71 protein-coding genes and 1 pseudogene are annotated in these 88,171 nt (G+C 41.1%); 37 read left to right on the forward strand and 35 right to left on the reverse strand.

Features of this window, described 5'->3' with window-relative positions; all coding sequences use genetic code 11:
- Positions 1–712: 712 nt before the first annotated feature.
- Positions 713–1,186, forward strand: coding sequence for an aminoacyl-tRNA deacylase (locus DDZ16_RS17100; RefSeq protein ID WP_109265708.1), 474 nt, complete (start codon positions 713–715; stop codon positions 1,184–1,186).
- 1,008 nt (positions 1,187–2,194) lie between these two features.
- Here the strand turns inward: DDZ16_RS17100 and DDZ16_RS17105 are convergent.
- Positions 2,195–2,971 carry an ABC transporter permease gene (locus DDZ16_RS17105; RefSeq protein WP_109265709.1) on the reverse strand — a complete coding sequence of 259 codons (777 nt, stop codon included), beginning with the start codon at positions 2,969–2,971 and terminating at the stop codon, positions 2,195–2,197.
- Positions 2,972–2,982: 11 nt separating this feature from the next.
- Positions 2,983–3,576, reverse strand: a complete 594-nt coding sequence (locus tag DDZ16_RS17110; protein ID WP_109265710.1) for an energy-coupling factor ABC transporter ATP-binding protein — start codon at positions 3,574–3,576, stop codon at positions 2,983–2,985.
- Between the two features lie 484 nt (positions 3,577–4,060).
- On the opposite strand from DDZ16_RS17110, the gene thrS reads away from it, so the two are divergent.
- The 9 genes from thrS to DDZ16_RS17160 all read left to right on the forward strand — a co-directional run bounded on the left by thrS (position 4,061) and on the right by DDZ16_RS17160 (position 13,333).
- Positions 4,061–6,034, forward strand: coding sequence for a threonine--tRNA ligase (thrS, locus tag DDZ16_RS17120; protein WP_109265712.1), 1,974 nt, complete (start codon positions 4,061–4,063; stop codon positions 6,032–6,034).
- A gap of 179 nt (positions 6,035–6,213) precedes the next feature.
- Positions 6,214–6,723, forward strand: coding sequence for a translation initiation factor IF-3 (infC, locus tag DDZ16_RS17125; protein ID WP_262511944.1), 510 nt, complete (start codon positions 6,214–6,216; stop codon positions 6,721–6,723).
- A 40-nt stretch (positions 6,724–6,763) separates the two neighbouring features.
- Positions 6,764–6,952: a 50S ribosomal protein L35 gene (gene rpmI, locus DDZ16_RS17130; protein ID WP_449405535.1), complete on the forward strand. Its 189-nt coding sequence runs from the start codon at positions 6,764–6,766 to the stop codon at positions 6,950–6,952.
- 164 nt (positions 6,953–7,116) lie between these two features.
- Positions 7,117–7,470, forward strand: coding sequence for a 50S ribosomal protein L20 (gene rplT / locus DDZ16_RS17135; RefSeq protein WP_109265715.1), 354 nt, complete (start codon positions 7,117–7,119; stop codon positions 7,468–7,470).
- Positions 7,471–8,084: 614 nt separating this feature from the next.
- Positions 8,085–8,804, forward strand: a complete 720-nt coding sequence (gene dapB / locus DDZ16_RS17140; RefSeq protein WP_109265716.1) for a 4-hydroxy-tetrahydrodipicolinate reductase — start codon at positions 8,085–8,087, stop codon at positions 8,802–8,804.
- A gap of 387 nt (positions 8,805–9,191) precedes the next feature.
- Positions 9,192–10,625: a signal peptidase I gene (lepB, locus tag DDZ16_RS17145; RefSeq protein WP_109265717.1), complete on the forward strand. Its 1,434-nt coding sequence runs from the start codon at positions 9,192–9,194 to the stop codon at positions 10,623–10,625.
- Positions 10,626–10,657: 32 nt separating this feature from the next.
- A complete protein-coding gene (gene lepB / locus DDZ16_RS17150; protein ID WP_109265718.1) occupies positions 10,658–11,839 on the forward strand; it encodes a signal peptidase I in 1,182 nt (393 codons plus the stop codon).
- 232 nt (positions 11,840–12,071) lie between these two features.
- The gene (locus DDZ16_RS17155; RefSeq protein ID WP_109265719.1) at positions 12,072–12,392 is read left to right on the forward strand and encodes a LapA family protein; all 321 of its coding nucleotides are present in this window, start codon (positions 12,072–12,074) and stop codon (positions 12,390–12,392) included.
- A 287-nt stretch (positions 12,393–12,679) separates the two neighbouring features.
- Positions 12,680–13,333, forward strand: a complete 654-nt coding sequence (locus DDZ16_RS17160; RefSeq protein ID WP_109265720.1) for a WbqC family protein — start codon at positions 12,680–12,682, stop codon at positions 13,331–13,333.
- Positions 13,334–14,037: 704 nt separating this feature from the next.
- On the opposite strand, the gene DDZ16_RS17165 is transcribed toward DDZ16_RS17160, so the two are convergent.
- Positions 14,038–14,493: an NUDIX domain-containing protein gene (locus DDZ16_RS17165; RefSeq protein ID WP_109265721.1), complete on the reverse strand. Its 456-nt coding sequence runs from the start codon at positions 14,491–14,493 to the stop codon at positions 14,038–14,040.
- Positions 14,486–15,262, reverse strand: a complete 777-nt coding sequence (locus tag DDZ16_RS17170) for a C40 family peptidase (protein ID WP_109265722.1) — start codon at positions 15,260–15,262, stop codon at positions 14,486–14,488. The genes DDZ16_RS17165 and DDZ16_RS17170 overlap by 8 nt, the downstream gene beginning before the upstream one ends.
- 274 nt (positions 15,263–15,536) lie before the next feature.
- Here DDZ16_RS17170 and DDZ16_RS17175 point away from each other — a divergent pair, with 274 nt between their 5' ends.
- On the forward strand, positions 15,537–17,720 hold the full coding sequence (locus DDZ16_RS17175; protein WP_109265723.1) for an HD family phosphohydrolase: 2,184 nt from the start codon (positions 15,537–15,539) through the stop codon (positions 17,718–17,720).
- A 281-nt stretch (positions 17,721–18,001) separates the two neighbouring features.
- On the opposite strand, the gene DDZ16_RS17180 is transcribed toward DDZ16_RS17175, so the two are convergent.
- Positions 18,002–19,966: a methyl-accepting chemotaxis protein gene (locus tag DDZ16_RS17180; protein WP_109265724.1), complete on the reverse strand. Its 1,965-nt coding sequence runs from the start codon at positions 19,964–19,966 to the stop codon at positions 18,002–18,004.
- A 175-nt stretch (positions 19,967–20,141) separates the two neighbouring features.
- Between DDZ16_RS17180 and DDZ16_RS17185 the strand changes: the two genes are divergently transcribed.
- Complete coding sequence (locus DDZ16_RS17185; protein ID WP_109265725.1) at positions 20,142–21,170, forward strand: substrate-binding domain-containing protein; 1,029 nt, start codon at positions 20,142–20,144, stop codon at positions 21,168–21,170.
- A 52-nt stretch (positions 21,171–21,222) separates the two neighbouring features.
- On the opposite strand, the gene DDZ16_RS17190 is transcribed toward DDZ16_RS17185, so the two are convergent.
- The 3 genes from DDZ16_RS17190 to DDZ16_RS17200 are packed head-to-tail and all read right to left on the reverse strand — an operon-like array spanning position 21,223 to position 25,395.
- The gene (locus DDZ16_RS17190) at positions 21,223–23,604 is read right to left on the reverse strand and encodes a polysaccharide biosynthesis tyrosine autokinase (RefSeq protein ID WP_109265726.1); all 2,382 of its coding nucleotides are present in this window, start codon (positions 23,602–23,604) and stop codon (positions 21,223–21,225) included.
- Positions 23,605–23,613: 9 nt separating this feature from the next.
- The gene (locus DDZ16_RS17195) at positions 23,614–24,372 is read right to left on the reverse strand and encodes a polysaccharide biosynthesis/export family protein (RefSeq protein WP_158275698.1); all 759 of its coding nucleotides are present in this window, start codon (positions 24,370–24,372) and stop codon (positions 23,614–23,616) included.
- A 27-nt stretch (positions 24,373–24,399) separates the two neighbouring features.
- Positions 24,400–25,395: a hypothetical protein gene (locus DDZ16_RS17200; RefSeq protein WP_146192253.1), complete on the reverse strand. Its 996-nt coding sequence runs from the start codon at positions 25,393–25,395 to the stop codon at positions 24,400–24,402.
- A gap of 1,053 nt (positions 25,396–26,448) precedes the next feature.
- Between DDZ16_RS17200 and DDZ16_RS17205 the strand changes: the two genes are divergently transcribed.
- The 5 genes from DDZ16_RS17205 to DDZ16_RS17225 all read left to right on the forward strand — a co-directional run bounded on the left by DDZ16_RS17205 (position 26,449) and on the right by DDZ16_RS17225 (position 34,107).
- Complete coding sequence (locus DDZ16_RS17205) at positions 26,449–27,528, forward strand: efflux RND transporter periplasmic adaptor subunit (protein ID WP_109265729.1); 1,080 nt, start codon at positions 26,449–26,451, stop codon at positions 27,526–27,528.
- Positions 27,529–27,647: 119 nt separating this feature from the next.
- A complete protein-coding gene (locus DDZ16_RS17210) occupies positions 27,648–30,806 on the forward strand; it encodes an efflux RND transporter permease subunit (RefSeq protein ID WP_109265730.1) in 3,159 nt (1,052 codons plus the stop codon).
- A gap of 4 nt (positions 30,807–30,810) precedes the next feature.
- A complete protein-coding gene (locus DDZ16_RS17215) occupies positions 30,811–32,241 on the forward strand; it encodes a TolC family protein (RefSeq protein ID WP_232526801.1) in 1,431 nt (476 codons plus the stop codon).
- A gap of 1 nt (position 32,242) precedes the next feature.
- The gene (locus tag DDZ16_RS17220; protein ID WP_232526803.1) at positions 32,243–33,331 is read left to right on the forward strand and encodes a sensor histidine kinase; all 1,089 of its coding nucleotides are present in this window, start codon (positions 32,243–32,245) and stop codon (positions 33,329–33,331) included.
- An 11-nt stretch (positions 33,332–33,342) separates the two neighbouring features.
- Positions 33,343–34,107 (forward strand): LytR/AlgR family response regulator transcription factor, encoded by a 765-nt coding sequence (locus DDZ16_RS17225; protein ID WP_109265731.1) that lies wholly within the window; start codon positions 33,343–33,345, stop codon positions 34,105–34,107.
- A gap of 874 nt (positions 34,108–34,981) precedes the next feature.
- On the opposite strand, the gene DDZ16_RS17230 is transcribed toward DDZ16_RS17225, so the two are convergent.
- The 6 genes from DDZ16_RS17230 to DDZ16_RS17255 form a co-directional block, all read right to left on the reverse strand.
- On the reverse strand, positions 34,982–36,700 hold the full coding sequence (locus DDZ16_RS17230; protein ID WP_109265732.1) for an acyl-CoA dehydrogenase family protein: 1,719 nt from the start codon (positions 36,698–36,700) through the stop codon (positions 34,982–34,984).
- A 63-nt stretch (positions 36,701–36,763) separates the two neighbouring features.
- Entirely contained in the window at positions 36,764–37,783 is a 1,020-nt protein-coding gene (locus DDZ16_RS17235; RefSeq protein WP_109265733.1) for an electron transfer flavoprotein subunit alpha/FixB family protein, read from the reverse strand.
- Between the two features lie 30 nt (positions 37,784–37,813).
- On the reverse strand, positions 37,814–38,686 hold the full coding sequence (locus tag DDZ16_RS17240) for an electron transfer flavoprotein subunit beta/FixA family protein (RefSeq protein ID WP_109265734.1): 873 nt from the start codon (positions 38,684–38,686) through the stop codon (positions 37,814–37,816).
- Positions 38,687–39,516: 830 nt separating this feature from the next.
- Positions 39,517–42,999 (reverse strand): AAA domain-containing protein, encoded by a 3,483-nt coding sequence (locus tag DDZ16_RS17245; RefSeq protein WP_109265735.1) that lies wholly within the window; start codon positions 42,997–42,999, stop codon positions 39,517–39,519.
- Between the two features lie 354 nt (positions 43,000–43,353).
- Positions 43,354–45,552, reverse strand: coding sequence for a S9 family peptidase (locus DDZ16_RS17250; protein ID WP_109265736.1), 2,199 nt, complete (start codon positions 45,550–45,552; stop codon positions 43,354–43,356).
- A 493-nt stretch (positions 45,553–46,045) separates the two neighbouring features.
- Positions 46,046–47,218: an MFS transporter gene (locus DDZ16_RS17255; protein ID WP_109265737.1), complete on the reverse strand. Its 1,173-nt coding sequence runs from the start codon at positions 47,216–47,218 to the stop codon at positions 46,046–46,048.
- A gap of 339 nt (positions 47,219–47,557) precedes the next feature.
- On the opposite strand from DDZ16_RS17255, the gene DDZ16_RS17260 reads away from it, so the two are divergent.
- Positions 47,558–47,863, forward strand: a complete 306-nt coding sequence (locus tag DDZ16_RS17260; RefSeq protein WP_109265738.1) for an RNA recognition motif domain-containing protein — start codon at positions 47,558–47,560, stop codon at positions 47,861–47,863.
- A gap of 66 nt (positions 47,864–47,929) precedes the next feature.
- On the opposite strand, the gene DDZ16_RS17265 is transcribed toward DDZ16_RS17260, so the two are convergent.
- A complete protein-coding gene (locus tag DDZ16_RS17265; protein WP_109265739.1) occupies positions 47,930–48,385 on the reverse strand; it encodes a YhcH/YjgK/YiaL family protein in 456 nt (151 codons plus the stop codon).
- Positions 48,386–49,036: 651 nt separating this feature from the next.
- Here DDZ16_RS17265 and DDZ16_RS20785 point away from each other — a divergent pair.
- The 4 genes from DDZ16_RS20785 (at position 49,037) to DDZ16_RS17280 (ending at position 53,437) form a co-directional block, all read left to right on the forward strand.
- On the forward strand, positions 49,037–49,186 hold the full coding sequence (locus DDZ16_RS20785; protein WP_158275699.1) for a hypothetical protein: 150 nt from the start codon (positions 49,037–49,039) through the stop codon (positions 49,184–49,186).
- Positions 49,187–49,817: 631 nt separating this feature from the next.
- Positions 49,818–51,140: a lysine 2,3-aminomutase gene (gene kamA, locus DDZ16_RS17270; RefSeq protein ID WP_109265740.1), complete on the forward strand. Its 1,323-nt coding sequence runs from the start codon at positions 49,818–49,820 to the stop codon at positions 51,138–51,140.
- A complete protein-coding gene (gene ablB / locus DDZ16_RS17275; protein ID WP_109265741.1) occupies positions 51,127–51,951 on the forward strand; it encodes a putative beta-lysine N-acetyltransferase in 825 nt (274 codons plus the stop codon). Before kamA ends, ablB begins: the two co-directional genes overlap by 14 nt.
- Positions 51,952–52,021: 70 nt before the next feature.
- The gene (locus tag DDZ16_RS17280; RefSeq protein ID WP_109265742.1) at positions 52,022–53,437 is read left to right on the forward strand and encodes a sodium:solute symporter family protein; all 1,416 of its coding nucleotides are present in this window, start codon (positions 52,022–52,024) and stop codon (positions 53,435–53,437) included.
- A 164-nt stretch (positions 53,438–53,601) separates the two neighbouring features.
- Here DDZ16_RS17280 and DDZ16_RS17285 read toward each other — a convergent pair whose 3' ends face one another.
- From DDZ16_RS17285 to DDZ16_RS17295, 3 genes are read right to left on the reverse strand one after another with little or no spacing between them, the layout of a single operon-like run.
- Positions 53,602–54,096 carry a MarR family winged helix-turn-helix transcriptional regulator gene (locus DDZ16_RS17285; RefSeq protein WP_109265743.1) on the reverse strand — a complete coding sequence of 165 codons (495 nt, stop codon included), beginning with the start codon at positions 54,094–54,096 and terminating at the stop codon, positions 53,602–53,604.
- 57 nt (positions 54,097–54,153) lie between these two features.
- Positions 54,154–54,933, reverse strand: a complete 780-nt coding sequence (locus DDZ16_RS17290) for an MBL fold metallo-hydrolase (RefSeq protein WP_109265744.1) — start codon at positions 54,931–54,933, stop codon at positions 54,154–54,156.
- A 5-nt stretch (positions 54,934–54,938) separates the two neighbouring features.
- Positions 54,939–55,607 (reverse strand): B3/B4 domain-containing protein, encoded by a 669-nt coding sequence (locus DDZ16_RS17295; protein ID WP_109265745.1) that lies wholly within the window; start codon positions 55,605–55,607, stop codon positions 54,939–54,941.
- A 360-nt stretch (positions 55,608–55,967) separates the two neighbouring features.
- Here DDZ16_RS17295 and DDZ16_RS17300 point away from each other — a divergent pair, with 360 nt between their 5' ends.
- Positions 55,968–56,651: an HAD family hydrolase gene (locus tag DDZ16_RS17300; RefSeq protein WP_109265746.1), complete on the forward strand. Its 684-nt coding sequence runs from the start codon at positions 55,968–55,970 to the stop codon at positions 56,649–56,651.
- Here the strand turns inward: DDZ16_RS17300 and DDZ16_RS17305 are convergent.
- From DDZ16_RS17305 to DDZ16_RS17350, 9 genes are all read right to left on the reverse strand, one after another.
- On the reverse strand, positions 56,643–57,542 hold the full coding sequence (locus DDZ16_RS17305; RefSeq protein ID WP_109265747.1) for a PfkB family carbohydrate kinase: 900 nt from the start codon (positions 57,540–57,542) through the stop codon (positions 56,643–56,645). The two genes, DDZ16_RS17300 and DDZ16_RS17305, sit on opposite strands and share 9 nt — an antisense overlap.
- Positions 57,543–57,559: 17 nt before the next feature.
- Positions 57,560–58,102: a hydrolase gene (locus DDZ16_RS17310; RefSeq protein WP_109265748.1), complete on the reverse strand. Its 543-nt coding sequence runs from the start codon at positions 58,100–58,102 to the stop codon at positions 57,560–57,562.
- Between the two features lie 6 nt (positions 58,103–58,108).
- Positions 58,109–58,726: an SIS domain-containing protein gene (locus DDZ16_RS17315; protein WP_109265749.1), complete on the reverse strand. Its 618-nt coding sequence runs from the start codon at positions 58,724–58,726 to the stop codon at positions 58,109–58,111.
- An 88-nt stretch (positions 58,727–58,814) separates the two neighbouring features.
- Complete coding sequence (gene selD / locus DDZ16_RS17320; protein ID WP_109265750.1) at positions 58,815–59,864, reverse strand: selenide, water dikinase SelD; 1,050 nt, start codon at positions 59,862–59,864, stop codon at positions 58,815–58,817.
- 8 nt (positions 59,865–59,872) lie between these two features.
- The gene (locus DDZ16_RS17325) at positions 59,873–60,088 is read right to left on the reverse strand and encodes a DUF3343 domain-containing protein (RefSeq protein ID WP_109265751.1); all 216 of its coding nucleotides are present in this window, start codon (positions 60,086–60,088) and stop codon (positions 59,873–59,875) included.
- 433 nt (positions 60,089–60,521) lie between these two features.
- On the reverse strand, positions 60,522–61,652 hold the full coding sequence (locus DDZ16_RS17335) for an aminotransferase class V-fold PLP-dependent enzyme (RefSeq protein WP_109265753.1): 1,131 nt from the start codon (positions 61,650–61,652) through the stop codon (positions 60,522–60,524).
- A 6-nt stretch (positions 61,653–61,658) separates the two neighbouring features.
- Positions 61,659–62,279 carry a sulfurtransferase-like selenium metabolism protein YedF gene (gene yedF / locus DDZ16_RS17340; protein WP_109265754.1) on the reverse strand — a complete coding sequence of 207 codons (621 nt, stop codon included), beginning with the start codon at positions 62,277–62,279 and terminating at the stop codon, positions 61,659–61,661.
- The gene (gene mnmH, locus DDZ16_RS17345) at positions 62,266–63,303 is read right to left on the reverse strand and encodes a tRNA 2-selenouridine(34) synthase MnmH (protein WP_109265755.1); all 1,038 of its coding nucleotides are present in this window, start codon (positions 63,301–63,303) and stop codon (positions 62,266–62,268) included. The genes yedF and mnmH overlap by 14 nt, the downstream gene beginning before the upstream one ends.
- Positions 63,304–63,549: 246 nt before the next feature.
- Positions 63,550–63,990, reverse strand: coding sequence for a preQ(1) synthase (locus tag DDZ16_RS17350; RefSeq protein ID WP_109265756.1), 441 nt, complete (start codon positions 63,988–63,990; stop codon positions 63,550–63,552).
- A gap of 423 nt (positions 63,991–64,413) precedes the next feature.
- Between DDZ16_RS17350 and rlmD the strand changes: the two genes are divergently transcribed.
- The 3 genes from rlmD (at position 64,414) to DDZ16_RS17365 (ending at position 67,682) form a co-directional block, all read left to right on the forward strand.
- Positions 64,414–65,823: a 23S rRNA (uracil(1939)-C(5))-methyltransferase RlmD gene (gene rlmD, locus DDZ16_RS17355; RefSeq protein ID WP_109265757.1), complete on the forward strand. Its 1,410-nt coding sequence runs from the start codon at positions 64,414–64,416 to the stop codon at positions 65,821–65,823.
- Between the two features lie 171 nt (positions 65,824–65,994).
- Positions 65,995–66,762: a peroxide stress protein YaaA gene (yaaA, locus tag DDZ16_RS17360; protein WP_109265758.1), complete on the forward strand. Its 768-nt coding sequence runs from the start codon at positions 65,995–65,997 to the stop codon at positions 66,760–66,762.
- Positions 66,763–66,968: 206 nt separating this feature from the next.
- The gene (locus DDZ16_RS17365; RefSeq protein WP_109265759.1) at positions 66,969–67,682 is read left to right on the forward strand and encodes a hypothetical protein; all 714 of its coding nucleotides are present in this window, start codon (positions 66,969–66,971) and stop codon (positions 67,680–67,682) included.
- Between the two features lie 40 nt (positions 67,683–67,722).
- Here DDZ16_RS17365 and DDZ16_RS17370 read toward each other — a convergent pair whose 3' ends face one another.
- Positions 67,723–68,436, reverse strand: a complete 714-nt coding sequence (locus DDZ16_RS17370) for a uracil-DNA glycosylase (protein ID WP_109265760.1) — start codon at positions 68,434–68,436, stop codon at positions 67,723–67,725.
- A 116-nt stretch (positions 68,437–68,552) separates the two neighbouring features.
- Here DDZ16_RS17370 and DDZ16_RS17375 point away from each other — a divergent pair, with 116 nt between their 5' ends.
- Entirely contained in the window at positions 68,553–69,308 is a 756-nt protein-coding gene (locus tag DDZ16_RS17375; RefSeq protein WP_109265761.1) for a 5'-nucleotidase C-terminal domain-containing protein, read from the forward strand.
- 123 nt (positions 69,309–69,431) lie between these two features.
- On the forward strand, positions 69,432–70,343 hold the full coding sequence (locus tag DDZ16_RS17380; protein ID WP_109265762.1) for a bifunctional metallophosphatase/5'-nucleotidase: 912 nt from the start codon (positions 69,432–69,434) through the stop codon (positions 70,341–70,343).
- A 49-nt stretch (positions 70,344–70,392) separates the two neighbouring features.
- Here the strand turns inward: DDZ16_RS17380 and DDZ16_RS17385 are convergent, their stop codons facing one another.
- Both DDZ16_RS17385 and DDZ16_RS17390 read right to left on the reverse strand, forming a co-directional pair.
- Entirely contained in the window at positions 70,393–70,857 is a 465-nt protein-coding gene (locus DDZ16_RS17385) for an Lrp/AsnC ligand binding domain-containing protein (RefSeq protein WP_109265763.1), read from the reverse strand.
- Between the two features lie 535 nt (positions 70,858–71,392).
- Positions 71,393–72,679 (reverse strand): mechanosensitive ion channel family protein, encoded by a 1,287-nt coding sequence (locus DDZ16_RS17390; RefSeq protein WP_109265764.1) that lies wholly within the window; start codon positions 72,677–72,679, stop codon positions 71,393–71,395.
- A 100-nt stretch (positions 72,680–72,779) separates the two neighbouring features.
- Between DDZ16_RS17390 and DDZ16_RS17395 the strand changes: the two genes are divergently transcribed.
- The 9 genes from DDZ16_RS17395 to DDZ16_RS21150 all read left to right on the forward strand — a co-directional run bounded on the left by DDZ16_RS17395 (position 72,780) and on the right by DDZ16_RS21150 (position 82,938).
- Positions 72,780–74,057: a M64 family metallopeptidase gene (locus DDZ16_RS17395; protein ID WP_109265765.1), complete on the forward strand. Its 1,278-nt coding sequence runs from the start codon at positions 72,780–72,782 to the stop codon at positions 74,055–74,057.
- 11 nt (positions 74,058–74,068) lie between these two features.
- Positions 74,069–75,061, forward strand: coding sequence for an L-glyceraldehyde 3-phosphate reductase (gene mgrA, locus DDZ16_RS17400; protein WP_109265766.1), 993 nt, complete (start codon positions 74,069–74,071; stop codon positions 75,059–75,061).
- A 144-nt stretch (positions 75,062–75,205) separates the two neighbouring features.
- Positions 75,206–77,077 carry an ABC-F family ATP-binding cassette domain-containing protein gene (locus tag DDZ16_RS17405; RefSeq protein ID WP_109265767.1) on the forward strand — a complete coding sequence of 624 codons (1,872 nt, stop codon included), beginning with the start codon at positions 75,206–75,208 and terminating at the stop codon, positions 77,075–77,077.
- A gap of 269 nt (positions 77,078–77,346) precedes the next feature.
- Positions 77,347–78,267, forward strand: a complete 921-nt coding sequence (locus DDZ16_RS17410) for a prephenate dehydratase (RefSeq protein ID WP_109265782.1) — start codon at positions 77,347–77,349, stop codon at positions 78,265–78,267.
- A gap of 16 nt (positions 78,268–78,283) precedes the next feature.
- Entirely contained in the window at positions 78,284–79,447 is a 1,164-nt protein-coding gene (locus DDZ16_RS17415; RefSeq protein WP_109265768.1) for a pyridoxal phosphate-dependent aminotransferase, read from the forward strand.
- Between the two features lie 2 nt (positions 79,448–79,449).
- Entirely contained in the window at positions 79,450–80,547 is a 1,098-nt protein-coding gene (locus DDZ16_RS17420; protein WP_109265769.1) for a bifunctional 3-deoxy-7-phosphoheptulonate synthase/chorismate mutase type II, read from the forward strand.
- Between the two features lie 12 nt (positions 80,548–80,559).
- Positions 80,560–81,336 carry a prephenate dehydrogenase/arogenate dehydrogenase family protein gene (locus DDZ16_RS17425; RefSeq protein WP_109265770.1) on the forward strand — a complete coding sequence of 259 codons (777 nt, stop codon included), beginning with the start codon at positions 80,560–80,562 and terminating at the stop codon, positions 81,334–81,336.
- A 2-nt stretch (positions 81,337–81,338) separates the two neighbouring features.
- Positions 81,339–82,409, forward strand: coding sequence for a tRNA 2-thiouridine(34) synthase MnmA (gene mnmA / locus DDZ16_RS17430; RefSeq protein ID WP_109265771.1), 1,071 nt, complete (start codon positions 81,339–81,341; stop codon positions 82,407–82,409).
- Between the two features lie 412 nt (positions 82,410–82,821).
- Positions 82,822–82,938: a HepT-like ribonuclease domain-containing protein gene (locus tag DDZ16_RS21150; RefSeq protein ID WP_394340328.1), complete on the forward strand. Its 117-nt coding sequence runs from the start codon at positions 82,822–82,824 to the stop codon at positions 82,936–82,938.
- A gap of 9 nt (positions 82,939–82,947) precedes the next feature.
- Here DDZ16_RS21150 and tilS read toward each other — a convergent pair whose 3' ends face one another.
- From tilS to DDZ16_RS17470, 5 genes and pseudogenes are all read right to left on the reverse strand, one after another.
- A complete protein-coding gene (gene tilS / locus DDZ16_RS17445) occupies positions 82,948–84,297 on the reverse strand; it encodes a tRNA lysidine(34) synthetase TilS (RefSeq protein ID WP_232526804.1) in 1,350 nt (449 codons plus the stop codon).
- A complete protein-coding gene (locus tag DDZ16_RS17450; protein ID WP_109265775.1) occupies positions 84,254–85,585 on the reverse strand; it encodes a chorismate-binding protein in 1,332 nt (443 codons plus the stop codon). The genes tilS and DDZ16_RS17450 overlap by 44 nt, the downstream gene beginning before the upstream one ends.
- Before the next feature lie 304 nt (positions 85,586–85,889).
- Complete coding sequence (locus DDZ16_RS17460) at positions 85,890–86,588, reverse strand: SDR family NAD(P)-dependent oxidoreductase (protein ID WP_109265777.1); 699 nt, start codon at positions 86,586–86,588, stop codon at positions 85,890–85,892.
- A 276-nt stretch (positions 86,589–86,864) separates the two neighbouring features.
- On the reverse strand, positions 86,865–87,416 hold the full coding sequence (locus DDZ16_RS17465; protein ID WP_109265778.1) for a hypothetical protein: 552 nt from the start codon (positions 87,414–87,416) through the stop codon (positions 86,865–86,867).
- A 9-nt stretch (positions 87,417–87,425) separates the two neighbouring features.
- A pseudogene (locus DDZ16_RS17470) lies at positions 87,426–88,022 on the reverse strand (DUF6588 family protein); the annotation flags it as partial.
- Positions 88,023–88,171 lie beyond the last annotated feature (149 nt).

Below are 88,171 nucleotides of genomic sequence, written 5' to 3' on the forward strand. Positions count from 1 at the left end.
CCTCAGTTAACATATATTCTGATCAAAACAGAAAATTAAAATCAAATGTCAATCAAGGCACTCTTTTTTTTTAGCAATTTTGCAGTTAATAATAAATCAAAAAGTCAACCTATATTAGGACGGCTCATCTGACCACTGATTACTGATTACTGATATTTGATCATTGATAACGCCATCCCACCCTTATAAGACATTAGATGGTTAGATTTAAGATTAATAGATATAATAAGCTCCTTTTGCTCCATGCTCCTTGCTCTATGCACTATGCTCTTATCTGCCGCAGCTCCGCAGCTAACTGGCATATGCATAATTCTTCTTTACTACCGGTCTTACGCCGCTCCGCGGCTTCCATCAACCCTTTAACCATCTAACCTCTCCTGATTACTGCTCCTCGCTCTACCTGCCCTTTCAGGGCGCTAAAAATATTCAATACATCCTATCCCACCCAGGGCGTTGCCCCGGGCTAAATTCATCTGGGCTTTCAGCCCGTATGCTCCATGCTCATCGAACCTCTAACATCCAGCATCTAACCTCCAAACATCAGACCACTGAACACCGAACTGACCACTGACTGCTGACTACTGACTACTGACTACTGACCACTGACCACTGACTACTGACTACTGACCACTGATTCCCCTTTACATCCCATCCATTTGGTTGTAACTTCAAAGAGTAAAATTACTATCATTAACTATTGGGAGGTTTTGTGATGACACATTTAGAAGAATACCTGAACAAGGAGCAGGTAAATTACCGGCGCATCATTCATTCACGCGCTTACACTGCTCAAAAAACTGCTGCTTACGCCCATATTTCGGGCAAAGAAATAGCGAAGACCGTCATGGTAAAGATCAATGGCCGGTTGTGTATGGCTGTAATCCCAGCCTCAGCAAGTCTTGACACCAACGCCTTAAAAAAAGCGACCGGTGCAAAAGACGTACGGCTGGCCAATGAACTTGAATTTAAGAACCAATTCACAGATTGTGAAGTAGGTGCTATGCCCCCGTTTGGCAATCTTTACAACATGGATGTTTTTGTTGCTAAGGAATTGACAAAGGATCCGTTTATTGCGTTTAATGCCTGCAACCACTCCGAACTTATTCAACTGTCGTTTAAAGATTACAAGAGACTTGTGAAACCCATTGTTTTGGATATTTCTTATCATCCCGTACTTCATAACTAATCTCAGTTAGCCGGGCTGCTTTAAATGGTCCGGTTTTTTTGAAAGAGTCTAAAGATTGATTCTGGCAACCCGGGTTCTGTTGTGTGGCAGGGGTTGAAAATTCCATTCTGGCGAAATTGCAACAAATAATGGGGCCTCATATGTGAAGAACATCAATGCACACTAATCACCCACCTCCAGATAATTGATTTTTGATCATTGCACTTCTTCTATCTCTCGCCCATTCAGGGCTCCATAAATCCTTCTCCAATCGATTCCCGGGGCTTCACTCCGGGCTTTTTGCTTTCGGGCCGTTGGCCCTTTTTTCCTATGCTCTGTGCTCCATGCACCTCGCTCCATGCTCTATGCTCAACTCTCATCTCTCTTCTGACCACTGATTACTGATCATTGTTCTTATCTGCCGCAGCTCCGCAGCTATCTTTCATATTCTTCATTTCTGTCTACCGCTCTACCGCCGCTCTGCGGCTTCCTCCCACCCTTTAACCTCCCCCCCTTCTACCATTCGACCGTCCCTCCTTCAAGGACATTAGATGGATAGGTTTAAGATAAATAGATATCCTCCTCCTCAAAAGCCCTGACCCGTTCTACCTTCCTACCATCCCACCCTTATGAGACATTAGATGGTTAGATTTAAGATTAATAGATATAATAAGTTCCTTTTGCTCCATGCTCTATGCTCTATGCTCAACTCTCATCTCTCTACTGACCACTGATTACCGACCACTGACCACTGACTACTGACCACAGCCCTTCGCTCTACCTGCCCTTTCAGGGCGCTAAAAATATTCAATACATCCTACCCCACCCAGGGCGTTGCCCCGGGCTAAATTCATCTGGGCTTTCAGCCCGTATGCTCCATGCTCATCTAACCTTTAACATCCAGCATCTAACCTCCAAACATCAGACCACTGAACACCGAACTGACCACTGACTGCTGACTACTGACTACTGACTACTGACCACTGACCACTGACTACTGACCACTGACCACTGACTACTGACCACTGACTACGCTCCATGCTCCTTCACTCTCCCATAATCATCAAACAAAAAGCGGCCGGAGAACAAGACACTTAAAACCAATGTCATTGTACAGCCAACAAAAATAGCCAGCATAATCATAACCTGGTATTTAATGGCAACAACCGGGGAAGCACCTCCAAGTATCTGCCCGGTCATCATTCCCGGCAATGATATAAGCCCTATAACAGACATATTTGCAAGGAGTGGATTCAATCCTTTTATCAAGGCATCCTGAATGAAGGGTAAAATAGCTTTTTTCTTACTGCCACTATTGGTCAAAATAAAGTAGTAAAGCTCCCTCTTTTGTGACAGCCCATCAAAATAGGTTGAAAGCCCTACTATATTATGATTTAATGAATTGCCCAACACCATACCTGAAATAGGCACAAAATACCGGGCATCGAAAACATAATCCAGCTTTAGGACTAATCCCAGAAAGAAACTGTCGATTATTATCATAGAGATGAAACCGGCCAGAATAAACGGAAATAAATACTCCTTCCAGTTAAGCTTAACCCGCTTTAAAACGGTCCCTGCTCCTATCAAAATCATTACAACAACCCACAAAGAATTAATCCAGGCGTTGTTTTTTTCAAAAATCCACTCCAGATAAACAGCAACCAGAAATAGTTGCCCAATCATCCTCAGGATACTCACCAGCAAATCTTTTATCAACCGGATCCTGAAATACAAGAAAACAATAATTGGCAAAACGAGAATTGAAAACCCAATTAACAAATCTACAATTTCAATATCGATCATGACGACATATATTATAATGTAATAACTTCATCAGCAGAATTGATCCATTTTTGATTGTGAGAGGCAGAGACAATAGTTTTGCCCTTTTGACCTGCTACCAAACGAATCAAATGGTCAATAGATTCATCGTCAAGAGAAGCAGTTGGTTCATCCAAAAGAACTATCTGCCGGGGAAGAGCCAGACAAAAAGCAATCACAACCCGCTGCTTTTGCCCCCCACTCATTTCATCAAAGGATCGGTTAAACATATCGGACGACAACCCCAGAAATCCAATATTTCGCATTATTAAATCCTCTGACAGGTCTTCCCCTATCAGCTCAACCAACTCTTTTCCATTTTTCACCGGAAGATTTATATTCTGAGGAGCAAAAGCGAGCTTAGAACGTATAGCCTTTACATTTTCAGGATTTAATTCCAGTCCATCCACCAGGATATCACCTTTTTCAGGCACAACAAACCCCTGAACCATCTTTAAAATTGAAGATTTGCCTTTACCCGAGAGTCCCGAAAGACAAGTGTGCAAGCCGGCATCAGCATGAAAGGAAAGGTCCTCAAAAACAGAAACCGCTCCAAAAGAAAGACATACACCCTCAAATTCTATCATAATTGTTTAATTCTTTGCTGTTTTAAAATACATAACCAATCATCACCCCCAGCTGATAATTTACAAAGGGGCTGTCTCTAAAGCATAAAATATCAAATATATGTCATGTTGAGTGAAGGTGAAACATCTGTTTTTCTAACAAAAAGATCCTTCGACAAGCCACCACTGACAGATTTCTGTAAAAATCAAAATATTAGCAAATTGAAAATTGGCCCCTTTCAGGGACCAGATATTTTAGTGGCCTCTCCCCCGGGTTTTCACCCGGGGTTATCCAGATTGGCCCCTTTTCAGGGACCAGGAGCCGAAGACAGCAAATCTTGTCATATCCGCATTATTCACCTAGATTATTTGGGGTAGGCACTCAGAATGACCTCAAAATTGGACTATTGAGGCAACCTCAAAAGGGAATTAAGGGAGCTACCATTTTTATTTTACCCTTCATATTCTTACCTTTGCATGTTCAAAAAAGCTAAATACAAACATAATGATAAAAATTACTTTACCCGATCAATCGGTGCGTGAATATGAAGCAGGCATTACCGGTCTTGAAATTGCAAAGGACATAAGTCCCAGACTGGCTAAAGAAGTGCTTGCCATCACCGTGAACGATCAGTTGTACGATCTTCATCGACCGATTAACGAGGACGCTAACATAAAACTTCACAAATGGGAAGACGCAGAAGGCAAGCATGCGTTTTGGCACTCATCTGCGCACCTTCTTGCTGAAGCATTGGAGGAGTTGTATCCAGGTATTAAATTTGGTATTGGTCCTGCTATTGAAAATGGCTTTTACTACGATGTAGATCCCGGTGAAAGGGTTCTTACAGATGCAGATCTTCCAAAAATTGAGAAGAAAATGATAGAGCTTGCCCGTCAGAAAAACGAATATGTCAGACGGGAAATACCAAAAAAAGAAGCCGTTTCATTCTTTGAAGAGAAGGGCGATCCATACAAAGTTGAATTAATCAGCGAACTGGAAGATGGCACCATCAGCTTTTACGAACAGGGTAACTTTACAGATTTATGCCGTGGCCCACACCTTACGAATACCTCACCGATTAAAGCCATAAAACTTCTCAGCATTGCCGGGGCTTATTGGCGAGGAGATGAAACAAGAAAGCAGCTGACCCGTGTTTACGGCATCTCATTCCCCAAGCAAAAAATGCTTGATGAGTACCTGCAAAAACTGGAAGAAGCCCAAAAAAGAGACCATAGAAAACTCGGAAAAGAACTTGAGCTTTTTGCGTTTTCGCAAAGAGTGGGCCAGGGTTTGCCACTTTGGCTTCCCAAGGGTGCCAAACTTCGGGAGCGCCTGGAAAATTTCCTGAAGAGAGTGCAGGTAAAATATGGTTACGAACCGGTGATCACGCCGCACATCGGGCAAAAGGAGTTGTATGAAACATCCGGTCATTATGCCAAGTACGGAGCCGACTCTTTCCAGCCAATCAATACGCCGGCTGAAGGAGAAGAGTTCCTGCTGAAACCAATGAACTGCCCCCACCACTGTGAGATTTACAACGTAAAGCCACACTCATACCGTGATCTGCCTATTCGATTTGCAGAATTTGGAACAGTTTACCGCTATGAACAAAGCGGTGAGTTACACGGTTTAACTCGTGTACGCGGGTTCACTCAGGATGATGCACACATTTTCTGTCGCCCCGATCAGCTTAAAGATGAATTTAAAAAGGTAATCGACATTATTTTTTACATCTTCAAAGCGCTTGACTTTAACGATTATATTGCTCAAATATCCTTAAGGGATTCAAATAACACCCAAAAGTACATTGGAAGCGATGAAAATTGGGAAAAGGCAGAACAGGCAATTATTGAAGCCTGTGAAGAAAAAGGCCTGCAGACTGTTATTGAAACAGGTGAAGCAGCCTTCTATGGCCCCAAACTTGACTTCATGGTTCGCGATGCAATTGGCCGTAAATGGCAGCTTGGAACCATTCAGGTGGACTATAATCTCCCTGAGCGCTTTGAGCTTGAATACATCGGCCAGGACAACCAAAAGCATCGCCCCATCATGATTCACAGGGCACCTTTTGGCAGTATGGAGCGTTTTGTTGCCGTATTGATAGAACATACAGCAGGAAAATTCCCACTTTGGCTCACACCTGAACAGGCAGTAATTCTGCCAATCAGCGAAAAATTTAACGATTACGCAAAAAATGTTTTAAATTTCCTGAATAATTCCGATATTCGCGCCGTATTAGACGACCGTAATGAAAAGATAGGTAAAAAGATACGCGATAACGAATTGAAGCGTATTCCATACCTGCTGATTGTTGGAGAAAAGGAAATGGAAAACAATCAGGTATCGGTACGTCGTCAGGGACAGGGAGATCAGGGCACTATGACACTCGAGGAATTTGCTGCTTTCATAAAAAAGGAAGAGCAAAAACTACTTGAGGAAATTGAAGCCTCCCCCAGCCCCTCCAAAGGAGTGGAATAATGCCTCCCCCTCACCCCTCCAAAGGAGGGGAGTAAGAAAAAGAGGAGATGTAATTAAGAGCTTAAAAAGAAGACCTTAAAGGTCAAAAGAAATAAACAAAAGATTATTAACTAAAAGTAAAGGAGGGTTTAGATATAGGAAGACCAAGAAAAAATACCGGACGTAACCCCAAAGACGAAATCAGGTACAGGACAAATCGTCAAATCCGCGTGCCTCAGGTGCGTGTGGTTGGTGATGGTATCGAAAATCCAGGGGTTTACCCGACACAGGAAGCCATGAAAATGGCTGATGAAATGGAATTGGATTTGGTTGAAATTTCGCCAAAGGCCGATCCTCCAGTATGTCGGATCATTGATTATCAAAAGTTCCTCTATCAACAAAAGAAGAAACAAAAGGAACAAAAACAGAAATCCGTTCAGGTTTCGGTGAAAGAGGTTCGTTTCGGGCCAAACACCGATGAGCATGACTACAATTTTAAACTGAAGCATGCTGAAAAATTCCTGACAGATGGTGACAAGGTTAAAGCCTTCGTATTCTTCAAAGGCCGAAGCATCCTTTTTAAGGAAAAAGGAGAAATCCTTCTCCTTCGTTTGGCTCAGGATCTTGAAGAAGTTGGCAAGGTTGAGCAAATGCCGCGTCTGGAAGGCAAACGGATGACCATGTTTCTTTCGCCCAAGAAGAAAAAATAGTTGTATATTTTTGAACTAAATATATAGAACAATGCCAAAAATGAAGACGAATTCCAGTGCGAAAAAGCGTTTTTCACTCACTGGAAGCGGTAAGATTAAGCGTAAACATGCTTACAAAAGTCACATTCTGACTAAAAAAGCAAAAAAGAGAAAGCGTAACCTTACGTATTTTGGAGAGGTACACAAAGCCGACCAAAACAATGTGAAGCTAATGCTTAACATGAAGTAAGCCGCCGTTCTGAGATTGTTAGATTTTGAGATTTAAGACATATCGATTGTGTTTTAAGAATTGAAATTATCTTCAATCAAATTGCTTGAATTATTTTTTAAACTGAATGAATTAGCTAAAAGACCCTGAAAAGTGGGCGCTAACCATTCGAAAAAACAGTAAAAATGCCTAGATCAGTAAACACTGTTGCTTCAAGAGCACGAAGAAAAAAGGTGATGAAACTCACCAGAGGGTATTATGGCCGTCGTAAAAATGTTTGGACAGTTGCCAAAAATGCCTGGGAAAAAGGTATGCAGTATGCTTACCGTGACCGTAAAGCGAAGAAAAGAAACTTCCGTTCGCTTTGGATTCAGCGTATCAACGCTGCCGCACGTCTCGAAGGTATTTCTTATAGCCGCCTGATGGGAATGATGAAAGAACAGAATATTGACATCAACCGTAAGGTTCTTGCCGATTTGGCCGTTAATCATCCGGATGCTTTTAAAGCTGTGGTAAAAAAAGCCATGAACAAGAACTAAACGTTCAGATATTATTTTCGAAAGCCCGCAATCATTTTTTGGTTGCGGGCTTTTCTTTTTATGGAGCCGGGTGCAGGAATTGCATTTTTCTTAAGCCGCAAAGCGGCGACAGAACGGTAAATAAATAGGGAGCGCTGAAAAACGCCTACTTTATTAGCGTTTAAAACTTTAAATCATATCAACAAACTCCTAAGTGCAAGGTTATTCCACATCAAACTCGGATTTCTTTGCACTTAATCATAAAAAAACAGCTAATCAAAAGAACAAAATTTACTGCACCGCCCAAATCTCGAAGTATTTCAATACTCCTTCGATTGGGCGGCTTGTAAATTTTGCCCTTTTGACTTTTTCAGCAGCCCCTAAATACTGACCCGACAACTAAACCAGCTGCGGAGCTGCGACAGAAGTTGACCATTTTGCCGCAGCTTTTGTTATTGAAATGAAAAACATTTCCTACCGATCTGTCACCGCTCCGCGGTTCAAAACACCGAACTCTGAACACTGACCACTGACCACCGAACACTGCCCCCCTCCCCTTCTCATTTTGCATATTTTGTTATCTTTGCCACTTACAGCTTAAAAACGACATTGATAATAACAAAAAACCTTACGATATGAAGATTGCATTGATTGGATACGGAAAAATGGGAAAAGAAATTGAAAAAATTGCCATTTCCCGAGGACATGAGATTGTGGCAAAAATAGATCCTGTTGCAACCGGAGAGGATTTCGATGACGGAAACTTTGAAAAGGCAGATGCTGCGATAGAATTTACAATTCCCAAAGTAGCCTATTCCAACTACCAAAAGTGTTTTGAATACAACAAACCAGTAGTATCGGGAACCACCGGATGGCTTGATAAGCTGCCGGAAATTAAAGAAGCCTGTGAGAAGAATGGTCAAACGTTCTTCTATGCCTCAAATTTCAGTGTTGGCGTTAATATTCTTTTCGAATTGAACCGTCATCTGGCAAAGATCATGAACAACAGGGAAGAATATGGTGTGGAGATGACTGAAGTTCACCATACTCAAAAGCTGGATGCTCCCAGTGGTACTGCAATTTCTTTGGCTGATGATTTATTGGAAAACATCGACCGAAAAAAAGAGTGGAAACTGGACAAGGGGGAGCAAGATAGTGATTTGGTGATTAAGGCTGTAAGAGAAGGTGATGTACCGGGAATACATACGGTAAAATATGAATCAGATGTAGATGAAATCACCATTCATCATAGTGCCAAATCACGAAAAGGCTTTGCTCTTGGCGCGGTTCTTGCTGCAGAGTTCGCTGCCAAAAACAAAGGTTTTCTTGGCATGAGAGACATGCTAAAGTTTTAATTAGTATTTGTCTATAAAGTCCAACTTCTGCGTTGTTGCTCAAAATCTAAATCCTCATCCCGATTGTGCTTTTTGTTGGTTTTTTGTTCAAAAACCTTACAAAAGCTACTTCGGGACTGCGGTTTAGATTTTTCACACGCCTTGAATTTGAACTTTCTAGCTCAAACACCTAAAAGACGCTTAGTTTATAGACACGCACTAATTAGAAAACCTGATAATCAAGCCAGACAAGTACGTGGCTGTCTGAAAGAAACAAGACTCTTGGCATTTTGAAGTTTTGAAGTCGCAAAAACATGAAATTCTTCACTACGTTCAGAATGACAAAAGTATTGATAATAAGAACTTTGAGGAACAGCCCCTTTGTTTGAAACAAAACACTACAATAATATGATCAACCTGCAAGATGTTCCAAAGGCAAGCTGGATTAAATTCAGTATTGCAGCATTACTTTTTACCCTCTGGGTTATTTGGATTGGCAATTTCTGGATTTTATTGGGACTTCCAATAATCTTTGATCTCTACATTACAAAATTAATCCCCTGGGGTGCATGGAAAAAAGCAAAAGACGGCAGTAAACCTCCTGCCTGGAAAGAATGGCTGGATGCTTTGGTTTTTGCATTGGTAGCAGTTTATATTATAAACATCTTTTTTTTCCAAAACTATAAAATACCAACCTCGTCTTTGGAAAAAACATTACTGGTAGGTGACCACTTGTTTGTGAGTAAGATGAGCTATGGCCCCAGGATGCCAATGACTCCATTGTCATTTCCACTCGTTCAGAATGTATTTCCCCTGATAAATACCAAATCATACAGCGAAAAGCCCCAATGGGACTTCCAAAGACTTGCAGGTTTTGGGGATGTTGAGAGAGCTGACATTGTGGTGTTTAATTTCCCTGCTCAGGACACTGTTGCCGTCCTGCAGCCCAACCCTGCCTACTTTAATTTGATCAGACGATATGGGGAAAGCAGACTTAGTAGAAATAACAATTCAGATTTCTCTAATTTAAGTGAATATGAAAAAAGGCTTAAAACAAGAGCTTTGGGGGCTGAATTCGTAAAACAGAATCCCAATGAATTCGGAGAAGTAATCTGGAGGCCGGTTGACAGGCGGGACAACTATGTGAAGCGTTGTGTTGCTTTGCCTGGGGACACCTTTGAAATAAGGCACAATAAAATTTTTATTAACGGAAAAGATTTTAAGGAACCGGAAGGTGTTCAGCACAATTATCATCTCATTACCGATGGTACTAATCTGAACAAGAATTTTTATGAAAGACTGGACATCAGCGATCCTGAAAGATATATGGGAAGAAGTGGCCCATACTATACCCTGCCCTTAACGGAGTCAATGTTTGAGAAAGTAAAAAAGATGCCGTTTATAAAAGATGTGGCCATTTCTGAATCTAAAGTAGACAGCACCTCCAACCAGGTATTTCCTTACAGTAAAAACTTTCAATGGAGCAGAGATAATTACGGCCCCCTTGTGATGCCTGAAAAAGGGACCACAGTAAAAGTATCGCCCAAAAACATTCTTCTTTATGAAAGAATCATCCGGAACTATGAAAGGAACAAGCTGGAAGTAAAAGACGGCAAAATTATCATCAATGGCAATGAAACAGATGAGTATACCTTTAAAATGGACTACTATTTCATGCTGGGTGACAACCGCCACAATTCAGCAGATTCAAGATACTGGGGATTTGTTCCGGAAGACCACATTATAGGAAAACCAATCCTGGTATGGTTATCTCTGGACAAAAACAAGTCTTTCCCGATGAATATCAGATGGGATCGCTTTTTCAAATATGCCGGTGAATAAAAAATAACATATCACAACAGGTTGATAAAAGGATGAAAACACCAGGTATTCAAATACTATTAACTGTATTAATTATATTGGGTGCATGGTGGTTTCACCTGCTTTTAATTCCATTTTCAGCACTCCTGTTAGTTTGGGTTAGCTGGTTTTTCAGGTCAGATATAAAATCGCTGAAAAGGCGCTTCAAAGAGAAGCATCAGCGGATCCACCTATTTGTTTCCGGCATGCTGATTCTGGCTGCAGGACTATTAACCGGCATACTGATATACAGATTTGGTATCGAACTTATTTCTGTTCCCTCTCCATCTATGGAGAAAGCGATAAATGCGGGAGATTATATAGTAGTCAACAAACTGGTACCGGGTCCGCGACGTTTTCCTCAGGATCCGGACAAGTATTTCAGAATGGGCGGAACAGATTCATTGAAAAGAGGCGACATTATCCTTTTCAATTTTCCGGAAGGCGACACCATACTTGACAACCGTCCGGATGAAAGCTACTATTATCTGAAACGCCATTATAATAATTTCGACCGTCTCAGAATGATCAGAAAATGGGGTAACTTAATACCTCTGAACGTCAAACAGCGTCCAAGATTTGTTAAACGCCTTGTAGCATTGCCATCGGATACTTTGGAAATAAAAAATGGGTTTCTTTTCATCAATGGCCAAAGAATCATTCTTTCACCCACGATTATTAAAAAGTTCCAATGGTCGGACAGTAAGGAGGGATTCCGGGAAATTGAAGATAAATTCAATATTTTAAACCACTATCAGAGCAAAGGAGAAATTGTAGCCGAAATGACTCTGGATAGTTACAGAGATCTTCCGGAAAATACCAAAGCAAAATTTAACCCGGCTCTGCTGGAAAAGAATGTCCCTGACCGTCACACATTTCCTTTTGACATATCAACCGGCTGGAATACTGATTTTATGGGCCCTATTATACTGCCTGCAAAGGGAGATTCCATTAAACTCACCCCTGAAAACTTCCCCCTTTATGAGCGGGCCATCAGGGTTTACGAGGAAAATGACCTGACAAAAAGAGAGAATAAATTTTTTATCGACCAAAAGCCTGTCACCTATTATAAGTTCAAACTAAATTACTATTGGGTGATGGGTGACAATCGCCCCCACTCATTTGACAGCAGGTTTTGGGGGTTGCTTCCGGAAAACCATATTATTGGAAAAATACCGGAGAATTTAGTAAATTAAAGAATTAAAATTTCTCTTATTGATATTTTCCAGGCGTATTTAGTGCCTGCAAGAAAACCCTCTTTTTTTCGAAGGCTTTGATAAGAAAGCTTCGAGAACAAGGCTTGCGAGTCTTAATTGTCAGGAGTTTAATTCTGTAAATGACTGGCAAGTAAGATGAGCGTTACGCAGTTATCGGAGTTTTCTTGCAAAGACTATTTACCCTGGATTTTTAATTCTAAAACCAGTGATGATGAAACGAAATCAAACATTTTCCTTTTGGGGCTTTATTATTGCAGCCTTAATACTGGTATTCTTTTCAGTTCAAAATGCACAGGAAGTGGGCTTCAGGTTTTTCATATGGAAAACTTACCTGCCCCTTTCGGTCCTTCTTATCGTGGCTTTTCTGCTGGGATTGATTGTTGGGGCAGTTTTCCTGTTTCGCAGCAATCGTTCAACCAGAAAAGAAAATAAAAGAAAAGAGCAGGAAAAACTCCAAAAAGACAAAGATGCATTTAAAGAAGAGAAAAAAGACAACTCCATTTCTTCAAACAATTTCAATGAAATAGAATAATTATTCACATGTTTATGGTATAACTTTTCAAGTTGAAAACACACATACAGGGCTTCCTGCAAAAATCTCAAACTGATTTATTCATGAATTATTGTAATGAGAGGTTCAAATATCAGGAAGTACAATCAACTGCAAATAAAATGAATGCAGGAAATAACAAGTTATTTTCATATCCATTTTGTTCAGGACGATTGTATTTCGCAGATAGCTGGGCATAGGAATAAATTATTTGTGAATAAAGCAGATTATATCAGAAGCTCCATTTCCAATAAAAATTTTCCTTCCTGATGATCAAAAGAACTTTATTAAGTCAGGCCTGTTTTGGGCCGGTAGAATATTATGCTTGTTTAAATAAAGGTCCCGCAATAATTGAGAAACACAGCCATTATTCCAGACAGTCCTACCGAAACAGATATAACATAGTGGGAGCAAATGGACCTTTGGCTCTGACGATTCCGGTGGAAAAGCAAAAGAGCCAAAAAGTGGCCGACAAGGATGTAAAAATTGCTTACCACACTCCATGGCAAAACAACCACTGGAATTCCCTTGTTTCAGCCTATAATTCCTCACCTTTTTTCCAGTTTTACTGTGATGAAATCGAACCATTTTTTAAAGAAAAACATACCTGGCTTTTCGATTTTAATATAAAAACGATGGAGGTTATATCGGATCTGTTGGGAATTGACCTTCAGATTTCTTTTACAGATGAATTTATGAATATTCCGGGTAAAGAAATATTGGATTTAAGAGAATCCATCCACCCCAAGAAGCCTCTAAAATCAGGAGATTCCTTCTTCAAGCCTATTGCCTATAAACAAGTATTTGACGACAGGCATGGATTTATCTCTAATCTCAGTATTTTGGATTTGCTATTTAACAAGGGACCTGAAGCCATCCTGGTTTTAGAGAATGAAACGTTGGGGTCCGGTAAAAACATGTAGACCATGGGATATAAAACTAAATGAATACCTGTTTTTATCAGGCTGAAAGGACAGCTAATCTTAGCCGAAAGATATTAGATGTTTAGATTTAAGAATGTTAGATAAAAGTAACCAACAGACAGAAGTTTGATAGGCAGAAGGCAGAAGAAAATGTATTGCCCCGAAAGGCCATCTTTGAACATTCAAAAGAATGTTTTGCCTGATAAGCAAAGATCTAACTTCATGCATTAACAACTTGACATAAAGCTGATTACAACTTGAGTTAAATAAAAGAACATGCCCCTTACTCAATGCTCATCAAACATTCAATCAACAGAGCACTGACCACTGACCACTGACCACTGATCACTGACTACTGATAATTGCTCCCTCTCTCCTTTCAACCCTTCAACCATCCCACCGGGAAAGATATTAGATATTTAGATATTAGATATTTAGATTTAAGTAACCCAGCCGCGCGGAAGCCGGAAGCTGGAGGCTGGAAGTTAGAAGCTGGAAACTTTCGAATATAAGAAACTTTGATTCTTTTTGCGGCATATTTAAAAAACTAAGAAAATTATAAAAAACACATTTTAAATGGTTTATGATTTTACTTAGATGAAAGAACATGCCCCTTGCTCAATACTCATCAAACATTCAATCAACAGAGCACTGATCTCTGACAACTGACCACTGACTACTGATCACTGACCACTGACCACTAATCATTGTCTCAGTCTTTCCCTGAGCTTAAGTCCTGCCTCAACGATTTCCCCATGATCAAAAGCAAGAGGCGGCAAGTCTTTTAATGGGAACCATCGGGCTTCAGCAGCATCATCAGCACCAACAACTTCAATCTCTTTTTCGAGCAATGAGAGATATGCCACTGTGATGGTTCGATGGCGCGGGTCACGTCCAACTTTTCCAAAGGCCCCTATTTGATGAATCTTAACGTCGGTAAGTCCTGTTTCTTCTTCCAATTCCCTAATGGCGCTGTCTTCAATATCCTCATCCATATCAGCAAAACCACCCGGTAGAGCCCACATATTTTCGAAAGGAGGGCGGGCCCTTTTTATCAAAAGCAAACTGGCATCTGCATCATCAGAGTTACCGGAAACAGCAACAACATCAGCAGTAACTGCAGGTCGTGGATAGTCGTAACAATATTTGTTCTTACTCATTTAAGAATCTTTTTATCACCCGTAATCGATGGGAATACAAACGGCGTTCTTTATTATAAATACCTTGATGATCAAGGGCATCAATACGAACTGATCCACTGGCATGCAATATACGCCCTTGTCCGAGGCAAATACCAACATGAATGATACGCCCCTCTTCATCATCAAAAAATGCCAAATCTCCTGTTCCGGCTTCTTCAACAAAACTCACGACCTCGCCAACATCAATTTGTTGTGAAGCATTTCTCGGAAGAAAGACTCCAACTGTTTTAAATACCACCTGAACCAGACCACTACAATCAATGCCGTAAAACGAGCGTCCGCCCCAAAGATAAGGGGCGTTCATGAACCCTCTGGCAACAGTCTCAATATCAGGTTTTTTATCTGAAATTTTGCCTTGCAGATAAAATTCGAAAGATCCTATTCTGATGGCATTACGATCTTCTCCATTAAACACCACCCGGCTTCCGGCTGAAACCAACATGGCACTGGAATCAGACTCGCAAATGACTTTAATATAGGGTTTGTCAACAATAACACCTGAAGCTTTATCCCATTGCTGTACATCACGATCATCGAGCTTAACAACCAATTTATCATCAATCCAGCCTTGGTAATCATCGTAATGACAACGGATTTTTTGCCAACCGGGAATATGCTCAAGAAGTTCAAAGCTTTCCCCGAATAAAATCTGAGTTTCTAACTGAGCACTTTCTGCCGGCTCGGTACGAACCGGAATAAAACCATAAGTACAAATTGAATATGCCATAAATTCGAAAATTGCGTTTCTTTCCTGTCAGGGATTAGCGCTAATTTGGTAATTAATTTTGGATTTCAAAAACCTCAAATCAGCTTTTACATGTAAACATTTTCTAACCAAACCACCAGGGTATTTTTTTTCATATCTGACCAAAAGATCTACTTTATATCAAATGCCGGTTTAATGATCAGCAGCGATTTTAACCAAATGAACCTTTTCCTTATATTAGTGCTTTAAAACAAGGCATCAATAAAAAGAATTTACAAGCTATTATTTTATTTATATGCGTACATTTTTTTCAAGCATAAAAGAAAATTCAACAGGCATTTACAGGGTATTAATATTTCTTGCGGCCATTGCTATGGTGGTTTATATCCTTCCAAGAGAAGGAAAATTCCCCTATGAATACAGCAAAGGGAAGCCATGGAAACATGAGATGCTCATTGCCCCCTTCGATTTTCCGATTTATAAGAATCAAGCAGAAATGCAACAAGAACGGGACAGCATTCTGGATAACTTTCGTCCCTATTTCACGCTCGACACAGTTACAGGCATTGAACAAACAAGAAGGGCGCTGGCAAATATGGAAAAACAAAAAGAAATTTTAATCGATGATTACCCTTTTTTATCCGGCAACAATATAAAAGAGCATTCATCGGCCTGGCAAGTTTTAACAAATACTGTAAAAACAGAATTGACCAGTATTTACAATCAAGGTCTGATTCATCTCCCCGAGGAATACATTAATGCCAATGAATCTTTTGAACTGGTGCTTGTAAAGAACAATTTTGCAGAACCTTCAGGCCTTAGTGAATTTCATAATTATCAAAGTGCCTATCAGCAAATTTCAATGGCCCTGTTCAGTAAATTAAGGAATATTTCAGACGCCGGACAGGATCGGATAGACGATTTAATTTCGGATCTTCACCTTAACCGGTATCTGAAACCCAACATTACCTACCATCCCGAGAAAACGGCCCGGGAGAGAGACAAGATACTGAATAACCTCAGCCTTACCAGCGGAATAGTCCTCTCCGGACAACGCATCATTGATACCGGAGAGATCATAGATAACAGAATTGTAAAAATTCTCGATTCCCTGAAAAAAGAATATGAAACATCTTTGGGCGGAGGATCTGGCTATTATTTTATAATATTGGGTCAGGCACTGATGACCTTTTTGTTCATGAGCATAATCTATATGTTTCTGTATTTTTTTCGTAAGGATGTCTATAACAACCTTCTGTCCATATCTTTTATGCTCCTCATGGTAATCGGCATGTTGTTATTGGCCAGACTATCGAGACTGTTTGAGTTTTTTCCTCTTTATATTATTCCTTTTGCGATACTACCCATTATCATCAGAACCTTTTTTGATTCACGACTGGCCTTTTTCATGCATGTCATTACAGTAATGATGGCAGCCTTCTTTACACAAAACAGCTTTGAATTTGTTTATATGCAGGTGCCCATTGGATTGATTGCCATATTTAGTCTGTTCAGGATGGTGCGCCGTGAGCAACTGGTAAGGTCATCCATCTTTATTGTTCTTACTTATTCTGTATTTTACACAGCAATGTCGGTGCTTCATGAAGGAGATTTAAAAAGTATCGACCTTTCTGTTTTTGGACAATTTGTAATAAACGGGGCATTTATCTTGCTGGTTTATCCTCTGATTTATGTTTTTGAAAAAGTTTTTGGATTTATTTCAGATGTAACCTTAGTGGAACTATCTGACACCAACCATCCCCTTCTGAGACGATTGGCAGAAAAAGCCCCCGGGTCTTTTCAGCATTCTCTGCAGGTGGGAAACCTTGCACAGGAAGCCGTATACAAAATTGGTGGGAACCCGCTTCTTGTCAGGGCGGGGGCCATGTATCATGACATCGGAAAAACCATTTCACCTATTTTCTTTACCGAAAATCAAAACACTGGATTTAACCCCCATGCTAACCTCGATCATCAAAAGAGCGCACAATCTATCATACAACACATTGAAAAAGGGGTAAAGATCGCAAGAAGACACAAAATACCTGAACAAATTATTGATTTTATCCGCACCCATCAGGGCACCACAAAAGCCAAATTCTTTTACAATTCATACAAGAATGAGCACCCCGATGAAGATGTGGATATTTCTAAATTTACTTATCCGGGACCTACACCTTTCACTAAGGAAACAGCTATTTTGATGATGGCAGACGCTGTAGAAGCAGCGTCAAGAAGTTTAAAAAAATTCTCGGATGAAGAAATTGAGAAACTGGTGGAAAACATCATCAACCACCAGGTTGAAGAAAATCAATTTAACAATGCTCCGATAACCTTCAGAGAAATTACACAGGTAAAGCAGGTATTTAAACAAAAACTGAAGAATATATATCATGCACGGGTTGAATATCCAGAATTAAAAACAAAAACATCTGAACACAGAGAACCCCAAACGCCGCCTGATAATCCTGAGGAATAAAAAAGCCCGGAGCAATGCCCCGGGCAATTCTAATCTTGTAAAATAAGGACCGGACTGAACATCAAGCCGGTCCTTTTTCTGTTAATTTGTGCCTGTTCATAAAGTCCCATTTGCTGCGTTACGTCTGCCCGAAAACTACTCATCCCGAAGTATCGGGACTCCGTATTTCAGGGCTTCACAAGCCCCGAAGAAAAATCGGGGCAGGCTTTGTAACTAACACTTTTTGAACAAACACATGGTTACTTAATATTTTTGCTGGATTTATAGACGGGCACTAATTATCAGAACTTCTCATAATCCTCTTCACGATCATTAAAGTCTCTTCCAAAATCAGGATTTATCCCTTTCTTTTTCTTTTCAAGTTGTTCTTGCGACACTTCACAACTAGCACCTTCTCTTTCCAACATTTCTTTTTCCGTTTCACTTTCGCTTTGATTAGAGGCCCCGGCAAAAAGATCATTTTCTTCATTTCCTTTTTCATTCCGAAGACTAAAAACTGAAATGGCACGCTCCAGGCGTTCCGAAAGTTTATCAATGCGCTGAGCTGCAGAGTTTATTTCCTCCGAATTTGCCGCGTTTCTCTGCGTAACCTGATTTAACTGTTGCAAGGCGTTATTTATTTGTTCCACTCCCGACACCTGCTCAAGTGAAGCCACGGATATCTCCTGAATTAAACCAGCGGTTTTTTCTATCTCCGGTGTAAGAGACATTAGCATTTCACGAGATTCACGCGAAGAGTTTATGCTTTGTACAGAAACTTTATTAATGTCATTGGCAGCTTGCTGACTGCGTTCTGCCAACTTTCTTACTTCAGCCGCAACGACTGCAAAACCGCGTCCTTCAACACCCGCTCTGGCAGCTTCAACAGCGGCATTAAGTGCCAAAATATTGGTTTGAAAAGCGATGTCGCCAATAACAGATATCTTAGAAGTAATTTCCTCCAAAAATCCGGCTGCTCTTTCAGATATATCATTGCTTTCATTCATATCTGTAGCTGCCTTTTTGGCTATTCCAACAGTTTCTTTGGCATTATCCGTATTTTGCTGAATATTGGCATACATCTCCTCCATGGAAGAAGATACTTCCTCAGCGGCGGATGCTTGTTCGTTGGCTCCTTCAGCAAGTTCGGTCGACTCACGGGTTAGACTTGAACTGGCCTCGACCATTTCCTGAGTTCCTTCTGTGATATCTGAAATAATAACACGGAGGTTCTTTACCATATTATCCAGAGCGACGGATAAACGGCCTACCTCATCCTTTCTGTCGGTATCAAACCTTACCGATAAATTACCCGCTGATACCTTTTCTGCAAGTCCAACTCCTCTTAAAATAGGATTGGCAATTGAACCGGGCAAATAAAGAGAAAGAGCAAGACCCAGTAACAATAATATAACAAGCGCAATAATAACCAGGTTTTGAACATTATCAACAATTCTGGCACTTTGATTCCCCATTCCCTTTATGTCTCCCTGACCCATATCGGCAATGGCACGCACTTCCCATAAAATTTCTTTTCCCAGTTCAAAGCGTTTTACTTCAGACAATCGGGCATTCTGATAATAACTAATAAATGAAACAGCTGAATTCAGAAAACCATTCAAATCCGACTCAAGTTGAGAAGGCAAATAAACAACGGAAATGTCTTCCTGTAACTCACGACTATCCTCAAGATCTTCACCCATTGCAATGGCTTCCCGGGCATAATCTTTCGACTGAATACTCCCCCAAATACCAAGAGCTCTACGGATTATTCTTTGGTAACGGGTATTGCCACGATAGCTCTCCCCGGTACCTGCCAATGCCTGCCCGTAGTGGGCCATTTCCTTGCGCTGGTTTGAAGCTTGTTCCTGCTCGGCTTGATAATCTTTGTATTTGGACGCATAGGCTTCCATTTTAGTCTTCAGGGCCTGAAAAGCTTCATTCCTCTCTTCTTCACCCTCTTCTAGTTCAATAAGGTTATTTAGCGCCACCATCATTTGGTCATAATAGCGATCAAACACCTGATTGAAAAAAGGATTTGAGGTAAAGTCGTAAGAGCGTGTAACTTCAGTTAAACGACGCCAGTTCTGGTCTACTAAACTGGCCTCATTTACAGTTGGGATATACTTACCGGAAAGGTCTTTAACACCTTTTCCAATATTTATCAAACTGTAAAGGGTAAACCCACCCATTAGCAATGTAAGAAGTACGACGGCAGCCAGACTGCCCCTGATTTTAGTACTGATTTTTAAATCTCTCCAATTCATAATTTGTCCGGAAATTAAATATTGTAAAGCAACCCATAAAAAAATGCAAAATTCAATTGCTCTCCAAAAGTTTAAAAAAAATCGACCATTTCAAAACAAAGCGGCGAAAAAAACGTATTTTAGCCAATAATAAATACTATTTAGAAGCTCACAAAAGAACCAAAAACGTCTAAATATGAGAAGCATCAATTTTTCTTTAAAAAACTTTTTTTCAACCTCTTTAACACTTATACTTATATTGGCTCTTGCAGGTTGCGGAAATAATGAGGAAATAAAGCTTGGATTTCTTTACAGCTCTGACATCACAATTCGTTTCAATAAAGAAAGTCAGTTTTTCAAGGAAAGAGCTGAAGAACTTGGAGCAACAGTTGTTATTGATCATGCAAATGACAACGATGCGCTGCAATATGAGAAAGCCATTGAAATGATGGATTCCGGAATCGACTTATTAGCACTTATTGCTGTAAATGTTAACACCGCCGAAAACATCATCAAAGAAGCCAATGCAAGGGACATCCCGGTACTGGCATACAATCGCCTGATACCCAATTCTGATTTAAAAGTCTACATTTCGGGAAACAATTCGGAACTCGGGAAGGATATGGCTGGTTATGTTGTGAACAAGCGCCCTGAAGGCAATTATGTGATTTTAGGTGGGGATAAATTTGACAGAAATGCAGTTGAACTTATGGCGTCAATCGAAAACACCCTTGAACCACATATTGAATCCGGAAGAATAAATGTTTTGTATAAAACTTATATTGAAGCCTGGAGTCCTCCACACGCAGCTCATGAACTAGACCAACTAATGTCTTCTAATCCCAAATCAGTTGATGCCGTTATCGCTTTTTTTGACGGAATGGGAGTAGCCTGCATCGATGTATTAAAAAAGTACCAACTTGAAGGCAAAGTTATTGTCACAGGTCAGGATGCTCAATTAGAATCCTGCAGAAGAATCGTTGAAGGAACACAACACATTACCATGTATCATCCCCTTGAAACGATTGCCTCAACAGCAGCCGAGGTAGCTATAGATATTGTGAATAGGGAGAACTTAGAAGACAAATATGACATCACTTATACTGACAATGGACTAAAAGAAGTTCCGACAGTCCAAATAAACTCCATCCCTGTTACAAAGGAAAACATTGATGAAGTAATAATAGAAAGTGGCTTTTACAATCGTTCTGAGATTTATCAGTAAAAGATTATAAAATTATTTGAAACCGGCCTGTAATGCCAACAGGCCGGTTTTTTTATTTTTCACCATATCCATACCCATACCCGTAACTGTATGCCCCACCATACCCCATAATATTGTTTCCATGCTTAATTCCGTTGACAACAATAGAAAGATTGCAAATCCCTCTTTTCGTTAAATCATTCAGGAGCCGCTCGGTATTGCGTAAGCGTGATTGGTTATGTCTCACCACAAACATCCAATGATCGGCAAAATTTTGCAATAATAACGCATCTGCGACCCTTCCAACAGGGGGCGTATCCACAATAATAAAATCGTAATTCGATCGTAAATAATCAAACAATTTAATAACAAGCCCTTTTCGCATCATCAATTCGGGAGGATTGGGGGGGACAGCACCAGCGAAACCAATATAAAGATTTGCGTCAGGTCCGGGTTTAAAAACCTCCTCCAGTTCACATTTGCCGGCCAGGTAGCTGCTTAACCCGTTCCTGTCGAGACAGCTCCCAACATACTCCGCTATCCTGGGCCGCCGCAAATCAAAACTAAGTAATGCAACCCGGTGGCTGGTTGCAGCAAGACTTAAAGCCAGATTAAGACTTATAAAACTTTTGCCCTCACCCAGGTTTCCGCTTGTTACAACAAAAACCTTGTCATTCCCCCCACCGCTTTGATCATTCATAAATTGAATATTTGTCCGCAGGGACCGGAAAGATTCAGAAACCAGCGCATTCGGATGGTCCTTAACCACCTGATTTCCGTGTGTACGACTATTTAATATGTGTCCCGAGATATGAAAATCTGAAATTTGCTCAATTTGATCATCACTTTGAATTCTGTCGTTGAAGTAAAAGAATAGTCCAATAAGCAATGCGGGAATTGCAAGACCAAGCATAACAGCCTTTTGATAATTATCAGTACGTCTAGGTGCAATTAACCGGGCTCTGTCGGTACGGGGTTTTTCCAAAACTTCGTTGGCGGGCAAATTGGATGCCAGTAAGATTTCCATCTCCGACCGCCTTGTGAGTAACATGGTGTAGAGAGCATCATTAATCTGGTAATTCTTTTCTAGCTGGCTAAAGAACTCTTTGTTTTCGGGCATTTCCCAAATTCGCTCCTTCAATGATGCACTTTTCTTCTCCAGTTCTTCTTTTTTAAGATTATTATCAGCTAAAAGGGCATTGACTGCATCTTTTAAAGATCCCTTCATTTTTGAAAGCTGCTCTTTCTTTCTTTTAAGAAAAGGGGTAGCCTTTAAAGTCACCTCTTTTACTTCCTTCATCTCCCTGTTCAAATTAAATAACTCATCCAGCATATCCTGTAACTGAGCATTTTCGATGTCTAAGGAAGCGGGAATAATGACATTTCCAAAATCCCCCTTTTCCTTCAGGTATTCTTTTAAATACAAAAGATACCGGTTCTCAATTTCCAGTTCAGCAATAGATCTTTCCAGCTCTTCCAGATCTGTTTTAAGACGCTCAAACTCATAATCCACATCTAATAGGCCTTTTTCAGCCCTTTCGCTTTGAATATTCCGTGCCGAATGTCGCAAAGAATCTTTCAACTCCAGCAATTGCCGGTCAATGAACTCAATGGTGCGTTGCGCTACCTCCTTTTTACGAGATACTCCTTTATTCAGGAACTCCCGAATTAAAGAATTTAAAAACTCAACTCCTTGTTCAGGAACTGTAGTATTAACAGAGATATTTAAAACAGATGTTCCTTCCCGGGGAGCCACATAAAAATGAGTCCATCTTGAAATCTGGCTTTGCAGAGAATTAAACCTAAAGGAAAAAGATGAAGGTTGAACTCCGGGTTCTTTATAATTGATTTTGAATCTTAATTCTGGTGTATCAAGCCATTGTCCGGCATTAAAAACAGTATCCAGACGAAAATTCATATTTTGTCCGGCAACCTGATTCGGGGAATACTTATACAGACTGCAATTTTCATTCTCCCCCGCAATCCGGTAAACTGAATCGTTCAGGATTTTAATTTCAAAAAGCGTATTTAAAGGTTGAACATGCTCCTGATCAAAATGGATAACTATTCCTGCAGGAGCCTTTATTTCGCGATTATAAAAACGAGTTTCCTTGAAAAAGCTTAACTCAAAGTTGGTTTCCATTACCGCTCTTCGAATCAAGTCATAAGATTGAAGAATAGCAGTTTCATTTCTGGTTTTTTGACCAAAACCAGATATTCCACTAATTCCTACCAGCTGCTGTGAAATATCCGAAGCTCTTTCATCACGAACCAATAATGATGTATTCACCTTATATACCGGCTCAGAAAATTTGTTAAGAAAATAGGCTGCCGTTAAAGCAATAAACAGCGAAATAACAAACAGTGGCCAATAATTAACTGCTTTGAGAAGTATCTGCCTAACGACAAAAGCTTCCCGTTTGCGATTCGTATCAGGATCAATCTTCGGATGCATAATGAATTTCTATTTCACTAACCCATAAATGGCCAGGCCGGATGCAATAAGAGAGAAAACCATGCTGTAGGGAAATTTTGAAAAAGCAAAAGGTTTCGAGCCTCTTGTTGAAACATACAACACATCATCAGGAAGCAAGTAAAAATACTCTGATTGCAAGAGGCCATTATCCGTCAAATCTATATACTCAATAACAGAACCATTAGGACTTTTTCTTACCAGCATCATATTTTGAGCATTCCCATATTCATTAATCCCACCGGCATGACCTAATGCCTGAAGAATATTGATCTCCTCACTATCAATAGTATAAGTCCCAGGGCTTCCTACATCCCCCAGAATGGTAATTTGAAAATTGACAAGCTTAACAAAAGCATTCACGTCTTTAAAATACTCCCCTAAAGCTTCCTGAATTTCATCACGTGCCTGTTCAACAGTCAATCCTTTAACATAAATGCTGTCCACAAAAGAATAATTGACATAGCCGTCACGGTTTACTTTGTGGGAATTTAAAAACATGTAAGTTGGATTCATGAGATCAGGAAAATCACTTTGAAAAAACTTACTTGTCTGCGGGTCACTGCTGGTTACCTTTATAAATAAGTGGTCACCGCTATTGATCTTGTATACAGAACTCCGGTCATTTTTGATTTCCTGCTGCAGATCTGTTATGGTTTTCTGTTGCAAGAGCTCTGTTTTCTTCAAATTTACACAAGAAGACAAGCTAAGGGCTCCGGCAAACAAAAAAATCTGTAAAAATAATTTCATACTTGGATCATTTTGAAACATCTATATTTAAAAACTGTAAAATTTCAACACTTTATAGAGAGGCATTTTTTCCTCTCCCAGATATGGAACCATAAACGCTCCTTCTACATCAATTAATTGTTTCTTTTCTCTTGCCTGCTGATAGTTTTTCCCCAGATCGATTTGGTATTTAAACCATCCATCCTCCTCTACAATTAAAATCTTCAACTTCCCATCATAAATTTCAAGTATTTTTTCATCAGATAAAGGGATCATACTTGCAGCTATTTGGACACGATAACGAATTAGATCATGTCTTTGACTTAAAACAGCCTTCCATAATTTGAGCTTTTCACCATCAGCATTGTAAGCAACAAGGAAACGGTCAGTTGAGGAAACTGACTTCAAAATTTCCAAAGCCTCAAGGTAGTTTTCAGTTAAACCTATCTGGTATTTATACCACCCTTCCTCTTCCAATTCTCTGATTTCAAAAGGCCCGGTGTATTCTTGTTCTAATTCCAGTGAGTCAAGTTCCGTTTTACTGGCTGCTACCTGAATAACAAAATGAAAGGGGTATCTTGAATATTTGTCCTTGGATATATTTTCAGATTGGGAAATTTCGGGATGGAATTTAGAAATCTTGTCTGCTACATCAGAAGAAGAATGGTTTTCGTAACTTTCCCCTCGTTTCAGGGAATCTTCAGCCATAGTCCCGGAACGAGAAGCATATTCGTTATATTGCTCTTCACTGATAGAATCTGCAATTACAAGAACACCCTCAGAGCTTGCAGATTTTTTTATGCTATTGAGCCAGGCCCGATAATCTTTCCAGGCTTTTTTCAAAGAATCTTTTTCAAAGGAGATAAAAAAATCGACAGGCGTTATATGCAGGGTATCATTTATAGCAGAATCCGAAAGAGCTGAAACACGTTCTGATAAAGCATTTAAATTTGCACAGGACAACTGAGGATCTATAACTGTAAACTCTTCGTTTTCATCAACAGTACTAGTACCCAATGTCGGTTTACATTCGCATTTCAACATACCCGATGTTGAAAAAACACAAAAACCAAACAACAGAACAACACAAAAAAGGTATGTCCTAACCCATTTAACCATGTTCAACAATCAATTCTTTTTTAAACGCCAACACCCTTCATCACCAAAAACTTACAACTCACATCAAAAAACAACCCATTCAACCAAATAAGATGCAACATAATTCGTTACGGAAATCCAGTAATTTTGTTTGCATTTTTTTTAATTCTCTTCACTTTTGATCTTTGAGCAAACATAGTCGGTAGCGATGGTTAAATAGTAGTAAAAAATGGAGGATACCCGGTTAAGCTTTTACTATAAATTATTAATCGGCAGTTTATAAGAACATTTCAGAATTATACCATTTAACTTTCAAAATAGATCGTTAAAATTTTAGATATTAGATAAAAGTAACCAACAGGCAGAAGTTTGATAGGCAGAAGGCAGAAGAAAAAGTATCGCCCCGAAAGGCCATTGACTCATAAACAATTATTTCAAAGCTCATTGCAAAAGTTCAACGGACTATTATTTCATCTAATGTCCAAAAATCCAACTATTTGCTAATGGAAAGGATTACTCATTAAAAACCACAGACTTGCAGCTTCTTATGATATAAAGATCCCTTAAAAATTGAGAGATGGGCATCAGTGACGCAATGAGACGCTTCAGTATTCAAAAATTTGACTTCGGTGATTGTTTTTTTTAAATTTTGTATTATCACTCCTAATTTTGCAACACGACAATTAAAATAAAAAATGAGTATCCGTTTTTATACCCAACTTGAAAGCAGACCCGCCGAAAAGGACGGCCTTGACCGGTGAGCCAAAAAAACAAGTGAAGATGGCGTTAAAAAATCTTTTCTGTTTGAGCCGATAGGCGAGTTTAAAAGATTTTAGCCATCAAACGCTGTTTTTTTGAGTGAAGCGGTCACAGCCTTGACTTTTTTTGATTACTTTTTTGTGTCAAGACAAAAAAGTAATTGGGGTTTAAGGGGCAAAGCCCCTATATATTTTCAATTAGGTAAATAACCGGATATTCATAAAATAAAAAAAGGAAATAATGGAAAATCACTTCAAACTGCTAAAGGTTTTAATTGGCATAGTTTTAATTGCAGGAATGTATGCATGCAATACCAATTCATCCGAAGAAAGACCAAATAAGGTCGTCGTTAAAACTACCGGGGTAACGAAGCATTCATCGCTCCTCTCGAAAAGTTACCCGGCAGTAATTCAGGCTTCCTCGGACGTAAAACTGGCATTCAGGGTTGCAGGCCCGATTATAAACATTTTTGTTGATGAAGGTGACCATGTAAAGGAAAATCAGATTCTCGCTCAAATAGATCCCCGGGATTATAAATTGCAATTGCAGGCTACCGAAGCCAGATATGAGGAGGTAAAAGCTGAGGTCGGGAGAATCACTTCGCTCTATAAAAAAGGGAAAGTCTCGGAAAATGATTATGACAAAGCCGTTTCGGGACTGAAACAAATTACAGCCAAATACAATGCCCACAAAAATGCATTAAGCGACACAAAATTAAGAGCGCCTTTTTCAGGCAATATCAACCAAATTTTTTTTGAAGCTGATGAGACAGTTGATGCCGGAATGCCAATTGTATCTATGATTGATACTCAAAACCATGAAATCGTCACCCATCTTCCCGCCAGCGATTATTTAAACAAAGACAGGTTTTCAGAATTTACTTGTCGTACTGTAGATGAGCCGGACACCCCACTTCAACTTAAACTGAGGAACATTGTTTCTAAAGCCAACCTCAACGGTTTATATCCGGCATATTTTAATGTATCAAATCCCCCTAAAGGAAAAATTCTACCGGGAATGAGTGCCGAAGTTATCATCAAATATAAAAGTACAGGCAATCAACTCTTCGAAATTCCTGCAACCTCTGTTTTCAAAAACGGAGACAAGTCCACTGTTTGGGTTTTCAACGAGATTGATAAAACAATTCATTCCAAACAAGTAGAGATCGTTAAAATAAAGCCTTCTGGCTCAGCCATCGTAAAAGGTGAGATCACCGAAGCAGACACAATCATCAGCGCCGGCGTACACAGACTGAAAGAGGGACAAAAGGTTGAAGTTCTGAAGGAACCATCTGAAAGTAATGTGGGAGGCCTGTTGTAGAACTGTAGATAACTAGAGGATAGATGCCTTTCAAAGAAGCGTCGACCTCTTTCCTTAAACCAAAAACCGAATCTCTTTTCTTCGTTCAAAAAAATAAAATACACTGTCAATAAGGTATTATGACCGAATTCGCATTTAAAAACAAGATACTTTTCTACTTTTTTCTGGTAGTGCTCGCGGTTGGCGGGGTGATGTCATTCCAGTCAATGAGTAAATTGGAAGATCCCGAGATCAAGGTTAAGCAAGCACTTGTGGTTACAGTTTACCCGGGTGCTTCAGCCCATGAGGTTGAACTGGAAATTACAGATGTGCTGGAAAAAGCCATCAGCACCATGGGTGCCCTGAAAAAAACTGAATCCAGATCGGAAGCTGACTACTCCGAAATTACAGTTGAACTGGATCCCACTGTAAATCCCGATGAAATTGAACAGAAATGGGATATTCTTAGAAGGAAGGTTAACAGGGCAGCAGCTGAACTTCCCCAAACCGCCCGCACTCCAATCGTAGTTGATGATTTTGGAGATGTTTACGGGTTGTTTTATGCTATGACCTCCGATGGATTCTCCTACGATGAGATGCACGACTACGGGATGCTGGTTAAGCACGAAATTGAAGATTTGCCCGATGTTAAACGCGTTAAAATATTCGGTGACCGACCTCCCTGTATCAACATCAAAATTCATCAGGATCGTTTAGCGAATCTGGGAGTGCACCCTTCCGAAATATTGATGACCCTTCGAGATCAGAACGAAACAGTTTATGCAGGTTACTTTAACTCCGGTCAGGAAAGAATAAGAGTTGATGTCGATAATGATTTTGAAAACATTGATGATATCCGCAACCTGATAATACAGGGTCATGAAAAAGACCAGGTCAGGCTCGGTGATATTGCAGAAATTGAAAGAAATCTGGAAATACCTTATCGCGAGGCCATGCGATATAACCAAAAGCCGGCCCTCGGAATTTCTATTGCCATGCAAAGTGGTGGCAACGTTGTGGACCTGGGCGAAGCAGTAGATCACAGACTGGCTGAATTAAAGACCAGGAGGATTCCGGCAGGAATAGATTTCGAAAAGGTATTTTTTCAGCCGGAAAAGGTTCAGAACGCCATCACCACCTTTATGTTCAACCTGGCAGAATCACTGGCCATTGTAATCATCATCCTGATGCTGACAATGGGCTGGCGAAGCGGAATAATTATTGGCAGTGGTCTGCTGTTAACAATTCTGGGATCGTTTGTAGTATTGAATCTTTTCAACGGCACACTGCAACGTGTTTCTCTGGCCTCTCTGATCGTGGCCATGGGAATGCTCGTTGACAATGCCATCGTTATTGTTGACGGCATACTTATAGACCTTCAACATGGCGTAAAGAAGAAAAAGGCGCTGGTCAATACGGCAAAAAAGACTGCCTGGCCCCTGCTTGGTGCAACTCTCATCGCCATCTTCGCCTTTCTACCCATCTTTTTGTCACCCGATACCTCAGGTGAGTATGTACGTGATTTGTTCATTGTCCTGGCCGTTTCTCTTCTACTGAGCTGGGTTCTTGCTCTCACACAGGCACCTGTAATGGCAGACAAGCAATTCAGGAAAAAGAAAACAGCCGGTGATTCAAGAGACGATGAACAAAAGCCCTACAGCAACAGAATATATTCCTGGCACCGGAGGGCACTGAGTTATTTACTTTACCACAAAACAGTGGCCATAATCATTGTAACGTTACTCATGGGAGGAAGTGCGCTGCTGTTTCCTTTAATTCCTCAAACCTTCTTCCCCGATCTCAGCTACAACCAGTTGTATATAGAGTACAATATGCCGGCAGGCACCAGGATTGAAAAGGTAGACAATGACCTTTCAGAAATTGAAGACCATTTGCTAAAACAGGAAGAAATCACCAATGTCACTGCCAGTTTAGGGGGCACCCCATCCCGATACAATTTGGTAAGATCTATTGCAGAACCTTCGATGAGTTACGGGGAGCTTATTGTGGATTTTACGGATGAGGACATTCTGGTAAAGATGCTGCCAAAAATTCAGAAGTATCTGACCAGTCATTATCCGGATGCTTATGCACGAGTAAAAAGGTACAACCTCATGTATAAGAAATTTCCCATTGAGGTTCTGTTCACCGGCCCCGATCCGGCAGTTTTGAAGGATCTGACAGCAAGGGCAAAAAAGATCATGGAAAAAGAGCCCGGAGCCGTCCTTGTCACCGATAACTGGGAGCCCTCATCCAAAGTACTGGTAGCGGATTACAATCAAAAGATGGCACGCAGGGCAGGCTTAACCCGCCCTGACATTGCATTGTCGCTGCTGACTGCCACCGACGGATTGCCCATTGGTGATTTTTACGATGGCACCCGTTCCATTCCCATCTATGTAAAGAGCATTCAAAACAACGGCGAACCGGTTGAAAATCTTGAGACCTCCCCGGCTTTCAGCATGCTTCCCAGTCTCAACAGTCTGGAACCGGATGTACTAAAGGGCATTATGAATGGCACCACCGCCATCAGTGATGTATTGGAATCGACTGTTGGAGCAGTGCCCATGAACCAGGCAATTCAGGACATTGATGTTGAATGGGAAGAACCTGTTGTGCGCCGTCACAATGGACGCAGGGCCATGAAAGCCCAGTGTAACCCAACCCCGGGCCTTACAGCAGACGATGTCCGCAGCAGGATTCTTCCTGAAATAGATGCCATTGATCTGCCTGCCGGTTACGAAATGAAATGGCAGGGTGAATTTGAGGCCAGCTCAGAGTCACAGCAGTATCTTTTCATGTATCTGCCACTGGCCATTGTGCTCATGATTGCCATTCTGATTGCTCTTTTTAACGATATAAAGAAACCATTGATCATCATCTTTAGCCTGCCACTGGCCATAATCGGAATCGTTCTTGGAATGCTGGTCTCCGGTAAAGAATTTGGTTTTGTTGCCATTGTCGGAACCTTAGGACTGATGGGGATGATGATTAAGAACGGAGTGGTATTGCTTGAAGAAGTTGAATTAAAAATCAGGGAAGGCAGCGATCGGTTCTCTGCATTGATCGATGCATCCACATCCCGTTTAAGACCAGTAATGATGGCATCGCTTACTACTATTTTAGGTATGATTCCGTTGGTCTCAGATGCCATGTTTGGATCAATGGCGGTAACAATGATGTCTGGGCTCCTGATCGGAACCATCATTACCCTGATGATGATGCCGGTGCTCTACGCCCTCCTTTATCAGGTAATTCATCCGAATAGTAAAAAAGCACGCAAACAAAAAAACGCATAAATATATGAAACGATATATTCAACTCACATTAATATTCATCTCCATCTTTGCTTTTGCGTCATCAGCCCAGGTGGATCTTAGTCGTGAGAAATGCCGGGAAATGGCGCTTGAATACTCACGTCAAATCAAAATATCCAAAAACAGGAAAGCACAGGCCTTACTGGATAAAAAGATTGCCACCGCAGCCCATCTTCCTAATCTGTCAGCCTCGGGTCTCTATTTTTACAAGCCGGATGCATTGGAATACTCATTGGATGGAGGTCCTTTGCCCACTTACAAGCCCGACCAAAACGGGGAGTTGCAGCCCAATGTAATGATCAACCCACAAACAGGCGACCCTGTGATGGGCAGTGACGGCAATCCGGTATTTAACATGTATGCCATGATGCCCGACATGAACCTCAACCTGGGATTGGAAGGAGTCACCAGTGCCGGCATTCAGTTGGAACAACCCGTTTATATGGGAGGAAAAATCAGAACTGCCAATAAGATGGCCGAAACCGGCATAGCAGCAGCTGATATAAATATGGAGCTTAAAAAATCGGAAATCATTGCTGAATCGGACCAGGGCTATTTTCAGTACATCTCTGTAAAAGCCAAAAAGAAGGCTGCAGAGGATTACAAAGTTTTACTGGATTCTCTGGTTGCCTCGATAGATGCAAGCGTTCAGGAAGGAATGGCTACCCGGAATGATCTTCTTAAAGCTCAGGTAAAAAGAAATGAAGCCACACTGATGGTTCAGAAAGCCAACAGCGGGCTTCAGCTGGCACGAATGAATCTTTGCAGAATAATTGGCCTGCCACTTGAAAGTAAAATATCGATTGACGAAAAACTGTCAGACAACAACAAAACCAATGAAATTCAGTCTAATAACAACAGTCCGGAACTAAGACCGGAGTACCAGATGCTTACCAGGGCTATTGAAATGGGGCACTATGAAGAGAAAATGGCGCGTTCTGAGATGCTGCCAAAAGTTGGAATATCGGCCGGATACAACTATTTTGGCGGCTTGGAAATAAATGGCAGGGGAACAGAGGAGATGGCATTTTCAGCCATGGCTTCCGTAAAAATCCCCATTTTTAAGTGGTTTGAAGAACGCAACAAAGTGTCCAAAGCCAGACTTCAAACTGAAGCAGCGCAAATGAAACTGGAAGAAACGGAGAAGTTGCTGCAGTTGGAAATTGCACAGGCCCGTTTTAACCTTAATGATGCCATCAAGAGACTTGAGCTAACACAATCGGCCCTTGAGCAGGCTGAAGAAAATCTGGAAACCAGTCGTGACCGCTTCGATACCGGCATGGAAAGACTGGTTGATCTCCTTGAAGCGCAGGCCCAATGGCAGGAGGCCCGCAGCAACAAAATTGATGCGCAAACATCGGTTAACATGATGCACACCAAATACCTGAAAGCCACCGGAAAGCTTGTTAAACTATAGCATGATAACAAAAGAAAAGCAACAAATACCGGAAGAATTCAGAACCCCGCGTTTAAACATCATAAACACGGGGTTTACACCTACAATTATAAGGTTTCTGATTGTTTCGGCAGTCGGATTTCTGGTAATTGTTTTTGTCTATTTCCTTTACGGAGAATCACCGGATCCTCTTAAAACACCTTTTCCCTTCGTTTTATCTATCATAGCATTCAATCTTATTAGCGAGGGAAACATCATCATAAACCGGGTATTAGATAAAAAGTCACCATGGTTTTTTAAAATTGCCAGCAGGTTAAAGAAGCAACTGGGCTGGAGTTTTATCTGGACAGTCATGATTGCAGCCATTTCATTTCTGTCCTTACCCGGTCATGTTTATGAAGAGCAGCACTTCTTCATGTCGGCGGTTCTGGTTTTTATTTTCGGTGTATTATTTATTTTGATATTCAACAGCATTTTATTCCTCAGAAGTTTTCTGTTCAACTGGAAAAAATCAGTTCTGGAAGTAGAAACCCTGAAGCAGGCAAAAATTGAGTCGGATTATAAAATTCTGCAAAATCAACTCAATCCCCATTTCCTTTTTAATTGTTTCAGCACCTTAATTTCGGAGATTCATTATGATCCTGAAAATGCCGCTGAATTCACTCAAAAGCTGGCTGAAGTTTATCGTTACCTTCTCCAAAAGAAGAATGATATAACCGTTCCTCTATGGGAGGAACTAGATTTTATTAATGACTTCGTTTTTCTGCACAAACACCGAATGGGTGAGGCACTGGTGGTTAACATAGACATTTCGGAAGAATATAAGGACCTTCATATTCCTCCGATGTCGCTTCAGATGTTACTTGAAAACGCTATTAAACACAACCGGTCATCAGAAAAAAGCCCTTTGACCATTGATATCAATATTAAAAACAAACGGTTTTTGAATGTTTGCAATAACCTGCAGCCCAAGAACAATGTTTATTCAACAGGAACCGGGCTTCAAAACATCTCACAACGCTATGAAATGTTGTCGGGCCGATCCATAAAAATCAGTGAAACAGAAGAACTCTATTGTGTTGAGCTACCTTTGCTTTTTGATAACGACTAAAATCCATGAATATGAATATTTTGATCGTAGAAGATGAACTTCCAACCCGCAGGCTGTTAAAAGATATGGTATTGAGAACCCGCCCTCAATGGGAAATTGCCGGAACTTCTGGAAGCGTTGAAGAAACGGTGGAGTGGATTCAGGAAAATCCAATGCCCGATCTCATATTCATGGACATTCAACTCTCTGATGGAAGCAGTTTTGAGATTTTTGACAAGGTGGATATAAATAGCCTGGTCATTTTCACTACGGCTTATGACGAATATGCCATTCAGGCGTTTAAGGTTAATAGCATTGATTACCTTCTCAAGCCCATCAATCAGAAAAAGCTGGAGGCAGCCATTGAAAAATTTGAAAGACTTTATCAGAAGGCCGCCCCTATTGCCGGCCCCGACTACAATGCCCTTAAAGAAATGCTGAGTTCCGGTAACCAGAACTATCGGTCACGTTTAATCACCAATGTGGCTAACGGATTTAAAAAAATTGACATACAAGACATTGCGTGGTTAGTGAGTTCGAACAAAATAACCTCAGCGGTGACATTTGACGGTCATCAGCATGTGATAGATTTCACTCTGGACAAACTGGAAAAAGAACTTGACCCAAAAATATTTTTCAGGGCTAACCGGCAGTTTATACTCAATATTGAAGCCATCAGAAAAGTTGAAAACTGGTTCAATGGCAAGCTGGTTGTGAAAACACATCCTGATGTAAAAGAAAAAATTGTTGTCAGCCGGGAAAGGGCCAAAAACTTTAAAGACTGGATTAATCAATGAAGGGTAAAAGGTAATGGGTATAAGGTTTGGCTAATAGGTTTGGCGGATCGGAATCCGCCTCACCTATTAGCCAAACCTGACTTCTTTCCTGTCCAAAATTTTTTAAACAGTATTTTAGCGTCTTAAACCCTTCTCAAAATTTTTTAGATTCACTTTGAGACACTCCATGACATCCTGAAATATTTTAGATTGATTTCGAGCAGCTCAGAATGATTCTAAAATTTTTTAGATTCATTTCCAGCGACTTTAATCCTTTCTGAAATTTTTCAGATTCATTTTGAGTCAATAAAAATCAGCCTAAAATATTTTAGATTGGACTTTTATATCCGTAAACAGTAACCAATAAATGGGCGGGTATTAGTCACGACGGAAGAATAGGTGAGATGGCAAAGGGAGTCGGATTCTTTCCGGGGGAAGCGGCAGAGTCGAAGCCAATTCGCCTATTACTGAAACTGGAGGATCGGAATCCGCCAGCCCTGATTCTTTCTTAGAAACTGTTTTAATTTTGTTTTTGGAAGATGTTTTTGAAGAATTGAGTTCTTAGACAAGTCAAAATTGACACGAATAGCAACGCTATTTAAGGAAATTTTGATGAAGTATAAGAGCTCATGACCAGAAAACATCCCAAAGGATAAAACTTAAACAGTTTCTTAATCAATAGATCGTTAGACTTTTAGATATAAGATTTAAGATAGATCATATAACACTGATAATCTGGGCTTTAAGACGAAAAACCATTCATCCCCAAGAGCTTGAACTTTAGACTTTTATAAAAGTTTAACGGAGTATTGTTAATATACCGGCCGTTTAAATCAAAAAAAAAAGCAGGACACACTAATGTATCCTGCTTCGGTTAGATCAAACTATTGATTAATTATACATTTTCCTGAACCTGCTTAAAATGGCCAAGATCATCCAATGATGAATTGGCAATAAATTCGGCTCTTGAGCGGTTCTCTGCACGCCCCATCCGGATATAGATTTCTGTTGAAGTACGGAATTTATCATCCCGCTCAGTATCCAGAAGCAACAAATAGCCCATAATGATGTGGCCTGCCATTTCAACCAGACGGCGGGCATGGAAATCTAGGTACTCATTGTCACCTACAGCAACAACAGCTTTAACAGCTTTCTCATACTCTTCGGTCATACCAATCAGGGTACGACGGAAGCTGTGCAGTTCGGGACGAAGATTCATTGCTTCAAATTCACGAATGCGCTTCAAATAACCATCGGTAGTAACGCCACGAATAGCAGCCACAACCTGAAGCTGAGTGGTTCCTTCATAAATAGTGGTAATACGGGCATCACGATAAATGCGCTCAATCGGGTAATCTTTCATGAATCCGCTACCACCGTGAATCTGCAAGGAATCGTAAGCCAATTGATTACTGTACTCACTACTCATTCCCTTCAGCAAAGGAGTAAAGAAGTCGGCCAGACGCTGATAATATTTCATATCCTGACGCTCTTCTTTAGTCAGCTGACGCTTTTCAGCCAAGTGCATGTAAGCTTTGTACACATCCACATAACGGCTTGTTTCATACAATAATGTACGGGAAGCATCCAGTTTGGCTTTCATGGTAGCCAGCAATTCATATACTGCAGGGAACTTGATAATGGACTTACCAAACTGCTCACGTTCTTTGGCATATTCGAGTGCTTCGCGGTAAGCTGCCTCGGAAATCCCTACAGACTGGGCGCCAATACCCAAACGGGCACCGTTCATCAATGCCATCACATATTTGATAAGTCCCATTTTGCGGGAACCAACCAACTCGGCAGGGGCATCTTTAAATACCAGTTCACAGGTTGGTGATCCTTTGATACCCATCTTATTTTCGATCCTGCGGATCTTAACAGCCTTATGGGCACGATCGTAAATAAACATAGACAAACCACGACCATCTGATGTTCCTGCTTCAGAGCGGGCCAAAACAAGAGAGACATCACCGTCACCGTTGGTAATAAAACGTTTTACACCATTGAGGTACCATTTGCCGTCATCTTCGTTGAAAGTAGCCTTAAGCTGAACCGCTTGAAGATCCGATCCTGCATCAGGCTCTGTCAAATCCATTGCAGCAGTCTCACCTCTTGAGATACGAGGGAGAAAACGCATTTTCTGATCCTCATCTGCAAATTCGTTGATGGTTTCGGCGCAGTCCTGAAGTCCCCAGATATTAACAAAACCGGCATCGGCACGCGAAACCAAATCGGCAGCCATAATGTAAGGCACGATAGGAAAATTGAGCCCTTCATATTTGCGGGGCAAAGTGATTCCCATCAAACCGGCCTTCACCAAAGCATCCAGGTTTTCCTGGGTTCCTTTGGCGTAAATCACTTCGTTCTTCACTATTTTTGGACCCTCTGCGTCCACACTTTCAGCATTGGGCGCCACTATATCACCCGAGATCTCACCCACAATATCCAGCACTTTTTCGTAGCTGTCCATTGCATCTTCAAAATCCATCGGAGCATAGTCAAACTTGTCCTTGTCCTCAAAGTCATTCTCTTTGAGGGCCACGATCTTTTTCATCAACGGGTGGTTGAGATGAAATTTAAGATCCGGATTATCTGTATAAAAATTAGCCATTTTTCTATTTATTTATCCGACCATCATATGCGGTCATAAAATCCTACATTGTTGAAAAACCCTCTATTTCGTATTTTTCCTATACGCCTTTATGAGCTTTGGAATAATTTCCATTACATCGCCGGTCATCACATAATCGGCCAATTTATTAATGGGCGCTCCGGGGTCATTATTAATGGCAATAACCATAGATGATTCTTCCATTCCGGCAGTGTGCTGAATCTGACCTGAAATACCACAGGCAATGTAAAGCTTAGGTCTGACGGTAACCCCGGTTTGACCAACCTGACGGTCATGCTCGGCAAAGCCGGCATCAACAGCAGCGCGCGAAGCACCAACTTCACCGCCCAATACTTCTGCCAGCTCATAAAGTACAGAGAAATTCTCTTTAGATCCCATTCCATAACCACCGGAGATAATGATGGAGGAATTTTTAATATTGATGCGGTTCTTCTCAATGTGACGTTCAATAACTTTTACCACCTCATCTTCGGGCTTCAAAATGCTTTTTACATCAACATCTTTTACTTCCCCTTTGTGAGATTTTGAGAAAACCTCCTTCTTCATTACCCCTTCACGCACGGTAGCCATCTGAGGACGGCAATCGGGGTTAATAATGGTGGCTACAATATTTCCACCAAAGGCAGGCCTTATCTGATACAAAAGGTTCTTATAGTTCTTCTTGGCTTTCTTGTCTTCATGGTCGCCAATTTCGAGGGCTGTACAGTCTGCAGTCAGACCGCTCTGAAGAGCAGATGATACACGTGGCCCAAGGTCACGCCCCATGGTAGTAGCACCCAAAAGGGCAATTTGCGGTTTTTCACGCTTAAATAAATCAACGATAACGGAAGTATAAGGCAACGTGGTGAAAGGTTCCAATCGCTTATCATCGCCTACATGAACGATATCAGCACCATATGGAAAAATATGCTCTTCAATTCCCTTAAGTTTATGTCCCAGAGCCAGCGCTTCCAATTTACAGTTTAATTGATTGGCAAGCGAACGCCCTTTGGTAAGCAGCTCCTGGCTCACATCAGCCACTTTGCCATCTTCAATTTCGCAAATAACAAATATATTGTCCATTTTCAATTCATTTTTAGTTCATTGACCGGCCTAACCAATGGTATGGTTGGCAATCAATTCTTTAACCAGTTCTTCAATATCTTCATCATTGGCCTGAATATGACGTGCTTCTTTGGCCTGGAAAACTACATTCTCAATTTTCTTCACTTTTGTAGGTGAACCGGAAAGTCCCAACATCTCGTGATCGCTTTCAATATCTGCCACGCTCCATTCAGGAATATTCAGATAAGGCCGGTCCTGTGTCAGATCGATGTAGTCTTCAGACTGATTTTGACGCTCAGTAATGGTTTGAGCATGCTTGTATTTCATCACCAACTTGGCATTGCGAGGACGGCAGGGAGCAGCTGAGCTGTTAATGGTAACAACTGAAGGCATTGGACACTCTACTGTTTCCACGCCTCTTTCCAAACGCCTTTTCATAGAGACTTTTCCTTTCTCAGCAGAGTAAATTTCTTCACCATACGTAACCTGAGGAATGCCAAGCTTTTCAGCGACCTGAGGGCCTACCTGCGCGGTATCTCCGTCAATAGCCTGTCGTCCGGCAATGATCAAATCAAACTTTTTGATTTTGCGAACGGCACAAGAAATAGCATAAGAAGTAGCCAGAGTATCAGAACCGGCAAAAGCACGGTCGGTCAATAAGACACCATCATCAGCTCCACGAAACAGGCCTTCTCTAATAACATCAGCAGCACGTCCCGGTCCCATGGTCAATAAAGTGACTGTGGATCCTGGATATTTGTCTTTTATTCTCAATGCCTGTTCAAGTGCATTAAGATCTTCCGGGTTGAAAATAGCCGGCAGAGCCGCACGGTTAACTGTTCCGTCGGCTTTCATGGCATCCTTGCCCACATTGCGGGTATCGGGCACCTGCTTGGCAAGAACAATAATTTTTAATCCCATTTTCTATAATGTGTTTAAATTTGATAATATATCTTTTTTAAGCAACACAAATATAGCAAAAGCCGGCAATCTCCAAACAGAGCAAAGATTCTGTCGGACAACACATTAAACTTAACTCTTGTAAACCAGAGGCAGCTTTAAAAAATCAAATACTGTTAAAAAACAACGCATCAAACAGTTATATTGTATCGTTATTGATAGAAGTAAACCACAGCGGAGTTAAAAAAATGAAGATTTTTAGAGTAATTTTTATCTGATCTTAATTATACGCGGCCAAATACAATAGACCGCTGGATTTTTAAATATTAGATTTCACTATTGTCCGGTAAAACAATAGTATTCTTTTTTATGCGCTCAGACCGCGCTGGCTTTTACTTTTTTGTTGATTTGCACAAGGTGAAAAATTGCGGCGGCTTACCCGACATTCTACACTTGACTTGACTCTAGTGTCAAGTCAAGCATAGTCTGACGGCCCAAGCCTTGCTCTTTCTACCTTGTGCTTCTCAAAAAAAAGACTCACTTAGCTACGGCTATGCTTACTTTTTTGTTGATTTGCGCAAAGTGAAAAATTGCGGTGGCTTACCCGACATTCTACACTTGACTTGACACTAGTCTTACGGAATATTGAAATACATAATAATTGTAAAAAGCTTAAACGCAGAGACGTCGCGAGGCAAACGTGCTATTGTGACCAACGCAACAGTGTTGTTGCGACAATCGCAATAAAGAGTACATATCAAACCATTCGTATCCTATCAGGTATTGGATAAAGACCTTTGTCCGGAATAACCGGGATTGCAATGCAATAAAGAAGCTCCGGAAAATCAAGACTAAATGTCCAATATGGCTCGGGCTCCTTTTTTAAAGTAGCCTCCACTTTTATGAATATCACCTATTAGCTTACCATAAATTTCATCAGGTCCTAAAACCCCTTCATTCCCGGTGAGAATTATTTGTTTCCGTGCGCGGGTTAACGTAACGTTTAATTTTCGGTCAACAAGAGCAGGTTTCATGCCCCCGGAAGTAAGATTTTCAATCATCACTCTGTTTTGGGCTAAGAAATCGAGTTGCTCCGGACGATTCATGCAAAATGAAACAAGAATAAAATCCTTCTGCCCTCCCTGAAAACGCTCAACGGTATCAATTTGAAGGCGCTCAAAACAGGTATGCCCGTCAGTTTCCAGTTGTTCTCTGATGCTGGCAATCTGACTGCGAAAGGGCGTTATTACACCTACCCTTTCTACAATTTCATCGTCATCTGACAGATTATGAAGGAGTGAAATTTCCTTTAAGATGGCAGATATCAAATGGGCTTCTAAAGCATTGTGTTTTTCTGAAAAATCCCTGGGGGCAAATGCCGAAGGAATGAAGACCACCCTGTTTTCGGAAATCAAATTCACCAATTCTCCATCATTCCCTGTTTCCCTGTCAAGCAATTTGCCTTTCTGATGCGTCAGTTCGGCAGATTTCAACTTATTATTGTAAAAGAACCGGTTAGTAAACAACGATAAATCGGGGTGCATACGTCCCTGAAAAGTCAATTCGCCCCAGGCGTGGTTCCAGTTATTCTTTTTACACAAAAAGAGCATGCGTTCAAAGTAAGAATTTCGCCTGTCCAGTAATCCTATTTCGTGGAGTTTTTCATCGTTAACTTTTGATTCGGCCGGTGATTGGGTGACCACTGCCGGCAATTGTCTTTCATCCCCAATCAACACAAAGCGATTGACCCTGCCCAGGAGGTTGATGATATTGGGTTCAAGGATTTGAGACGCTTCATCAACAATAGCAATATCAAATTTTTTGAGCTCAAACAGTTCGTTTTTCCCTAATACAGAGGAAAGCGTTCCCGCAAACAACCGGGTATCCTCAATAAGTTCTCTGATCTCCTTTCGGTTTTTGAGATTTTTGATCTTGCGGTCCAGCAACAAGTCCTCATGACTGCGATCACATCCCAGGGAAGACCCAATGCGGATCATATTATCCTGCACAATGGCCCTCACCGATGAGCACATCTCATCCACTGCCCGGTTGGTATAACTTACCAATAATACATTCAGGTCCGTTTCAGAAATCAGTTCTTTCACAAACCGCCTCAGAAAGAGATTGGTCTTGCCCGTGCCCGGAGGTCCAACCAACAGATAATAATCCCGGGCATTCCAGGCAGATGAAAGCACCTGATTTTGTTCCTTACGGCTTTCCTCCAGGTAAGTTGAATCCTTTACATTCACAAATTCCCTTAGTTCATCATTCCCGGAAACGGGCGGTCTCAACCCCAGCAATAATTCACGACGAGCCGGGGGCAATTGCAGAAATTCAAAGAGCCCGTTATGCATTTGTTCAAAATTATTGTCCAGAGAATCATGTTCAAGCACCCATGTATCAAAACCTGAGAAATAATCCAGCGAACTTTGTTTCTGACGCAATTTCACTGTTACCTCTTCATTGCTTAAACTTTCAATAGAACACTTCAACACCCGGTGATTAGTGGCCATAAAACGGTCTCTTAAATAGGGATAAAGCACACAGATATCTCCTCGGCGGAAATTAATAAACCGGGGCTCGTCTTTTGGCCGTCGAAGCGTAATAGAGGCATTTTCATTGTCGGCATGATTCTCTTTAATTGTGAGATCGCGCAACTCATTAAATACATCTTCATCCGACAAATCGGTTTTATTCCACAAAGCAGAAAGACCTTTAGTGTACTCTCCATCGCCCACTTTACTGAGAATCTTCTCCCGACTGATGAATGAAGAAAAAGCAAAGAAATATTGTTGTTCAAGGGGGGATATCTTATCAAGAATTAGTTTTTTGTAATCGAAGAATTTTGAGAAAAACCAGCTAAATCGTTTATCTGCCGGATTTAAACCATACTTCTTAACATCAATACTCCGAACAAATACTTCGCTCAAAGGATAAGGTTCCTGATCAGAAGCAAACCGGTACTCCCAGGTCACAATTTGATTTCTTACATTTATGATTTCCCGTTCAAAGCTCTTGAAATGGGACACATACCTGAGGGCTTCACCTTCCTTGTCAGCGGCAGAATAAAGAACAGCATTAAAAATCCTTTTAGGATGATGGCCAAGAACCCTCTGGGCAAGCATATTGTACATCCGCACCTGAGCTGCATGGTCCTCAGACACAATGGAAGGGTTGTCATATGGGAAAGGCAACTTCCCGGACTTTAACTCCAGTATTTTAGACTGATAGTGGGTATTCTCACTGGGCGATTCATCAAACAGATCCATACGCCCCTGAAGACCAAGCTCGGGACTCATCAACGAAACTTCCAGATTACTTTTTGCGCGATCAATAGGGTGATGATCACCTTTTCTGAATTCATTATCAACCACCCGTCTGAGATTCGCAAACTGAGTCTCCAATTCGTTAAAGTAGCTTTTATCAATACCATCCAAAGAGGTATATGGAAGTGGAAACGACTTAAACGAATCCATCAAAACATTTTTGAATTCCTTCTTTTTGCCGGGCTGTTCGTTCAACAATTCATCAAAGAACATATTGGCAACATTCCCTTTATGAATGGCCTTTGACAACTTCCGAACCTCGGAACGGGCAATAAAAAAAAGTTCAAAAGCCCTTATATTTTTCCCTTTTATGTTGTTAAAACAACGGGCTATGGAAGTTACATCCAACAGGTAATCTGGTTCAAGCACAATAAGACCGGGCACTACTTTCCCGTCTTCATTTCGATGGGTTTCGAGAAGTTGTAACTGTTGTCCGGGCTGCATCAATTCTACAGAGGCGGTAAGTTCATCATTTATTCCCTTCACATTATAAACCACTACCACCGGAGCTGCATCCCCCTGAACATCCGGCTGAACCAATAACTCCTTCTGTTCTGCATCAATTTTCAGCAACATCCCCCTGAATCCTTCAGGGTTAACATGATAGTGTTTCTTTTTCTTTTCTGCAATCTCCCGATTTTCGTAGTGGGCCTTTAAATCTGCAGGAATTTCCACCCCAAAGAATTGGCCGTAAGACCGGGCAAGCACCTTTAGCCCCCAATAGTATTGTCCCTTATTGGGTTCCTTTCGGTTTTTAATGACACTATTTGCAAAAATCCTGAATTCATGAAGCTTCCCTTTGAGATCGTCTCCTATTTGCAGTTTTTGGCAAACATATTCGAGCCTGCCAAACAGGTTTGAAAAAGTTAGCCCGTCTTCTTTGGTAAGATGCCTGCAACATTGTTCCAGGGAAATTCTTTGACGTTTTACTTTCTCCGGAACAGAAAAATCCGCTTTGGTTTCTATAGAAATTAAATCATCAAAAAAGCGCCGAGCCGGGTCTATCATAAAAACACAGATTTTGACTTAAGATGCGCCGAAAAACGCACCTTTCATCAGTAAATAATTAGTCTAAGTTACAGGTCTGATGCCTGCCTGACCGGTAGGCAGGGAACTCACATGGTTGATTATTTACATTTTCTTTTGAGGCAACCGCTGCCATGCTCGTTTCATTCGTACAAAACATAATAAATTAATTGGTCTGATGCCTGCCTGACGGGTAGACCGACACGAATTAGATATTTCGACTATGCTCAGCATGACACACTTTTGTTTTTTATACTTTTTTGAACAGCTCCCCGGCCGCCATGTAAATTTTGCCCCATTGCCTTTTTCAGCTACCCCTGCTTACAATTTCTAAATCTACAGATTGCGGAAAATGTACTGACTCATCATGGTAAAAAGATGATGTCGGGTATTGCCTCCGTAAATACTGTGATTACGGTTGGGATAAACAAACATATCGAACTGTTTGCCGGCCTGAATCAGTTGTTCTGAATATTCCACAGTATTCTGAAAATGTACATTGTCATCGGCAGAACCATGAATCAGGAACAATTTTCCACTTAGATTTTCAGCCATATTAATGGGACTGTTATCGTCGTAGCCACCGGCGTTCTTCTGAGGTGTTCGCATGTAACGCTCAGTATAAATAGTATCGTAATAACGCCAATTGGTTACAGGTGCAACAGCAATTCCTATTTTAAAATTATCGCTTTTACTTAGGCAGATGGAGGACATATAACCGCCAAAACTCCAGCCCCAAATGCCAATCCGGGCAGGATCCACGTAGCTGAGAGTAGATAAATAATCAGCTGTCTCAATCTGATCATCGGACTCCAGATTTCCCAGCTGCATATAAGTCGACTTCTGAAATTCTTCTCCGCGGGCTCCGGTTCCCCGCCCATCAACACTAACAACCAAATACCCGTTAGAAGCGAGATATTGCTCCCAGTTAATGCCCCATTTGTCAAGTACCTCCTGAGAATTTGGGCCACTGTATTGCGACATCAAAACAGGATATTGCGTTAAACTGTCAAACGCCAATGGTTTTATCATGTAACCATTAAGCTCTATTCCTTCTGAGGTCGTAAAAGTGAAAAACTCCTTTTGGGGAACATCGTATGTTGCCGACTCCTCTTTCAGACTGGTGTTATCTTCTATTATTCTTACCAATTCACCATCCGACTTGAAAACAGAAACCACCGGCACATTATTTGCAGATGACCAGGTATTGACAAAGTATTCATAGTTATCACTGAAGTCGGCTTCATTAAAGCCTTCATCTGTGCTTAGTTTGACCATCTCCTCTCCTTCAATGTTGATGGAATAAACTTCCCGCTTTAATGGAGACTCTTTTGCTGCCTGAAAATAGAACAACTCCTCGTCATTGTCATATCCGTAAAAATTGGTAATATCCCATTCTCCGGTAGTAATGCGACGAACCAAAATGCCGGCCATTGAATACAGGTATAAGTGGTTGTAACCATCATCCTGACCTACATAAACAAAGTGGTTGCCATCCTCAAGAAATTGAATGTTATCCAAAACACTTTCGGTTATGAACTTATCCTCACGAACAGTCAGTAAAACATTACTTACGCCACTGGAAGGATTGGCAATAAAAAGCTCCAATTGATTTTGAAGGCGATTTAGTTTCAAAACACCCAGTTTGTCAGGATCATTACTCCATCTTAAACGGGGAATATATACATCTTCCATATTTCCCAAATCCATTTCCTTAGTGGTTCGGTCCTTCACATTAAAAACATGAACCGAGACTTTGGAGTTTTCTTCACCCGCTTTTGGATATTTGAATTGGTATTGTCCGGGATACAGAGCGTATTCTTCTCTTTCGGGATGTGAGCCTTTATAAAGGGGAAACGAATATTGTTTCACCTCTGATTCATCAAATTTCACAAAGGCAAGATCCTCGCTGTTGGGAGACCATTCCATGGCTTGGTTATATCCAAACTCCTCCTCGTAAACCCAGTCAGGAATCCCGTTAATGATTTTATTTTCCTCGCCATCTTCAGTAATAGCGCTGGTGGTACCAAAACGCAGCTTCTTCAAATAAATATCATTGTCACGCACATAGGCAATCATATAACTGTTGGGCGAAAAAACAGGAACCTGTTGTTTTCCATCCTCAGCAAGCGGAATTAGCTCGCGGTACTTGCGTTCGTACACATAATAATTGGCAAGAAATGAATGCCGGTAAATTTTGTCAACATTATTATAGACCAGAATTTTAGATTCATCAGGACTAAACTCATACCCTTTGATACTCTGAACCTCAGAAGGATTACGCTTAATATTTTCTATATCAAACAAAACATCAACTTTCTCCCCTGTTTTGTAGGAATATTTGACAATCTTAGTCCCATTGCTTTCCAGGGTGGTGTAATATTCGCCGTCATTCATCGACCGCAACCCGCTAATAGAATGGGCTCTGAATGTTCCTTTCCGGGTAATATCATCCAGTTCGATTTGCTTTAATTGAGAAAACGATAACTGACCTAAGAGTATCGTAAGCACTAATATCAATGAAAATTTTTGCATAGCTGAAAATAAATTAGCTTTAAACTAAAAACACTTAAACAAATGAATACCAGACATCAACTAATAAGTGGCTGTTATTCTATTCACAAACAAAAATAAGCACAATTTGGTATTTTCCTAAAATGAGGAACTGTTAAGATTATGGTTGATGGAATTATAAACCTGGGCATTTATGCAATAGATCGTTAGATTTTCAGATACCTTCCTGACGGCAGTCATTAGGTTTAACAGGAACCATATAACACGAATAAACAGCAGCTTAAAGCATGCATTAAATTCCAAAAAGTTGAATTATAGCCTTTCACAATCCCGAACCATCGGGATAGATATTAGATTTAAGATGAATCATAACCAATTGATTTTCGGAGCGTTAACCCAAAAGCTATTAGCATATAAACAATTGATTCAAAGCTCATTGCAATCCCGAACCATCGGGATAACGAACTATTATAGGAATAGTATAGATTAAAAAAAACTAAAGAAGTTAAATGCTTTACTCTGTTTTGGGAACGGTACTTTTACTGAAAATTAACATTCCAAGAAACACCACAATACATAATGCAAAAGCCACATAAACAGAGTTTTCATAGTTTCCGAACAAATCTCGAAGATACCCGCCAATAAACGGCCCGGCTATTCCTGATATACCATAGCCAAGAAACACAAAAGGATAAATTTTGGCAAGATTGCCGATGCCGTAAATCTGGGCTGTTTCCTTAGCGTATATCACAAAGTTGGCGCCAAAACTAAACCCAACTGCAAAGGCAATAAAAAGGTACACCCCCGGAGTAAGCTGCACAATGCCAATCACCAATGTAAAAACCCCCATCATCAGCAATGAGAGCGGAATCAAAATTTTCCCGGCCACATAATCATTGAGCCAGCCCCAAAAGAGGCGGCCGGTAAAATTAGCAATCGAAAAAACAGTAATTCCTAAAACGAGAGTTGTTTCATCAATGGTGAACTGTTCTCCAATTGGTTTAAGATTCCCAATCACCAAAAGGCCCGCAAATGTTCCGGTAAAAATACCTATGAACAGTTTACGAAATCCATGCTCTTTTAAAAGCTGATTAAAAGGAATCAGTTTGGCAACATGGTGTTCAAGATCCCGACGTTTAAAAAAGAATGAAGATAACAACAAAAGTATTCCCTTACCTATTCCAACTATCAATAAAACATCCGGCAATTCAAGGCCCGTCACAAACAATTCCTGAGCCACAAGTGACTCAGCAATAGCACCACCTCCGAAGCCGGCAGAGACAATTCCGGTAATAAGGCCTTTCTTTTCAGGGAACCATTCAACAGGGATTGAAATAGAAATCAGATATCCCATGCCGGTGGCAATGCCGCCTAATAATGAGATCCCAATTAATAAAACAGAGAAATTAACACCCAGCCATTTAATCAATATATATCCCAACGTATAAACAAATGCTGAGATAAAAGCCATTTTCTTACCCCCGAGCTTCGCCAATAACGATCGTCCGAGAACCATCGCTATGGTAAAAACGGCAATAAAAAAACCAAACACGAGTTGAGTCTGGCTGGTTGAAAAAGAGTAATCATTAATCAGCTTAGGGACATAAATGCTCCAAGCATAAATACTGCCTAAAGAGAGCATCGTTATAACTGCAGCAAAGACGGTATGTATGGGCCTAGATCTCATAACAGAAAGGTGTTTTTTCAGCTTTTTAATTTCAAAATCGCAAAAATACAATTCCAAGAAGGCTTAAAAATACAATTTGGCATATTAAAAAGCAATTTTAGTTATTTTTCACATTGATGTAACCATTAATTATAAAAAAGGTTGTTTCTTTGTACCCGATAGATTTTACGTATTGCACTTCTTGCACAGTTCATTGATTTGCCTTGCCACACTTCTATTTTATTTAATTATCATCATTTTTTATCTTCATCGTTTCATGAAGGAACTCTGTGCGACAGTCATTTTGACTTTAAACAACTAGACAATATCCATGAAACGCTGACAAACATTTTTATTTACATGAATCTTTTTGTAGCAAAGTTGAGCGCCGCGACTACCAGCGACGACTTAAACGATTTGTTCGCCGAGTATGGCGAAGTAGTATCCGCTAAAGTGATTATGGACCGTGAAACCGGTTCGTCAAAACGCTTTGGTTTTGTTGAAATGAAAGAGGAAGATGCGGCTCAGAACGCCATCAAAGACCTCAATGAATGTCTGTTTGACAACAGTCCGATTGTAGTGAAAAAGGCCAGACCAAAAGGTGAAGGACGTGATCGCTCATTTGGCGGCGGTGGCAACAGAAATCGTGGACAAAAAAGATACTAATAATATATTTTTCCTTAGAGACGTTCAAATTAACAGCATCGCCTCTAAGGAAATTATATTTTTCTATTAATCAACCCTTATCTTACCTACCAACTTTTTCACTTTCGAAGGAATACCATCTGCCACCATGGCTTTATGAATTTCTTCAGGGAAAAAGATAACAAATCCACCTTTAGGGTGATTTACCTCCATACCATCACTCCCCATAAATAAAGTACAGTCTTTTTCTTCATTATAAGGAACTTCTACCTCCATTTTATATTCCTCGGCATATTTTATCACTTCTGTACCTTCCAGAAGATAGTGAATATCAATATGACGTTCATGGGACTCCCAAACGGCCTCTTCTTCAGAGACAGTAGATTGCGCCATGGCATTAATAAAGACATTTTCTCCACTAATTTCTATTCTTCCGGCCTTAAATTCTGAAGGATCTATATTTTCCATATAATCCAAAACAATTTCCATTGCCGGATGCAACATATAATACCGGGCAGCATTTTCAAAAGTATCTATTATCATAACCTGTTTTTATTACAAAGAAAACACTTTTCCCCGACAGATGCTATAATCTTAATGAAGCTTTAATAAGGAAAAACAGGTTTTCGAAAAAGTTATTTCACTATCCGGGACTATTTTTTGAGCATCTCAAACGTCCATCGCTCAGCAACCCCATAATCCGCTTTCTCCCCCCCCCCGATTGGGACATCTTCATATCCTTAATTATTTCGCCCACATGAACCGGCTGGTGCTTTTTAACATACTTAGAATCCGTCTATAAACTAAGCAAAATTTGCTTCTGGTCATGTGTTTGTCAAGAAAGTGCCAGTTACAAGGCTTGCGAAGCCCGAAAATACGCAGTTTACTTGAGTAAATGAGTAATTTTCGGGCAAGCGTAACGCAGTAAATGGTACTTTATGGACAAACTCTACTTAGCAATTAGGTTTTCAACAGCTTTTAAATCTCATCTCTTAAGCTCTTTACTTTTAAAAATAACCCCAGGGCAACTGTCCCGGGGTTAAACATGCTCCCGGCACTGGGTCCCTGAAAGGGGTCAACTAATTCGGAAAGCGAGAGCTATCTGGATGAATACCGTAGGTTGATCGAAGAGAGTTGAATTAAGATCGATGATACCTTTTTCCTGATTGACTAAGTTAACCGACAGGGATCAAGATGCAAAGAGCTCGACCTGCAAAAGAGCTGGAGGATGTTGACCCCTTATCAGGGATCTTAGGGGGAGATAGTGCATCCAATCCCCGGGACTTTCGCCCCGGGGTTATTCGGATTCGCCGCTTTCAGCGACAGGGAGGTTCTTCTGTATGAGGGGGGCTTTTCAAGTGTTCGATGTTTCTTGTACGTTCCTGACAAGAGGCCAACTATTCCGGGTACTGTAGTGGTTTATAGGATGTTGGCCTCATCCAAAAACTAATCATATCCATATATTCACCCCTGACAGGTGTGCCCGGGGTTATTTAAATTTGCCCCCATGTCTGCCCTGCTTACCGCCAGGAAGGCATTGGTGGAATTCAATAAAATCGCCATTTTAAACTACAGCCTTAAATTTTCATCATTGTATACGTTTTTCTATGGCAATAACAACTGAATTAAACTATCTTTAATAACAACAAAAGCATTACCCAAACTATTTGAGGCGGACAAAGGTTCAATCAAATTTAGTTTGCACACAACAAATCCAGAACCCCGCAGTCAAGAATAAATATTTTATCTCCTTTGAAAAGCTTGACACTCGTATTTTTAATACTTTAATGACAAGTAGTTACACATTCGAACACCCACAAACAGGCGGATAATGACAAGTAAGAAATTTCACAATCCAAAAATTTTGACTACTTTTGTCGCGCAGAAACGATTCACATAAAGTCAAATTTGCTTACCACACGAACCATTCATAAACCCTAATCAAATAAACTGATTATTCACCAAACTGAAAATTATGGCAATTTTCACAGCAAATCAACAAAAGATTGCAAACAAAATTGATTCATCTTCCGAGCTTTCGAACTGGAGAGACTGGAAGTGGCATCTCAAACACTCTATTAAAACCATAGACAAGTTTGAGGAACTTACGGGTATAAAATTCCCGGAAGATGAAAAAAAACAACTTGAAGAAACTCAGGGGAAATTCCCACTATCTATTACACCTTACTACCTCTCCCTCATTAAAAAAGAGAATTTCAGAAAAGATCCTGTTTACAAACAATCGTTTCTGGACAACAAAGAATTAAATGTAACTCAATATGAGATGGGCGACCCCCTCTCTGAAGACACTGACAGTCCTGTTCCCGGAATTACCCACCGCTATCCTGACAGGGTTCTCTTTCATGTGAGTAATGTGTGTGCAATGTATTGCCGACATTGTACAAGAAAGAGAAAAGTAGGAGATACGGATTTTGTACCCGGTAAGTCTCAGGTTGAAATTGGACTGGACTACATTCGCCAAACGCCTCAGGTCAGAGACGTACTTTTATCAGGTGGAGACCCATTCCTGTTGTCGGATGATTACCTCGACTGGATCCTGACCGAGCTCAGGAAAATTGATCATGTAGAAGTTATCCGCATTGGAACCAGAACACCGGTTGTTTTACCTTACCGTATCACTGATGATTTGGTGAATATGCTGAAAAAGCATCATCCGGTATGGATCAACACCCACTTTAATCATCCAAGAGAAATCACTTCTTCGTCTAAAGAAGCTTTAAGAAAGCTGGCTGATGCAGGAATTCCATTAGGAAACCAGTCCGTGCTTTTGGCAGACTTGAACGACTGTCCACGAATCATGAAGGACTTGGTTCACAAACTGGTTGCTAACCGTGTTCGGCCTTACTATCTCTACCAGTGCGACCTTTCTGAAGGATTGTCACACTTCCGGACTCCTGTAGGAAAAGGTATCGAAATCATTGAAAGTCTGATCGGACACACCAGTGGTTTTGCTGTGCCAACCTATGTTATTGATGCACCGGGTGGTGGTGGTAAGATTCCGGTCATGCCAAATTACATTATTTCATGGTCTACCAACCGGGTGATTCTTCGGAATTACGAGGGCGTAATTACTTCTTACAAAGAGCCGGATCATTATGAAGCCACTACTTGTGACCGCAATTGTGATGAATGTAACCTGGAACTGGACTTGAGAGAAGGTTATGAAGAAAATGCCATCGGAATTGAAAAGCTTCTTTCAGATTATGACCAAGCTATTTCATTAGTTCCTTCAGACAACGAACGCTTTCAAAGAAGAGACGATAATGGACAAGAGTGAGATAATCGGACAATCGACTATCCAACATGGCCCGGAGAGTAACCGGGTCTACTTAATGCATATGTGGCCATCCGACTTTCCGGAAATCATTGAAAAGATGGACGATCTGGCAAAGACCAACGGCTATACCAAGCTCTTTGCCAAAGTTCCTTCGAGATATGGGGCGGCTTTCAGAATGTCAGGTTATGAAACAGAAGCCATTGTTCCGGGATTTTTCAACGGAACTGAAGATGCGCTTTTTTTGGTGAAATACTTCGACATTAAAAGACGCACTCCCAATGCGGAAGAGATGGATGTTTTTCAGAATTTATTGCTTTCTGAAACCAATTCAGAAATACCGAAACTGGATAAAACCCACGTGCTGAGATTGCTAACACCTGAAGATACTGAAGAAATGACCAACGTTTTTGCACAGGTCTTTGACAGTTATCCGTTTCCAATCTTTGACACTGAGTTTCTGAAAAAAGAAATGAGTGAGGAAACCAGATATTTTGGCGTTTTCCAGGATGGGAAATTGGTTGGCATCAGTTCAGCTGAGTGCGATGACAGCTTAAAAAATGCAGAGATGACTGATTTTGCTGTATTGCCCTCTCAAAGGGGAAAGAAAATTGCCATCCACCTTTTGAGAACAATGGAAGAACATTTAATCAATAAGGGATTTAAGTCATTCTATACCATAGCAAGACTTAAATCTCCATCCATGAATAAAACATTCATGAACAACGATTACCGGTATACCGGCACCCTGGTCAATAACACCCAGATTGCCGGCCAGATTGAAAGCATGAATGTTTGGTACAAAACGGTATAAAGAACCCTCAAAACAAAAACGTCAGTTTCCACAAGGGATCTGACGTTTTTTTATTTAATCTTATACAGTTATGCACATAGCAGATTTCATTATCATTTTTGTTTACATCATTGCCATGCTTATGGTAGGCCTGTGGTTTCACAGAAAAAACCAAAGCTCTGAAGACTACTACGTAGGAGGTCGAAAAATGACACGTTGGCATTTAGGTCTTTCTGTCGTTGCAACAGATGTAGGCGGAGGTTTTTCTATTGGTCTGGGAGGTCTTGGTTTCGCCATGGGGCTATCCGGTTCATGGATTCTTTTTACGGGGCTCATTGGTGCCTGGCTTACAGCCGTAGTTCTGATTCCCCGCGTATACAAAATTGCCTTCACAGAGAAATTTCAAACATTCCCGGAAATGCTGAGTCACCATTATGGAAAAAAAGTAGCATTCTGGGCAGGCATCATAAGCGCTGTAGGATATCTTGGTTTTACCAGCAGTCAGATCTTGGCAGGCGCCAAACTTACCTCAGGTACCATTGATGGATTAAGTGTCAACAATGCCGCCCTTATTATGGGGATCATAGCCATTGTATACACAGCTCTGGGCGGAATAAAGGCGGTTATTTATACCGACACCGTGCAATGGGCCATTCTTCTTTCCGGGCTAACGTTTGTTGGTGTTCCATTTGCTCTTCATAGTGTTGGCGGATTAGATGTATTAAGAGCCTCTGTAGATAAGGAGATGTTGCAACTCACCAATATTCAGGGATCGGTAGTGGTAAACTGGGCGTTTTCAATTATTCCGATCTGGTTTATAGGTATGACACTCTATCAACGAATTTATGCCGCATCCTCAAAAAAAGAAGCTCAGAAGGCCTGGTTTCTGGCAGGATTATTTGAATACCCGGTTATGGCTTTTTTGGGTGTATTTCTTGGTCTGATGGCAAAGGTATCCATTGATCAGGGGGTAATACCTGCAGCTGATGCAGCAGGCATTGATAATGAAACAGCAATGCCTATGATGTTGAAGTTCATTTTGCCTACCGGAGCACTTGGAATTATCCTGGCTGCTTATTTCTCAGCCATATTGTCCACTGCCGACAGCTGTTTGATGGCTTCCTCTGGAAACTTTGTCAGAGATATTTTCAAAGTAAAAAATACCAAAAGCTCGCTCAAAGTATCCCAGATAATGACTTTTATATTGGGAGGCATCGCTCTTGTATTGGCTCTTTTTATGCCAAGCGTGCTTGATCTGATGCTATTATCATATTCCTTCATGGTTAGTGGATTGTTGGCCCCAGTTGTTGGTTTCATCTTTTTCAAACAACCAAAACCAATGGCTGGACTGCTATCCATGGCATCAGGTGCAGCAATCTTTGGATTTTTTCATTTTTCCGGAATAGATTTACCCTATCAATACGCCCCGGTAGTTCCAGGTGTGTTGGCCTCTTTAATTGTATTGTTTATTGTTCAAAAAATGGGCAAAGCTCAGGTTAGAGAATAATACCGCTAAACTTATGCAATATAGATTAACTCATTAACAACAACCTGGAAAAGAAAGAATACAGACCTGAATAATAACAAAATCAGACCCCATTAAAAAAGGAATAACCAAGATTCGTATGTTGGTTATTCCTTTTTTTATATCCAGTAAATTCCCGATAGCCGTTAATGATCGCCGGGATGATCGGTTTCAAAATCACCGGTAATCAGAGGCATTTCATCAACGGAAGTAGATTCAATTTCAAGCATCTCAATCAACAAATCAAGTGCGCTCCCCACTTTTACCAGTTCATCAGCTGAAAGGCCTTTTAATTTCTCATTTAATCGTTGTTGCAACAGGTCGGGAGTCCTCTCGAGCAAAGCATCCCCGGAAGAAGTGAGTGTAATATGCATTACACGCTTATCTCCCGATTTAGGCAACCGCGCCAGGTATCCTTTTTTCTCCAGACGTCCGATAATGCCTGTCACTGTACTGGAATTCAAATTAAGGTGATCCCGAATGGAACGCTGAGTTGCCTGATATCCCGGAGAACCTTTCAGATATTCCAAGCATAAAATCTGTGGGATGCTAACTCCAAAATCTTTTTGCACCTTTTTTGATTCCAGATTAATAGAACGTACAATCCGTCTGACTTTAATAAGAATATCCTTATAATCCATTATTGTGTTTTTAATAAAATCCTTAAAAGCATGAAAACTTCCAATTATTATATTGCCTTAAATAAAGGCTTGTTCTTTCTCTAACGTAAAAACTTCAGCAGGGGCATAACGATTGGTCAGCCTCACATTAAACTTTGTTTTTAAAGCATCGAATGCTTCCATGGCAATATCCGGTCGATTATTGTCTGCTGATAAATGTGATAAAAATACTGCTCTTAAGTCATCAGCACCATATTCATTTAACAAATCGAATGCCTGTTTATTGGACAAATGGCCTACATGCGAAGCCACGCGATTTTTCAGATGCCAGGGATAAGCTCCATTCCAGAGCATATCTTCATCATAGTTTGACTCCAGAAAAACAGCCTGACAAGCAGAAAAATGATTCCGTACATTATCGCAAGCCTCCCCAATATCCGTCATCACCCCAACGTTTATTCCATCGTGTTCAATTCTAAAACTGCAAGGCTGAGCAGCATCGTGCTGTTTCAAAAAAGAATGCACTTTAAATTCTCCAACCTCTAAAATATCACCTGGATTAAAGTTAACAATTTTGGCAGGTCGATTGGGTCCCCAACTTTTTTCAAAAGTATTCGAGGTCATAAAAACCGGTGCATCCAAATGCTTACTTAAAACCCTAACCCCACGAAAATGATCGGCATGTTCATGAGAAATAAAAATGGCCCTTACTTTGGAAAAATCCAGGCCTCTCTCCCGCATCCTGTTCAATACCTGTCTTCGGCTTATGCCCACATCCACAAGTATGGCATCTCGATCATTTCCAACATAATAGCAATTACCGTTACTGCCTGATGCAATAGCACATATCTCAATCATCTTGACTATTTTACTTTTATTTCAGGATGGGTTTCTCCGACAAATTCCAGAAGATATTTTTTTAAATTATCCAGTGCTGCCTCCAGAGCCGGAACATTGCCATCAAAAGATGGAAGCATCATCAAAACATGTCTGGTGTTTTTATCAATAAGCGTTCTGACAGAATCGCTGGTAGGCGTTCCAAATGCTCCCTTTGAATCCCTGAAGACCGGAAGCTTCTCAATATTCAGAAGCCCGCGCCCAATCCCTTCATAAGGTTCTTCACTTTGTCCTACCCCCAAACGGATGATTCCATCTATTTTGTCAAGATCATAACCGCATATAGAAAGGCCGGTTTCGACAGATACCAGATTCAAACAATCAACCACATTATTAACCTGATACAATCCTTTCCCTTTACTCACACGGCGCAGAAGGGATTCGGCAGCCGGCCTGTATCTATTGGGATCTTTACCAAGCGCCTTATAACCTTCCTTTGTAGCTTTTACTGTTGAAAGATTTCTAATGGTTTCTGCATCCATCCTCTGCCCGATATCTTCCAGCACTTTGGTCATTTTAGCGTTGAGACCGTTTCCGGTTTCAGATACCGCCACCGGAGATACCAGATATCCCATTTTAAACTGAGGGAAAGCTTGTTGTATTTCTGATTCTACTATTATTTCGGGTATTGACATTATTTTTTGTTTTGGAGGTTCCCGACCGTGCTAAAATACCATTTTTTTCTGAATCCGCGGGAATTTAGCGCCTGTAGAATCAGGAGGAAAATTAAGATTCATCAAAACAAACCACTTATAATATTAATTGCATTGAAAAGGGCAGGTATAATAATCCTGCTTTTATTATTTTTGCCAAGTCATTGCAATTTAGTCGTGACATCACAAGTCAATAAATCCGAAGTCCCGAGGCTTCGGGATAGACAAAAGATTTTAGCCAAACCATACCGTCTTGATTATCTGACGCTTAACACAAACAGACATCTAATTTCAAATAATTGATTTTTAGACTTTAATAAAAAATAAAACGACTGAAAAAAGATGAGTTATATATTTCCACAAAAAATCAAGTCTGTACTTTTTGATATGGACGGTGTTTTATATGATAGTATGAAACACCATGCCACCACCTGGGTTGATGCATTTAAACAATACAATATAAATTTCCCCGAGAAAGAAGCCTATTTAAACGAAGGCAGCACTGGAGATGCTACCATAAAGAGAGCTGTAAAACAAATTGAAAACAGGGAAGCCACGACTAGTGAAATCGAAGGTATTTATGACGAAAAAACGCGCTTAATGCATCAATTGCCCCCTGCTGAAATAATACCCGGAATGCAAAAGTTGATGCAGGAATTAAGGAAAGAAGGCATAAAGATTATCATTGTTACAGGTTCTCGCCAACCCGTTTTGCTTGACCGACTTAAACATGATTTTCACGTTGAAAAAGAAGACATTGTATCAGGCTGGGATGTGACACATGGGAAACCTCACCCCGAACCATACCTGACCGCACTAAAAAAAGCCAGGAGTTCTGCGGAAGAAACCGTCGTTATTGAAAACGCTCCTCTTGGGGTAGAAGCTGCAACTGCAGCAGGAATTTATACAATAGCCATTAATACCGGCCCATTAGACGCAGAAACACTAATCAAAGCAGGCGCCAACAAAGTTTTTATCACCGCAGATGAAATTGGTGAATTTCTTCAGGAAAAGGTCTCAAAGTGAAACAGCAAACTCGTGTGAGATGTAATTATCAAAAGACAAACACACATCAGTAGAAAAAGAAATTGCATTGCGCACAATGTCTTTCCATTGGGATGGAGTCGGAGTCGCATTATTAAGTTTGGAAATCCCATGTGCCATGCCGGCGTTAAAGTTGTCCCCTGCCCCTATTGTACTCACGGGTGTTATGTTTTGGGCGGGTTGAAAGAACTTTTCTCCGCCTACCAGACAATGAACACCGCCGGAGTTTGCAGTAATAATAACTTCAGAATCGAATTGTCTGACCTTATTAAACATTGCCTCAATACTCAGGTCTCCGTAGATGGTCTTAAAATCCTCATCACTTCCTCTGACCAAATGGGCCAATGAAAAATTCTCTTCTATTAAAGGACGATAAATTTTTAAACCATGAGAATGGTTTTTCCTGAAGTTGGGATCATAAATAAGAAAAGCCCCTTGTTCTCTGGCTTTTTTCAAAAGCCGAACAACCTGAGGACGAAGTCCGGGGCTTACTGCAAAGAAGGAGCCGAACAACAAAATATCGCCAGGTTTAAAATCGGGACCCGACACCTGGAAACGAACCTCAGGAAAGTCTTTATAGACCTGATAAGTGGCATTGTTTTCATTATCAAGAAAAGCCAATGCCACGGGGGTTTTACCTGCCTTAAAACGATGAAGCCAGTCGGTTTTCACATGGTTCTCTTTCAAAAAAGAAACAATGTTCTCTCCCACCCGGTCCTCGCCTATCTCACTAATCAGAAAGGCTTCATGACCAGCCCTGCCAAGAGACACAAGAGCGTTAAAAGCCGATCCTCCCGGCTTACCCGCCACTGGTTGATTTTCTTTAAAAATGACATCAAGAACCGTTTCTCCTAAGCCAAAAATCCTTCCCATAAAAACTTTTCTCTTGCCTATTTCACAAGCTTAGATATTGCCTTAAACTGATCGGTTCCGGCGAAGCGACATAGCTCAAAGAGGATAGACTCATAGCTGGAAATGAGTACTCCTTCCTGAACAAGTCGAGTCATTGCTATTCTTTTATTTTCGGGATTTCTTGACCCCACACAATCCTCAATAACAATCGGATGAAACCCTCTTTCTTTAAGATCCAATGCAGTTTGAAGCAAACATATATGTGACTCAATTCCTGCAAGAATAACAGATCTCCTGGTAGTCAACTCAATTGTTTCCATAATTCCGGGATCGTCGCAGCAGCTAAAAGCTGTTTTTTCGTTGTGAGGATATTCTTCTACCATGGTCGCCAAAGAAGGAATGGTTTCCCCCAATCCTTTCTTGTATTGTTCCGTCACTATAACGGGAATTCCCAAAGTCTTCAGCCCGTCAACCAATATCTTAATATTTTTCTCAAGCTGTTCATTTTCATAGATGTGAGGAAAAAGTCTTTCCTGCACATCCACAACCATTGCAAGCGCACTGTCTTTTGTAATTCTCATAACAAACTATTTTTTATCAAGAACCGCTGCTTTTCTGGATTTATCTCCAAGATATCCACCATGATGTCTTAAAGCATAATCATGATTTGAAAATTCTATCTTTTTCATCAACAATACAACCAATACATCTCCAATAACCGTCATGGTTGTAGTTGACGTAGTTGGGGTAAGCCCCAGGGCACAAACTTCGGGAGGATTGCCGGTATTCAAACAAGCATTAGCGGCTTCTGCCAAAAGGGAGTTCTCATTTCCGGTGATGACAATAAATGGAACATTGGGATTTAATCCTTTAGCCAGATCAATCAATTCCAATATTTCACGGGTCTTTCCGGAATTGGAGATCAAAAGCATTACATCATTTTCCTGAAGGACTCCCAAATCACCATGCTGGGCTTCGCTGGGGTGCAAAAATACTGCAGGTGTACCGGTACTGCTAAATGTAGTAGCCATGTTTACAGCAATCTGTCCGGCCTTTCCCATGCCACTGGTAATCAGCTTACCTTTTTTTTCATGCACATGATGATAAAGGAGTTCTATTGCTTTTTCAAATTCCCCGGTAACAGGAATTCCGGCAACGGCCTTTGCTTCGGCCTCCAAAAGGGAGTGAATTTCTTTTTCTGTCATTTCTGGCTTCAATGTGGTCAATATTCTATTTTGTCTGTTAGTGGTTCACTACTCAACGCAAATTAACAAAAAATCCAACATAAAGTGGCTACTCCAGATAAATTGATTTTCGTGTCCTGGTCAGCACTTCGCCAATCACACAAGCCTGCTGGTGCAGCCCAGATGCTTTAAGATCAAAAAGTACCTCATCCACCTTATCCGGCGAAACACACATCAGCAATCCACCTGAGGTCTGAGCATCGCAGGCAAGCATTTTCAGGTGTGGTTCCACCAGTTTTTCAACATGCAACGAAGGCTGTACAAATGAAAAATTTCTGAAAGAAGCCCCCGGAAGGCAACCATCATTAGCCAATTCAGCAGCCTGGTCAAGAATTGGTAAGTCACGTGTTCTGACAGCCAGACTCACATCGCTTGCTTCAGCCATTTTCAAAGCATGTCCCAGGAGTCCAAACCCAGTAACATCGGTAGCTGAACGAACACCATGTTTTACCATGATCTCTCCTCCCCTTTTATTTAACAACTTCATTTGTTCCAGACCATTCCGGTAAGCATCCTCATGTACCATTTTTAACCGTCGGGCAGCGACCAGAACGCCAAGTCCCAGTGGTTTGGTCAGCACCAATAAGTCTCCTGGTTTTGCTCCTGCATTGGTGATTAATTTATCAGGATGAACAGTGCCTACCACAGCCAATCCATATTTAGGGGAATGATCTTCGATGGTATGACCTCCCATTACCAAAGCGCCGGCTTCCTGCATTTTACTATGTCCTCCCTGCAATATTTGTTCAAAAGCTGAAAGCGGCATCTCTGCTGATGAAAACATCAATAAGTTAAGCGCCAGCAGCGGATTGCCCCCCATGGCATATACATCGCTCAGGGCATTGGCTGCCGCTATTTCGCCAAACTCATAAGGGTCTGAGCATATGGGTGGAAAAAAATCTGTGGTAAATATAATGGCAGTTTCGTCATTGAGCTTGTACACTCCCGCATCATCGTGGGTATCAATATCCACCAAAATATCAGGATGTTGCATTTTCGGTAACTTAGACAAAATACCAGCTAATTCCCCGGGAGGCAGCTTTGCGGAGCAACCTCCATACTCAACTGTTTTAAGAAGATCTGTTTCCTGATTACTCATTTTTCAATTCAATTATTAATTTCATACCTGATGCTTTCTGCTTTCAATATCTCCTTGCATTTCTCCCAATTGTCCGGCGGCACCAACAGGCACATGCCACACTCTGATGAAATATGCTCCGGCACGGGAATTACACGGCACGGAATGCCGTTCATCCGACAAATCCTGTCGGCTTTCATCACCTTATGAACATTGGGAAAAAGTAATAGCTTTTCATCAGTCATGCACTTATTAGGTTTAAATTAATTACTATTTAGAGTCTGTCCATAAAGTACCACTTGCTGCGTTATGCTTGCCGCCAAAATACTCATCCCGAAGCATCGGGACTCCGTTTTTGGAGGCTTCGCTCCCGAAGCATCGGGATTGCAACTGGCACTTTCTAACCAGACACATGACTTTTCACAAACTTTCCCAACTTTATAGACGGGCACTATTTAGCCCTTACAATAGATCGTTAGATTTTCAGACACCTGCCTGACGGCAGTCAGGAAAGATGCAAAGTAATTCGTACAATCCTGATATTATGTATTTCAACAACAAAACCCCATGCGCAAAAATTGCTGGATTGAAGCGCATTGAAAAAGTTCAACGGAGTATTACCCTGAAAAACTCCACATTATTTTGGCAAAAGGTTTTGGTTTTAAAGCCTATGGAGCATTAGTCCAAAACATCGCGAAACACCATTCCCAAACTCTCTAAATCCTCATTGCTGTGATAAGGTGACAGCGCAATACGAACAGCCCCGGCCGGGAAGGTTGACAAATACCGATGAGCCTGCGGAGCGCAATGGAGTCCTGCCCTTATTTCAATGTGGTAATTTTCATATAGGCGCCTGGCAATAGTTGAAGGTTTCAGACTTTCATACACCAACGAAAACAAGCTCCCTCTTTGATCAGGTTCATCAGCGGTTAAAATCCGCACACCTTTTATTTTCTTCAGTCCGGTTATCAGTTCATTCAAATGATTTTTAGTCCAGTTCGATTCAGGCTTATTGGCAATGGCTGCTGAAAGACCAGATATTCCAACTGTATTATGAGTTCCGGCTTCATATTTATCAGGTGCAAAAAGCGGCATTTCAAAACTTTCGGAACGGCTTCCGGTTCCTCCCCGCCAAAACGGGGGTAGGTCATCAGAACGTCTCACATAAAATCCGCCTGTCCCGGTTGGCCCCAAAAGGCCTTTATGCCCTGTAAATGCGATGAAATCTGCCCCCCAAAGATCTCCCTTCACATCAGTATTGCCTAATGATTGTGTAACATCCAGCATCAGGGGAATGTCGCCAATAAACCCGCTCACTTCTCCAACTGGCTGGACCAAGCCATTTACATTACTCTGATGATTGATAATCACCAGTTTCGTTTTGGGAGTTATTACCTGCGGAATTTTTTGCGGAATGATACACCCGTCTTCTGAGGCAGGCAGAAATTTCCAGGTTACATTGCGGGTTTGTTTCAGAAACTCAAGCGGCCGCATCACCGCGTTGTGCTCAAGTGGAGAAACCAAAACCTCACAATCATTAAGTTCCAGACCTGAAAGAACCGAGTTTATTCCCTGCGTGGCATTGGCTGTAAAAACAACATTGGCAGACTCCCTTACACCAAGCAGATTTGCAATTTCATTACGGCACTCTTCCACCATCATAGAAGTTTGATACACCCTCCCGTAAGCAGCCCTGCCATAGGTTCCACCGCCATTCAGCAAAAAATCAGACATTGCTTCTGCAACCTCGGGTGGCTTTGGCCAGCTGGTACTGCCATTATCAAAATATGTATTTGAAAAATGAGGCATGTTTGTTTACAAATATACAACATGGCCGGCTTCTGCCAATTTGGTTGCTATCTGATACATATTGCTGATGCGGCCAACACTTACCTTTTCTTTTATTTGATAGTAGTCGATACATGTACCACAAACTATAATGCTTACGCCTTTATCTTCCAGCTCAGCCAAAGATTCAGAAGTATCTGTGTCTTTTAACGCCAACTTAACGCCACCATTATACATGATAATGTGCGTAGGCAGATTATCCATGCCTTTTAAAGCATTAAAATAGCCGCGAATCAAAAGACTTCCTAGTTCTTCATCGCCTTCTCCCATGTTGGCTCCTCTAGCAACCACAACATAATTCGAGTCTTCAGGCATATTGTGAGGTATATTACAATATGCTTCAGGGTTGCCTTCTTTTCCGGAGGAAGTTTCTGCCGGCTTGGTGATTTCAATAAAATACTGTCCTTCCTTTTGGTCTGCAACCGGATTGGCTCCAAGGTCAGACAGAAAACTCATTAAATTTTGATAAGAAGTTTCATTATCTGATATAACCAGCATCTTCTCTCCCTCTTTAACCTCTTTCATGGCATTCCGGGCCATAATCAGAGGTTCGGGACAAAGATGGCCTTTTGTATCAACTGTATGCATGACTAAATGTGTTTATTAGTTTGTTTGCCACCTGAACAGGATCGTCTTTTGCTTCCTTCAAAACAACAACAGGCTCATTTCTTTTCGAAAGTGAATTGGCATAACCTTTATCGTAATACTGCAAAGTTATATCTGCCACTTTATGGTAATCATATTCATCAAGAGCCTTCATAGCTTGCCTGGTTCTGAGTCCCCCCAGACGTTTTTGTATTTTTAAAACCGAATGGCACAACAACTCATTCTTAAAACAACCATATTCTTTAACCAAACGTTCTATTCGCAATTCCCTTGCAAGCTCATACATAACAAGAGGTGCTTCCATCATTTTATTAAACAACAAATCGGGAATAGAAACCTTACCGATAAAATGACTTTCTCCTTCAACCCATATAATTTTCTCAGGCTTGAAGGTTCGGAATCGCTCATGAATATCATTTTCAAACTGCTCTGTGGTAGGTTGCTCCTCCTGCCCCAATGCGCCGAAAGCAGAACCTTTATGATTGGCCAGTCCCTCAAGATCCAGCACCTGCTCACCTTTCTCAGCCAGGGAATCCAAAACCTCCGTTTTCCCACTCCCGGTAGGCCCGCCAATAACCACAAAGTTCCAGTTTTTGCTTTCCAGCTCACTTCTGAAATGCGCCCTGTAAGCTTTGTATCCTCCTTCAAGTACAGAAGCTTTAAGTCCGGCAGTCCTGAACAACCAGGCCATGCTTCCGCTGCGCATTCCGCCGCGCCAGCAATGCACCAGAACAGATCCCTCAACAGCCAATCTCGCAGCCTCCCTGGCAAATCCGGCCATTTTGGGACCTACAAACTCAAGTCCTTTCAAGACCGCCTGATTGCGACCTTCTTTTTTATAGAGGGTTCCTACTTCCGCCCTTTCTTCATTCGAAAAAATGGGCATATTTATGGCACCGGGAATATGCCCCTGGGCAAATTCACCTGGCGTCCGGACATCAACAACAGGATATTGTCCGGATGCTTTTAGAAAGTTGGCAGGACTAAGTGATGAACTTTCCGGCATAAATTAAATTTGAATCAACAAACCCCCAACTTGTTAATAAGGAGTTTAATTAGAGTCCGTTTATAAACTCTCCAACATTAATTGAGTGCGCTTGTGTTTGTTTAGAAAGTTCCATTTGCAATCCCGAGTCTTCGGGAGCAAAGTCCGAAAATACGGAGTTTACTGATGTAACTGAGTAATTTTCGGGCAAGCGTAACGACGCAAATGGTACTTTATGGACAAACACTAATTACTCTAAACCAGAAATTACAAAGTCACACTCCAGGTATCATCCATATGATTCTTCCAGTCGCTGTACTTTTCATCTCCACCTCTGACCTTCCAGTCAGAATCAATCGTCAATCTTGAACTGATACCTCCACGTGGGTTACAAAGCATTACAAGCCGAATGCGGTCAGGCTTGTATACTTCCATCAGATGGTCGTAAAAGACGTTGATCAAACGCTCATAAGAAACTGTTATATTTCTGAGTGCCTGAACATACATCTTCAATGATTTCAACTCAATAATCCGGTCGGTAGGATAAAATGTAATGTAAACATCAGCAAAATCGGGCTGATCTTTTACGCCCAAAAAGGTAAACTCAGGAATCTTGACTTTAATTTCGTAAGCCTGGCCGGTTGGATTCGGCAAGGATTTCAAAATACTTTTGTCAATGTCTTTGTAAGTTAAAACTTTTTCTGCCATGACTATTATATTTTTCTGTTCTAATTATCAAACTCTTTAACAATCCGGGCATCTCAAAGAAAGGATTCCGAAACCAACTTATTCCGGAGTATTAGAGAACAACATTCTGATGAAGATTAATTTGTGCGAAAGCAACTTCCCGGCTTGCAAAACTTAAATAAAAATCTCAGAAACTGTTTAAATTTTGTTTTTGGAAGATGTTTTTGAAGAATTGAATTCTTAGACAAATCAAAATTGACACGAATAGCAACGCTATATTAAGGAAATTTTGACGAAGTATAAGAGCTCAAGACCAGAAAACATCCCAAAGGATAAAACTTAAACAATTTCTCAGCAAAGGTAACAATTTAAGAGATACAAAAAGATTAGTGAATGTAAGCTGTTTCACATATCTTTGCGCGCGAAAACCAGAAAATATATCCAGTGGGACGTTCAAGAAAAAAGAAGCCTTTGCTCGAGAGAGTGGTGATAAGCGATGTAGCAGCCGAGGGAAAAGCCCTGGGAAAAGTCAATGAGACAGTTGTATTTGTTCCATTGGCAGCTCCCGGAGACATAGTAGATGTTCAGGTAACCAAAAAGAGAAAAAAATATTACGAAGGAAGGCCCGTACGGTTTCACCATCTCTCCGAAATGAGAAGTGAACCGTTTTGCGATCACTTCGGGACTTGTGGCGGATGCAAATGGCAACATATTCCTTACAGTGAACAGGTTAAATTCAAGGAACGGGAAGTTTTAAGTAATCTTCAGAGAATCGGAAAAGTAGAATTACCGGACATCAGTCCGATCCTTCCTTCACCGGACGAACGTTTTTATCGAAATAAATTGGAATTTACATTTTCCAATAAACGTTGGCTTTCCATAGAGGAGATGGAATCTGATGAGATTATTGAAAACAAAAACGGGGTTGGATTTCATATTCCCGGTATGTTCGACAAAGTCATAGATATTAAGGAATGCCATCTTCAGCGTCAACCATCCAACGAAATAAGAATGGCCATTCGCAATTTTGCGTTGAAAAACCAATGGCCTTTTTTCGACCTCAGAGCTCAGGAAGGCTTTCTTAGAACCTTGGTTATACGTACCAGTTCAACAGGTGAAACCATGGTTATAGTTGTTTTCTTTCATGAAGATGAGGAGAAACGCAAGCTCCTTTTCGAGCATTTGGAAGAAAAATTCCCCGAAATTACTTCATGGATGTATGTCATCAACGAAAAAGCGAACGACACCATCACCGACCAGGAAGTAATCCTTCAAAATGGGCGCGATCATATTTTTGAAGAGATGGAAGGTCTGAAATTTAAGATCGGCCCGAAATCTTTCTATCAGACCAACTCCAAACAGGCATATACGCTTTATAAAGTAGCAAGAGATTTTGCCGGATTAACCGGCAACGAAGTGGTCTACGATCTTTATACAGGCACCGGTACCATCGCCAATTTTGTAGCTAAGCAAGCGAAAAAAGTGGTGGGTATTGAATATGTTCCTGAGGCCATTGAAGATGCCCATCTAAATTCGAAAATGAACAGTATAAACAATACAAAATTTTTCGCCGGGGATATGAAAGACCTCCTGAAGCACGACCTTTTTCAAAAAGAAGGTTTTCCGGATGTCATTATTACCGATCCCCCAAGAGCCGGAATGCATGAGGATGTGGTACAAACCATTCTTAATACAGCTCCCGGAAAAATTGTATATGTAAGCTGTAATTCAGCAACTCAAGCCAGGGACCTCAATCTCCTTGACGCACGATATAAAGTCACAGCTATTCAACCGGTGGATATGTTTCCACACACCCATCACGTAGAAAATGTTGTTTTGCTGGAGCGCCGTTAAAAGATCATGAACTTTTTGACACAAGGGGATGTTTCTTTAAATAAATTTAGTGCCTTTCCCAAGGTCCTGTTTTCGAAAATCCAAAATATTTGATTATCACACAGGGCTTTCTGAACAGACATTAATTCATTATTCAAAGGTCAAAGTTTTTAATATAAAAAGAAACAACCAATGTTAGCAATATTATCCCCGGCCAAAAAGCTTGATTTCAAATCGGATTTACCCCAAAAAAAGAACACACAAATCCGTTTCCCGTATGAAGCAGCAGAACTGGTTGACAAATTAAGAAGCTATTCTCCGAAACAACTGATGGGCCTAATGAGCATCAGCCAAAACCTGGCAGATCTCAATGCCGGGCGTTTTCACCAATGGCACTGGCCCTATGAGGAAAAAGAAGGACGCCAGGCCATTTTTGCTTTCAACGGAGAAGCTTACAACGGACTGGATGCCTACTCCCTAAACAGCAAAGAAACAGATGCGGCACAGCAACACTTACGCATTTTATCAGGGCTTTACGGCCTTTTGCGCCCCCTTGATCTTATCCTTCCCTACAGGTTGGAGATGGGAACCAAACTTGAAAACAAAAAAGGGAAAGACCTGTATAAGTTTTGGGGCGACAAAATAACAGAGCAACTGAATGACGACCTGAATAAAGGAAATCATAAAGCTTTAGTCAATCTGGCCAGTCAGGAATATTTCAAATCCATTGCTTCTGATAAAATCTCAAAACCTATCATCACCCCGGTTTTTAAAGAGAACAAAAACGGCCGGTACAAAGTAATCAGTGTCTACGCCAAAAAAGCCCGGGGCATGATGGTAAGATTCATCGTTCAAAATCAACTTACCGACCCGGAAGAGCTAAAGGCTTTTAACATTGATGGGTACCACTTCAACAACGATCTTTCGGATGGAAATGAAATGGTCTTTACCCGACATTAATTGAATATTCCCAAAGACAACGTTCAGGCAGGAGTCTCAATTATCTGACCGGAAGAATTTGCTCCATAAAAATAAAATCTATTATTGCAGAATATCCGGTATTTATAAAAACGGATTAACAGGAGGCATCAGTGAAAAAAGTCATTTTTTTTCTGAAATTTCCCTGTTTTTTCCTTAACTTTTGATAAAACAAAACCTTTGTTATTATGAGCAACATAAACTATATTGAGCATTATGGAAATCTTCTAAAACAGGAAACCCTGCGCACCCTTGAAGATAAGACCTGGCCCAACACATTTGTACTTGAAGCACCGGAACCTTTTCCGGGTTTTTTCAATTATTATTCCGATCATCCCGTTGACAGTAAACCACTTTACATCTATTTCGTCTTAAAGAGACTTTATACGTTGGAAGAAATCACAAGGGCCACACAAAACATTCAAAAATACTTTGAAACTGAATTCAATGCCACGCCCGGAGTTGTTAGCATTTACAACCGTCAGTTCCATGTCATCCGCGTTCGACATCTGGATAGTTTCTCTCAGATATCGGACCTCCAGGCAGGGTATATGGATCAGGGTATTCAGTTTAAAAGCAGGCCCAACAGAAAAGTGGAAGGACCTGCTGTGATAAGAGTAAAAAAATTCTTTATACTCGATGAGCAGGAAAAAGGCTTATTCTTCGACATGATCGAAAAAGACCATGGTTACTTCCTTATCCCAAAACAATTAACATGGAAACATTTCGAAGACATCACCCGCAAGGTGAAATTCAATTGGGAAAAGCCATTTTTCGATGCTGCTATTGGTCACTTCCATGTTAAGTTTGGCATTCAGGATATGATTCGTATTTATTATCCTGAGATGAGCCTCGAGTATCTAAGGGAAGTTAGAAAGAAGTATCTGGAAAGAATAAAATAACAATAAAAACGGCTGCGAAATCACAGCCGTTTTTTATTTGTCATCCCAGCCAGTCAATTAACCCGGAGGTTTCGGCAAAAACATTTTTTTCTCCGAACAGAAAATCGTTAGGACGCTTATGGCAGATCATTGGATGAGTGGTCTCAATGCTGTTCTTCAGGTTGATGTGATCAACGGCTTCTTTGGCTTTATTTCCCCAAAGGAACCAGTTCAACGAAGGATTGGCATTATTAACATAACTCAACAAGCTATCAGTGAAAGGTTTCCATATCTTAGAGTGGCTGCCCGGGTTCCCTATCCGGCAAGAAAAAGAAGTATTCAGCAAAAGAACACCTTGTTTTTCCCAGTGTTTAAAAAGTTGATGGGGAGGAAGCAATTTAAATTTGCCATCGAGTAATTCCTTTTTAATTTCATTAAATGTTTTGAAGTTCCCATTCTGAGCCACGTACAAGGCTCTAACAATATTTCGCAAACTGGTATTCCTGAAAGTTTCAGTCCAGCTTTTTAATGGTCCCACTTCAAACGCGCGCCCGGTTGCCACGCCCTGCTGTGGATAAGGATCCTGACCAATGATAATAACCTTTGCAGCATGCAGGTCGAGTTGAAAAAAGCGCAACATCCTTTCAGGAAGGGGCGTTAGAGACTCAGCCTCTTCCATGGACAAACGGTTCTCAATATCGCTCAACAATTTGTAGGTGTTTTCGTTAAAAAAATTTTGCCAGGAAGGGCTTATGTCTTTCGGAATTATCTGCATAATATATATACCTAAAGAAATTTCAAGCCAAAGATAAACAATCTGCTTTTGGTAACAATTTTAACCTTGTGGTGAACTGCAATTAATGCTGTTTTGTTAGTTTTGAAAACAAAAAAATGCAAAGACACCTTTTTATTTTACTATTTGTGGTTTTGGGGTTGTTAAGCTGTCAAACTCCCCAAAAGCCAGCTTTTGAATCATCTTCCCAACACCCTTTAGACAGCAGCATTATCAATAATCCGGAAATTGAAGCTAAAATTGCCCCCCTTCGGGATTCAGTAGAAGCCATCATGAATGAGGTCATTGGAGAATCAAAATCAGATCTTTTCCCTGATAAGCCGGAGACGCCACTTTCTAATTTCGTTGCAGATCTGCTGCTTGATGCAGCTAAGAAAGAAATAGAAGCAACCGGGAAAAAACCACTTCCAATAATAACAGTCATTAATGTGAGAGGCTTGAGAACCGCAATTCCAGAGGGCAAAATAACCGTTGAAGACATTTTTTCCTTAATGCCCTTCGAAAACCAATTAGTTCTTCTGAAGCTCTCAGGGCTGAATGTTCGGAAATTATTTCAACATATGGGAGAATCAGGGGGAGACGGACTCGCAGGGGCTTCATTCACCTTTTCTGAAGGTGAAGTCAAAAATGCAAAAACAGGAGGTCAGGCTATAGAAAATGAGGAGTTTTACTATGTAGCCACTTCCGATTATCTGGCATCGGGAGGCGACCATTACACAATTTTTCAACAAGCAGTGGAGGAGTATGAATTTCCATCAAAAATAAGGGATTTAATAATAAGCCACATAAGAGCTCTTTCCAAAAAAGGAGAGTTAATAGATCCGGCTACTAACAAAAGAATTAAATTTAACTAAGCCGGAGTTTACTTTCCGATGAATCGGAACAAGCATAAATAAATGCAGATAGTTTGTTATTTCATAACTACTGCTGCATAATCCGTGTTAACAGAAATTATTTACAGGCTTTAAATAATCGCCATGCAAAGCAACAGAAGACAATTCATAAAAACCCTTGTGGCAGGAGGAGTAGCGCTCAGCTTTCCTTTTAATCTAAAAGGAGTGGATTATTCTGACCATCCTCTCACTATCCTTCACACCAATGACGTTCACAGCCATCTGGATCCATTTGATGCCAACCATCCCAAATTTCCTAACATGGGAGGTTTTGCCAGAAGAGCGACATTAATAGAAAAACTCAGAAATAAGAACAAGCATGTTTTGCTTTTAGATGCGGGGGATATCTTCCAGGGGACTCCCTATTTTAATTTCTTTGGAGGAAAACCCGAATTAGAATTCATGTCCCAAATGAAGTATGATGCTTCAACCATTGGTAACCACGAATTTGACAATGGAATGGAACACCTGGCCCAACAGTTGCAATACGCTAATTTTCCTTTCATTTGCACCAATTATGATTTCAAGGGAACCATTATGGAGGGTAAAACTACCCCGTGGAAAATAATTGAAAAAGGACCTTATCGGATTGGTATTATTGGCATTGGCATTGATCCAAGTGGACTTGTATCACCGGCCAATCACGAAGGAATGAAATGGTTAGATCCGGTTAAAACAGGTGAAGAAACCGCTTTATTTCTGAAAAAAGAACAGGAATGCAACCTGGTTATTGCCCTGTCGCATCTTGGACTCACACCAACAGCAGAACGTAAAGACTCAGACCGGAAACTGGCAGCAGAAACCTCATCTATTGATTTAATCATCGGGGGCCATTCTCACACGTTTATGGAAAAACCGGAATTAATTCAAAACAAAAAGGGAAAAACAGCTGCCATCAACCAGGTTGGTTGGGCTGGTGTCATTTTAGGGCAGATCAATTATACCCTGAAAAAAGGAGAGCCTCAATTCATGGCTGTACAGCACATTTTGAGATAAAAAAAATCGCGTTAAAAGATTTCTCATTTTAACGCGATTCAATTTCGTATTATTCAATGGGCAATTGTCTTTTGAAAGATTCATCCAGTGAGATGATGGTCTCAGTAGATGAGATACCCGGAATATTCTGCAATTTATCGTGAAGAATACGCTTCAGGTGTTCATTGCTCTTTGCGAAAATTTTAATAAACATAGCGTATTCACCGGTTGTATAGTGGCATTCGACCACTTCCGGAATCTCTTCCAACATCTTCACCACCTTGTCAAACAAACTGGCTTTTTTAAGAAAGATCCCCATAAAGGCGCAGGTATGATATCCAATCTTGCTTGGATTAATAATGAATTCTGAACCCTTGATAACGCCCATATTCATTAACCTCTGAATGCGCTGATGAATGGCAGCACCGGAAACCTTGCATTCTCTGGCAACTTCCAGAAACGGGATTCGTGCATTATGCGTAATCATCGACAAAATCTTTTTGTCGAGACTATCAATTTGTAAATTGCTCTCCATATTAAAAATGACAATTGTTAGAAATTAAAAGAATTTCTGCTCTTTTTTTGATGATTTCCTTCGAAATTAGAATAATTAGCCCAATAATCCAACAAAACTATAAGGAATTTGCCAACTTTTAATTTAACGGATTACAATTTCGCAGGAGTATTACTTATGAATTAACGACCGGAATTATCTCAATAGATCGTTAGTCCCGATGCTTCGGGATAGATATTAGATTTAAGATAAATCACAACCAATTGATAATCGGAATGTTAACCCAGAAAACCGTTAATATATAAACAATTAATTCAAAGCTCATTGCAATCCCGAACCATCGGGATAACGGACTACTATGTCTAAAACCGGCTAAAAAAGGATACAAATCTGTAAAAAAGACATTTAACAACAGTCTCCATTCCTGGTAGCGCATAAAACAATAAGCCGAAAATGAACTAAAAGTACAAGTCCGGCATAGTAACATTTTATTCGTTACAAACAATTAATCTAATCCCTTAGCATCACCCAAAACCTGAAGTTGCAGAAAAAGGTTTCAATCTGAAAACCGACGGACCAGCTGTTTTAAATCCTCACCACTGGGGCTTTGGAAAATCTGTAACTCAAACAAAGGAACAATTGAGAGAATATGGTCAAAAATATCGGCCTGAACACCTTCGTATTTTGCCCACTCCTGCTCTCTTGAAAACGCATATACCTGAACCGGTATGCCTTTCTCCGTAGGATCAAGATGCCGCACAATAAGAGTCATTTTTTCATTGATTTTCGGGTGGCGGATAAGATAATTTTCAAGATACTTGCGAAAGACACCAAGATTGGTCATACGTCTCCCATTTACAGGAAGAGATTCATCTATGTTGTGCGATCTGTTATACTCCTCAATCTCAGCCTGGCGTTCTTCGATGAATTCTTTAAGATGATGGATCTTCTTAAAACGCTCCAGCATCTCAGGGGTGCAAAATTTAACGCTGTGTGTATCGATAAAAACGGCACGGGCAATCCGTCTTCCTCCCGACTCCTCCATACCACGCCAATTCACAAAAGAACTGGAAACCATAGCATAGGTTGGAATGGTAGAGATGGTTTTATCCCAATTCCTGACCTTCACCGTATTCAGAGTAATTTCCAGAACTGTTCCATCCGCATTGTGACCGGGCATGGATATCCAGTCCCCTACCCTCACCATTCTGTTAGCCGATAGCTGAACTCCAGCCACCAGACCTAAAATAGAATCTCTGAAAACCAACATCAACACAGCTGCCAATGCTCCCATGCCGGCAATAATGGAAGTCACCTTAACATTAAAAATTATAGATATTGATATCAAGATTCCGACAATAATTGCCAGCAAATGAATCACCTGAAGATAACCTTTTATGGGCCTGTCATAAGCAAAAGGAAATGTATTGTAAATATCTTCAATTGCACCAAGCAATGCTTTAAAAATGGTCAAAATCACCACTATCAAAACGAGCGCAACAATATCATGAAAGATGGCCAGTTCATCAGGATAGTTTCCCCAAAAGAACTTTGACAATGCAAAGACAACTGCAATAGGGGCCAGATACGCCAGCTTACGAAACACCCTTCTGCGAACCAGAAAATCATCAAATTTTGATTTGGTTTTTCGAACCATCTTAACGGTGGCAAACAGAAAAATTCTGCGAGCCAACAAAAAAACCAGATAAGACAAAAAGAATATAATGAATACTGAAAGTAAAAATTCAATAACACTCCCCCAGGCCCCGGGAACATGAAGAACCTCCAGATATTTAGTTAACTGTTCCGAAAACCAGTCAGATTTAGAGCTTATCTCATCCATACTATGAATAATTACAAAGTTTTTGTATATTTTTGTTTGTTAGCCGCAAAAATAATCAAACAAAGGATTGAAACCTATTCTTAAGGAAGGATAAAACGCAATGAAGCACAGATACTTCTTTTTAATATATCTTTTTTCATCAATAATGACCCCCTGTTTGGGCTCCAACAATCCCGGGATAGATCAAAACACGACCCTCAGAATTGACTTTGTTCTTACAGGCAACCATGTGAAACAACAGGCAACCATTTCTGATTTGTTTAGGATACCCGGTTACAGTGGTTCTGCGGCCCAAAATATTCCAACATTTGACTATGGAAATTACAAACTAACAGTAACAGACAAAGCATCTGGGGATACCTTGTTTCTAAAGGGATTCTGTACACTTTTCGGTGAATGGCAATCAACTTCGGAGGCGAAAGATGTATCCAGGGCATTTAAGCAAACAATCGAAATGCCATTCCCAAAAACCGAAGTAACACTCCTATTTCAACACCGAAAAAAAAATGGCTCCATCATTGATATGCTAAGTGAAGATTTTTCGCCTGAACAATTAATTACAACCCTTTCACCACAAAAGTTCCCTTCGAAAATAATTCACGGCAATGATCATCCACATCAAAATACAGACCTTTTGATAATCGCAGAAGGTTACAGAAAAGAGGATTCGGCACTTTTCTTTAAAGATGCCAATAAGCTTTCGAAGTATTTGCTGAATACCCAGCCCTTCGAAAAGAAACAAGCTTCAATTACGATCAGGGCCCTTGCAGTTCCTTCTTTGGATTCCGGAACGGATAATCCAGGAAAAGGCAATTGGAAAAACACGGCCATGAACAGCTCTTTCAACACATTTGGAACTGATCGATACCTTGAAACACTGGACACATGGTCGGTATTCAATTATGCTGCCGCTTTGCCCCACGATCACATTATAGTACTGGTAAACAGCAAAAAATACGGTGGAGGAGGCGTTTACAACCACTTTTCGATTGCAACTGCCCGCCACAAAGCCTCACCTGAAGTATTCGTTCACGAATTAGGTCATGGACTTGCAGGGTTGGGAGATGAATACTATTATTCCGAGACAGCCTACTCGGAATTCTTTAGTCTGGAAACAGAACCATGGCAACCCAATTTGACCACCCTTATTGATTTTGATTCCAAATGGAAATTCCTTTTGGAGGATTCAATCCCCATACCTACCCCTGACAACTCAAAATACAGGAAAGCAACCGGGGTATTCGAAGGAGGTGGCTATTCGGCCAAAGGCATATACCGGCCTGCCATTAACTGCAGAATGAAATCGAATGAGGCAGAAGGATTTTGCAAAGTTTGTCAATTCTCAATAAAAAAGATACTGGATTTTTACACACAATAAAATAAGGAAACATGAACTATTTAGCCAACGAAAAAAGATATGACAACATGGTTTATCGCCGTTGCGGAAAGAGTGGACTGAAGTTACCGGCCATTTCACTGGGACTTTGGCACAACTTCGGTTCGGTAGATGTTTTTGAAAACGGAAGAGCCATTTTGCATCATGCATTTGACAACGGCATCACACACTTCGATCTGGCCAACAATTATGGTCCGGTTCCGGGAAGTGCTGAAGAAAATTTCGGCAAAATAATGGCCACTGATTTTAAACCCTACCGTGATGAGATGATCATCTCCACAAAAGCCGGTTATTTAATGTGGCCAGGTCCATACGGAGACTGGGGGTCTAAAAAATACCTTCTTTCAAGTCTGGATCAAAGTCTGAAAAGAATGGGACTTGAATACGTCGACATTTTTTACTCTCACCGCCCCGATCCCGATACCCCGCTTGAAGAAACGATGGGCGCACTGGCACATGCAGTAAAACAAGGCAAGGCGCTTTATGCAGGTATCTCTAATTACCCGGCTGAGTTGACTCAAAAAGCAGAAACCATCCTTCGCGACATGGGAGTACCTATGCTGATTCATCAACCACGTTACAGCATGCTTGACCGATGGGTAGAAGACGACGGACTGCTGGATGTCCTGGGCAAAAGGGGCGTGGGCTCAATCGCTTTCTCACCACTTGCTCAGGGGCTTTTAACCAATAAGTACCTGAAGGATATACCTGAAGATTCCAGGATGGCAAAGGCACATGGCTTTTTAAAACGGGATGCATTAACTCCGGAAGTAAAAGACAAACTTCTGAAATTAAATGATCTTGCATCAAAAAGAGGACAGTCCCTCGCTCAAATGGCCATTGCATGGCTTTTGAAAGATTCAAGGGTTACTTCAGTCCTCATGGGAGCCAGTAGTGTAAAGCAGTTGAGCAACAACCTTGAAACTCTTAATAACCTGGTGTTTTCTGATGAAGAACTTAAATCCATTGAAGGGATCTTGAAATAAGAAACGATTTTAAGACTGCATTCATAAATTGAAAAAAGGGAAGCTTCATTTCAGATGCTTCCCTTTTTTTAGAGGAAAACCACCCGTCGAATTACTTCTAAACCACTTCTTGATGTTATCTTTGCGCAAAACACGCTTTCATTTATGGCCAATATATTATCGGTAGAGAACCTCACCCACCACTGGGGTGACATAAGCTTATTTAACGACCTGACTTTCGGACTGGAGGAAGGGGACAAAGCAGCATTAATAGCCCGCAATGGAACGGGAAAAACTACTTTATTGAATATCCTGGGAGATATCTATCCCGCTGATTCCGGGACTGTAACACTGCGAAAAGGCGTGACTATGGGATATTTGGCCCAGAATCCTGACTTCAATCCGGAAATAACCGTCCTCGAATCGTTGTTTCAATCTGATAATGAAACTGCGCTATTGGTGCGTGAATACGAAAAAGCGTTGGCAGAATCTGATCACGATGCACTTCAACATTTGCTCCCCAAAATGGACCAATACAATGCCTGGGATTTTGAAGAAAGAGCCAAGCAAATTCTGTCCCAATTAAAAATTGATATGTTTGAGCAACCTATGGGCCAACTCTCGGGAGGACAGGTAAAAAGAGTAGCTTTGGCCAAGGTGCTCATTACCAATCCCGACTTCTTTATTCTTGACGAGCCCACCAACCATTTGGATCTTGACATGATAGAATGGTTGGAAGATTATCTAAAACGGAGTCGGATGACGTTGCTGATGGTCACTCACGACAGGTATTTTCTAGATAATGTATGCAATGAAATATTTGAACTTCACGATGAGATGCTCTATCAGTACAAGGGCAACTACACCTATTATCTGGAAAAAAGAGCCGAGCGCATAAGCCAGAAAAATCAGGAAGTTGAAAAAGCTCGCAATCTGCTTAGAAAAGAGCAGGACTGGATGAATCGCCAGCCGCAGGCGCGGGGCACCAAAGCCAAATACCGGATAGATGCCTTTTATGATTTAAAAAAGACGGCCGGACAAAATCTGGAAGAACAGAATCTGGAAATTAACATCAAGTCCTCGCGCCTTGGAAAAAAGGTGGTCAACCTCCACAACATCAGTAAAAGTTTCGATAACCTAAAGCTAATTGAAGATTTTTCTTACAAATTTGCCCGTGGGGAAAAAGTGGGAATCATCGGTAAAAACGGAAGTGGAAAATCCACCTTTTTGAATATTCTTACCGGAAAACTGGCACCGGATTCAGGAGAAATCGAACCCGGAGAGACTTTAGTCTTTGGATATTATCGTCAGGAAGGACTCAACCTGGATGAAAACAAAAGGGTATTGGATGTTATTACCGATATTGCCGACCACATTCAGCTTGGTAAAGACCAGTCAATGTCGGCGTCTCAGTTCCTTCGATATTTTATGTTTCCAAATGAGATGCATAATGTACTGGTTCAAAAATTAAGCGGAGGCGAGAAAAAGCGTCTTTATCTGATGACAGTGCTTATAAAGAACCCCAATTTCCTGATTCTGGATGAACCGACCAACGATCTTGATATATTAACCCTTAATATACTGGAAGATTACCTGCAACAATTTGATGGTTGTGTAATGGTGGTTTCTCACGATCGTTATTTTCTGGATAAAGTTACCGACCACCTTTTTGTTTTTGAGGGAAATGGAAAAATAAAAGATTTCCCGGGCAACTACACAGATTATTACACCCAAAAGAAAAAAGAGAATAAAGCCCAAAAAGAGCTCAGTAATAAATACAAGGAGCCCAAAAAGAAAAAGCCGGCCCGACAGCCAAAGCCCGACAAGTTGACCTACAAAGAGAAAAAGGAAATGGAGGCTCTGGAGGAGAGAATTGAAAATCTTGAATCAGAAAAATCTGAAAAAGAAACACAATTAAACTCCGGTTCTCTAGAAGGAGAAGAACTTATGGAAGCATCATCAAGACTGGGGGAAATAATGGAAGAGGTGGATGAATGTGAGATGCGATGGCTCGAACTTAGCGAAAAAGAAGGCTAAACCACTTCAAAACTTAATTTTTATAAGTAAAACGGGTTATTTTTCTTCAATTTTATTGTTTTAAACTGAATAAATATCTACTTTTGCAGAGTAAACAAAAAGAACACGACTTTTATCATGATACAGCATGCCTATTCTTTCTTCTTTTTTTTCTTTTATTTTTTTGGTTCAACAACCAGAAGGGGCAGGCTCATGCATAACTAAAAACGAACAAGGAAATTCAAAATATGCATCCCGCCCCACAAGGCGGGATTTTTTTTATCATAACTATGAGTAAAAGCGAAACCATAAAAGTAGCCATTCAAGGTATTCCGGGAGCTAACCACGAAATTGCTGCCAGGGCCTATTTCGAGAATAAGAATGTTGAGGTAGTACCCTGTCATACATTTCAGGAGGTTTTTGATGCTATGCACAATAATCCTGATGTACAGGGAATCATGGCAATTGAGAACACCCTGGTTGGCAGTCTGCTTCCCAACTACACGATGTTGAGAGAATCCGGTTTCTTTATTCATGGAGAGCACAAACTAAGAATCAAACACCACCTCATGGCCCTGCCCGGTCAATCCATAGAGGGCATTAAAGAGGTTCACTCCCACCCTATGGCCATAGCCCAGTGTGAGGCATTTTTCAAAAATTATCCTCATATAAAGCTGATTGAGAGTGAGGACACGGCCTACAGCGCTAAGTACATCGCTGAAAACCAAGCAAAAGGAATGGGCGCGATTGCATCTTCCCTTGCAGCGCGACTTTATGACCTGGAAATTGTAGAGAGAGGCATCGAGACCAATAAGCACAACTACACCCGCTTTCTGGTTATCGGACAGGATGATAAAATTGAAAAAGCAGAATTGCTGGAACAAAACAAAATTAACAAATCATCTATTGTTTTTTCATTACCACACGAGGAAGGCAGCCTCTCAAAGGTACTGACTATTCTGGCATTCTATAACATCAACCTAACCAAAATTCAATCGCTGCCGGTTGTGGGAATTGAATGGGAATATTTATTCTATATAGATGTGATGTACAACGATTATGAGCGGTATCTTCAGTCCCTCGATGCCATTCGGCCCCTATGTAAGAAAATGAGAATACTGGGCGAATACGAGGCCTGCACCACCACCCAAACAACCAATGGGGACACTCCTAAAAAAGAGAAATTACAAAACGCTTTATTGCATATCTAATAAATATACAGAAACTATGATAACACCGGCCCAAAGAGTCAGCCAGGTAAAGGAATACTACTTCTCATTAAAGTTGAAGGAGATCGCCCAAATGATTGAAGATGGCAAGCCAGTTATTAATCTTGGAATTGGCAATCCTGATCAGCCTCCGGCACCAGAGGTATTGGAAACGTTGAATAAAACAGCTTCACGTCCTGACACCCATGGCTATCAGGGATATGTTGGCATTCCCGCTTTACGAAAAGGCTTTGCAGACTGGTATCTTAGATCGTACAATGTAGAACTGGATGCGGATAAAGAGATCCTGCCATTGATGGGATCCAAGGAAGGCATTATGCATATTTCATTGGCATTTCTGAATCCGGGAGATGAAGTTTTGGTGCCTAATCCGGGATACCCTACATATGCGGCTGTAACACAGCTTGTGGAAGCAGTGGAACGCACTTACGATCTTCAGGAAGACAACAACTGGCAACCTGATCTGGATGCCCTGGAGAAAGAAGATCTCTCAAAAGTAAAACTGATGTGGGTTAATTATCCCAACATGCCAACAGGCGCCAAAGCCAGCAAATCCTTTTTCGAGAAACTGGTAGATTTTGCAAAACGCAACGACATCTTAATTTGCAACGACAACCCATACAGTTTCATCATGAATGAGGATCCGCAAAGTTTGCTCTCTATCCCCGGGGCAAAAGATGTGGCAGTGGAACTCAATTCACTCAGTAAGTCACACAACATGGCCGGTTGGCGTGTAGGCATGGCTGCCTCAAATCCTGACTTCATAAAATATATTCTCAGGATAAAAAGTAATATGGATTCAGGCATGTTCCGCCCCGTGCAGGAAGCTGCCGCGAAAGCCCTGTCCCTTGAAAAAGAATGGTACGAAGAAGTTAACAAAGTATACAAACAGCGAAAAAAGCTGGTATTAGAAATAATGGACACCCTTGGCTGCACCTGGAAAGACGATCAGGTGGGCATGTTTATCTGGGCAAAAATCCCGGATCAATACCCTACCAGCAAGGAATTGTCCGACAAAGTGCTTTACGAGGCCAATGTATTTATCACGCCCGGGTTTATTTTTGGAAGTCAGGGTGAAAAATACATCCGCATCTCACTTTGCACCTCAGAAGAAAAATTACAGGAGTCACTAAGCAGAATCAAGAACATTATAACCAATTAACCATGCATAATTTAAACATTCAACCAATCACCCTTCCGGGGTTAGAATTGAAGCGTCCCATCATCATTTCGGGACCTTGCAGCGCAGAAACCGAAGAGCAAACCCTCGCCACCGCCAAAGAACTCGCAGCTCAGGGTGTCAAAATATTCAGAGCCGGTATCTGGAAACCCAGAACCCGTCCGGGTGCCTTTGAAGGTGTAGGAACCGTTGGTCTTCCCTGGCTCAAAAGGGTAAAAGAAGAAACCGGCATGTTCGTGGGTGTGGAAGTAGCTACAGCTCACCACGTTTATGAAGCAGTTAAATTTGGCATTGACCTGGTATGGATTGGAGCCCGAACTTCGGCCAACCCATTTGCGGTGCAGGAAGTAGCAGATGCCATCAAAGGAATGGACATTCCCGTGTTGATTAAAAACCCTGTAAACCCCGATTTAGAGTTGTGGATTGGAGCCATCGAACGTATCAACCGTGCCGGAATCACCCAGATTGCGGCCATTCACCGTGGATTTAGCTCTTACGACCAATCTGAGTTCCGCAACCACCCACAATGGCAAATTCCTATTGAGCTGCGCCGTAGAATTCCTGAATTGCCAATCATTACAGATCCAAGTCACATTGCAGGAAGACGTGATTTACTTGCTGAGATCTCTCAGGAAGCGCTCGACCTTAACTTTGACGGGCTGATTATCGAATCGCATACATGTCCCGACAAAGCATGGAGTGATGCCAAACAACAGATAACCCCACTTGCTTTGAAGGATATGCTGGACAATCTGGTACTTCGTCGACCCAAAATTGGAGAAGATACCCCACGTGTCACCCTGGATGAGCTGAGAAAGAAGATTGACAAACTGGATGACCAGCTTCTGGATCTTTTGAAAGAACGTATGTCAATTTCGGAAGCAATCGGTAAATATAAATTCGACAACAACATTACCATTCTTCAAACCCGTCGTTACGATGAGATTATGAATAATCGTCGTCAGCGTGGTACTAACCGTGGTTTGGATGAGGAATTTATTACCCGTATTTTTGAGTCGATCCACGAGGAATCGATCAGTCGCCAAAGTCAGATCATGAACAAAGCACAAACCAAAAAATAAAGCAGAACCGGAATGAAGATTTGTATCCTGGGCGCAGGAAAAATGGGCACTTGGCTAACCGATGCACTTTGCTTGCAACATGAAGTAGCCATTTACGATCCCGACATGGAACGCCTGCGCTTCGTTTTTAACACCCAGCGACTTACTAAACCAGAAGAAATCACCGCGTTTGGTCCCGAATTGCTGATCAATGCAGCCAATTTGAAATATACCATCCCGGCATTTGATTCAGTGGTGGATTACCTGCCGAAGGATTGTATTTTATCAGACATAGCTTCGGTAAAAACCGGTCTGGAAGAGTATTATGCAAAAAGCGGACGACGTTTTGTCTCCACCCATCCCATGTTTGGTCCCACTTTTGGCAATTTAAAAGAGTTGCGTCAGCACCATGCCATTATCATCAGTGAATCAGACCACATGGGGAAAACCTTTTTCAAGGATTTTTTTGGTTCTCTGGGTCTAAACATTCATGAATACAGCTTCGAAGAGCATGACCAAACCATTGCTTATTCGCTTTCTGTTCCTTTTTCATCGACTCTGGTCTTTGCCGCCTGTATGAAAAAGCAAGATGCACCCGGAACCACTTTCAGGAAGCATCATGAAATAGCTAAGGGACTGCTTTCAGAAGATGATTACCTGCTGACCGAGATTCTCATGAACCCCTTCACTGTGGGACAGGTAGAAAAAATTCGTCAGGAACTTAAAGGTCTTCTTGAATTGATAGAGAAGAAAGATACTGAAGGGTTGCAGGCTTTTCTGAAGAAGGTGAGAGAAAATATCAATGAATAAATATGGTTGATCAAAAGCCGGAAAACAAACGAGTATTATTAGGCATGAGTGGAGGGCTGGACAGTACAATGTCAGCCCTCCTTTTGCATAAGCAGGGCTACGAGGTTCATGGAGTTACTCTCAAAACCTGGCACGTAAATTCTGAAAAGCAGGAAAAAGACCTCATAAAAGCAGAACAACTGGCCCATAAATTAGGTATCGATCACAGCATTTTTGATATCAGCAGCACTTTCAAAAAGAATGTAGTTGATTATTTTTGCGACGAATACCTCAGAGGACGCACCCCAAATCCCTGCAACCGGTGTAACCCGATGATAAAATGGCCCCGGTTAATGGAGATGGCCGATGCTTTTGATTGCCGGTATATTGCCACCGGGCATTATGTGCAAAAAGTAAAAACAAACAATAAATGGTACATAAAAAAGGGAGTAGATCCATCTAAAGACCAATCATATTTTCTTTGGAATCTCAATCAGGACATTCTCAACAGGGCCATCTTTCCACTTGGCAAACTGACCAAAGAAGAAGTCAGGGAACTGGCACTATCAAACGGACTTGAGAATGTGGCAGACCAAAAGGAAAGCATGGGCGTATGTTTCCTGGACAATCTCAACTACCGGGATTTTCTGCAAAAAAAACATGATGACCGCGAGATTGACATTCAAGAAGGTGAAATTGTTAACGAATCAGGAAAAGTGATTGGCAAACATCAAGGCATTCCCTTTTTCACAATAGGCCAGAAAAGAGGGCTAAACCTTGAAGACAAAAGCTACAGAGTAATTGATCTTGACTCAGAAAACAACCGGGTGGTCGTTTCAAAAACAGCCAATCTTGAAACAAGTCAATTAACTTTAAAATCCTTCTATCTTTCTGAATCGCTGTATGAAAATGAGGCTGAAGAAGTTCATATAAGAATCCGCGGACTGGATAAAGTTCCCCCTATACCCGGCCGGATAACCCATATAGAAGGTGGACTTAATGTCATTTTTGATGTTCCGGCCTGGGCCATTACTCCGGGCCAAAGTATTGTTTTTTATCAGAATGATTTGGTTATCGGAGGTGGTATTTATTAACAAAAAATTCAATAGTACAATACTCCGTTAAACTTTTATAAAAGTCTAAAGTTCAAACTCTTGCGAGTGAATGAGCTTTCGTTTTAAAGCCCAGATTATCAGAATTATATGATTTATCTTAAATCTTATATCTAAAAGTCTAACGATCTATTGATAGTATTGACATATACTTTATTCTCCCTGTTTTTGTATAAAGCTGTTGCCCATGCTTAGTGAGGAGAAAAAACATATAATCACCAAGCAGGATGCTGTAATTTTAAATATTGAAAGAGCGTGTCGGGCCACAATAGACATGGGAACCAGAATTGTACGAAAAAAAAGCCTAGCCTCCCGCAAAGCAATAGATCAACATTTCAGATACTTGAAAAAAGACAACTTAATATCATTAGAATTAAGTTAGCGGATGCAAGCAATGGCAGGTTTCAGAAATATAGCTGTCCATGACTATAACTCGTTAAACATAGAAGTAGTAATTGATATAATCGAAAACCATCTGAAGGATCTGAGAAGATTTTCTCAAATCATATAACCGCACAATTCAGGGTTTTACCTTCAACTCCAATATCCTCCTCGTTGTTTTACTGACTTTAAACCGGTCATCAATGCGATGACCTACGACCCAGATGATATCTTCACCGGAAATCAGCAGCCAGGTTTTCTCTTTCCCGACCAGCGAAAACTTCTGATCAACAAAGAAATCGCTCAGCTTTTTAAATTGCTCCATGCCCAAAGGCCTGAAATGATCGCCATCTTGCCAGTGACGCAAATGAAGCGGAAACTCTATTAAATCGGCATCCAGGTGGACACATTCAGATTCACGGCTAAAAGTAAAATCATCATTTTTTTCAAAAATCCGGAGCGACATAGGAAAAGGATCCTCAATATTTTCATCATCCCCCTGAATGTAATAGAAACGATGATCAGCTTCATCGCGTGGCACCAATATAAGATTATACCGATCGCGCACCAGGCGGTGCGTTTGTGAAAAAAATTGTTTTCCGGGAGTGCCTCCCAGACTATCAATTACCTCATCGATGGTTTTACTGTTAAACCCATAAGGATGCAGGATTTCAAAGAGCATGGTCCTTTTTTGCGGATGCTCACGAATAAGTCTTAACGGAACAAGCATTTGATTATCCTCCTCAGCAACCACATTTTTCCGGACTTCGGAAACTTCCTTTTCAAAGATCTGCCATGCCTCATCCAGATTATGGAAATTATGAAGCATGGTATTGAAAAATGAGGGATTCAGCATGTTCATTACCGGCAAAACATTGTGGCGGATATTATTGCGTTGGAAAATAACATCACTGTTGCTTGAGTCGGTTCTATACGGGATTCCGTTCTCATGGCAAAATTGCTCAATCTCCTCTCGTTGCAGAGATAAAAGGGGACGAATCAGCTTTCCGTTTTTGGGTCTCATCCCTTTTAAGCCCCTCAATCCAGTTCCCCGTGCCAGATTCAGAAAAAATGTTTCTATCATATCATCCCCGTGATGCCCGGTCATCAACCATTGAAAGCCTTCTTTATCAACCAGTTCCCAAAACCATTTATACCTCAGATCACGGGCGGCCATTTCAATTGAAATCCCTCTTTTTCTGGCTTCTTCCTGCGTATCAAAATGCTTAACATGGATGGGAATGTCCCTGCCTAAACAGTAGTCAAAAACAAACCGCTCATCCTGATTGGATTCTTTATCACGTAAGTGAAAATTACAATGAGCAGCCTGACAAAAATGCCCAAGTTCATTCAGTAGGAATAATAAGGTCATGGAGTCAGCGCCACCACTTAAAGCTACTAAAATGCGATCTTCAGGTTTTACACCCAGATTTTCAAGCGCCTCTTTAACCCGCGAAAGAACCATACTGTGTTGTTTTATTAAAGACATTCCTGAGGTTTTCAGCTTTCAGCAGGCACTCTTCATACTCAAGCGATGCATTGCAAACATCCGTAATGGCACTGCCCACTGAGTAGCTCAAATACTGCGATGCCTGATTGTAAAGAAAACTGCGAATCACCACGTTGAAATCGAAATCCAGTTCGGGAGTAATATACCCCACAGCGCCGGAATAAAGTCCGCGGGCCGATTTCTCGTACCTGTCGACCAGCTCCATCGCACTGATCTTTGGAGCACCTGTCATCGATCCCATAGGGAAACTGTACCTTATGGGATCGAGCCAATGAGCATCTGTATGCATTTGAGCCGATACAGTAGAAATCATCTGGTATACCCCGGGAAAAGGAAAAACACTGCATAAATCATCTACATGAACCGTTCCTCTGGCGGCAACACGAGACAAATCGTTGCGCACCAGATCTGCAATCATGATGTTTTCTGCTCTTTCTTTATCTGACTCGGCAAGTTGTTTCATCACCTGATAGTCCTCAGATTTGGAGGGATTTCTTTTGGCAGTGCCCTTCATAGGCTGGGAAAGCACCCTTGCTCCACGCTTTCGCAAATAGCGCTCAGGAGAAGCACTCATCAGAAAGGCCTCATTGTGACGCAAAAGAGTTGAGAACGGCATTGGCGCAATCTTCATCAACTCACCGAAAACACGCGCCGGATCAACGGCTACTCTGTCGCAAAAGAAATCTATGCAGTAATTTATTTCGTAAATATCGCCTTTGCGAATGTGATGTTTCAATTTCTCAACGGTCTGAAGGTATTCTTCCCTTGATACGCTGGACTGAAAAGTAATCGATGGCAGGTCATAGTTTTCATGAACAGTGTAATCACGGATTTTATCAATAAAACTAAGTGCATCCTGCTGTGTATCACAATCAGACTCATACCCCAAATGCCAGTTATCACCTGTTCTCCGGACCATGAAGCGTGGCTGGAAAAAACCGAAATTTTGAAACCCGGTGAAATCAGAATTGGAAGATGATAATCCGGGCTCAAACTCATTTTTAAGATCATACGACAAATAGCCCAACAGCCAGTCGTTAAGTCTGTAAGCTTCCGATTCGAGCTGGTTGATATCCTCGTCCCAAACCTTCAGTGCTCCAAACCCGGCTAATACGCTAAATTCATGATACTGATGAGCATGGCCGGAGTAAAAAGGATACTGGTCAGTCAGTACCACAGCATGCCTAAAATCATTTACCATCTGGTAAAGCTTCTGCTCAAACCTGCCGGATTGATAGCCCGGTGAAAAAGAAAACCATTTCCGCATGTCTGCAAATTTAACCCTAATATTCTCTTTACCAAAGTCAGTGCATTTCCCGGAGACACCGAACTGGAATTTGACCGCAGAGGACACTGTGAAAAAAGGCGAAAGCAAGCGAATAGTCACTCTAAAGTCTTCTGAAATAATTGATCGGGGGAGACCAAAACTTCAGGATAGATTTAAGTAATCAACAGGCCAAAGTTTGAGCGGCAGAAAGCAGAAAAGAATAATTGACTGATAAGCAAAGATCAGGTAATTAAATTCCGGAGAATTATTATTAAAGAAGGTTCCATGGAAATGATCTTACGTGTTACATCGTCAAAGAAGATGCACCGCCATCAACATGAAGAATTTGCCCTGTTACCCAGGAAGACTCTTCACCTAAAAGAAACTTAACAGCATGAGCAATATCTGCAGGTTCTCCAACCCTTTTCATGGGGTTCTTCTCTCCAAGTGCAGCTTTTTTCCCGTCATTACTCAGAAGACGACCAGCCAAAGGTGTGTCTGTTAAAGAAGGAGCAACAGCATTTACCCGCACCGATGGGGCCAGCTCGGCAGCAAGAGCACGGGTAAGACCTTCAACAGCTCCCTTAGAGGAGGAGACTATGGAGTGGAAATTAAACCCACTTTGTACAGCTACAGTTGAAAACAAGACAACTGAGGCATGTCCGCTTTTCTTTAAACGCGGCAGGGCAGCCTGAATTATCTTAACAGCCCCGATAACCTGCAACCGGTAATCGTCCAGAAACTCTTGTTCTTTGATTCGGTGAAAAGGTTTAAGATTAATGCTTCCCGGACAATACACCATTCCATCCAGGCTTTCTGGTAAAAATTCGACATCAGGAACATCTTCACCAAGAATATTCATTTGCGAAAAGTGCACATTGTCTGAATCTTCCTGTGGCTTTTCATTGAAAGTGGCATAGACATTATGTCCATTCTCAGCGAGCAGTTCAACAAGCTTTTTTCCAATTCCTGAAGACCCTCCAACTATCAAGTAGTTTTTCATTTTCGGTAGTTTACAAATTAAAACAAAACCACAGAATAGTTGGTTTAGCCAAAGAAGCAAAATTCCAAATTATACTCAAATCAGGGGACACAATTTTCACCATACCAGGCATTGGAAAAAAGGAATAAAGTCTGTGAGGGTGTCCAAAAAGGCACTGTAAAGGTTAACCCGGGCATACTGTCATGGTTCAGATTAGTGACAAACAGGTTCTTCGCTTCGTTCAGCATAAAAAACTCTAAGCTCCTGACTTTTCGGACATCCCCATTATGGAAAACACTAATCGGTCAGCTGGACATATACAACGCTTCCCTCAACCCATATCTCAACGTTAGCACGAACTGTAGCCCCAGACGGAGAAACAGTACCATCAATTGTAAATTCAATATCTCTTGATGAACTGCCGGTGGCCAGCTGATTGAGCTGAGACTTAAGCGCACTGACACCTGTTGCCTGAAGATTGGTTAAAACCGGAACATTTTCATCCGGCACATCCACTTCAAATTCATCAAGGATGGGCAAATAATTATTGGTATCCCAGGAAAGAATATCAATATTTATCTCCAAAGAAGAAGCTGTATTCTCTGAACGGGCAGACACATTTAGCAACAAACCTTCAAGAACCACCATTTCTATTTGTCCATCCTCGTCCATGGCATCATTAATAGCAGCCTGAACCGATGCTCCCGGAATGGTTATCATCTCAAAAAAATCGTCTGCCTGTACCGGCACAGAACCACTCTCTTCAAATGAAGCCACCAGGGTAACTTCTTCATCGCAACTTACAGCGAGAAGAAGTATCATCAAAATTGATATTAATTTCTTAATCATGACTTAGTTTCATTTTTGATTAATGCCGATGCCTATACCGGCCGATAAAGTATTTTGTTTGGCAATGTTGTAATCGCCATTGATTTTGACTGGACCCAGATTTAAGGTGAGTCCGATGGTAAAGCGAAGGCTGTTGGCACCTTCCATTTCAAATTTAATGGTTTCATCTGCCACCTCCCCTTCCCTGGAATAGGTATATTGCACATCAATGTTGCTGCTTTCGATGCCCAGACCACCATAAAAAGTAATGACCGGAACAGAGTAGCTCCCCTGCAAACTGATCAGAACGGCGCTGGCATCCATATAATCACCTATTTTAAAAGACTGATTGTAATAGCCTATAGCCACATCTACGGGCAAAAAGGTGAGATACTGATTGAGGCTGTGTCGTAAGCCCCATCCAAAAAGATCAAGATCTCCCAAATCTTCAAGATCAAGGGTAATGTAACGAATGGTAAGATCGGTTCCAAGAAGCGAACCGATAGTAACTTGGGGAGTGGCCAAAGGCATATAGTCAACATTAAAGCCGGCAGGGAAGGCATAATCAAGAAGCCCTCCACTGGCTTCCACAGGCACAATCACAGGCTCCTTAGGGCCAAATACAGTCGGGACTTTGTGAGGCCCCTCCGGAGGGCATAGCCGTCAGGCTAAGCAGATTGATGCAGTGGAATATTCACAAAATCAAAGGTTTGGTTTATCATTTCTAATATGTGGATACTCGAAAATGTTTTATTTTTTGGTTCTACATTCTGTTC

Source organism: Marinilabilia rubra (genome assembly GCF_003121985.1).
GTDB classification, from domain to species: Bacteria; Bacteroidota; Bacteroidia; order Bacteroidales; family Marinilabiliaceae; genus Marinilabilia; species Marinilabilia rubra.

What these genes read in the sequence shown, in the direction of transcription:
- DDZ16_RS17100 (WP_109265708.1), top strand. Translation starts at nt 713, where the DNA reads ATGACACATTTAGAAGAATACCTGAACAAGGAGCAGGTAAATTACCGG.
- DDZ16_RS17105 (WP_109265709.1), bottom strand. Translation starts at nt 2,971, where the DNA reads ATGATCGATATTGAAATTGTAGATTTGTTAATTGGGTTTTCAATTCTC.
- DDZ16_RS17110 (WP_109265710.1), bottom strand. Translation starts at nt 3,576, where the DNA reads ATGATAGAATTTGAGGGTGTATGTCTTTCTTTTGGAGCGGTTTCTGTT.
- thrS (WP_109265712.1), top strand. Translation starts at nt 4,061, where the DNA reads ATGATAAAAATTACTTTACCCGATCAATCGGTGCGTGAATATGAAGCA.
- rpmI (WP_449405535.1), top strand. Translation starts at nt 6,764, where the DNA reads ATGAAGACGAATTCCAGTGCGAAAAAGCGTTTTTCACTCACTGGAAGC.
- rplT (WP_109265715.1), top strand. Translation starts at nt 7,117, where the DNA reads ATGCCTAGATCAGTAAACACTGTTGCTTCAAGAGCACGAAGAAAAAAG.
- dapB (WP_109265716.1), top strand. Translation starts at nt 8,085, where the DNA reads ATGAAGATTGCATTGATTGGATACGGAAAAATGGGAAAAGAAATTGAA.
- lepB (WP_109265717.1), top strand. Translation starts at nt 9,192, where the DNA reads ATGATCAACCTGCAAGATGTTCCAAAGGCAAGCTGGATTAAATTCAGT.
- lepB (WP_109265718.1), top strand. Translation starts at nt 10,658, where the DNA reads ATGAAAACACCAGGTATTCAAATACTATTAACTGTATTAATTATATTG.
- DDZ16_RS17155 (WP_109265719.1), top strand. Translation starts at nt 12,072, where the DNA reads ATGAAACGAAATCAAACATTTTCCTTTTGGGGCTTTATTATTGCAGCC.
- DDZ16_RS17160 (WP_109265720.1), top strand. Translation starts at nt 12,680, where the DNA reads ATGATCAAAAGAACTTTATTAAGTCAGGCCTGTTTTGGGCCGGTAGAA.
- DDZ16_RS17165 (WP_109265721.1), bottom strand. Translation starts at nt 14,493, where the DNA reads ATGAGTAAGAACAAATATTGTTACGACTATCCACGACCTGCAGTTACT.
- DDZ16_RS17170 (WP_109265722.1), bottom strand. Translation starts at nt 15,262, where the DNA reads ATGGCATATTCAATTTGTACTTATGGTTTTATTCCGGTTCGTACCGAG.
- DDZ16_RS17175 (WP_109265723.1), top strand. Translation starts at nt 15,537, where the DNA reads ATGCGTACATTTTTTTCAAGCATAAAAGAAAATTCAACAGGCATTTAC.
- DDZ16_RS17180 (WP_109265724.1), bottom strand. Translation starts at nt 19,966, where the DNA reads ATGAATTGGAGAGATTTAAAAATCAGTACTAAAATCAGGGGCAGTCTG.
- DDZ16_RS17185 (WP_109265725.1), top strand. Translation starts at nt 20,142, where the DNA reads ATGAGAAGCATCAATTTTTCTTTAAAAAACTTTTTTTCAACCTCTTTA.
- DDZ16_RS17190 (WP_109265726.1), bottom strand. Translation starts at nt 23,604, where the DNA reads ATGCATCCGAAGATTGATCCTGATACGAATCGCAAACGGGAAGCTTTT.
- DDZ16_RS17195 (WP_158275698.1), bottom strand. Translation starts at nt 24,372, where the DNA reads ATGAAATTATTTTTACAGATTTTTTTGTTTGCCGGAGCCCTTAGCTTG.
- DDZ16_RS17200 (WP_146192253.1), bottom strand. Translation starts at nt 25,395, where the DNA reads ATGTTGAAATGCGAATGTAAACCGACATTGGGTACTAGTACTGTTGAT.
- DDZ16_RS17205 (WP_109265729.1), top strand. Translation starts at nt 26,449, where the DNA reads ATGGAAAATCACTTCAAACTGCTAAAGGTTTTAATTGGCATAGTTTTA.
- DDZ16_RS17210 (WP_109265730.1), top strand. Translation starts at nt 27,648, where the DNA reads ATGACCGAATTCGCATTTAAAAACAAGATACTTTTCTACTTTTTTCTG.
- DDZ16_RS17215 (WP_232526801.1), top strand. Translation starts at nt 30,811, where the DNA reads ATGAAACGATATATTCAACTCACATTAATATTCATCTCCATCTTTGCT.
- DDZ16_RS17220 (WP_232526803.1), top strand. Translation starts at nt 32,243, where the DNA reads ATGATAACAAAAGAAAAGCAACAAATACCGGAAGAATTCAGAACCCCG.
- DDZ16_RS17225 (WP_109265731.1), top strand. Translation starts at nt 33,343, where the DNA reads ATGAATATTTTGATCGTAGAAGATGAACTTCCAACCCGCAGGCTGTTA.
- DDZ16_RS17230 (WP_109265732.1), bottom strand. Translation starts at nt 36,700, where the DNA reads ATGGCTAATTTTTATACAGATAATCCGGATCTTAAATTTCATCTCAAC.
- DDZ16_RS17235 (WP_109265733.1), bottom strand. Translation starts at nt 37,783, where the DNA reads ATGGACAATATATTTGTTATTTGCGAAATTGAAGATGGCAAAGTGGCT.
- DDZ16_RS17240 (WP_109265734.1), bottom strand. Translation starts at nt 38,686, where the DNA reads ATGGGATTAAAAATTATTGTTCTTGCCAAGCAGGTGCCCGATACCCGC.
- DDZ16_RS17245 (WP_109265735.1), bottom strand. Translation starts at nt 42,999, where the DNA reads ATGATAGACCCGGCTCGGCGCTTTTTTGATGATTTAATTTCTATAGAA.
- DDZ16_RS17250 (WP_109265736.1), bottom strand. Translation starts at nt 45,552, where the DNA reads ATGCAAAAATTTTCATTGATATTAGTGCTTACGATACTCTTAGGTCAG.
- DDZ16_RS17255 (WP_109265737.1), bottom strand. Translation starts at nt 47,218, where the DNA reads ATGAGATCTAGGCCCATACATACCGTCTTTGCTGCAGTTATAACGATG.
- DDZ16_RS17260 (WP_109265738.1), top strand. Translation starts at nt 47,558, where the DNA reads ATGAATCTTTTTGTAGCAAAGTTGAGCGCCGCGACTACCAGCGACGAC.
- DDZ16_RS17265 (WP_109265739.1), bottom strand. Translation starts at nt 48,385, where the DNA reads ATGATAATAGATACTTTTGAAAATGCTGCCCGGTATTATATGTTGCAT.
- DDZ16_RS20785 (WP_158275699.1), top strand. Translation starts at nt 49,037, where the DNA reads ATGCAAAGAGCTCGACCTGCAAAAGAGCTGGAGGATGTTGACCCCTTA.
- kamA (WP_109265740.1), top strand. Translation starts at nt 49,818, where the DNA reads ATGGCAATTTTCACAGCAAATCAACAAAAGATTGCAAACAAAATTGAT.
- ablB (WP_109265741.1), top strand. Translation starts at nt 51,127, where the DNA reads ATGGACAAGAGTGAGATAATCGGACAATCGACTATCCAACATGGCCCG.
- DDZ16_RS17280 (WP_109265742.1), top strand. Translation starts at nt 52,022, where the DNA reads ATGCACATAGCAGATTTCATTATCATTTTTGTTTACATCATTGCCATG.
- DDZ16_RS17285 (WP_109265743.1), bottom strand. Translation starts at nt 54,096, where the DNA reads ATGGATTATAAGGATATTCTTATTAAAGTCAGACGGATTGTACGTTCT.
- DDZ16_RS17290 (WP_109265744.1), bottom strand. Translation starts at nt 54,933, where the DNA reads ATGATTGAGATATGTGCTATTGCATCAGGCAGTAACGGTAATTGCTAT.
- DDZ16_RS17295 (WP_109265745.1), bottom strand. Translation starts at nt 55,607, where the DNA reads ATGTCAATACCCGAAATAATAGTAGAATCAGAAATACAACAAGCTTTC.
- DDZ16_RS17300 (WP_109265746.1), top strand. Translation starts at nt 55,968, where the DNA reads ATGAGTTATATATTTCCACAAAAAATCAAGTCTGTACTTTTTGATATG.
- DDZ16_RS17305 (WP_109265747.1), bottom strand. Translation starts at nt 57,542, where the DNA reads ATGGGAAGGATTTTTGGCTTAGGAGAAACGGTTCTTGATGTCATTTTT.
- DDZ16_RS17310 (WP_109265748.1), bottom strand. Translation starts at nt 58,102, where the DNA reads ATGAGAATTACAAAAGACAGTGCGCTTGCAATGGTTGTGGATGTGCAG.
- DDZ16_RS17315 (WP_109265749.1), bottom strand. Translation starts at nt 58,726, where the DNA reads ATGACAGAAAAAGAAATTCACTCCCTTTTGGAGGCCGAAGCAAAGGCC.
- selD (WP_109265750.1), bottom strand. Translation starts at nt 59,864, where the DNA reads ATGAGTAATCAGGAAACAGATCTTCTTAAAACAGTTGAGTATGGAGGT.
- DDZ16_RS17325 (WP_109265751.1), bottom strand. Translation starts at nt 60,088, where the DNA reads ATGACTGATGAAAAGCTATTACTTTTTCCCAATGTTCATAAGGTGATG.
- DDZ16_RS17335 (WP_109265753.1), bottom strand. Translation starts at nt 61,652, where the DNA reads ATGCCTCATTTTTCAAATACATATTTTGATAATGGCAGTACCAGCTGG.
- yedF (WP_109265754.1), bottom strand. Translation starts at nt 62,279, where the DNA reads ATGCATACAGTTGATACAAAAGGCCATCTTTGTCCCGAACCTCTGATT.
- mnmH (WP_109265755.1), bottom strand. Translation starts at nt 63,303, where the DNA reads ATGCCGGAAAGTTCATCACTTAGTCCTGCCAACTTTCTAAAAGCATCC.
- DDZ16_RS17350 (WP_109265756.1), bottom strand. Translation starts at nt 63,990, where the DNA reads ATGGCAGAAAAAGTTTTAACTTACAAAGACATTGACAAAAGTATTTTG.
- yaaA (WP_109265758.1), top strand. Translation starts at nt 65,995, where the DNA reads ATGTTAGCAATATTATCCCCGGCCAAAAAGCTTGATTTCAAATCGGAT.
- DDZ16_RS17365 (WP_109265759.1), top strand. Translation starts at nt 66,969, where the DNA reads ATGAGCAACATAAACTATATTGAGCATTATGGAAATCTTCTAAAACAG.
- DDZ16_RS17370 (WP_109265760.1), bottom strand. Translation starts at nt 68,436, where the DNA reads ATGCAGATAATTCCGAAAGACATAAGCCCTTCCTGGCAAAATTTTTTT.
- DDZ16_RS17375 (WP_109265761.1), top strand. Translation starts at nt 68,553, where the DNA reads ATGCAAAGACACCTTTTTATTTTACTATTTGTGGTTTTGGGGTTGTTA.
- DDZ16_RS17380 (WP_109265762.1), top strand. Translation starts at nt 69,432, where the DNA reads ATGCAAAGCAACAGAAGACAATTCATAAAAACCCTTGTGGCAGGAGGA.
- DDZ16_RS17385 (WP_109265763.1), bottom strand. Translation starts at nt 70,857, where the DNA reads ATGGAGAGCAATTTACAAATTGATAGTCTCGACAAAAAGATTTTGTCG.
- DDZ16_RS17390 (WP_109265764.1), bottom strand. Translation starts at nt 72,679, where the DNA reads ATGGATGAGATAAGCTCTAAATCTGACTGGTTTTCGGAACAGTTAACT.
- DDZ16_RS17395 (WP_109265765.1), top strand. Translation starts at nt 72,780, where the DNA reads ATGAAGCACAGATACTTCTTTTTAATATATCTTTTTTCATCAATAATG.
- mgrA (WP_109265766.1), top strand. Translation starts at nt 74,069, where the DNA reads ATGAACTATTTAGCCAACGAAAAAAGATATGACAACATGGTTTATCGC.
- DDZ16_RS17405 (WP_109265767.1), top strand. Translation starts at nt 75,206, where the DNA reads ATGGCCAATATATTATCGGTAGAGAACCTCACCCACCACTGGGGTGAC.
- DDZ16_RS17410 (WP_109265782.1), top strand. Translation starts at nt 77,347, where the DNA reads ATGAGTAAAAGCGAAACCATAAAAGTAGCCATTCAAGGTATTCCGGGA.
- DDZ16_RS17415 (WP_109265768.1), top strand. Translation starts at nt 78,284, where the DNA reads ATGATAACACCGGCCCAAAGAGTCAGCCAGGTAAAGGAATACTACTTC.
- DDZ16_RS17420 (WP_109265769.1), top strand. Translation starts at nt 79,450, where the DNA reads ATGCATAATTTAAACATTCAACCAATCACCCTTCCGGGGTTAGAATTG.
- DDZ16_RS17425 (WP_109265770.1), top strand. Translation starts at nt 80,560, where the DNA reads ATGAAGATTTGTATCCTGGGCGCAGGAAAAATGGGCACTTGGCTAACC.
- mnmA (WP_109265771.1), top strand. Translation starts at nt 81,339, where the DNA reads ATGGTTGATCAAAAGCCGGAAAACAAACGAGTATTATTAGGCATGAGT.
- DDZ16_RS21150 (WP_394340328.1), top strand. Translation starts at nt 82,822, where the DNA reads ATGGCAGGTTTCAGAAATATAGCTGTCCATGACTATAACTCGTTAAAC.
- tilS (WP_232526804.1), bottom strand. Translation starts at nt 84,297, where the DNA reads ATGTCTTTAATAAAACAACACAGTATGGTTCTTTCGCGGGTTAAAGAG.
- DDZ16_RS17450 (WP_109265775.1), bottom strand. Translation starts at nt 85,585, where the DNA reads ATGCGGAAATGGTTTTCTTTTTCACCGGGCTATCAATCCGGCAGGTTT.
- DDZ16_RS17460 (WP_109265777.1), bottom strand. Translation starts at nt 86,588, where the DNA reads ATGAAAAACTACTTGATAGTTGGAGGGTCTTCAGGAATTGGAAAAAAG.
- DDZ16_RS17465 (WP_109265778.1), bottom strand. Translation starts at nt 87,416, where the DNA reads ATGATTAAGAAATTAATATCAATTTTGATGATACTTCTTCTCGCTGTA.